Annotated in this window: 81 protein-coding genes, 1 tRNA gene and 2 pseudogenes; 62 read left to right on the top strand and 22 right to left on the bottom strand. The window is 50.5% G+C overall.

The annotated features are described in order from the left end of the window. The first annotated feature begins 254 nt into the window (after window positions 1–254). The 20 genes from HZB62_13265 (at window position 255) to HZB62_13170 (ending at window position 21,035) form a co-directional block, all read left to right on the top strand. Window positions 255–1,787 (top strand): YifB family Mg chelatase-like AAA ATPase, encoded by a 1,533-nt coding sequence (locus HZB62_13265; protein ID MBI5076120.1) that lies wholly within the window; start codon window positions 255–257, stop codon window positions 1,785–1,787. Window positions 1,788–1,957: 170 nt separating this feature from the next. Then, on the top strand, window positions 1,958–2,947 hold the full coding sequence (locus HZB62_13260; protein ID MBI5076119.1) for an NADH:ubiquinone oxidoreductase: 990 nt from the start codon (window positions 1,958–1,960) through the stop codon (window positions 2,945–2,947). After that, the gene (locus tag HZB62_13255; protein MBI5076118.1) at window positions 2,944–4,428 is read left to right on the top strand and encodes a Ni/Fe hydrogenase subunit alpha; all 1,485 of its coding nucleotides are present in this window, start codon (window positions 2,944–2,946) and stop codon (window positions 4,426–4,428) included. The genes HZB62_13260 and HZB62_13255 overlap by 4 nt, the downstream gene beginning before the upstream one ends. 8 nt (window positions 4,429–4,436) lie before the next feature. Then, a complete protein-coding gene (locus tag HZB62_13250; protein ID MBI5076117.1) occupies window positions 4,437–4,937 on the top strand; it encodes a hydrogenase maturation protease in 501 nt (166 codons plus the stop codon). Further along, window positions 4,934–6,895, top strand: a complete 1,962-nt coding sequence (locus HZB62_13245) for a CoB--CoM heterodisulfide reductase iron-sulfur subunit A family protein (protein MBI5076116.1) — start codon at window positions 4,934–4,936, stop codon at window positions 6,893–6,895. Before HZB62_13250 ends, HZB62_13245 begins: the two co-directional genes overlap by 4 nt. Next, window positions 6,892–7,311 (top strand): hydrogenase iron-sulfur subunit, encoded by a 420-nt coding sequence (locus HZB62_13240; GenBank protein MBI5076115.1) that lies wholly within the window; start codon window positions 6,892–6,894, stop codon window positions 7,309–7,311. The genes HZB62_13245 and HZB62_13240 overlap by 4 nt, the downstream gene beginning before the upstream one ends. Window positions 7,312–7,358: 47 nt before the next feature. Next, the gene (locus tag HZB62_13235; GenBank protein MBI5076114.1) at window positions 7,359–7,580 is read left to right on the top strand and encodes a sulfurtransferase TusA family protein; all 222 of its coding nucleotides are present in this window, start codon (window positions 7,359–7,361) and stop codon (window positions 7,578–7,580) included. A gap of 112 nt (window positions 7,581–7,692) precedes the next feature. After that, a complete protein-coding gene (locus HZB62_13230) occupies window positions 7,693–8,214 on the top strand; it encodes a chemotaxis protein CheW (protein ID MBI5076113.1) in 522 nt (173 codons plus the stop codon). Then, window positions 8,204–8,644 carry a chemotaxis protein CheW gene (locus tag HZB62_13225; GenBank protein MBI5076112.1) on the top strand — a complete coding sequence of 147 codons (441 nt, stop codon included), beginning with the start codon at window positions 8,204–8,206 and terminating at the stop codon, window positions 8,642–8,644. Before HZB62_13230 ends, HZB62_13225 begins: the two co-directional genes overlap by 11 nt. A gap of 18 nt (window positions 8,645–8,662) precedes the next feature. Further along, window positions 8,663–9,898 carry a hypothetical protein gene (locus HZB62_13220; GenBank protein MBI5076111.1) on the top strand — a complete coding sequence of 412 codons (1,236 nt, stop codon included), beginning with the start codon at window positions 8,663–8,665 and terminating at the stop codon, window positions 9,896–9,898. A 5-nt stretch (window positions 9,899–9,903) separates the two neighbouring features. Next, complete coding sequence (gene cheB, locus HZB62_13215) at window positions 9,904–10,962, top strand: chemotaxis-specific protein-glutamate methyltransferase CheB (GenBank protein MBI5076110.1); 1,059 nt, start codon at window positions 9,904–9,906, stop codon at window positions 10,960–10,962. Then, complete coding sequence (locus HZB62_13210; GenBank protein ID MBI5076109.1) at window positions 10,953–12,395, top strand: tetratricopeptide repeat protein; 1,443 nt, start codon at window positions 10,953–10,955, stop codon at window positions 12,393–12,395. Before cheB ends, HZB62_13210 begins: the two co-directional genes overlap by 10 nt. A 13-nt stretch (window positions 12,396–12,408) precedes the next feature. Then, window positions 12,409–14,622 (top strand): hybrid sensor histidine kinase/response regulator, encoded by a 2,214-nt coding sequence (locus HZB62_13205; protein ID MBI5076108.1) that lies wholly within the window; start codon window positions 12,409–12,411, stop codon window positions 14,620–14,622. Further along, on the top strand, window positions 14,619–15,773 hold the full coding sequence (locus tag HZB62_13200) for a SpoIIE family protein phosphatase (GenBank protein MBI5076107.1): 1,155 nt from the start codon (window positions 14,619–14,621) through the stop codon (window positions 15,771–15,773). The genes HZB62_13205 and HZB62_13200 overlap by 4 nt, the downstream gene beginning before the upstream one ends. Next, the gene (locus HZB62_13195) at window positions 15,773–16,216 is read left to right on the top strand and encodes an ATP-binding protein (protein ID MBI5076106.1); all 444 of its coding nucleotides are present in this window, start codon (window positions 15,773–15,775) and stop codon (window positions 16,214–16,216) included. The genes HZB62_13200 and HZB62_13195 overlap by 1 nt, the downstream gene beginning before the upstream one ends. After that, window positions 16,206–16,568 carry an STAS domain-containing protein gene (locus tag HZB62_13190; protein ID MBI5076105.1) on the top strand — a complete coding sequence of 121 codons (363 nt, stop codon included), beginning with the start codon at window positions 16,206–16,208 and terminating at the stop codon, window positions 16,566–16,568. Before HZB62_13195 ends, HZB62_13190 begins: the two co-directional genes overlap by 11 nt. Then, the gene (locus HZB62_13185) at window positions 16,565–18,316 is read left to right on the top strand and encodes a type II/IV secretion system protein (protein ID MBI5076104.1); all 1,752 of its coding nucleotides are present in this window, start codon (window positions 16,565–16,567) and stop codon (window positions 18,314–18,316) included. Before HZB62_13190 ends, HZB62_13185 begins: the two co-directional genes overlap by 4 nt. 36 nt (window positions 18,317–18,352) lie before the next feature. Then, window positions 18,353–20,023 (top strand): diguanylate cyclase, encoded by a 1,671-nt coding sequence (locus HZB62_13180; protein MBI5076103.1) that lies wholly within the window; start codon window positions 18,353–18,355, stop codon window positions 20,021–20,023. Between the two features lie 218 nt (window positions 20,024–20,241). Then, on the top strand, window positions 20,242–20,442 hold the full coding sequence (locus HZB62_13175; protein MBI5076102.1) for a hypothetical protein: 201 nt from the start codon (window positions 20,242–20,244) through the stop codon (window positions 20,440–20,442). A gap of 191 nt (window positions 20,443–20,633) precedes the next feature. Next, the gene (locus HZB62_13170; GenBank protein ID MBI5076101.1) at window positions 20,634–21,035 is read left to right on the top strand and encodes a hypothetical protein; all 402 of its coding nucleotides are present in this window, start codon (window positions 20,634–20,636) and stop codon (window positions 21,033–21,035) included. A 40-nt stretch (window positions 21,036–21,075) separates the two neighbouring features. On the opposite strand, the gene HZB62_13165 is transcribed toward HZB62_13170, so the two are convergent. Further along, window positions 21,076–22,026, bottom strand: a complete 951-nt coding sequence (locus tag HZB62_13165; protein MBI5076100.1) for a bifunctional riboflavin kinase/FAD synthetase — start codon at window positions 22,024–22,026, stop codon at window positions 21,076–21,078. 221 nt (window positions 22,027–22,247) lie between these two features. On the opposite strand from HZB62_13165, the gene HZB62_13160 reads away from it, so the two are divergent. Beyond that, on the top strand, window positions 22,248–23,816 hold the full coding sequence (locus HZB62_13160; GenBank protein ID MBI5076099.1) for a GAF domain-containing protein: 1,569 nt from the start codon (window positions 22,248–22,250) through the stop codon (window positions 23,814–23,816). A 425-nt stretch (window positions 23,817–24,241) separates the two neighbouring features. Beyond that, the gene (locus HZB62_13155) at window positions 24,242–25,438 is read left to right on the top strand and encodes a hypothetical protein (GenBank protein ID MBI5076098.1); all 1,197 of its coding nucleotides are present in this window, start codon (window positions 24,242–24,244) and stop codon (window positions 25,436–25,438) included. A gap of 144 nt (window positions 25,439–25,582) precedes the next feature. On the opposite strand, the gene HZB62_13150 is transcribed toward HZB62_13155, so the two are convergent. Further along, entirely contained in the window at window positions 25,583–27,706 is a 2,124-nt protein-coding gene (locus tag HZB62_13150; GenBank protein ID MBI5076097.1) for a cysteine--tRNA ligase, read from the bottom strand. Between the two features lie 84 nt (window positions 27,707–27,790). On the opposite strand from HZB62_13150, the gene HZB62_13145 reads away from it, so the two are divergent. Genes HZB62_13145 through recQ form a run of 4 tightly spaced genes read left to right on the top strand, consistent with a single transcriptional unit; the run spans window position 27,791 to window position 32,459 of the window. Further along, window positions 27,791–28,156, top strand: a complete 366-nt coding sequence (locus HZB62_13145; GenBank protein ID MBI5076096.1) for a HEAT repeat domain-containing protein — start codon at window positions 27,791–27,793, stop codon at window positions 28,154–28,156. A 24-nt stretch (window positions 28,157–28,180) separates the two neighbouring features. Further along, complete coding sequence (locus HZB62_13140) at window positions 28,181–28,756, top strand: HD domain-containing protein (GenBank protein ID MBI5076095.1); 576 nt, start codon at window positions 28,181–28,183, stop codon at window positions 28,754–28,756. A 4-nt stretch (window positions 28,757–28,760) separates the two neighbouring features. Beyond that, window positions 28,761–30,245 carry an ATP-binding protein gene (locus HZB62_13135; protein ID MBI5076094.1) on the top strand — a complete coding sequence of 495 codons (1,485 nt, stop codon included), beginning with the start codon at window positions 28,761–28,763 and terminating at the stop codon, window positions 30,243–30,245. 54 nt (window positions 30,246–30,299) lie between these two features. Then, window positions 30,300–32,459 carry a DNA helicase RecQ gene (recQ, locus tag HZB62_13130; GenBank protein MBI5076093.1) on the top strand — a complete coding sequence of 720 codons (2,160 nt, stop codon included), beginning with the start codon at window positions 30,300–30,302 and terminating at the stop codon, window positions 32,457–32,459. A 37-nt stretch (window positions 32,460–32,496) separates the two neighbouring features. Here recQ and HZB62_13125 read toward each other — a convergent pair whose 3' ends face one another. Continuing rightward, complete coding sequence (locus HZB62_13125; protein ID MBI5076092.1) at window positions 32,497–32,829, bottom strand: hypothetical protein; 333 nt, start codon at window positions 32,827–32,829, stop codon at window positions 32,497–32,499. 160 nt (window positions 32,830–32,989) lie between these two features. Here HZB62_13125 and HZB62_13120 point away from each other — a divergent pair, with 160 nt between their 5' ends. Together HZB62_13120 and HZB62_13115 are read left to right on the top strand one after the other, a co-directional pair. Then, complete coding sequence (locus HZB62_13120; GenBank protein MBI5076091.1) at window positions 32,990–33,232, top strand: type II toxin-antitoxin system ParD family antitoxin; 243 nt, start codon at window positions 32,990–32,992, stop codon at window positions 33,230–33,232. Beyond that, window positions 33,232–33,534 (top strand): annotated as a pseudogene (locus HZB62_13115) (type II toxin-antitoxin system RelE/ParE family toxin). Before HZB62_13120 ends, HZB62_13115 begins: the two are co-directional and overlap by 1 nt. 16 nt (window positions 33,535–33,550) lie before the next feature. Here HZB62_13115 and HZB62_13110 read toward each other — a convergent pair. The 3 genes from HZB62_13110 to HZB62_13100 form a co-directional block, all read right to left on the bottom strand. Beyond that, on the bottom strand, window positions 33,551–34,027 hold the full coding sequence (locus HZB62_13110; protein MBI5076090.1) for a 2-C-methyl-D-erythritol 2,4-cyclodiphosphate synthase: 477 nt from the start codon (window positions 34,025–34,027) through the stop codon (window positions 33,551–33,553). Beyond that, entirely contained in the window at window positions 34,024–34,719 is a 696-nt protein-coding gene (ispD, locus tag HZB62_13105) for a 2-C-methyl-D-erythritol 4-phosphate cytidylyltransferase (protein MBI5076089.1), read from the bottom strand. Before ispD ends, HZB62_13110 begins: the two co-directional genes overlap by 4 nt. Window positions 34,720–34,901: 182 nt before the next feature. Further along, window positions 34,902–36,371 (bottom strand): DegQ family serine endoprotease, encoded by a 1,470-nt coding sequence (locus HZB62_13100; GenBank protein ID MBI5076088.1) that lies wholly within the window; start codon window positions 36,369–36,371, stop codon window positions 34,902–34,904. Between the two features lie 187 nt (window positions 36,372–36,558). Here HZB62_13100 and HZB62_13095 point away from each other — a divergent pair, with 187 nt between their 5' ends. The 18 genes from HZB62_13095 to HZB62_13010 all read left to right on the top strand — a co-directional run bounded on the left by HZB62_13095 (window position 36,559) and on the right by HZB62_13010 (window position 52,282). After that, complete coding sequence (locus HZB62_13095) at window positions 36,559–37,698, top strand: alanine--glyoxylate aminotransferase family protein (GenBank protein MBI5076087.1); 1,140 nt, start codon at window positions 36,559–36,561, stop codon at window positions 37,696–37,698. Between the two features lie 13 nt (window positions 37,699–37,711). Continuing rightward, window positions 37,712–39,289, top strand: coding sequence for a phosphoglycerate dehydrogenase (locus tag HZB62_13090; protein MBI5076086.1), 1,578 nt, complete (start codon window positions 37,712–37,714; stop codon window positions 39,287–39,289). Between the two features lie 33 nt (window positions 39,290–39,322). Then, window positions 39,323–40,609, top strand: coding sequence for an adenylosuccinate synthase (locus HZB62_13085; GenBank protein MBI5076085.1), 1,287 nt, complete (start codon window positions 39,323–39,325; stop codon window positions 40,607–40,609). Continuing rightward, window positions 40,606–41,136: a PilZ domain-containing protein gene (locus HZB62_13080; protein MBI5076084.1), complete on the top strand. Its 531-nt coding sequence runs from the start codon at window positions 40,606–40,608 to the stop codon at window positions 41,134–41,136. The genes HZB62_13085 and HZB62_13080 overlap by 4 nt, the downstream gene beginning before the upstream one ends. After that, the gene (locus HZB62_13075) at window positions 41,106–41,825 is read left to right on the top strand and encodes a ComF family protein (GenBank protein MBI5076083.1); all 720 of its coding nucleotides are present in this window, start codon (window positions 41,106–41,108) and stop codon (window positions 41,823–41,825) included. Before HZB62_13080 ends, HZB62_13075 begins: the two co-directional genes overlap by 31 nt. A gap of 78 nt (window positions 41,826–41,903) precedes the next feature. After that, window positions 41,904–42,605, top strand: coding sequence for an epoxyqueuosine reductase (locus HZB62_13070; GenBank protein MBI5076082.1), 702 nt, complete (start codon window positions 41,904–41,906; stop codon window positions 42,603–42,605). A gap of 87 nt (window positions 42,606–42,692) precedes the next feature. Beyond that, window positions 42,693–42,779, top strand: a tRNA-Leu gene (locus HZB62_13065). Window positions 42,780–42,925: 146 nt separating this feature from the next. Continuing rightward, window positions 42,926–43,567 carry a Crp/Fnr family transcriptional regulator gene (locus HZB62_13060; protein ID MBI5076081.1) on the top strand — a complete coding sequence of 214 codons (642 nt, stop codon included), beginning with the start codon at window positions 42,926–42,928 and terminating at the stop codon, window positions 43,565–43,567. A gap of 65 nt (window positions 43,568–43,632) precedes the next feature. Beyond that, window positions 43,633–43,977, top strand: coding sequence for a response regulator (locus HZB62_13055; GenBank protein ID MBI5076080.1), 345 nt, complete (start codon window positions 43,633–43,635; stop codon window positions 43,975–43,977). Then, entirely contained in the window at window positions 43,964–45,994 is a 2,031-nt protein-coding gene (locus HZB62_13050; protein MBI5076079.1) for a glycosyltransferase family 39 protein, read from the top strand. The genes HZB62_13055 and HZB62_13050 overlap by 14 nt, the downstream gene beginning before the upstream one ends. Further along, window positions 45,994–46,941, top strand: coding sequence for a glycosyltransferase family 2 protein (locus tag HZB62_13045; protein MBI5076078.1), 948 nt, complete (start codon window positions 45,994–45,996; stop codon window positions 46,939–46,941). The genes HZB62_13050 and HZB62_13045 overlap by 1 nt, the downstream gene beginning before the upstream one ends. After that, window positions 46,922–47,836 (top strand): flippase-like domain-containing protein, encoded by a 915-nt coding sequence (locus HZB62_13040; protein ID MBI5076077.1) that lies wholly within the window; start codon window positions 46,922–46,924, stop codon window positions 47,834–47,836. Before HZB62_13045 ends, HZB62_13040 begins: the two co-directional genes overlap by 20 nt. 5 nt (window positions 47,837–47,841) lie before the next feature. After that, window positions 47,842–49,221: an adenosylmethionine--8-amino-7-oxononanoate transaminase gene (bioA, locus tag HZB62_13035; protein MBI5076076.1), complete on the top strand. Its 1,380-nt coding sequence runs from the start codon at window positions 47,842–47,844 to the stop codon at window positions 49,219–49,221. Continuing rightward, entirely contained in the window at window positions 49,218–49,670 is a 453-nt protein-coding gene (locus tag HZB62_13030) for a hypothetical protein (protein MBI5076075.1), read from the top strand. Before bioA ends, HZB62_13030 begins: the two co-directional genes overlap by 4 nt. Before the next feature lie 46 nt (window positions 49,671–49,716). Continuing rightward, window positions 49,717–50,139 (top strand): hypothetical protein, encoded by a 423-nt coding sequence (locus tag HZB62_13025; GenBank protein MBI5076074.1) that lies wholly within the window; start codon window positions 49,717–49,719, stop codon window positions 50,137–50,139. A 36-nt stretch (window positions 50,140–50,175) separates the two neighbouring features. Further along, window positions 50,176–50,478, top strand: coding sequence for a thioredoxin fold domain-containing protein (locus HZB62_13020; GenBank protein MBI5076073.1), 303 nt, complete (start codon window positions 50,176–50,178; stop codon window positions 50,476–50,478). Window positions 50,479–50,684: 206 nt separating this feature from the next. Next, entirely contained in the window at window positions 50,685–51,509 is an 825-nt protein-coding gene (locus HZB62_13015; protein ID MBI5076072.1) for a DsbC family protein, read from the top strand. 149 nt (window positions 51,510–51,658) lie between these two features. After that, window positions 51,659–52,282, top strand: a complete 624-nt coding sequence (locus HZB62_13010; protein ID MBI5076071.1) for a hypothetical protein — start codon at window positions 51,659–51,661, stop codon at window positions 52,280–52,282. Between the two features lie 449 nt (window positions 52,283–52,731). On the opposite strand, the gene HZB62_13005 is transcribed toward HZB62_13010, so the two are convergent. Next, the gene (locus HZB62_13005; GenBank protein MBI5076070.1) at window positions 52,732–52,989 is read right to left on the bottom strand and encodes a type II toxin-antitoxin system VapB family antitoxin; all 258 of its coding nucleotides are present in this window, start codon (window positions 52,987–52,989) and stop codon (window positions 52,732–52,734) included. Between the two features lie 297 nt (window positions 52,990–53,286). On the opposite strand from HZB62_13005, the gene HZB62_13000 reads away from it, so the two are divergent. The 8 genes from HZB62_13000 (at window position 53,287) to HZB62_12965 (ending at window position 62,834) form a co-directional block, all read left to right on the top strand. Beyond that, window positions 53,287–54,048, top strand: a complete 762-nt coding sequence (locus HZB62_13000) for a type II secretion system protein (GenBank protein ID MBI5076069.1) — start codon at window positions 53,287–53,289, stop codon at window positions 54,046–54,048. A 290-nt stretch (window positions 54,049–54,338) separates the two neighbouring features. Then, window positions 54,339–54,791 carry a prepilin-type N-terminal cleavage/methylation domain-containing protein gene (locus HZB62_12995; protein MBI5076068.1) on the top strand — a complete coding sequence of 151 codons (453 nt, stop codon included), beginning with the start codon at window positions 54,339–54,341 and terminating at the stop codon, window positions 54,789–54,791. A gap of 14 nt (window positions 54,792–54,805) precedes the next feature. Then, the gene (locus tag HZB62_12990; protein MBI5076067.1) at window positions 54,806–55,798 is read left to right on the top strand and encodes a PilW family protein; all 993 of its coding nucleotides are present in this window, start codon (window positions 54,806–54,808) and stop codon (window positions 55,796–55,798) included. Continuing rightward, window positions 55,788–56,375, top strand: a complete 588-nt coding sequence (locus tag HZB62_12985) for a hypothetical protein (GenBank protein MBI5076066.1) — start codon at window positions 55,788–55,790, stop codon at window positions 56,373–56,375. Before HZB62_12990 ends, HZB62_12985 begins: the two co-directional genes overlap by 11 nt. A 70-nt stretch (window positions 56,376–56,445) precedes the next feature. Then, entirely contained in the window at window positions 56,446–61,089 is a 4,644-nt protein-coding gene (locus tag HZB62_12980; GenBank protein ID MBI5076065.1) for a hypothetical protein, read from the top strand. Next, the gene (locus tag HZB62_12975; protein ID MBI5076064.1) at window positions 61,086–61,769 is read left to right on the top strand and encodes a prepilin-type N-terminal cleavage/methylation domain-containing protein; all 684 of its coding nucleotides are present in this window, start codon (window positions 61,086–61,088) and stop codon (window positions 61,767–61,769) included. Before HZB62_12980 ends, HZB62_12975 begins: the two co-directional genes overlap by 4 nt. Then, complete coding sequence (locus HZB62_12970) at window positions 61,751–62,494, top strand: hypothetical protein (GenBank protein MBI5076063.1); 744 nt, start codon at window positions 61,751–61,753, stop codon at window positions 62,492–62,494. Before HZB62_12975 ends, HZB62_12970 begins: the two co-directional genes overlap by 19 nt. Window positions 62,495–62,567: 73 nt before the next feature. Further along, entirely contained in the window at window positions 62,568–62,834 is a 267-nt protein-coding gene (locus HZB62_12965; GenBank protein ID MBI5076062.1) for a hypothetical protein, read from the top strand. Between the two features lie 110 nt (window positions 62,835–62,944). Here HZB62_12965 and HZB62_12960 read toward each other — a convergent pair. The 3 genes and pseudogenes from HZB62_12960 to HZB62_12950 form a co-directional block, all read right to left on the bottom strand. Continuing rightward, window positions 62,945–63,040, bottom strand: a pseudogene (locus HZB62_12960) (VapC toxin family PIN domain ribonuclease). Between the two features lie 5 nt (window positions 63,041–63,045). Continuing rightward, entirely contained in the window at window positions 63,046–63,303 is a 258-nt protein-coding gene (locus tag HZB62_12955; GenBank protein ID MBI5076061.1) for a hypothetical protein, read from the bottom strand. 13 nt (window positions 63,304–63,316) lie between these two features. Next, on the bottom strand, window positions 63,317–63,715 hold the full coding sequence (locus HZB62_12950; GenBank protein ID MBI5076060.1) for a type II toxin-antitoxin system VapC family toxin: 399 nt from the start codon (window positions 63,713–63,715) through the stop codon (window positions 63,317–63,319). 299 nt (window positions 63,716–64,014) lie between these two features. Between HZB62_12950 and HZB62_12945 the strand changes: the two genes are divergently transcribed. Beyond that, a complete protein-coding gene (locus HZB62_12945; GenBank protein ID MBI5076059.1) occupies window positions 64,015–64,509 on the top strand; it encodes a GspH/FimT family protein in 495 nt (164 codons plus the stop codon). 43 nt (window positions 64,510–64,552) lie between these two features. Here the strand turns inward: HZB62_12945 and hemC are convergent, their stop codons facing one another. The 8 genes from hemC to HZB62_12905 all read right to left on the bottom strand — a co-directional run bounded on the left by hemC (window position 64,553) and on the right by HZB62_12905 (window position 72,977). After that, window positions 64,553–65,518, bottom strand: a complete 966-nt coding sequence (gene hemC / locus HZB62_12940) for a hydroxymethylbilane synthase (GenBank protein ID MBI5076058.1) — start codon at window positions 65,516–65,518, stop codon at window positions 64,553–64,555. Further along, a complete protein-coding gene (locus HZB62_12935; protein MBI5076057.1) occupies window positions 65,505–66,782 on the bottom strand; it encodes a glutamyl-tRNA reductase in 1,278 nt (425 codons plus the stop codon). The genes hemC and HZB62_12935 overlap by 14 nt, the downstream gene beginning before the upstream one ends. Further along, entirely contained in the window at window positions 66,782–67,594 is an 813-nt protein-coding gene (gene ccsB / locus HZB62_12930; GenBank protein ID MBI5076056.1) for a c-type cytochrome biogenesis protein CcsB, read from the bottom strand. The genes HZB62_12935 and ccsB overlap by 1 nt, the downstream gene beginning before the upstream one ends. Next, complete coding sequence (locus tag HZB62_12925) at window positions 67,594–67,764, bottom strand: hypothetical protein (protein ID MBI5076055.1); 171 nt, start codon at window positions 67,762–67,764, stop codon at window positions 67,594–67,596. Before HZB62_12925 ends, ccsB begins: the two co-directional genes overlap by 1 nt. Before the next feature lie 340 nt (window positions 67,765–68,104). Next, complete coding sequence (topA, locus tag HZB62_12920; protein ID MBI5076054.1) at window positions 68,105–70,369, bottom strand: type I DNA topoisomerase; 2,265 nt, start codon at window positions 70,367–70,369, stop codon at window positions 68,105–68,107. A gap of 31 nt (window positions 70,370–70,400) precedes the next feature. Further along, complete coding sequence (locus HZB62_12915; GenBank protein MBI5076053.1) at window positions 70,401–70,703, bottom strand: hypothetical protein; 303 nt, start codon at window positions 70,701–70,703, stop codon at window positions 70,401–70,403. Further along, a complete protein-coding gene (dprA, locus tag HZB62_12910; GenBank protein ID MBI5076052.1) occupies window positions 70,696–71,781 on the bottom strand; it encodes a DNA-protecting protein DprA in 1,086 nt (361 codons plus the stop codon). Before dprA ends, HZB62_12915 begins: the two co-directional genes overlap by 8 nt. Then, entirely contained in the window at window positions 71,781–72,977 is a 1,197-nt protein-coding gene (locus HZB62_12905; protein MBI5076051.1) for an argininosuccinate synthase, read from the bottom strand. Before HZB62_12905 ends, dprA begins: the two co-directional genes overlap by 1 nt. 294 nt (window positions 72,978–73,271) lie before the next feature. Here HZB62_12905 and HZB62_12900 point away from each other — a divergent pair, with 294 nt between their 5' ends. From HZB62_12900 to HZB62_12885, 4 genes are read left to right on the top strand one after another with little or no spacing between them, the layout of a single operon-like run. Further along, window positions 73,272–73,703 (top strand): transcriptional repressor, encoded by a 432-nt coding sequence (locus HZB62_12900; protein ID MBI5076050.1) that lies wholly within the window; start codon window positions 73,272–73,274, stop codon window positions 73,701–73,703. Beyond that, window positions 73,682–75,646: a ferrous iron transport protein B gene (feoB, locus tag HZB62_12895; GenBank protein ID MBI5076049.1), complete on the top strand. Its 1,965-nt coding sequence runs from the start codon at window positions 73,682–73,684 to the stop codon at window positions 75,644–75,646. Before HZB62_12900 ends, feoB begins: the two co-directional genes overlap by 22 nt. A 58-nt stretch (window positions 75,647–75,704) precedes the next feature. Further along, entirely contained in the window at window positions 75,705–78,005 is a 2,301-nt protein-coding gene (locus HZB62_12890) for a PBP1A family penicillin-binding protein (protein ID MBI5076048.1), read from the top strand. Window positions 78,006–78,015: 10 nt separating this feature from the next. Then, window positions 78,016–78,315 (top strand): tetratricopeptide repeat protein, encoded by a 300-nt coding sequence (locus HZB62_12885; protein MBI5076047.1) that lies wholly within the window; start codon window positions 78,016–78,018, stop codon window positions 78,313–78,315. Window positions 78,316–78,318: 3 nt separating this feature from the next. On the opposite strand, the gene HZB62_12880 is transcribed toward HZB62_12885, so the two are convergent. Then, window positions 78,319–78,756, bottom strand: a complete 438-nt coding sequence (locus HZB62_12880; GenBank protein MBI5076046.1) for a MerR family transcriptional regulator — start codon at window positions 78,754–78,756, stop codon at window positions 78,319–78,321. A gap of 192 nt (window positions 78,757–78,948) precedes the next feature. Between HZB62_12880 and atpB the strand changes: the two genes are divergently transcribed. From atpB to mobB, 3 genes are all read left to right on the top strand, one after another. After that, complete coding sequence (atpB, locus tag HZB62_12875; GenBank protein MBI5076045.1) at window positions 78,949–79,635, top strand: F0F1 ATP synthase subunit A; 687 nt, start codon at window positions 78,949–78,951, stop codon at window positions 79,633–79,635. Between the two features lie 33 nt (window positions 79,636–79,668). Next, window positions 79,669–80,028, top strand: a complete 360-nt coding sequence (locus HZB62_12870) for an ATP synthase F0 subunit C (GenBank protein MBI5076044.1) — start codon at window positions 79,669–79,671, stop codon at window positions 80,026–80,028. A gap of 221 nt (window positions 80,029–80,249) precedes the next feature. Then, window positions 80,250–81,299, top strand: coding sequence for a molybdopterin-guanine dinucleotide biosynthesis protein B (gene mobB, locus HZB62_12865; GenBank protein MBI5076043.1), 1,050 nt, complete (start codon window positions 80,250–80,252; stop codon window positions 81,297–81,299). A 151-nt stretch (window positions 81,300–81,450) separates the two neighbouring features. Here mobB and HZB62_12860 read toward each other — a convergent pair whose 3' ends face one another. From HZB62_12860 to HZB62_12850, 3 genes are read right to left on the bottom strand one after another with little or no spacing between them, the layout of a single operon-like run. After that, entirely contained in the window at window positions 81,451–81,927 is a 477-nt protein-coding gene (locus HZB62_12860; GenBank protein ID MBI5076042.1) for a hypothetical protein, read from the bottom strand. 37 nt (window positions 81,928–81,964) lie between these two features. Beyond that, on the bottom strand, window positions 81,965–82,987 hold the full coding sequence (locus HZB62_12855) for a VUT family protein (protein ID MBI5076041.1): 1,023 nt from the start codon (window positions 82,985–82,987) through the stop codon (window positions 81,965–81,967). 47 nt (window positions 82,988–83,034) lie between these two features. Further along, on the bottom strand, window positions 83,035–83,565 hold the full coding sequence (locus tag HZB62_12850; GenBank protein MBI5076040.1) for a GNAT family N-acetyltransferase: 531 nt from the start codon (window positions 83,563–83,565) through the stop codon (window positions 83,035–83,037). Window positions 83,566–84,116 lie beyond the last annotated feature (551 nt).

Genomic DNA, 84,116 nt, shown 5'->3' with positions numbered 1-84,116 from the left:
GGTATGCAGTAGAGGCGGTATCAGCATCAGCAGAAGTAAAGGAGACAGCAGAGGCAGCAGCCAAGAGCAATTAAGACAACAAAAGCAGAAGACAGAGCATACACAGAGAAAGAGGAGACAGATAGTCTCCTCTTTCTCTGTACGTAACATAAAGAAATCTGCGCTGGTAATTAAGCACTTCCCCTCGATGCATTCTTGCCTTTGTTCCCTGTTAATGCTATTCTGTTTCAGAATTTTGGAGGGGATTTCAATTCATGCTCTCAAAGGTACTTTCCGCAAGTATCATCGGCATTGAGGCTTTTCCGGTAGAGGTAGAGGTCGATATCTCTTCGCGGGGCCTTCCTCATTTCTCGATGGTAGGGCTGCCGGATGCAGCAGTAAAAGAAAGCCGGGACCGGGTAAGGGCTGCGCTCAAGAATATCGGCTTCAATTTTCCGCTCAAGCAGATCACCGTAAATCTGGCTCCAGCTGACCTGAAAAAAGAAGGCTCTTCTTTTGATCTTCCGATCGCCATCGGCATCATAACCTCTGAAGGATTAATCGAACCCGAAGCGATCAATGGATATGTTTTTACCGGAGAACTGTCTCTTGACGGCAGGATCAAGCCGGTTCGCGGCTCCCTTTCGATGGCACTGAAGGTTCGGGATCTCGGCCTGAAAGGGCTTATTGTGCCTGTGGAGAATGCCCCTGAGGCAGCGGTAGTATCCGGGGTTCAGGTGATCGGGGTTCAGAGCCTTCCTGACCTGATCGCTTTTTTGCGTCAGGAAAAGAACCTCTTGCCTTATACCGTTGACATCACCACCAATATGCGGGAACTCTCTTCTTATGAAGAGGATTTTTCGGAAGTAAAAGGCCAGGAGCATGCAAAGCGTGCGCTCGAAGTTGCTGCAGCAGGCGGCCATAATGTTCTTCTTATCGGGCCGCCCGGCTCAGGCAAGACCATGCTTGCCAAAAGGCTGCCGACCATCCTTCCGCAGATGACCTTTGAAGAGGCCCTCGAAACAACACGCATACACAGCGTTGCCGGGCTGCTCAAGGATGGCCAACCGCTTCTGGCAACGAGGCCATATCGGGCGCCACATCACACGATATCCGATGTTGCGCTTATCGGCGGAGGCCAGGTCCCAAAGCCGGGAGAGGTCAGCCTCGCACATCATGGTGTTCTGTTTCTTGATGAAACACCGGAATTCAAAAGAAACGCACTTGAAGTGCTCAGGCAGCCGATCGAAAACGGCGAGGTTACGGTATCCCGCTCCTTGGCATCCATAACCTATCCGGCTTCTTTTATGCTGGTGAGCGCCATGAACCCCTGTCCCTGCGGGTACCTCAGCGATCCGAAACATGCCTGCACCTGTGCTCCCGGTCAGATCCAGCGGTACAGGCGGAAGATGTCAGGCCCTCTTCTTGACAGGATAGACATTCATGTTGAGGTGCCGGCAGTGCCGTACAAGGAGCTCTCAACTGATTACGATGGAGAGACGTCAGAGACGATCAGGGGCCGGGTCGTGCAGACGCGGAACCTTCAGCTCGACCGTTTCAAAAACGACAAGATCTACAGCAATGGCCAGATGAAGACCCGCCATATCAAAAAATACTGCAAGCTCAACACGGATGCTGTAAATCTTCTTGAAACAGCAATGCAGAAGCTGGGCCTGTCAGCACGGGCCTATTCACGGATACTGAAGCTTTCCCGCACCATTGCCGATATGGAACAGGCTGAAGCCATATCAGCGAGCCATATCTCCGAAGCGATCCAGTACCGCTCCCTTGACCGGGGTCTCTTCTGACGGACAGTGAGGATCATCAGCTTAGCGATACCTTTCCCTTTATTTTGCATTGACAAAATACGGCCTGCATATAGAATAAACAATAGGCAAGAGAGGTTGGCTGTTGCCCTTATTGCTGCTTTCTCATTGAACAGGCACATCTTAAGACGTCTTGCAAAAAGGAGTGATCGATGGCAGCTAAACCGAAACTGAGCATGTACTGGGCTGCATCCTGCGGCGGCTGCGAAATAGCTCTGGTCAACCTCAACGAAAAGATCATTGACGTGGATGCTGCCTTTGATTTTATGTTCTGCCCCTGTCTGCTTGATACCAAGAAAAAGGATATCGAGGCGCTGCCTGACAAGGCCATAGCGATCACGCTGTTTAACGGCGCTATCCGGACTGCTGAGAATGAGGAGATGGCGCATCTCCTGCGAAAGAAATCCCAGGTTCTGATCGCATTCGGCTCATGCGCGACTGAGGGCTGCATACCTGGGCTTGCCAATCTTCATTCCAAAGACGCTCTGATGAAGGCTGTCTATCTCGATAATCCCTCGATCGATAACCCAGGCAAGATCATTCCTCAGCCCGAGACAAAGGTTGCGGAAGGCACGCTTCACCTCCCTGTCTTTTTTGATACAGTGAAGACCCTTGCACAGGTAACTGATGTTGATTTTTTCATCCCCGGCTGTCCACCGGAACCGCACCAGATATGGAATGTGGTGAGTGCGGTCATCAGCGGCGCTGCGTTGCCGCCTAAAGGCAGTGTCATAGGAGCCGGAAGGTCTGCTGTCTGCAATGAATGCGACAGAAAAAAAGAGGACAAAAAGATACCAAAACTGTTCAGGACATATGAGATCGTTCCGGAAAGAGAGCCCTGTCTTCTCGATCAGGGGCTGATATGCATGGGCATTGCCACGCGCGACGGCTGCGGAGCGCTCTGTCCGAAGGTGAATATGCCCTGCACAGGTTGCTATGGTCCTCCGGAGGGCGTGCTCGATCAGGGGGCTAAAATGACGGCAGCTCTCGGTTCTATCATCGATATCGGCGACACCAAAGGCATATCAGAAGATGAGATCTATCAGAGGATCGATGCGGTCCTCGGCTCGATCCCTGATTACGCCGGTATGTTCTATAAATACAGTCTGCCGGGATCGATACTGAAAGGAAAAATATCATGAAAAATATCAGTATTGATCCGATAACCCGTCTTGAAGGGCATGGCAAGATCGAGATATTTCTCAATGACGAGGGCGATGTTGCCAACACCTATTTTCAGGTACCTGAACTCAGGGGTTTTGAGAGGTTCTGTGTCGGCAGGCAGGCTGAAGATATGCCGGTGATCACGAACAGGATCTGCGGTGTCTGTCCTGAGGCCCACCATATGGCCTCAGTCAAGGCCCTTGATATGCTTTTCGGGGCCGAACCGCCGCCTGCAGCAAAGAAGATAAGGGAACTGCTGTACATGGCCTTTTATGTGACTGATCATACGACTCACTTTTATGCATTAGGCGGTCCTGATTTTATCATTGGCCCAGATGCGCCGGCTTCCGAGAGAAATATCCTCGGTGTGATCAGAAAGGTCGGGCTGGACATCGGGAAACAGGTGATCGACTGCAGGTCACGCAATCATCATGTGATCGAGAAGCTTGGCGGCCGCGGCGTTCATCTTGCCGGAGGACTTCCCGGCGGCTGGTCCAAGTCTGTTTCGGAAGATGAACGGAAAGAGATCGAGGAGGTCGCAAAGAAGAATATTGATTTTGCCCTGTTTTCGCTCAAGATCTTCGACGACATTGTTCTGAAAAATCAGCAGTATCTCGAGCTGGTCACTTCTGATGTCTATCTGCATAAAACCTATTATATGGGCACGGTCGACGATAAGAACCGGGTCAACTTTTATGACGGCATGATCAGGATCGTGGATCCCGAAGGAAAGGAGTTCGTCAAGTATCCTGCTGCTGACTACATGCAGCATATTGCTGAGCGGGTCGAGCCCTGGACCTATTTGAAATTTCCGTACCTGAAAAATGTCGGATGGAAAGGGCTTGAGGACGGCATGGACAGCGGTGTTTACATTGCTACGCCTCTTTCCCGGCTGAATGTTTCCGACTCAATGGCAACCCCGCTTGCCCAGGAGCATTTCGAGCGCATGTTCGAGACCTTTGGTTCAAGAAAAATTGATGGAAGATATCAGCCGATCCATCACCGTCTGGCAACCCATTGGGCGCGGCTGATCGAGCTGCTCTATGCATCCGAGCGTATGCTGGAGCTCGCTCAGGACCCTGAGATAACCTCTCCGGATGTGAGGCGCATCCCTCAGCAGATAGTCGGTGTTGGTATCGGCTCGGTCGAGGCGCCGCGCGGTACGCTTACGCATCACTATGTCAGTGATGAGCGGGGTGTTCTCACCAGCGTGAACCTGATCGTCGGAACAACGAACAACTATGCGCCGATGAGCATGTCGATCAGGCGGGCAGCTGAAAAACTTATTTCCAGGGGCAAGATAGCTGAAGAAGGCATGCTGAACAGGATCGAGATGGCCTTCAGGCTCTATGATCCCTGCCTTTCCTGCGCAACGCATTTTCTGCCGGGGCAGATGCCGATGAAGGTGATCATCCGGAACAGCAGTTCCGAGATTATCAGGACAGTTCAGAGGGACTGATCGCGCTCATGAAAACAGTGATCATAGGGCTTGGCAATCCGATCCTCACCGACGACAGTGTCGGGATCAGGGTCTCGCGTGCTATCAGACAACGCCTGGGTCAACGCGGCGAAGCCGATGGGAGAAATGACACCGTAGACATCAAAGAAGTTTATGCAGGAGGGATCCGGCTTATGGATGCCATGACCGGTTATGACAGGGCCTGCATTGTCGATGCCATGATGACCGGCAGATCCAGGCCGGGGGCGGTGACCGAGTTTGATCCGGATGAGCTCTGCGGCACAAGGAATATGATGTGTACACATGACACAAACCTTTCGACCGCTCTGGAGCTCGGGAGAATGCTCAACATGCATCTGCCGTCGACGATAAAAATATGGGGCATAGAGGCCAGCGATGTTACGTCCTTTAGCGAGCAGCTGACGGACGAGATCGAACGTGCAGTGCCTGTTGCGGTCAACGCAATACTCGGTGAACTCAACTTCGATGCACAAGGGGAGATATCATGAAGACCGGCGTATATTTCTGCAAGTGCGGAACGAACATATCGGATAAGATCGATTCTGACAGGGTCAGGGAGAACCTGTTGCGTCACTTCCCCGGCATGCATTTCAAGACAGTAGATTTCATGTGCTCCGAGGAAGGCAAAGAAGCGTTCGAGAAGGATCTTGTTGAAAACGGTCTGGAGCGGGTCGTGATCTCGGCCTGCTCTCCCCGGGACCACGAAACTACCTTTATGCGGGTGCTCTCCCGTGCCGGTCTGAATCCTTATCTCATGCAGATGGTAAACGTCCGAGAGCAGATAGCCTGGGTCACCAGGGATGCCGGCAAGGCCACGGAAAAGGCCGGCCGCTCTATACGGTCAGCGGTGAGCCGTGTTCAGCTTCACGATCCCCTTCAAAAGAAAGAGATCGATATATGTCCTGACGTGCTTGTCATCGGCGCCGGTCCGGCCGGACTCAAGACCGCGCTGAGCATTGCCGGCTCCGGCAGAAAGGTTGTGCTGGTCGAGAAATCACCGGTTATCGGCGGCATGCCGGTCAGATATGAAGAGCTCTTCCCGAATATGGAATGCGGGCCCTGCATGCTCGAACCGTTAATGGCAGAGATACTGCATGGCGAGTACGCGGAGAATATCGAACTGCTGACCATGGCCGAGGTGATCGAGGTTGTCGGTTCCTATGGGAACTTTGCTGCCAAAATTATACAGAGACCCCGTTTTGCAGATACCCATACCTGTATCGGCTGCGCAGAATGCATCGAGCCCTGTCCGGTCAGCGCAAAGAACCCGTTTAACGGTGATTTGAACGAGCGTAAAGCGATCTCCTTCCCCTTTGCCGGGGCTCTGCCGAATACACCTTTTATCGATGAGAAGCTCTGCATAAACCTGCAGGGCGGCGCATGCAAAAAATGCCAGGAGGCCTGCCCGGTCGAGGGTACGATCAGGTTTGACGACAGCGAAAAAGTATATGAGAGAACTATCGGGGCGATAATCGTAGCAACTGGTTCAGATCTCTATGACTGCAAAAAGCTGCCGAACCTCGGGTACGGAAAGCTTGATAACATATACACCAGTAAAGAGTTTGAGCGGATCATGGCTTCAAACGGTCCGACTGATGGGCAGATCAGGGTAGCAGCAGGAACTGCTCCGTCGAGTATTGCGATCGTCCACTGCGTCGGAAGCCTTGATGTCAATCATAAAGAATACTGCTCCGGGATATGCTGCCAGTATGCTTTTAAGTTCAATCACATGATCGAGAAAAAACTGCCGGGGACCAGGATCTGGCATTTTTACAAAGAACTGGTCATCCCGGGCAAAGATGAGTTCAGCCTGTACCATCATGCCCGGTCCAATCCCCATGCAACCTTTGTCAGGTACAACGATATCCGGCAGCTGTCTATCGCCGGAGGCAAAAAAGGCAATATCATTGAGTACCAGGACATCTCCGGGAAGTCCGGAAGCGTGAACGTGGATATGATCGTGCTTTGCCCGGCGGTCATCCCGGCCGAAGAGTCAGGGAAACTCGGGGAGGTTCTGGAAACAGCGCACGACCAGTCCGGATTTTTTGAAGAACTGCACGGACGACTGGATTCTGTCCAGTCCAAGATCAAGGGAATATATCTGGCCGGAACCTGCCAGTCGCCGATGGATATTCAAAAGGCCATGAACCAGGGCATGGCTGCTGCCGGATATATACTTTCCGGACTTGTTGTGGGCAGGAAGCTCGAGATACAGCCGGTTAACGCCGAGGTCGACAGCGAACGCTGCTCCGGTTGCAGGGTCTGTGTCAGTGTATGCCCCTATACAGCGATATCTTTTGATGCAGAAAAAGAGAAGGCATTAGTAAATGAGGTTCTCTGTCAGGGCTGCGGCACATGTGTTGCCGCATGTCCTTCAGCCGCGATCAGGGGCAATCACTTTACCAATGAAGAAATTCTTGCCGAGATCGCAGAGGTGCTGCGATGACAACAGACACTATTTTTGAACCGAAGATCATCGGCTTTCTCTGTAACTGGTGTTCATATGCCGGTGCAGACAAGGCAGGAACAGCACAAAGTCTTTATCCTCCCAATGTCAATATCATCAAGGTGATGTGCAGCGGGAGGATAGATCCCCAGTTTGTGCTGAAATCATTCGAGCAGGGCGCTGACGGGGTTATTATTCTTGCATGCCATCCCGGCGACTGCCATTACAAAGAGGGCAATTACCGGGCAGTGCAGCGCCACCGGATGCTGCTGAAGGTGCTCGAACCCTTTGGCATAGGAAAAGAGCGGTGCGCGTTCGATTTTGTCTCTGCCGGAGAGGGTGACAAGTTTGTAAAACTCATTACAGAGATGGTAGAAACCGTGAGGGTTTTGGGACCGTTAAAAATACCGGTGTAATTTCCATAACTTATTGTATAATTTAGAAAAACATTGGGGGAATCATTATGGCAATACAGAATCTTGATGCACGTGGCCTGAAATGCCCACAGCCGACACTGAAGATCACTGCTATGGCTGTCAGGATGAAATCGGGTGATGTACTGGAAGCTGTTGCAGACTGCCCGACCTTCGAAAAAGATGTCCGGGACTGGTGTACTCGCTCCAAGAAGATCCTGCTCTGGATTCGGGATGAAAACGGCGCAAAAAAATGCCAGATCCAGTTCTGAAATAGCAGATCAGATTACTGTTCCTTTGCTGCCCTGATCTGTCTGCAAAACATTTGCCGTCCTTGCGATCCTTAAGAATATAGTTTGCAGGCGGGATTCCGGAAAGACAACCATGGATAACAAAACAAGAAATGACCTGCTCATTGAAGAACTGAGTAAGCGGAAGGGGAAGGAGACAACCGTCAACGTCGAGGCTGAGGTGCTCAAGGTTGTGATCTTCACGCTCCGTGACAGTCTCTACGCCTTCCCTGGCGCTGATGTGAAGGAAATCCTGCCCTTGATGGACATTTCCCCGGTCCCCGGGGCACCTGACTTCATCCCCGGTCTCATCAACAATCGGGGAGACATTGAGTCCGTCATCAACCTCAACAGATTCCTGGGGCTTCCTGACAGCGAAAGGACCACAGCCAGCCGGATCGCAATGGTCTCAAAAGCCGGTCTGCGTTCAGGGATCCTTGTGGACGGGGTGCTTGATGTTGTTGACGTGCTGCTGGATTCGATCAAGCCGCCGCTGTCTACCCTCGACCATGCGATAAAAGAATTCGTGACCGGCGAACTGTCCTATAATAACAGGACGGTCGTAATGCTCGATATCAGCCGTTTGTTTGAAAAACTGGTTGTCCATGACACATAAGGAAAACGTTGAACCCGAGGGTCTCCCCGCAGAGATGGATCTTCTTGTGTTCAAAGCGGCGGGCATACCTATCGCCATTGATACGGTCCAGGTGGACTGCATTATAAGCTCAGAACAGGCAGAGCAGAGGGGAATCTCCTGCCTCGCGCTGGCTGAAGTCCCTGGCATGGCTAAAGAGGCATCTGCTTTATCCTCAACCGTTGTCCTGCACAAGCATGAGGATGAGGTTTACGGGATAAGGGTTGATGGACTTGAGACGATCGTTGCGGTCCCGGTCCGGACCATACAGCCGATCCCTGAGCCCCTTTCGTATTTTGCAGGGCTGCGCATCTTCTGGGGCGTTGTCCTGCACGAAAACACGGTAGTTCTGCTCCTTGATCCATACCGGCTGAAAGGCCTGAATCCATGTGAAGCGGCAGCAACCGCTTGAAAGAGAGGAAAACAAGTTATGCATAAAACCGTAGTGACGCAAAACGAAACGACGTCCAAGAACCAGCTTATGCTGCTGCTTATACTTCCGCTGGTCATTGCCATCATTGCCTTTACCCTGATCTCTCTGTCTGCGATCAAAACAGGCGGAGAAAAGCATAGGGAAGCCTATGAACGGGCACTGCAAACTGATGGGAATGAAGCAGTCAGGCTGTTTATGGACAGAAACGGGATGCTGGCACGGGAGCGGGCCCTTTCAAGAGAGACGTTCGGGCTTTTTCTGAGGCGGGCGGCATTGTTTTCCGTCCTGCTTCTGATCTGCACAGGATATATGATCAACCGCGTTCAGAAAAGGTTTTATGACAACATTGAGAAGGCGTCTGATGTAGTGAAAAATATGGGGTCCTGCGCCGGCATGCTGTCCGTAACCGTCGAGCAGTATGCTGCGATCTCGTCCGATGAGTCAGCTTCAATATCCGAGATAACTTCCACAACCGAGGAGCTCTCTGCCTCCTCAACACAGATCGCAGAACATGCAAAAGCAGTGGTGGATACTGCCCAGAAGACCTGGGAGGACACGAAGAAGGGCGCAACAGCAATTGAATCAATGATGATGAAGATGGCAGAGATCCATGGGGACAGCCAGAAGAGTGCCGAGGAGATCCTGGCGCTTGGCAAAAAGTCACGGGAGATCACCAAGGTCATGGAGATCATCAACTCCATTGCCGATCATACAAAGCTGTTGGCCTTCAATGCTGCCCTTGAGGCGTCAAGCGCGGGCGAGGCAGGAAAGCGGTTCGGCGTTGTTGCGGCCGAGATCCGCAGGCTTGCCGACAGCGTTACAGAATCCACCGGCGAGATCGAGGGGAAGATCAACGAGATCCAGGAGGCGGTGAACAACCTGGCAGTTGCCTCGGAAAAGAGTTCACGGGGGATCGAGCAGGGCATGGATTTCTCCTCCCAGACAGCATCACTCCTTTCTGATATTGTTGAGGCAGCACACACTACCATGGACTCTGCAAAGCAGATATCGCTTTCCACGCAGCAGCAGAAGACCGCGAACAGCCAGGTCGTGATCGCGCTGCGCGAGATCATGCAGGGGGCAAGCACGACATCTGCCTCTGTTGAATCACTCGGCACGATAAGTTTCCAGCTTGCGTCTTTGTCCGAGAGCCTTGCCGAGATACTGAAAAGAGCAGGGTATAGAGGCGACGCCGCATCAGGAGGATCAGCAGGGGATGGAGTCAAAGCGTAGACAGGATGAAAAAGGTACGCGTTCTTATAGCGGACGACAGCGCCCTGGCAAGGAGCCTGATCAGATCGATCATTGAGATGGACCCGGAAATGGAGGTCGCGGGGGAAGCGTCAAACGGTCTCGAAGCGGTCGAGAAAGCCAGAAGTCTCCATCCGGACATCATAACCATGGACATCGAGATGCCGGTTATGGACGGGCTCCAGGCGATCGAGCAGATAATGGCTGCCCATGCTATCCCGATCCTCGTGGTAACTTCCCGGGGAGATGCGAAGACTGCGTACGCTGCCATAGCAAAAGGCGCTCTTGACCTTATGCTGAAACCTGACCTGAACATCGAAGCGGCAAAAGAGTTTGCAGCAAAGCTCAAGCTTATGTCCAGGGTCAGCGTCATTTCGCATATTTCGGGCAGACTTTCCCGGCGGCATCCGGCCGGCCCGGAGACGCCGGCCTTTAATAAAAATTGCTCAGACCGAATAATTGCGATCGCTTCGTCAACGGGCGGGCCCGGCGCTCTTTCAATCATTCTCTCACACTTGCCCGAGAAGTTTCCTGTTCCGATCGTGATCGCCCAGCATATTTCTGACGGCTTTGTGAACGGGATGATCGGATGGCTCAGAACACTGTCGCAGGTCGAGCTCAAGATGGCCACGCATGGGGAATATCTCATGCCCGGCACAGCCTATTTCTGCCCGTCCGAAAACCATATGAAGATCGACCGCTCAAAAAAGATTATCTTTGTAGAGCGGCAGGCAGATGACCTGTACCGGCCGTCGTGTGACATACTGCTGTCATCAGTGGCAGCATCATTCGGGAGAAAGGCCATCGGCGTGATCCTGACAGGCATGGGAAATGACGGCGTTGCCGGAATAACGAAGATCCGGGAAGCCGGGGGCTGGACGATCGCCCAGGATGAGAATACGTCCGTTGTCTTTGGAATGCCAAGGCTTGCCATCGAGAGCGGCGGCATTGACACGGTGCTTCCGCTGGAAGAGATCGGTGAAGAGATCGTGAGAGCTGCGGCGCGCGCCGGAACATCCTCTGCATGGGCGGGTCGATGCTCTTAACGCCATTCAAATCTCTGATCAGGGAGAAGTGCGGTCTGTCGTTCGAAGATTCCCGCGAGGTCCTTCTTGCTGAAGGCATCAGGGCGAGACTGTTAGAGCGTGCAGTCGCCTCGCATGATGCATACCTTAACCTTCTTTCCTGCGAGCCGGACGAGTTTAACAGGCTTGTGAACCTCATTACGGTGAAGGAGACCTACTTTTTTCGGGAACCGGTGCATTTCAAGATCCTGACAGAAACATTGATACCGGAACTGTTGTCAACAATGCAAAACCGAAGGATCAGGATCGTCTGCGCCGGCTGTTCTACCGGCGAGGAGCCATACTCGATCGCCATTGCGCTTGCCCGGACATTCGGGCCGGATTTCAGCAGCATGTTTTCTGTCGTCGGATTTGATATTGACGAAGAAGCGCTTGGCAGGGCAAGGGCAGGCATATACCCCGATCATTCCTTCCGGGGTGTTCCGGATCATATCCAGAAGGAATTTTTCGATGAGAAGGCAAACGGTTTTCAGATCAACAACACTGTCCGAAAGGGCGTGGAGTTTCTGCGTCTGAATATCTTCAGCGATCCATACCCGGACACAATCCGGAACGCAGACGTCATTTTTTACCGGAACGTCTCGATCTATTTTGAGCCCGAAGACCAGCAGCATATTTTCAGGAATCTGGCTGCAATGCTGAACGAAAAGGGTTACCTTTTTCTGGGCTCTGCAGAGACGTTCGTTCATAATAGCGGGGTCCTCTCTCTTGTTGAAAAGGAAGGGATCTTTCTCTATGAAAAGGGTGTTGAGATGCAGATAGGGGAGAGAAGAAAAACTTCCTGCAGCAGCAACAGATCTGCTGCTCCGGCGACTCAGGGGCTTGCAGGAGCCGCCATAGCCAAAACAAAATGCGCTGCAGCAAGAACAAGGGACAGAGCGCACCAGATCTTCGACCGGGCACTCGCACTCGCTGAAGAAAAGAAGTATGAGGACGCACTGCAGCTTACGGACCAGATCATCGGTCTGCAGGGCTCATTCATAAAGGCCCGCATGCTGAGAGCAGGTATCCTGATCAACCTGCAGAGACTCGACGAGGCGGAAATGGTTTGTCGCAGCAGCATGGAGCTTGACCAGTGGTCACTTGAAGGACATCTCCTGCTCGGGCTGATTGCAAAGATCCGGGGAGATTTCGAGGAAGCAAAGAAGAGGTTTAATCAGGCAGTGTACATCAAACCGTCCTGCTGGCTCGCCCACTTCTATCTCGGAGAGATCTGCCGATCTGAAGGCGACAGACAGCCGGCATGCCGCGAGTTTGAAATTGTGATAAAACTGCTTGAAGGAAAAGGGTTTTCTGAACATGGGCTTACGTTCTTCTCTCTCTCGTTTCCGATGGAGCAGGTCGTGCATCTCTGCAGACATAACCTCGCCGAGATGAAGCGCGGCAAGGCCTGACAGGGAGATAGAGATGGCATTCGACGTCGCAAAATTCATCGCCAGGTTTGTAGAAGAGGCCCGCGACCATATTGAGGCTCTCAATCAGGGACTCGTCAGGCTTGAAAAGACCCCTGGCGACGAGGAAAATATCAACGCGATCTTCCGGGCTGCACATACCATCAAGGGTTCCTCGCGCATGCTGAAGCTGACCGCCATAACCGATGTGGCTCATAAACTGGAGGATGCACTTGGGGCGTTGCGCGAAAAGCGGATCGCCCATACCCGGGAGCTTGCAGGCCTTCTGTTCAGGGCTGTTGATGCTTTAGCGGGCATGATACAGAATGTCTCTGCCGGAGAACAGATCACCATGGACAATGTCTCCCTCTGTGAGGCCCTTGCTCTGGCTGCCGGGGGCACATTTTCCTCTGAGCCTTCCGCAGCAGGCAGCAAAGCTCAAGAGGGAAATGAGGCGGCTGTCTGCGAGGCAGAGCCCCTTGTCCAGGCAGAGAGCCTTAAGCCGGCCACTGCGCAGCAGGCAAAGCCGGCCGTCTCTGAGAGCATTCGGGTGAAATCCGAAAAGCTCGACGACCTGATACGGCTGATGGGAGAGGTCGTATCACACCAGAACAAGCTCAAACAGCGCATCATGGACCTCAGCTCTCTTGAGAGGGAGGCCAAGCGGACTCTGGATATATGTTCCCGGGTCTGTGACGGGCCATCTCTTGTCAATGCCCGGTCTCTGCATTTGGGACTGAAACAGCTCCTTTCTGTAATGCGGCAGGACAAGTCATTGCAGGACATTCTTACCAGCGAGTTCCAGGAAAAGGCCCTGATGCTCCGGATGATACCTCTTTCTGCGGTATTCGATCCTCTCCACAGGCTTGTCCGCGACATCTCGAACGCTCTCGGCAAGGACGTGGACTTTGAGGTCGAAGGCAGCGGGATCGAGCTTGACAAAAAAATGATCGAGAAATTGAGCGACCCTCTTGTGCATATGCTCAGAAATTCGATCGACCATGGCATTGAAGAACCCCAGGTCCGTCAGAAGGCCGGGAAAGCTCCAAGGGGAAAAGTGCGGTTGTCTGCAGCCTATGACGCCGGGAATATCCTTATTGAACTGTTCGACGACGGTTCAGGGATTTCGGCAGAAAAGATAAAGGAAAAGGCTCTTGTACGGAAGCTTTTCGATGCAGCCGCTCTGGACAGCATGCCGCAGGAGGCGCTGCTTGACCTGATCTTCCTGCCCGGTTTCAGCACCAGCGGGATCATCACCGACATCTCAGGCAGGGGCGTGGGCATGGATGTGGTGAAGAGAAACATTGTCGAAGATCTGAAGGGGACCATACAGATCAATACCCGGGAGGGCGTTGGGAGCAGATTTTCCATAAGACTTCCGATGTCACTGGCAATTATGCGTATCCTTCTCGTTTCCTGTCAGGGGATGAGGTTCGGCATTGCCACGCACTATGTGGTTGAGATCATCAAGGCAAAGGCGGCTGAGATCATTGATGTTGTCGGTCGGAAGGCGTTGCGGCTGCGTGAAGAACTCATTCCGGTCGCTGAACTGGATTCTGTTCTGAACATCGGCAGAGAAAGGGATACAAAGGCAGAAAGGCTTCTCATTTTGATCGCGCAGGTCGGTTCCGAGAAGATGGGCTTTATTGCAGATGCCATTTTGGATGAGGAAGACATGGTGATCAAACCTTTGCCAGACCACCTTCAGAGGGTCAGGCTTGTTGCAGGAGTCACCATATCCGGAAGGAACGAGATCATCAACATCCTGAATATACCGGCAGTCATGGAGGCTGCCAGAAATGCAGGCGCGGTCCGGCCGGCAAGCCTGACAGAGGAGCCTGTCGGACAGGAGGTCAATATTCTGGTCGTAGATGACTCCATCAATACACGCGAGATCGAAAAGAGCATTCTTGAGGCGTATGGGTACCGGGTGACCATTGCCGGAGATGGCATGGAGGCCATCGAACTGGCAGGACGATCGAAATACGATCTGGTCATCACTGATGTTGAAATGCCGCGTCTTGATGGTTTTTCGCTCACCGAGCGCCTGAGATCAGACAACTCGTATAAAGACGTCCCGGTCATTATCGTCACATCGAGGGAAAAGGAAGAGGACAAGCGTCGCGGGATACGTGTCGGCGCAAACGCATATATTGTCAAAGGTTCGTTCGATCAAAGCAACCTCGTTGACACTGTGCAGAATCTCATCGGAAAAGGAAAGGATATATGAGACCAAAGAATGAACATGTGACCATACTGGTGGCTGATGACGACCCGCTTGTACGGGAGATGATCGCGATGATCCTGCAGGATGAGGGATATATCGTCGAGACAGCCGAACATGGTGCCGAGGCATTAAAAAAGTTCGGTTCCGGCGATGCTATCAGCCTTATCGTCTCGGACATGAACATGCCTGAGATGGATGGCCTGGGCCTGATCAATGCTGTCCGTACTGCAGGGCACGACGTGCCGATCATCATCCTAACCGGCAACAGCGAGATCACAACCGCTATTCAGGCCATGAAAACAGGGGCCAGTGATTATATCCTGAAAGACGAAAATATCCAGGACACTATCGGCATATCTGTGGAAAAGGCCCTCGAAAAGCACTTTCTCAGGAAACAGAACCAGCAGCTTCTGGAGGAACTCGCGCGCAGAAACGAAAAACTCGAAGATGAGAAGGCCCTTGCACAGAAGGTTCAGAAGAATATCCTGCCGGGGGCTCTCCATTTCCCCGGTTTCGAAGTAGGGTCATTTTACCGGCCGTCAGACAAGATCGGCGGAGATTTTTTCGATGCATGGGAAAATAGCGGCAGGATACACTTTCTGATCGGCGACGTATCCGGTCACAGTACTTCATCTGCCCTGATCATGGCAGTGAGCAAGGGCATTCTCCAATCTCTCGGCCATACGTTAAGCGACCCCCGGGAGATCGTCAGGGCTGCGAACAGGATGATCTGTGATATTGTGAGTGACAGCGGCATGTTTCTGACGCTGCTCTACGGTGTTTTTGACCGCTCCAGGGATGAACTTCTCATTGTCTCTGCGGGCCACAATCCCGTCTTTATCGTGAGGGGGAAAGATGTCACTCGCATAGACTCCACAGGTTCTGTACTTGGGTGGGACCCGGAAGACAGGTGGGAGGCCACTACGCCGGTTTTTTCTCCGGGTACCGGCCTTGTGCTGTATACCGACGGCCTTACCGAGGCGAGAAGCCGTGCCGGCCTGGAATTCGGCGAAGAAGGACTGGAATCCCTCCTGCGGGACGACCTGCCGATTGGCGCCACGATCAATAAGATCGTGCAGACGGTCGAGACATTCTGCAGCAATGAGTTTTCGGACGACCTGACTCTTTTCATCATAAAACGGATACCTGTTTGATGGATGAGAGGATCATTTCCCTGAGATTCAAGCCGGTTTTTGAGAATGTTGACTCGGCACGTGTTGCAGTACATAATGCCTGCAGGGAACATTATCTGCAGCCAGGATCAGACACACTTACGGACGAACTGCTGCTGGCCGCCACCGAGGCGATGAATAATGCAGTAGAACATTCAGGGACAGAGGAAGTGGAGGTCGAGGTGATTGCAAGGGAGCAGAGCCTTGTTTTCCGTTTGATCACGGCAGGGGAACAATTCGACCCTACCGCCAGTGCTGCTTTTCCTGATCTCGATGCAGATGAAGAACTGCCCGAGGGCGGATTCGGCAGGGCGCTGATAGCGGAGATGACAGACTCTGTAACATACGAATATCGTGAAGGCAGAAATATTCTGACGCTCGAAAAAAACATGATAACAAAGGAGGATCGAACAGATGGAGATTAGTATCAGCATGGAGGGGGATTTCGTAGTGGCTGACGTGGCCGGGGATCTTGTAGCGAGTACGGCAGAGGAACTCAAGGCCCAGATGGGGAAGCTGCTTGAGAAGAACTTTCTTTTCGTGATCCTTGAACTGAGCAAGGTGACCTTCATGGACAGTTCCGGCCTTGGGGCCTGCATGGCTGTTCATAAAGCATTCAATGAGAAAAAAGGGAGTCTCGTCTGCACAAAGCCAAACGAGACCGTAGCAAAGGTCTTTCGTGTTACCCGGGCTGACCAGAAGCTGAACATGGCAGGTACGCGGCTTGATGCCATAAAATTCCTGAAGAGCGCAGCGTTAAGCGGGAGGCAGTCATGAAGATGAACGAATCGACCAAGCTTGGCGAGATCCTGATCGAAAAGAAGATCATCACTACTGCTCAGCTTGAAGAGGCTCTGAAGAAGATGCAGGCCCATTCCCTGCCTCTTGGTGAGATGCTGGTCAGACTCAAATTCGTGAGCGAACATGTCATGCTCGACACCCTCAGCAAGCACCTTGGGGTCGATTTTCTGAATATTGCAGAGAACGATTACCAGATCGTGGACCGTGCGCTGTCAAGAGTGCTGCCGCTGGAGATATGCGAGAAGCAGAAAGTCCTGCCGATCTATCAGATCATTGACGAAGACCTGCGGGAACTTACCCTTGCCATGGCCAATCCCTTTGATGAGGAGATCATCAACGAGGTCGCTTCCATAACAGAATGCCGGGTAAATCCGGTGCTGGCAACCATAGCCGCAATCGAAGGCGGCATTGCGAAGCTTTACGCGATCAAGACCGATATCAAGATCGAGAAGTTCTCGATGCAGAAAGGCGATCCGACATCGCTCGTGAACGGCATGCTGCAGACTGCGGTGAGGCTTGGGGCAAGTGATATCCATATTGATCCTCACCCCAAGGAGGTCTTTGTCCGGATGCGGGTGGACGGTATCCTGGAGGTCGTTTCAGTGTATCCGATAGAAATGCATCCGTCCGTTTCCACAAGGATCAAGGTAATGGCAAGCGCTGCCAATTCGAACATGAAGATCGAGGAGCGGAGGCTTCCGCAGGACGGCGCCATTACCGGCACGTTTGACAGTCACATTGTGGACTGCCGCGTATCAACGCTCCCCTCGATCTTTGGTGAGAAGATCGTTATGAGGATTTTTGACAAGGATAAGGCCGCTTATATCGGCCGCATCAGAGACCTCAAGATGTCGCCGCGGATGGAGCTGAAATACCGGCGGTGCGTAAGACACCCCAGCGGAATCAATATCGTAACCGGACCGACCGGCAGCGGGAAGACGACAACCCTGCACGCGGTGATCAACGAGATCAGCTCGGTCGGCATCAGTGTGGTCACGGTAGAGGATCCTGTTGAATACCAGGCAGGTGGATATATCAACCAGAGCTCGCTCATTCCTGCAGCCGGGTACACGTACACCCGGGCACTGCGGGCGATCATGCGGCAAGACCCTGATGTCATCCTGATCGGCGAGGTGAGAGACCGTGAAACAGCCGAGATTGCAACACAGGCAGCCCTGACCGGTCACCGCGTCTTTACGACCCTCCATACCGACAATGCAGCAAGCTCGTTCGCACGACTTATCGATATCGGTGTCGAGCACTTTCTTGTCTCCTCCACAACCGTCTCCTCCCTGAACCAGCGGCTTATCCGCAAGGTCTGCACGAACTGTGCGGAAGAACATATTCCGACAAAGGTTGAGCTGGCAGATATCGGCATTGACAATGAGGTTATCAGCGAGATCCTGAAAAATCCTCAACAGTTCAGCATGCGCAGAGGAAAAGGCTGCGATATGTGCCGTAAAACAGGTTACCGGGGAAGGCAGGGGGTTTATGAACTGATCGCGGTCACCCCGGATATACGCGAGCTTATTCATCGGAATAAATCAACTGATGTGATCGCCACAACGGCCAGGGAAAAAGACAATGTGAATATGATCTTTGAGGAGGGTCTTCGGCTCTTCCTCACAGGGGTCACCACGCTTGGCGAAATGCAGCACCTGCCCCGCGGTGATTACAAGATGAAATCGGTTGAAGAAATTCTGAAGGATTCCGAACTTTCATGAAACAGGCGTCTTCTGTTCTGTAATGACAGCAAGGTCATGACACATCCGAGCGATGCGGTTCAGGAAAAGCTGAAGGGGCTGCGGAAGGTTTTTTCCGAACAGTTGCCCGAAAAGATCCGGGAGATTGAAGAGGCCCTGAATGGCCTGCGCCAGGATGGGTATGATCAGACACGGGCTGAAACCATTGCCCGCATGGTCCACACAATGGCCGGCACTGCAGGCACTTTTGGCTTCTCCGCAATACGGTCTGCGGCAAAAAGCATGGAGGCATCGCTCAGAACAGGCATTAAGGACAGCAGGATCCCGACTGCTGATCTGCTGGCAGAGATTAGTGAACAGTTAGGAGTGCTCAGGGCTGCCTGCGCAGATGACGCAGTGTCAACGGTCACGCAGCAGGCGGTTGCGCAGGTTCCTTCCCCTGTCTGCTCAGACAACGATACTGTTTTTATGGTCGACAACGACCTCCTGTATATTGACAGCCTTGCCCTTCAACTTCGCTGTTATGGATACAAGGTAGCTGTTTTCAGTACGTTTGTCGATCTCATGGAGGCGCTGAGAGCGTCTATGCCGCTGCTTATCATCATGGACCTGTTATTCCTTGAAGATCGGCATGCCGGCGCAAACGTGGTTGCTCAGCTTCAGCAGAGATGCGGAGCGCCGATCCCCGTTGTTTTCCTTTCTGATCGCTCTGATTTCAGCGGGAGACTTGAGGCAGCGCGCTCTGGCGGAGACGCCTATTTCGTGAAGCCGGTGAATGTCGGGCGGTTGGTCGACAGGCTCGATATCATGACAGCCCGCAGACCCAGTGTCCCGTTTCGCATCCTCATCGTAGACGACGATCCGCTCCTGGCCGACTTTCATGCAACCGTGCTGCTGCAGGCAGGCATGAAAGCAGCCGTTGTCACGGATCCCATGCAGGTGCTGGAGAACATGGTCGACTTCAGACCGGAACTTATCCTGATGGATGTGTATATGCCGGGCTGCAGCGGCATGGAACTGGCCAAGTTGATACGTCAGGACGAGACTTACATCGACATTCCTATAGTTTTCCTGTCCTCGGAAACGGATGTAGACCGGCAGCTTGCTGCAATGGGCCGCGGAGGCGATGATTTTCTTACCAAGCCGATCCAGCCGGCCCGCCTGATCACGTCGGTCACGCTGCGGGCAGACCGGTACCGCACTCTGCGGTCCTTTATGCTGTATGATGGCCTCACAGGGCTGCTCAATCATACAAGGACCAAAGAACAATTGGACGTTGAGGTTTCACGCTTTTTCAGACAAAAGACAGAACTCTCCTTTGCCCTGATCGACATAGACCACTTCAAGTCCGTGAACGACACGTACGGGCATCCGGTTGGTGACCAGGTCCTCAAAAGTCTTTCCCGCCTGCTGAAGCAGCGACTGAGAACAACAGATATCGTGGGTCGTTTCGGCGGAGAAGAGTTCGCAGTCATTCTCACCGATACCGACGTGCAGACCGCGAAGAAGATATTGAACGAACTGAGGGAGGATTTCTCAAAGATCTGTCACACCTGCGAGGGCATCACTTTTAATGTCACCTTCAGCTGCGGCATCGCCCACCCGGAAGCTGGGATGACCGGCACTGCCCTGATCAGCGAGGCGGACAAGGCCCTGTATGAGGCCAAGCGGACAGGACGAAACTGCGTGGTCTACGCGAGTGCAGGCGAAGCCCCTTCAGCCGGATAATACATAGCCACATGAGATCTCCGCAAGCCACATCTCCAAGGCAATCCGCTACCGGTCCCTTGACAGGGGTAATATTAAGCTCCTACAAGAAACGACTCTACGGCTTGTTGCAGTTTGCAGCCATCGTAATCATCTGTTAATATTATAAATATGAGAATATATCTCGATGTCTGCTGTTTGAACCGCCCATTCGATGATCAGACTCAGGGCAGAATGAAATGAGTACACTGACTATGAGCCCGGCTGTTATACGAAAAGCCGGGCTGGAAGCAGTTGCGAAAAAACTTGGCCCGATTGGAATGGTGCGTTTCCTGCAGCAATTCGAGACAGGACTTGGAGATTACACCAAAGAGCGAAACCAGTGGCTCAAAGATATGGATATTCATGAGATCGTGACGGGAATAAGGAAAAAACGGTAATCCCTCTCCAATTCTTTGAATTGGCCCCATCATTTCCGCCGGTATAGATGCGCGCCGAGATTGAATGACTATTCTCCATCAAAATAATATCCGTGATATCCGTGATAATTACCTCAGACATTTTTGCAGCCTATCTTAAATGCCCTTCCAAATGCTGGTTTCGCTTTCAGGGCGAAGAAGCCGCTGGCAACATGTATTCTCAGTGGGCGGAAAAACAGAGCCAGTTCTACCGTAAAGAAGCACTCAAACGAATATTGGGTAATATTGAGAGGGACGATCTTACCATTGCTCCGATATTTATCGATGTAGAGGGACTTCCGGATCGCGATTCTTATTATCTTATCGGCGTTCGCTTCAAAACTTCTGAGGGGATTATTCAGCACAGCCTGTGGGCCGACAAGGTAATAATATGGCGCGACTTCCTCTGCATATTGTCGCGAATCGAGAACCCTGTCTTGATCCATTACGGCAGCTTTGAGACAACACTCATAAAACGAATGTGCGATCGGTACGGCGGCTCGACAGAGGATTCAGCAGTAGCAAAAGCCATCACGTCGACAGTCAACGTCTTGTCTGTGGAGCCAGCTTTGTAAGCAGAGGGTTGGCAAAAAAACTGAACTGCCTTGTCAAACTTCAGAGGCTCAGGTCAACGCAGTCAGGATTTTCTGCGAGGACTGTTTTTGCTTCGGCAATATCCTTGCCGATCTGAGCGATCAGCGCATCAGCGGAATCAAACTTCTTTTCTTTCCGCAGCTTTTTAATGAAAAAGATGGTCACCTCTTCGCCGTACAGGTCTTCATTAAAGTCAAAGATATGTACTTCGATAGCAAGGGATTTTGTGTCAAACGTGGGTCTAAGGCCGATATTGACGATGCCGTCATGGCAGGTATCCCGGGCAGACAGCTTTACTGCGTACACCCCGTCTGCAGGTATGATCGCGTGTTTTGAGGCAATGTTCGCGGTCGGGAACCCGAGGGTCTTTCCCCTGCTGTCACCCTTTATCACAATGCCGGTTATGGCATAAGGTCTGCCTAACAGTTCTGCTGCATGCTCGACCTCTCCGGTGCTCAGCAACTGCCTGATCTTGGTGCTGCTGATCAGTTCGCTCTTCAGGAAGATCTGCTCCACCTCGTTCACCTTAAAGTCGAATTCCTCACCCATCTGTTTCAGGGTTTCTGTAGTGCCTTCTCTTCCCTTGCCAAAACGGTAGTTGCATCCAACAAAGATCTCTTTTGTGCCGAGGAGATCGCAGAGGATCTTCTTTACAAATTCCCGCGGCGTCATTTCAGCGAAATGAAGCGAGAAGGGTATTTTGACCAGCACATCAATACCCAACTTTCTGAACAGCTCGATCTTCTCTTCATAGATGCTGATAAGGGGCGGGCATTTATCCGGCGCCAGGATCTTCAAGGGATGGGGCCTGAAGGTGACGACCATGCTCTGGCCCTGAATCTCCTGCGCCCGTTTCATGACCATACGGACAAGTTCCTGGTGGCCAAGGTGTATGCCGTCAAAGTTGCCCAGTGTTATAACGCTGTTGGTAAAGGGACGGGTAATTTTGCTGAGATCAGTTATGAGCAGCATAGATCTCCAGGTGCCCGTCGAATGATTCTGACAAACTCATGTATAATTATAATGCTTTTCGCACTGCTTTGGCTGGGATATAATATCTCCCCCCCTTTCCAAGGGGAGGTTGGGTGGGGTATCGGAAAATTATTCAAAACCTCCCCATACCCCTCCTTGGTAAGGAGGGGTAACATAGAAAGATGTGAAAAACTTCTACGTATCAATTATTACAGATATTTATGTTTGACAGAAAACAGAAAACATATCAACAGATCATTGAGCAGATGGCAGACGGGATCTGTCTGGTGACCCTTGACGGAAAGATTACATGCTGGAATAAAGGCGCAGAGGCGATAACCGGCTGGTCTGCTGATGAACTGCTGGGAAGATCCTGTCATGATGAGGCGGTCAGATTTGAAGATGAGGAGGGGAACGCCCTCTGCGACCTTATCTCTTCCTTTGCTGTGACGAATGAGCCGCGACATATGAATATTTTCCTGAGGCTCAGGGACGGCAGCAGGGCCCTCGTGGAAGGCACGGTTTCCCGGATGCTCAGGGACAGCAAGCCGGAAGGCATTATCATCACATTCAGGGATATTTCACAGTTTACGGCACTCAGGCCGTTTCAGCTGAAGATTCAGAAACTCGATCGCCTGGTCCCGATCTGCGGATGGTGCAAGAAGATACGGCATGATGATCAGACGTGGGAGCAGCTTGAGGCCTATCTCACGGAGCAGGGCTTCGGTGATTTCACGCACTCTATCTGTCCTGTCTGCGCAGAGAAGATATTCTCGAAACGTATTTATCTGGAGAGTTACCAGAATGTCTGCAAGGCGATCAGCACCAGCCTGTCTGTTGACGAGGTCCTGAACCTCATTGTTACGCATGTGGTCAGGGTGATGAACATGAAGGCGAGCCTCGTGAGACTCCTTAACAGAGAAAAGAACCAGCTCGAGATCGCTGCCCATTGCGGTTTGAGTGAAAGCTATGTAAATAAAGGCCCGGTCGAATATGACCGTTCCATTGACGATGCCCTTGCAGGCAAGCCGGTCTCGATCTATGACATCACAGAAGACAGGTCATCAAAATACCGGCAAGAGGCGGAGAAAGAGGGCATTCGTACGATCCTCTCGATACCGCTTCGGTTCAAGGATGAAGTGATCGGCGTGCTCAGAATGTACACTGCAGAACCTCTGGATTATTCTGACGAAGACCTGAAGTTTCTGGCTGCCATTGCTGAACAGGCAGCCATTGCGATCATGAATGCCCGCCATTTCGAAAAGAGCGTCTCGCGCGAACGGGAGTATCTTGATATCTTCAAGGCGGTCACGAAGACGATCAGTTCAACACTTAACGTGAAAGAGGTCTTAAATACGGTCGTGAGGATGATCCCTGCGGTCATGAGGCTGAAGGCGGCGACCATACGGCTTCTTGACGATACCGGTCTGAAACTGGTCCTTGAAGCATCTCACGGTCTGTCAGAGCAATATCTGCGCAGGGGCCCCGTTGATACTGAGGAGAACATCCGGGAGGCCTTAAACGAAAATCCTGTTGCCATCTATGATGTGATGACCGACACGCGGATAACGTATAAGAAAGAGACAGAGGCAGAAGGGATCAAGAGCGTCCTTGCTTTACCCATCATAGCGAAAGGAAAGGTGATCGGTGTGCTCAGACTGCTTACAAATGTTCACAGGACCTTCAGTCAGGACGAGATCGATTTTACGCTGGCCCTTGCAGAGCAGTGCGGCATTGCTATCGAAAACGCACGGATGTATGAAAAACTCCATTCTGCAAATACCGACTGACAGATGCAATAACACCCTTCTTTCGATTGGACAGAAAGTCAGCACTTCTCTCTTGATCACCTTCTTCTTTGTTTAAAGTCTTTCATAGCCAAATTCACTTGCGCAGATTTCCTGAAATGTTTGCCGATTTGGACCCTGCTTTATTCTATTGACAAACCCGACAATTTTCATAAAATTATAATTATAAGGATATATTATATTCTGTCCTATAGCTCTATCAACAAGGGAATTGCAGAAAAACAACTTATGCTCTATGGTGTCGTGTGAAACTGAGGGGGTCTGTTTATCGACATGGATGAGCAGGCGTCGAGTGATAATGGATTCATAAAAAGGGAGGAGTTATGAAAAAGAGCGGTTTGTTTAAATTGTGTCTTCTTGCGTTTATAATCGGTTCCCTCTTCGGTTGCAGTGGTGATGAGGGCAGCGTGGGTGATAGTAATGGTGGAGGCAGTGGCAATGATGCAACCACGGTAACCGGTCATGTTACAGACCCTCCGGGAGACGCAAGCATTTCCGTCAATACGCCCATATCACCTGACATTGTGGATGTAAAGACTATAGTCGATGCTACTAACGTTACCTTCAATATCAGGTTCAAGTCCGGCTCATTTGACAAGGCCAAAGATATTGTAACAATAGCTGTAGATGCCGACCAGAAGACCACTGGCAAGAATCAGGACGGTCTTGGTATCGACTATTACATTTATATGGGATCAACCCTGTATGGTTCAAGTGCAGCAGTCATGCGCCTGACGGGCGCCACCCAACGTATAAAGGACGCCTCCGTGCCTGTTACGTTCCTGTCTGATGGTATGGACGTTACGATTCCGCTTTCTGCCCTTTCTCACTTGAGCAACGTAACTGTTTTTAACTACAGGCTGTATGTGTCGGTCATGGCGCCAGGCGCCACAGTAGAAGACATCGCTGATGTGGCCCCTGGCCGTGTTGACATGGCTCCTGACATAAATTTTCTGCCTGCGTCAACGGATAAAGACAGCATAAATGACAAATTATCTCCCGTCCCCACTACATGGAGCGCAGCGCAGATACGTCAGCAGGTAATCGATGTCAACATAAACGCCCCTAACCAAAACCCAGGCCATATAGCCCGATGGGATACGCCTATCGAGGTAAACACGAACAACATTGCGAGAGTCGAACAGGCGTTAACCAGATACGAGAAGTTATCCGGGGGATTGATAACATTTAAACGGGTCACGGGAACTCCGACCAACGGCGTGGTCTTTGTGGAGGGAGTTGCCGTTGCCTCAGATGGCGTCTCTCCCGGCTGCGGCAATGTGAGCAATGTCCCGGGGGGTGCAGGCGTTAACTATGAATTCGATGCAGCAGGCGTCATGACAGGCCTCTATTATGTTAACCTCGGTTCTACTGCCTGTAACGATGCAACAAGGGGAAATTATGAGTCGGCAATTGCCGAACATGAGATGGGCCACGTGCTCGGCGTATGGGGGCATTTTGATGGATTTACCGGCGGGGAGGGCCTAATGAACCCCAACTACTTTAATGTCGTCTACAATATCTACAACAACCCCATCGGGACTACTGCCGGCGCCCTCAATATATTAGTTGTCTCGGTCGGACAGTTCGGTTTTTATTACTGAATAATTGTTTTTTGCCAGGTCTTTGTGACGTCCCGACGTATATGAGCAAAGAACGATGCCCCGCGATAATCTGCGGGGCATCGTTCTTTATGGATCTGCGATTGATTTGCCAAATGCGGTCGACACTATTTTATTTGAACGGAACTACACCTTAACCTTCCAGACAGTGCCTTCCTTCTTGTCTTCCAGTACCACCCCTTTATCTTCAAGCTCCTTTCGGATCAGGTCTGCCGCTGCCCAGTCTTTCGCCTCACGCGCCTTTTTCCGTTCAGCGATCTTCGCAAGAATAAGTTCTTCGGTCATATCAGGACACCTGAATTTCATCAGCGCCTTGTTCCATCCCTCAGGCGTACGACCGAAAATATTGAGGATACTGCCGGCTTCCTTAAGGAGTTCTTCTGCTCCTGTTACGAGAGCAACTGCCTTTGAGCCTGCCGGTTTTCCATCGAGATATTTATTCAGCATGCGGATCAGTTCGAAGATATTGCCGATCGCAAGTGCCGTATTGAAGTCATCGTCCATGGCTTCCGTAACTTTGTTCCTGAAGTGGCCCGACATCTCCTCGAATGTCTTTTCTTCTGTGCCTGCCTTTTCCTTTGTATGATCCTGAACAAGGAAATCACGCACACGGAGCCCAGTAGTATAATACCGGTCTATTGATGCCTCGGCCTCTCTCAGCTGTTCATCGGAAAATTCGATAGGGCTCCGGTAGTGGGTTGAAAGCAGAAAGAACCTTACCGGCTCGGGGTCAAACTTTGAAAGGATCTCCTTGATGGTAAAGAAGTTGCCAAGAGACTTTGACATCTTCTCCTTATCCACGGTGATGAAGCCATTATGCACCCAGTATTTTGAGAACGGCTTGCCGGTAAATGCCTCTGACTGGGCGATCTCATTTTCATGGTGCGGGAATGTAAGGTCAGCACCACCACCATGAATATCGAACGTATCGCCGAGATGCTTCCTTGACATGGCAGAACATTCTATATGCCACCCTGGTCTGCCGGGCCCCCAGGGGCTGTCCCAGGACGGCTCTCCTTCTTTCGATGCCTTCCAGAGGGCGAAATCCATCGGGTTTCTCTTGCGCTCATTAACATCCACCCGTGCACCTGCGATCATATCATCAAGATCGCGCTTTGAAAGCTTTCCATAATCACTGAACTTTTCTATCTGGAAATAGACATCTCCATCCACAGCATAGGCATACCCTTTGTCCACAAGGCCTTTGGTAATGTCGATGATCTCCTGAATATGCTCGGTCGCCTTTGGTTCAATGTCAGCCCTGCCCACGCCGAGCTGATCCATGTCCTGATAATATTCAGCGATATATTTTTCTGCAACCTCGTTCCAGGCAATGCCTTCCTGTTTCGCCCGGTTGATGATCTTGTCATCGATATCAGTGAAGTTCTTTACGAACGTAACATGGTATCCCCTGTACGCAAGATACCGGCGCATGATATCAAATATAATGGAGCTCCGCGCATGACCAATGTGGCAATGGTCATACACGGTTATTCCGCAAACATACATCTTCACCTGCCCTGGCGTTACCGGGACAAAATCCTCTTTCTTGCCGCTCAGGGTATTATAAAGCTTCATCCTGCCTCCTTTTTGCCTATCACTCTGAGGAGTCTCCATTTTTTTGGCAATCTCTGAAATCCGGGCTTCAAGGTCCTTTATCTTTTCGTTCATCGGGTCAGGAAAATAGTCCATTACCTCAACAAGCCCGTCTTCGGTCGTCATCCTTATGATCTTCTTCCTGGTGATCCTGCCCGGCACGCCAACACATATGGCATTGTCAGGCACAGGCTTCAGGATCACCGAGTTGGCGCCTATGACGGCGTTATTGCCGATCTCTATGGCACCCAATATCTTGGCCCCTGCGCCAACGGTCACGTTATTGCCGAGTGTAGGATGACGCTTGTCCTTTTCCTTGCCGGTACCGCCGAGGGTTACTCCCTGATAAAGAAGGCAGTTCTCACCCACCTCTGCGGTCTCGCCGATCACGACCCCCATGCCATGGTCTATAAAAAAACCTGCGCCTAATTTTGCCGCCGGATGGATCTCGATCCCGGTAAGCAGCCGCGCAGCATGAGAGAGCAGTCTTGGGATGACCGGAATGCCGGCGTTCCAGAGAATATGGTTTATTCTATGCATGAAAATGGCATGAAACCCGGGATAGGCAAGGATGACCTCAAGGCTGTTCCGTGCAGCAGGGTCTCTCTCGAAAACTGCCTTGTAGTCCTGTCTTATATCCCTCCAGAAGCCCATGTTTAGAGCGTATTATACATAAAAAACAGAACCGCTGTGCTATTATTCTTCATGCAGATCAGCCCGCAATCAGATCTTCGGCAGATGATCGCAGATTATATGGAGAACGGGTTTCTTGACAACATCATTGACATGTTCCGGCATGACAGCTCGCTTTATGACCTTATCGGGACCTTGATACAGGACGAGCGCGTCAGAGTAAGGGTCGGCATTACGGCCCTGATGGAAGAACTGAAGAGGCTTGATCCTGTTAATGTCATTCGCGCCCAGAAAAATCTGCTGCCTCTTCTTGCCAGCTCCGAAGCGGTTGTGCGGGGTGATGCGGCAAACCTTATCGGCATTATCGGTGACAAGGGTTCGCTCCCGTTTCTTCAACAGTGCCTCCTGGATATGCATGAGGGTGTCAGGATCATTGCACAGGAAGCTATTGCCCAGATACAGACTCAATAGGAATCCCTTTATTACGGAGTTATGATGAAACGTATTGCAAACTTTCTTTTTGAAGCCGGCATGCTCAAGCGCGCACCAAGGACCGGGTTCCAGTTTCTGGGATCAGGATCCGAGTCAGTTGCGGAACATATATTCAGGACTGCGTACATCGGGTTTGCTCTCGCCCACCTTGCAAAGGATGCAGATCATGACAAACTTCTCAAGATGTGCCTGTTTCACGATCTTCCTGAGGCCAGGACAGGGGATCTGAATTACGTCAATAAAAAATATGTAAAGGCTGACGAGGAAAAGGCGGTCAATGATCTTGCAGACACGCTTCCCTTTGGTGATGAGATCAGAGAGTTGATATTCGAGTTCATGAAGGGCGAGAGCCTGGAGGCAAAACTGGCGTATGATGCGGATCAGCTCGAAATGATCGTGGCCCTCAAGGAACATAAAGACCTCGGCAATACCTACGCAGACGAATGGCTTATCTTTGCGCTCAAAAGACTGAAAACGGATATTGCCCGCGAACTTGCCAATACCATACTCGAAACAGACTCATCGCTTTGGTGGTTTTCAGACAAGAGCGACTGGTGGGTGAAAGGGAATAAGGAATAGTCTCATGTCTGCAGATATGGAATTCATAGAGGTCAGGGTCGACAAAAGCCATATCATAACTATTGGAGAGCGTCTCTATTCAGAAAGCATCGAATTTATCCGCGAGATCGTAAACAATGCCTATGATGCAGATGCAACCCTTGTAGAGATCACCGTATCCGAAGACAGCATCGAGATAAGAGACAATGGCTCAGGCATGGACCGTGAAGGATTGAAGCAGTATTTTAATATAGGCTCCCAGCAGAAGCTCCATACTTCAAAATCCCCCGTTCATCACCGTGACCGAATTGGCATGTTCGGCATCGGGAAATTTGCAAGCCTTTCGGCATGCGAACGGTTCGAAGTTCTCACAAAAAAAGGAGATTTTGTCGGCAGGATTGTATTTGACAAGAAAGAATGGGAAAAGGCAGACAATGCATGGAACCTGCCTCTTGAGATACTGCCTGCTGATTTCAGGAAAGAAGACGGCACAACGGTAATGCTGACCGGCATGAACAGACGGTTCGAACTCCTTGACATAGAAGCGAAGATCATTGAAGGTACGCCGCTTAAGGCTCCCCAATTCAGGGTCAGGCTTAACAGCCACACCATAACACCCCGGAGCCTTTCAGGCCACAGGATCCCTTTTCTGGAAGGCACTTTCTTCGGACCTGTGCATGGAGAGATAATAATCCTGCCCCAGACCATGGCCTCAATAAATGATCTCGGAATCGAGATAAAGGTGAAACAGGTGACAGTGCGGCGCGAACTCTTCGGCATGGAGACATGGGGAAGGATTATGTCCAGGGTCAGAGGTGAGGTTAATGCTGATTTTCTTCCAATCACCAGTGACCGCACAGGATTTATCAAAGACTCGCCTGAATACATTGCATTTATCTCTGTTATGGAAAAGGCTATTGAGGAAGCCAAAAAAGTATTACATCGTTTAAGTGCAAAGAGTGAGGGCCGGGTCGTAAGCCGCGCGCTCAATGAGGCCCTGCAGCGCATATACAAGTCTCTTTCCAGGAATCCGGAACTGTCTCCTTTTGGCGCCCTGCCCATAGCTGATGAAGCCGGAAAAGGCATCGGTTCTGCAGGGCTACTCTCTGAAAAACCAGGGGAACCTGCAGCTCAGACTGTCAAGCCTGAATCAGGCACAGAAACCATTTCGCCTGAAAAGAAGAAGAGGAAGAAGAGACCAACTGTAAAAAAACTCACTCCCAACGCAGTAATCAAGAAGATGAAGTTCGGTCAGTACGGCGTCTCTTGTATTGTTGATGGTTTTGGAGAAGAGGGGCCTGAAGTATTCACTGAAGAGACTACCATTTATATCAACAAAGACCACCCATTGTACCGTCGTGAATCTTCAAAGGCCGATACCCATACCCTGAATCTGGCAAGGCTTATTACTCAGGAGATCGCACTGATGAAGGACTCAAAAAATCCCCGTCAGGCATTTGAGAGACAGAGCAGGCTCCTGAAAGATGCATTTGTGGAAAAGACGGAATAAAAATACTTGCTGTAAAATACTGTTGATCTCAAATACGCTAACAATACAAACACAATGAATGAAGCATTAAGAACAGTCTTCGGATTTGAGGCATTTCGGCCCAACCAGGAAGAGATCATCAAAAACATCATGGCGCGCCGTGATGTTTTTGCCGTTATGCCGACCGGGGGAGGAAAGTCACTCTGCTATCAGCTTCCGTCAAAGATGCTTGAAGGAACTGCCGTTGTCATCAGCCCTCTTATCGCACTTATGAAAGACCAGGTTGACGCTGCCCGGGAAAATGGAATATCAGCAGCATTCATCAACAGCTCAATGTCACAGAAGGAGATCACAGATGCCTGCATCTCTCTGAAACAGTGCAAGACAAAGCTGCTCTATATCGCGCCAGAGCGTTTTGCTATGCCGGAATTTCTTCAGTTTCTGAGAGGCCTTACTCTTTCGCTCTTTGCCATTGATGAGGCCCATTGCATATCAGAATGGGGCCATGACTTCAGGCCTGACTATCTCGGACTGTCTGTTATCCCGAATGAGTTTTCGGATGTGCCTATTGCTGCCTTTACTGCAACTGCGACTTCGAAGGTACAGGAAGATATCATAGGCAAGCTCGGTCTCAGATCGCCCTTTATCGTGCGAGCCTCTTTCAACAGATCCAATCTCTTCTATGAGGTGAGGCCAAAAACAAAGGTAAATCTGCAGATATTGGAGTTTCTGCAGAGCCGCAAGGGGGAGTCCGGCATTATATATCGGACAACAAGGGACTCTGTTATGGAAATGGCTGAGTTTCTTTCGTCTCATGGAATCAAGGCCCTCCCCTACCATGCAGGTCTGTCCTCTATGGAGCGAAATAATCACCAGGATGCCTTCAGCCGCGATGAAATACAGGTGATTGTTGCGACCATCGCCTTTGGCATGGGCATTGATAAATCGAATGTTCGTTTTGTAATCCATGCTGATCTGCCAAAGAATATCGAGAATTATTATCAGGAGACCGGTCGTGCAGGCCGCGACAGTGACCCGGCGCATTGCCTTCTCTTTTTCAGCAGGGGTGACATACCAAAGATTCGATATTTTATCGACATGATGCCGGACGATATTGAGCGCACAATTGCGATCGAAAAGCTGAACAAAGTTGTTGAATATGCAGAGCATGCAGTCTGCAGAAGAAGGCGGCTTCTCGGTTTTTTCGGCGAGACCTACCAGGAAGACAATTGCAGAACGTGCGACATATGCACAGGTGTAGTCCAAAGGACTGATATCACAAAGGATGCGCAGATCATCATGTCTGCAGTCTCCCGGACCGGTCAAAGATTCGGCGCTGGTCATATCAGTGATATTGTGTCAGGTGCAGACACAAAGAAGGTTTGGGAGCTGAGGCATAATGAGATAAAGACCTTTGGGGCCGGGAAGGATAAAAACAAGCAGCACTGGCGGTTTCTAATCAATGAACTTCTTGCCCAGGAGATGCTCATACAGGAAGGACATCCGTATCCAATATTGAAGCTCACTCCAAAGGGCTCAGACGTTTTGTATGGGAAGGCAGAGGCAGCTGCCATAAGCAGACATACTGAACCAAAAACCAAACACAGTTCAGATACGCATTCTGTTGAATATGACGAGGCTCTGTTTGTTAAGCTGCGCCTTCGGAGAAAGGAAATAGCATCAACCAATAATGTGCCTCCCTATATCATCTTTTCGGACAAGACCCTGCGTGAAATCAGCTGTAACTTGCCTGAATCGCTGCAGGAGATGAGGCGAATAAACGGAGTCGGGGATCAGAAACTTGAACAGTACGGCGCATCATTCATCTCTGTCGTCAGAGAGTATTTAAGAGAAAATCCCAGCGCACAGAAAGCGGATGAGCATATCAATGATTTTCCAGAACAAACTCGAACGAAGCAATCCAAAAGCAAAAAGGGCGAAACTTTCGAGGAAACATATGCATTGTTTATGGGCGGAATGTCGCTCGATGATATTGCAAAATATAGGAAACTTGCCACTGCCACCATCGCCCTGCACTTTGACCAGCTTATCCGTAGTGGCAGAGATATAGACATTGATCGCCTTGTTGACCCTGTAACACGGGCTGAAATCACAGAATTCTTCCAGTCTTCAGATTTATCAGCATTAGGGCCGGTCATTGAGCATTTTGACGGGAAAGTAAATTATGAAGAAGCCAGGATTGTCAGGGCATGGATGCAGCGAGAAAAATATTAATTACAGCATCTGTCCATCATACGATAGCCGGTTCTGTTCATCCTGCAACAGCTTTCCAGGCCCACTCAACCAGCGAGATTCCGATGTAGCAGGCCAATTTCCAGTAGATGTTGGATAAGAGCAGGCTGCCCATGAAAACTGTCCAGTCTCTTTTGCCCATGCCGTTGAACTTTCCTTTACGCAGGTAAGCGGTTGTGGTGAAAGGATCATAGTGAAGCGACAGAAAAAGAGAAATCATAGAATCGCTTCTTTTTAAAATCCATGCCGTGAAGCGTCCTATCGCTCTGTTGCCTCTATAGGTTTTCAAATCCTTTATTGCCTCTATTCCGAGCCAGTCCCGCTTTGACCAGTCGTAAAAGGTCATTGTCATGAGGTTGGCAGCAAACGCAAACTACACCGCCCTTGAGAATGCCTCGCCTCCGCCTCGCCTTGAAGGTCATTAGAGCTGTAAGCAGGTAAGCCTTCTGTCTTTATTTATACCAATAAATATTATATGATAATATCAATCTTGGCGAGGATGGAGGTTGAATATGCAAAAAAATACCAGCGTAACGATAGGCGCACACTATGAACAATTTATTTCTCAGCAGGTCGCTCAGGGCCGTTTTGGTTCAACCAGTGAAGCAATACGGGCCGGACTCCGGCTATTGGAGGAACGGGAAACCAAACTATCCCTGTTACGTCGCGCACTTGTCGAGGGGGAGGAAAGCGGAAAAGCCGTCTATTCCCTCAAGGGTTTAATTGATGAGCTTGATGACGGTGGGCTCAAGTAATGCCCTCTTTTACCATCACAAATAAGGCCAAGATCGATTTGATAAAGATAGGCCGTTATACACAGGAGCATTGGGGACGCGAACAGCGCGATCAGTATCTAACCATGCTGGATGTCTGTTTTCATCAGTTGGCTACCAATCCTCTTCAAGGAAAGGACTGAAACGAGATTCTGGAGGGCTACCGTAAACTCAACGCTGGCAGTCATGTGATTTTTTACCGTCAAACGCTTATTGATACGATAGAGATTGTCCGCGTTCTTCACGGACGTATGGACATAGAAGCACGGCTTGCTGTCCCGTAAGACTCTGATGCTTCAGTCAGGGACGCTCCTTCTCAAGCAGGCAGATAGCTTGGGCTGCGATCCCTTCGCCTCTGCCGATAAATCCCATGCCCTCGTTCGTCTTTGCTTTAATATTGATCTGTTCTGCCGGGATGCCGGTCTGCGCTATAGCTGCCTTCATCTTTTCGATATAAGGGGCGAGCTTCGGCCTTTCCGTAATAATAGTTGAGTCGATCCACGCAATAGTGTACCCCTTCACTTCTGCCAGCTCCACAATAGATTTCAGCAGTTCGATGCTCACGGCATCTTTCCACTTCGGATCAGTGTCAGGGAAATGAGCCCCTATATCTCCAAGACCGAGTGCACCTATAATTGCATCAGTAATGGCATGACAGAGCACGTCAGCATCTGAATGGCCGAGCAGCCCTCTTTCATGGGGTATCTCAACGCCGCCAATAATAAGCTTCCTACCTTCCGCAAAACGGTGCGAGTCATATCCCGTGCCGATCCTCATTGTTTACCCCACATCTTCAGAAATGCTTCAGCGATCACAAGGTCTTCCGGCGTTGTAATCTTGATATTTGTATATTCCCCTCTTACTGCCCTGATCCTGCCCCCGTTGCTCTCAACAAGCGCAGCATCATCAGTTGCATAAAAAGAATCCTTTACTGCCTTTTCATAGGCAGAAAGGAGCGGCTGATAGAAGAAGATCTGGGGCGTCTGTACAGCAATGAGCGTATCCCGCTGCAATGTCTGCCGGATCAATTCTCCCCCTGTCTCTTTTATTGTATCTTTAGGCGGCACACCGATCACAACACCATCGCATCCTGATAATGCCCCGAGCGCTTTCAGCACTGTCTCTGGTTCAAGAAAGGGCCTTGCCCCGTCATGGATAAGGACAATCGATCCTCTGTCCTGTATAAGCTGAAGTCCGTTATAGACAGAATCCTGCCGTTCCTTGCCGCCCGGAGCTATGCGTTTCACTTTTGTGATCTTGTAGCGCTCAAAGAGTTCTTCACCTGCCTGGATGTCAGCCTCCTTGAGCACAGGGATGATCTCTGAAATCTCAGACATCTCCTCGAGGGTTTCGAGTGCCCATAGCAGAACAGGCTTGTTGCCCAAGGTCTCGAACGGCTTATTCTTGTTCTCTCCGAACCTTCTTCCAAGTCCTGCGGAAGGGACGATTGCTACTACGTTATACTTCATGGAAGCACCTACTGAACAGAAGCAAATATATTTGAAGTAACAAGATCATAAGTAATCGGAAAGTGTTGTAAAATCCCTCCTAACCTCCCTTTGCCAAAGGGAGGGATATTGCCCCTCTTTGGCAAAGAGGGGCAAGGGGAGATTTTTTAAATGAGTGAGCATTATCTATGGCGTCCTTAATGTTAAGAGGATTTGATCGTCACGTAAAACTTTTTGCCCCCCCGGTTGACGAAAAGGAGTGCCGCATCTCCCGGTTTTATCCCTGCTACAGCCTTATTGTAATCGTTCAGTCCTTCGATCCGCTTTCTGTCAATTTCCTGGATCACATCTCCCTTGCGAATACCCGCCTCTTCAGCAGGGCTTCCTGTTTCGACCCGGACTACAACAACACCCTTCTCATCCTTGTGGAGTCCGAGCTGCCGGGCGATCTCCCGGGAGAGTTCCATGGCAGTCAATCCGGATAGCCCTTCAAAATTTGAGTCTTCAGGAACATTCCCCGGGGCTGCCTCTGCAATATCCTTTGGTAGCTCTACGATCAACACTTTAACGGCGTATTCCTTTCCGCCCCGCAAAATAGTGATCGGTATCTCGCTGCCGACCTTGCTCTGGGCAACCATGTTCCGGAGATTCCCCACGTCAGATATCTTCTTGCCGTTATATTCAAGGATGATGTCGCCCCTTTTCATGCCCGATTTTTCAGCAGGACTTCCCTTGGCAATATCTCCAACCAGTGCACCTTTCTCACTCTTCAGTCCGAACTTCTGAGAAAGCTCAGGCGTCAGTTCCTGGATCGTCACACCGAGCCAGCCCCGCGTCACCTTCCCTTTATCAACAAGCTGGTTCATCACAAGACGGGTCATATTGCTCGGCACGGCAAACCCAATGCCCTGGTACCCGCCGGACCGCGAAAAGATCGCTGTATTGACACCTATGAGCTCACCCCTGATATTCACAAGCGGGCCGCCTGAATTACCGGGGTTGATGGCCGCATCTGTCTGGATAAAGTCCTCGTAATCTGCTATGCCGACATTGGCCCTTCCCACAGCACTAATGATACCCATGGTAACCGTATGGCTCAGTCCATAGGGATTGCCGATTGCAAGCACAAACTCGCCGACCTGCAGCTTGTCCGAGTCGCCCCATTGCGCAGCCCTGAGGTTATCTGCCTCGATCTTCACGATAGCGATATCTGTTTTGGTGTCTGCCCCGATGATCTTTGCCTTGAAGGAACGTTTGTCAAAGAGCGTTACCCTGATCTCATCTGCCTGTTCAACAACATGATTATTGGTAATGATATATCCGTCTGCACTTACGATCACCCCGGAGCCGAGGCTCTGCTCTTTCCATTTTTTAGGCATCTTGAAATTGCGAAAGGGATTCAAAAGGTCAAAGAAGGGATCTTCAAGGGACGGACCTGCTTCTCTCTTCATGACCTTTGTTGTTGATATGTTCACGACAGAGGGCGAGATAGAGCCCGCGATCTCTGAAAAAGCCTTGCTCGTATCGATGATCTGCCGCGGCACATTCGGCGCGGTAAAGGACGTATAGCCCTTATGGGTGCCTGTCACCTTCTCAAGAAAATAGAACGAAACGCCGCCGATAAGAATGCCTATGAGCAGAAAAAGAACTACGATGCCGATTTTATTCTTCATGATTCATAATTATAATAGTCTGCCTGCATGATGTAAAGTATCCATTCTTGACAAAAACCCTGTTCTAATGCTAATTTTCAAAGCTCATAATACTTGGGAATCCAGGGGTTGGGATCGCTTTTTGTCGTCTTTTCTGCCTGTTTCAGTCCCAAAATTTATCCCTGTAATTTATATTAGGAGGTTTCTTATGATGAAACGCTATCTCTTGGCGCCTGGTCCGACGCCGGTTCCTCCGGAGGCCTTGTTGGCCATGGCAATGCCTATCATTCATCACCGTGCCCCTGATTTCGTGCCTGTGCTCGATTCGGCAAAGAAAGGGCTTCAGTGGCTTTATCAGACCAAGAACGATGTTCTGATCATCTGCTCGACCGGCACCGGCGGCATGGTCGGGTCGGTAAATAACTTCTTCACCCCCGGAGACAAGGCGCTTGTCATCAATGCCGGGAACTTCGGAGAGCGCTGGACCAAGATCTGCAAGGCCTACAACCTTTCCGTGGAAGAGATCAAGATAGACTGGGGCTATACCGTTAAACCTGAAGATATTGAAAAAGCGCTTAAGAAAGACCCTTCGATAAAGGGTGTCTTTGTACAGGCATCCGAGACCTCGACCGGCGTCTATCATGATATTCAGGCCATAGCTTCGGTGGTAAAGAACTTTGACAACACTATTCTTGTTGTTGACGCCATCTCCGCGCTTGTTGCCCACGACCTTAAGATGGATGAGTGGGGCATTGATGTCCTTATCGGCGGCTCGCAGAAGGGCCTCATGCTTCCCCCTGGCCTTGCCTTTGTCGGCGTAAGTGAAAAAGCCTGGAAGTTCGCAGAGACTTCAAAGTCTCCGAAATTCTACTTTAATTTCACGGCAGAGAGGAAGAAGCTCAAGGACAACCAGACTAATTTCACTTCTCCGGTCTCTTTGATCATCGGCCTGAACGAATGTCTGAGGCTGCTTCAGGCAGAGGGGCTCGAAAATGCTTTCAACCGCCATGCAAGGCTTGCCCACGCAACGCGTGCGGCCGTAAAGGCAATCGGTCTTGAGATGTACACCAAGGAATCACCCAGCAATGCTGTCACCGCTATCAGCGCGCCCAAGGACTTTGACGGCCAGGAGATATACAAGAATCTCAGGGTAAAATATGGCATAACTGCAGCAGGCGGCCAGGGACAGGCAAAGGGCAAGATATTCCGGATCGCCCATCTCGGTTATGCCGGCACCTTTGATACGATCATAGCTATTGCGGGTGTTGAGATGGTGCTCAAAGGCATGGGATATCCGCTCAAACTCGGCACGGGCGTTGCCGCTGCTCAAGAATTACTAATGGTATAGGAGAGAAATTTTGATGAAAGTGCTCGTCAGCGACAACATATCTGCAAAAGGCGTAGAAATACTCAAGAAGGCAGGGCTCGCGGTTGATGTCAAAACCGGCATGAAACCTGAGGAACTGAAGGCATGCATCGGTGAGTACAGCGGCCTGGTCATCCGTTCAGCAACCAAGGTTACTGCCGAGATCATCGAGGCTGCAACGAGCCTCAAGGTTATCGGCAGGGCAGGCTCGGGCCTTGACAACGTCGATAAGGCAGCCGCGTCCAAGAAGGGCATTGTCGTCATGAATACCCCCGGCGGTAACACGGTTACCACTGCTGAACATACTGTTGCGATGCTCTTTTCTGTGGCCCGCATGATCCCCCAGGCAACCGCCTCCATGAAGGCAGGCAAATGGGAAAAGAAGAAGTTCATGGGTGTCGAGCTTTTCAACAAGACCCTTGGCATTGTCGGCCTCGGCGCGATCGGCGGTCAGGTGGCAAAGAAGGCGCAGGGGCTCGAGATGAACATTATTGCCTATGATCCCTTTCTGAGCGAGGAAAAGGCGCAGGAGATGGGCATCAGGAAAGGCTCTCTTGATGATATCTTCGCGGAATCGGATTTTATTACGATCCATTCGCCCATGACGCCTGAGACCAAGGGCCTTATCAATGCGGCCACCATTGCCAAGATGAAGAATGGCGTGAGGATCATCAACTGCGCACGCGGCGGAATTGTCAATGAGCAGGATCTCTATGAAGCGATGAAAAGCGGAAAGGTTGCAGCAGCCGCACTTGATGTCTTTGAAAAAGAGCCGCCTGAAAACAACCCCCTGCTCACCCTTGACAATCTCATCTGCACGCCGCATCTGGGCGCTTCAACTGAAGAGGCGCAGGAAAACGTTGCGCTTGCCGTTGCAGAACAGATCGCCGATTATCTTGTCCATGGCACGATCAGACATGCGGTCAACTTCCCTTCGATCCCGAGCGATCAGGTGCCGAGACTTCAGCCGTATATCAACCTCGCAGAGAAGCTCGGCAGTTTCTCGTGCCAGATATTCGAAGGCGGCACGACCGAGATCATTGTTGAGTACAGCGGCGATGCCGCCACGGTCAATACTGCTCCGGTCACCATTGCTGCACTCAAGGGATATCTCGCTCCTATCCTGCTTGAGACCGTGAATTTCGTCAATGCTCCCTTTATTGCAAAAGAGCGCGGCATTGAAGTTAAGGAGATCAAGAGCAGCGATGCCGGCGACTTCTTCAGCAAGATCACGCTCAGGATAAAGGCAAAGAACAGGGAAAGTTATGTTTCGGGCACCCTGTACAGCAAAAAGGACCCGCGCGTCATAGAGATCGACAATTTCAAGGTGGAGATCGTTCCCGAAGGTGAACTCCTGCTCATGTATAATAATGACAAACCCGGGGTCATCGGCAATATCGGCAATATGCTCGGCAAGAACAATATCAACATCGCCCGCATGCACTTCGGAAGGGAATCCGCAGGCGGCACGGCAATCTCTGTGGTAAGTCTTGACGCAAAGCCCGGCCCGGAGGTCATTGACCAGCTCAAGGCCTTGCCGAACATCTTATCCATTAAGCAGATCAGTCTCTAACGCTGTCTGACGGAATATAAGAGAGGAGTTACTATGTCAGTTGTCGTGATCGTGGGTGCGCAGTGGGGAGACGAAGGAAAAGGCAAGATCGTCGACTATCTCACCAGAAAAGCCGAAGTGGTTGCCCGGTATCAGGGCGGACATAATGCAGGTCATACGGTCGTCATTAAGGACGCAAAGTACGTGCTGCATCTTATCCCCTCGGGGATCCTCCACAAAAATACCCTCTGCCTCATTGGTAACGGCGTTGTTGTCGAACCGGAAGCGCTCATAAAAGAGATAACCGATCTCAAAAAGAGAGGGATCAAGGTTGGCAGCAATCTCCTTATCAGCAAGAATGCCCACCTTATCATGCCCTATCACATTGCTCTTGATCAGGCAAGCGAACGGGCAAAGGGCAAAAAGAACATCGGGACTACAGGCAGGGGCATCGGCCCCACCTACGTTGACAAGATGGGACGATCAGGCATACGAGTCGGTGATCTGCTCACCCCTGATGCATTTCTTGAAAAACTGAAGATAAACCTTGTTCACGTGAACTTTCTTTTAAAAAACCTGTACAAGGCCCCGGTATTCAGCGCAGAAAAGGTTTTCAGGACATATATGAGTTATGCAAAAATACTCGGCAAGCATATTGCCGACACTGACATTGTCGTAAACAATGCGATGGCAGCAAAGAAAAACGTGCTCCTCGAAGGAGCACAGGGAACGCTGCTTGATATTGACCACGGCACGTATCCTTTCGTGACATCATCAAGCGCTATTGCAGGCGGCGCATGCACCGGCCTCGGCATCGGCCCTACGAGGATCAACAAGGTATTGGGCATTGTGAAGGCATACACGACCCGCGTCGGCAGCGGCCCTTTCCCTACAGAACTCCAGGACAAGACCGGAGAACTTATCAGGGAAAAGGGTGGCGAGTTCGGTTCAACAACAGGCAGAGCCCGGAGATGCGGCTGGCTCGATACCGTCATACTGAAGCACTCCTGCCGCATTAACGGCCTTTCAGGTATTGTACTCACCAAGCTTGATATCCTCGACGGCATGGATACCCTTAAGATATGCACGGCGTACAGATACAAGGGAAAGCTCATCAGGGAAATGCCGAAAGAGCTCTCGGTCCTTGAGAATTGCGTTCCCGTATACGAAAAAATTGCCGGCTGGCAAGAGAGCACCCTCGGCATAACGGATTTCAGGAAACTGCCCGGGAACGCACAGGCATACATAAAGCGTATCGAAGAACTTATCGGCGTTAAGGCCGCCATCGTCTCGACAGGACAAAAAAGGGATGAACTGATACTGCTTAAGGAGCCTTTCTGAGAGTTCGCCGAAAGCACGAACGGTTTGTTCGGAGGCTCGAGTCTGAGTTTGTCGGCCAGGGGAAAAACTATCGTGCAATTTCGAGCGATTTTTCGCGATACGGCCTCTTCATCAGGACAAACCATGCGTTTGTGCCCGGCACAGAGCTGGACATTGTTATTCACCTTCCCAACGGAACCGACTGCAAACTGAAGGGCCTTGTCAGGAGATCAATGAAGACACCCATTGTCTCTCTCAAAAATGGCATGGGCATTGAACTTATCAGCCGGGATCATAACTATATCAGATTTCTTAAGGAGTTCGATCCTGCCGAGGATGGTGAACCAACCATGTTCAGCGGTGAACAGCGCTCTCACGCGCAGCACAAGACTCAGGAGCAGCACCACAAACCGTCATCAGACCCTGCGTTGGACTCTGTTATTATCGCCTGCGATCAGTGCGGTGCAAAGAACAGGGTCCGCAGAGAACGACTTTCCCACGGCCCCAAATGCGGCAAATGCGGCGCTCCCATTTCTCTTCAGTCATAGTTTCCGGTCTCGTTAATTTCATATTCCCCTCTGCATGTCCGTCGTGCAGCAAAACCACAGACAGTCTTGCGCATGCACCGTTCTGCAGGCAATGCTGGCAGAGCATAGGGCACTATACCGGTCCGTCATGCAGGACCTGCGGCGTACACCTTGTTTCAGTCCATGCAGACCGGTGCCAACATTGCCTCGAAGAGCCTCCGGCCTTCACAAAGGCCCTCTCTTTCACCCACTATGAAGGTCTCATTGCCTCGGCAATTCATCACTTCAAGTTTCTCGGGATCCGAAGGCTTTCAAGGCCGCTCTCCGAGTTTCTTCTTTTTCATGATACTGAAGGCATCGATGCTCTCATTCCGGTACCGCTCAGTCCGAAAGGCCTGAAAAGCAGAGGCTTCAATCAGGCTCTTCTGCTTTCCCGCCATCTATCCAGGGAGAGGAAGATACCGCTACTCATGGATGTTTTGAAAAAGGTTGCGGAGACGCCTCCTCAGGTTGGTCTCTCTGCAAAAGAGCGTACAGCCAATGTGAAGAAGGCATTTGCCTGCACAGGCAGGGTCACCGGAATGAACCTGCTGCTGATCGACGATGTCATGACCACCGGCGCCACGGTCAACGCCTGCTCGAAGCAGCTTCTCAAGGCTGGTGCAAAGAGCGTTTCCGTGCTGACCCTTGCCAGGGCAGGGATACGATAGCGAACGTTTTAAAACGGTCCATGGCATGAGCAAAAATATAACTATTCAGATGACGAACATGGTGCATACGGAGGATTCATGACCCTGACGGAGCAACTTAAGAAATTCAGTATTACTGCAGGAGCTGATCTTGTCGGCATTGCAGACCTTGAGGAATTCAAGAAGGGCTGGAGGGTAATTCCGGACGACCTGCTGCTGCCATATTCTGCCGGCATATCTGTTGCCGCGCATCTGGATGAAGAAATCCTCAGTGATATAACAGATGGTCCTACGATCGCATACGCGCAGCATTACCGTGAGATAAACGCAAAGCTGGACGGTATCACCGCAGCGCTTGTTGCCTGGATAAAGGAGCAGGGCTTTTCTGTAACCGCAGTTCCGGCCTCATGTATCACAGACGAGGGTAACCTGCTGGGTAACATTTCACACAAGGCTGTTGCCCGCATGGCCGGGATCGGATGGCAGGGTAAAAGTCTTCTTATTGTCAGCCCGGAATACGGGCCTCGCATCAGGCTTGCAACAGTGCTGACAGACATGCCGCTGGTTACCGACAGACCTCTCAAAAACCGTTGCGGCAAGTGCACCGAATGCTCCAAGGCATGTCCCGCATCCGCAATCAGGAATGTTTTGGCAAACGACCGGTATGAAAGCCGCGATGAGGCCTTGCACTTCAGCAGGTGCGTGGAGAAGACCCTTGAATTTTCGACGAGACCGGGGATAGGTGCCAGGATCTGCGGCGTATGTGTAAAGGCCTGTCCTTTTGGAAAGAGGAAAAGGTGATGGGCATAACGGTAACAGTAAGAGATATTCAAACGGGTGTTTGACCGGATGATGGGACTTCCTTTAGAATCAATACCAGCACACCGTGCCGGTGTGGTGGAACTGGCAGACGCGCCGGACTCAAAATCCGGTTCCCGCAAGGGAGTGGGAGTTCGATTCTCCCCACCGGCACCAATGAGCTCTATCTGATAATATCCGCAGTAAAGGTTTAACGCTTCGAAATGATGAAATCCTGCCACACCAGCCGCAGTTGACTCGTGGAGAAGCGCTTGATTTGGCTTCAGAAACTGCGTAGAATTTTGAGAAAGAGGAGTGTACACATGGAAACAGTGATAAAGAAACAGTTCATTGACGCCTTTCCCGTATTTGCAAAAGCAACGGAGAAACTGACCTCTGACCTGCTTTCTGTTGCGAGTTTCCAGAAATTCCCCAAAGACCTTCAGGTTTACCGCGAGGGCGATGCCTGTGCTGCCATTGCCTTTCTGCTTTCCGGCGATATCAGAGTGTACAAGTCCGGTGAAGGCGGAAGGGAGATCACGCTCTATGAAATAGGCGCCGGCGAAACCTGCATTCTTAACGCATCCTGTATCCTTTCGAACCTTTCCTATCCTGCCCAGGCCGTTGCCATGGAAGCGGGCGAGATGCTCCTTATCCCTTCGAATGATTTCAGAAGGCTGGTTGCCGGGTATGAGGAGATGAGGAACTTTGTTTTCAATATCCTGAGCCAGAGGCTTGCCGAGGTGATGGCTCTCGTTGAAGAGATAGCATTCGGCCGTATGGACCGACGGCTGATGGATTATCTTGTGGAGAGATCCGGGGACAACAGACTGACAGCAACGCACCAGAAGATCGCGGATGACCTCGGCACTTCCCGGGAAGTTGTGAGCAGACTTCTCAAGGACTTTGAGCGCAAGGGCAGGATTACGCTATCGAGGAACCTCATAGAGCTCAAGAGTTTTTAGTCCTTTGGTGTTTGCCCCGGCCGCTGTTTTCCCTGTACCCTGAAAAATGTTACAGTACGGAAATTATGTCTGCAAAAATTCTTGTCATTGACGATGAACTGCTCATCCTGAACACGGTCGAAAAAGCGCTTACAAGGGTAGGATATGCTGTTGCCAGGGCACAGAACATGGAGGAGCTCGGTACAGCGCTCAGGGAAGCGCCCTTTGATCTGATGATCACAGACCTCCATATGGAGGAGGACACGGCAGAGAATATCATCGAGAGGGTGAAGAAGTCCTCGCCCGGGATCAAGGTGCTGCTCATGAGCGGCGGGTCGTACAACAAGGATGCAGACAATTTCATTGAGAAACCCTTCAAGCTGGAAGAACTGCGGGGAAAAGTAAGGGCCTATCTGAATGCATCTTCCTGACATCGATACAGCGCTCTTTTTTTTCATAAACCAGAATCTGCAGAACCCTTTTTTCGACCGGGTCATGCCCTTTGTAACGTCACAGACAGCTCTTGTTTTTCTCCCTTTTGTGCTGCTGCTCTGGTTCAGGGAGAAGAAGCATGCTCTGCCGATGCTTTTTGCCGGGCTTTTTGCCATTGCCTTTGCTGATGCAGGCAGTCATATGCTGAAGGAGCTTGTGATGCGTCAGCGACCTTGCAATGCGCTTGATAACGTCCATCTCCTTGTCGGCTGCGGCAAGTCGTATTCCATGCCTTCAAATCATGCCTCGAATGCCTTTGCCTTTGCCATGACCATAGGGTTCATGCTGAGGAACAGACTGAGCCTTTTTTTTATTGCAGCTGCAGCGCTGATAAGTGTTTCAAGAATTTTTGTCGGTGTCCACTACCCGTCTGACGTCCTTGCCGGCGCTCTTATTGGAACAGCGGCGGCGTACTGCACCGTGTATCTTTACCGGCGGGCAGAAGAGATCGTCCGGGAAAGATCCTATCTGCAGGCGCTGATCGTTGTGCTTATCGTCCTGAGTTTCTTCCGTATCTCCTATATCATGACCGGCCCTTTTGACCTTGTTGCTGATGAAGCGCATTACTGGGAATGGTCCCGCCGTCTTGACTGGAGCTATTATTCGAAAGGGCCTGTGATAGCCTGGCTTATCCGGATCAGCACCTTCTTTTTCGGTAGCACAGTCCTGGGGGTTCGGGCTTTTGCCGTCCTTCTTTCAGCTCTTGGCAGTATCCTGCTCTTCAGGCTCGGCAAAGAGCTCTATGACGAAAGGACAGGCCTCGCCTCTGCTCTTCTTCTGCAGGTTGTGCCGCTTTTTTCTGTTTTCGGGATGCTCCTGACCATAGATTCTCCCTTCATCTTCTTCTGGATACTCTCCCTCTATCTTTTTCACCGTATTGTCAGACAGGGACTTTCTCCCGGAGACACCAAAGCATCTTCACTGTTATGGATACTGTTAGGCATATCAGCAGGGTTTGGTCTGCTCACAAAATATACCATGGCATTTTTTCTGCTTTCTGCGTTTCTCTACCTTCTTTTCCAAAAGGATGCGCGAAGGCTCCTGAAGACCCCTGGCCCTTATCTGGCCTTCCTGATCAGCATGCTGGTTTTCAGTCCGGTGATATTCTGGAATGCTTCCCGCGGATGGGTGACGTTGAAGCATACTGCAGGACAGGCACATCTGCATGAAGGGCTTGTGCTGTCAATCCGGTCGTTTGGTGAATTCCTTGGCTCTCAATTTGGGGTGGTGACACCGCTGCTCTTTGTGATGATCATTGTCGCGGTCCTGAAATTGCGAAAGACAAAAGAAGGGGCCTTTCTCTTTTGGTTCTTTCTGCCGGTGATCGCCTTTTTCCTTGCCAAAAGCATTCAGGGAAAGGTGCAGGCAAACTGGGCACTGACAGGCTATATCTCCGGCATTGTCGCCTTCTCAGCTTTTTTTTTGCGCCGCCGGGAAGACTTCAGGAAACCCCTTCGCATGACCGTGGTGCTTGCCATTTCCCTTGCCATGCTGACAACGTTCTTTGCCCATGCCCCATCCCTGCTCGGACTGCCGGAAAAATTTGATCCTTCCATCAGGCTTGTGGGCTGGAAAGAGCTGGGGGAGGAAACGTCGGTTCTTCATAAGGACATGTCCGTGAAGGGTCCGGTCTTTGTTTTTTCGGACAGTTATCAGGTTGCGAGCGAGCTGGCCTTTTATATGAAAGATAATCCGGTCACATACTGTGTTAATCTCGGCAGGAGAATGAACCAGTACGACCTGTGGCCCGGCTTTGAAAATCTCAGGGGCCAGAATGCCATCTTTGTCAGGGCAAGGGGAAAAGAGGAGCTTCCCGAAGAGGTTTCCCGTGCCTTCAGTTCGTGTGATCAGAGGGTGGTCGAGGTAAAGACGCGGAGGAAGAAAACCCTGAAATTTAGCGTATCAGCATGTTATGATTTCAAAGGTTTTGAATCGCAGCAGCCGGAGACCTTTTGATGACCATATCTGTTGTAATACCACTGTACAATGAAGAAGAAAATGTTCAGGAGCTTCACATCCGGCTGAAGGCCGTGCTGGAAACCCTTGATGCTGATTATGAGATGCTCTTTATTGATGACGGCAGCACCGATAATACCCTGAAATTTCTCCAGGAGATCCAGGCAGGGGACAGTAAAGTCATTGTCCTGAGTCTCAGGAGGAACTTCGGCCAGACTGCGGCCTTTGCAGCGGGGTTCGACTATTCGCGGGGCGACATCATCATTACCATGGACGGGGACCTTCAGAACGATCCGAATGATATCCCCAAGCTCATTGAACAGATGAAAGACAATGACCTGGTGAGCGGTTGGAGAAAGAAGAGGAAGGACCCGTTCCTTTCGCGCAGGCTACCCTCGATCATGGCGAACTGGCTTATCAGCAAAGTTACCGGCGTAAATCTTCATGACTACGGCTGTTCACTCAAGGCATATAAGCGGGACGTCATCAAGAACCTCAAGCTCTACGGCGAAATGCACCGGTTCATCCCTGCTGTTGCGAGCTGGTATGGTGTGCGCATTGCAGAGGTCGAGACAGAGCACCATCCAAGGGTGCGCGGCAAGTCAAAATACGGCATCTCACGGACCATGAAGGTTGTCCTTGACCTGATCACGGTCAAGTTTCTCCAGAGTTTTTCGACAAAGCCTTTACAGTTCTTCGGCCCTATAGGATTGGCGAGCGGCATGCTCGGCTTTCTGATCTCTATCTATCTCACGATAGAGAAACTTATTGCGGGCAAGGACATCGGCGGCAGACCTCTTCTTCTGTTAGGTTCCCTGCTGATCATCGTCGGCATCCAGTTCATCGGCATGGGTCTCCTTGGCGAAATGATGGTGCGTGTGTATCACGAGACCCAGAAAAAACCGATCTATGTCATCAAGAAGGTCATTGGCCCTGGCAATAAATAAGAAAGTCGTCATTCTCATCCTCAAACTTGTTGTCAGCTCTTTCTCGTTGTATCTTATCTCCCGAAAAGCTGATATGGCGCAGGTGATCCATATCCTGAAAAGCCTTGGGCTTTTCACGTTCCTGAGCGCATCAGCGCTCTATATCCTGTCCCAGGTCTTTTCTACGATGCGGTGGCAGCTTCTCCTGCCCGACAACTATCCGCTTAAGAGACTCTTTTCGCTGTATATGATCGGGGCTTTTTTTAGCAGTTTTCTGCCCGGCGTTGTGGGCGGCGATGCTGTCAGGGCCTATTACCTGAACAAGGACGCGAAGAAGATCAGCGTTACGCTTGCTGCTGTTTTTATGGACCGGTACCTCGGCTTTGTGACCCTCATGGTGATCGGCATTTCCGCCTTTCCGTTCAGTCTTGACGTTTTTGGGGCATCTCCGCACAGATGGCTTATGCCGGGGTTTTTTGTATCCTTTGTTATCGGCAGCTTCCTCTTCTTTGGACTTAGGCTGGGAAAGAGATTCAGGCTCATGACCGATATTTACGAATATTTCTCGGTCATAAAGAAGCAGAGGACTGTTATGGTGAAGACCCTTCTTCTTTCCGTGGTCGTCCAGCTGCTGAATTTTGTGAGTGTCCTCATCCTTGCATCGAAGATGGGCGAGGATATCTCTCTGCTCCTGCTTGCTGTTTTTCTCCCGATCGTTATAACGGTTGTGGCCCTGCCTGTTTCCATATCAGGCCTTGGCGTCCGTGAGGGAACGTTTGTCATTCTTCTCGGTCTTATCGGTATTTCGCCTGAGGCTGCGACCTCCCTGTCTCTTGCATGGTTCTTCTCCACCTTTATCGGCAGCCTGCCCGGGCTTGTCTTCTATTTCTTTTATGATCGGCAGAAAGCGGTGTAACCGATATGGGGCTTCAGGAAGATAACAGGCATCTTGAAGATGCCGACAGGAAATACATCTGGCATCCCTTTACGCAGATGAAGGAGTGGGAGGAGGGCCTGCCTGTGATTATCACCGAGGGCCGGGACTCTTTTGTCAAAGACAGGTACGGCAGATGGTATCTTGACGGGGTTTCATCACTTTGGGTCAATATATTCGGCCACCGGAAAAAAGAGATCGACGATGCCATAAAGGCGCAGGTGGACAGAATAAGCCACAGCACACTGCTTGGCCTCAGCAATGAGCCTGCTATCCGACTGGCTGAAAAGCTGGTCATGCTGATGAATGCCTCTTTCCTCGATGCTCATTCTTCACTCAGCCGTGTTTTTTATTCGGACAATGGTTCAACTGCGGTCGAGGTTGCCCTCAAAATGGCATTCCAGTACTGGCAGCATCGGGGCGAAAAGCAGAAGACGTCCTTCCTCTCTCTGAACAATGCCTATCACGGAGACACGATCGGTGCAGTGAGTGTGGGAGGGGTAGCTATATTCCACGAGGCCTTCGGTCCGCTCCTTTTCCCGACCTATAAAGCACCGTCGCCCTACTGCTACCGCTGTGAGCTTGGCAGGGAATATCCTGATTGCAGCCTCTTCTGTGCAGACAAGCTTGAGGAGCTGATGCAAGACCACCACCATGAGATGGCAGGCCTGATCATAGAGCCCCTGGTCCAGGCAGCAGGAGGGATGATCGTTTCTCCTCCCGGATATCTTAAGCGCATAAGGGAGCTCTGCACCAAATACAATATTCTTCTTATCGCTGATGAGGTTGCAACGGGATTTGGCAGAACAGGCAGGATGTTCGCCTGCGAACATGAGCATGTCATGCCTGATATTATCTGTCTTTCCAAGGGCATCACCGGCGGATACATGCCCCTTGCCGTTACGCTTGCAACAGAAGAGATATACCGGGCATTTCTTGGCGATTTCAAAGACCTGAGGACTTTTTTTCACGGTCATTCGTATACCGGCAATCCTCTTGCCTGCGCAGCAGCAGTTGCCTGCCTGGATATATTTGAGAAGGAAGAAACTCTCAGGCAGATGACGCCGAAGATCGCACTTCTCGATGATTGGCTCGGCCAGATGCTTGCACTCCCCCATGTCGGCAATGTCAGGAGCAGGGGGCTTATGGCAGGGGTTGAACTCGTGCTGGACAAAAAGACGAAAGAGCCGTATGACTGGGAAGAGAAGATGGGATGGAAGGTCGCCTATCACGCACGCGACAACGGCGTTATCATCAGGCCGCTTGGCAATGTTATCGTGATCATGCCGCCGCTGAATATCAGCATCGAGAATCTCGGCCAGATGCTGAGTGTCCTCAGGGATGCTATAATCTCGGTAACCACATGAGCAGAAGAACGATCATATACCTCGTTATCCTTATCATCTCCCCGGTCATCATCTATTTGATTTGGCCCTCAGACGAAAGCAGGATAAAGAAACTCTTCAGGGAGGGTGCAGCGGCGATCGAACAGGAGAAGATTGACGAGGTCATGGCAAAGGTTTCGTTCAATTATACTGACGAATACGGGCTCACCTATCTCTTTATCAAGGAAGGCATGACCAGACTTTTCCAGAACATGGATAATATCAAGATCGAATATGAGATTACCCTTATTGATATAAAGGATAAGACTGCCACGGCTGAACTGGATGTCCGGGTATTGGCGACCCGTGGCAGCGACACCGGCTATATTGCAGGAGACCTCTCAAAGCCTTTTCATATGAAGTTTTCCCTCGAAAAAGAGCGCACCACCTGGCTTGTGATAAAGACCGAGGGCCTGCCTCTCAATTTCTGACCTTTTTGGTATTTCATCTGCAGGGCAAGTTGTGGTATAGTATCCCATGCGCAAGATATTGACATTGATAATTATTCTTTTTGCCCTTGTCTGCATGAGGCCGGAAGCCATTGCCGCTGCAAAGGGAGACCCCCTCAATGCTGAAGAGGCAAAAGGCATTCTGAACGACCTCATCCCGAATGTAAAAATAATCCATGTGAAGCAAAGCCCTGTTGCTGGACTCTGGGAGATCGGTATTGATATGGGCGGCAAAAAAGCCATCGTTTACGTCGATCATGCAAAGAAACATATTATCTCTCCGATTACGCGCGGCGAGATCTTTGATATCAAGTCCAAGACCAGCCTTACCCAGGAGAGTTTCCAGAAGATCAACAAGGTGGATGTCTCAAAGATCCCGCTTAAGGATGCTCTTGTTATGGGTGACAAGACCGCAAAGAACAAGATCATTGTATTTTCCGACCCCGATTGACCATACTGCGGAAAACTTCATCAGGAGATGAAGACGGTGATAAAAGACAGGAAGGATATAGCCTTCTATGTTATCCTCTACCCCCTGCCGATGCATAAAGAGGCATACGGAAAATCAAAGGCTATTATCTGCGAGCAATCGCTGGACCTTCTTGAGGCTGCCCTTGAGAAGAAGCCTCTTCCTGCACCAAGCTGCGAGACCACAGTAATTGACGAGAATATCAAGCTTGCAGAAAAGCTCGGCATCAGCGGCACGCCTGCGGTCATCTTTCCGAACGGTACGCTCATCCCGGGAGCCATGAACGCCGCTGATATCATAAAACAGATCGACAAAAAGTAATTCCGGTTTCGGTTTTTTTACCATTTTCCCCGGTGTACCCTTTGCAAGCCCTCATTGAATTCCCATTTCCTTTGCGAAATAATGCAAGTTGTGATATAAAAAGAGACTGTTCAGGTGAACAGTCTGCAGGTGTTGAGACTATAGTCCAAACACCCTGAGCAGTCACAAAAAATATCATCATATCGAGTAAGGAGAAGAAAGATTTTATGAAAAAAATTCTGATTATTGGTTTATTTGTCATAGTGCTTCATGCCCTCCAGGGCACGCTGCCGGCGAAGGTCGCTGCTTTTGGCGGGTGTGAAGAGGACTGCATGAAGTGTCACTCCATGAATATTCAGGATGTCCAGCAGATACTCACGAAGTTGGGCGCTGCCGAGGTAAAACCCCTTGATATCAAACTCAGCCCGGTGAAAGGGCTATGGGAAGTCATTATTGAGGACAAGGGCACCAGAGGCGTTATGTATATCGGTTTTTCGAAGCGGCATGTTGTTGCCGGTCCGATTTTTGAGGTCGATACCGGGACGAACAAGACGCAGGAGACCTTTGAGAAGGTGAACCGTGATCTGATCAAGTATGTTGATTATGCAAAGATCCCGCTGGACAATGCCCTGATCCTCGGCGACAAGAATGCCAAATACAGGGTGGCGGTCTTTACTGATCCTGACTGCCCGTACTGCGCAAGGGTTCATGAGGAGATAAAAAAAGTTGTTGCAGAGAGAAAAGATATCGCTTTTTATCTCAAGCTGATACCGCTGCCGATGCATCCCGACGCCTTCTGGAAATCCCAGAGCATTCTCTGCAAGCATTCGGTCCAGTTGCTTGAGGATAATTTCGCGAAAAAAGAGATTCCCAAGCCTGAGTGTGATAACAAGCCGGAGGTCGAGGCCAATATCAAGCTTGCCACTGAACTCGGCATCACCGGAACCCCGACCCTGGTTCTCCCTGACGGCATGGTCGTGATCGGCGGCAAGGACGCCAAGACGATCATAGACCTTGTGACCAACCCTCCTGCGAAGAAGGAGGGCAAGTAATAGCAGGATGGGGAACATAACGCCCCCTTCCCCCTCTTACCTCAAGGGGGGGGTAATTCCTCCCCTATTCACTGAAGCCTTACTTGCTGGAGCAGATTATTGTTGAAATAAAGGATATCTGTGCGAGAATCAAAGAAAGGAGAAGGGAAATGAGAAAAGCAATAGTCGTCTTCCTGACGACTGTTCTTATTGCATGCATGGCTGGGCTGTCTTTTGCCGGGGTGAAGATAACGCTAAAAAATGGCAGGACCATTATTGCTGAGTCGTGCCGGGATATGAAGGGGACGCTCCTGTGCGTTCTTGAGGGAGGCACTTTTGAGATTGACCGGCAAGAGATCGCAAACATGCAGGAGGTGAAGGTGCTGAAGGAGACGCTCACGGAAAGTAGCGATGAATCAAAACCGACTGCTGTGGAGAAGTCGCCTGACAACGGAAAGCAGCTATCTCCCGAAGAGCCTTCAGTGAATGGGAGTGAGGGTATGGTTGCCAGAGGCCTGACCTCTGAACAGATGAAGCGGCTTGATCAAATAAATGAAAGAAAGACTATTATCCAGCCTGAACAGGAAAGGCTTATCAACGAGCGGGAGCAGCTGAATGAGGAGGCAAGAAGCAAGATCAAGGGCAGAAACACTAACCTGAAGCAACGTGTATCTGCCTTTAACCTTCAGCAACGTATAGCTGACATTGAAACGACCATCACCAATTTAAACGATGAGCTGACGAAGCTGAATGAAGAAGAACAGGCCATCTTGAGTTCGTCTGCTGCAAAGTGAAGAGATAAGTGGCAGTTTTCGAATGACCTAATGGATTTTTGACTTGAACTCCAGGGAATCGGCTAAAATTCCTGTCAGCTGTCCATAACTCGGTTATGCCATGCAGCACACATAATGCAGCGACTCTTGCATCATGGACCATAGGCCCTGATATCCGGCTGCTCAGGAGCACGGGCCTGATCTGTGCCCAGTATCCTCAGTCTCAGAGATCAGAACAAGACTTGGGGATTCCAACCAGGCTTCGATCTGTTCTATTGCCTTGTCGATTGGCGTCGGCGGAGAATAGATTTTCGGGTGAGTAACAATTGCGATGAATTCGTGAATGCATGGCCATGATATAGCCCATAGGCTCTGCCCTTCTGCCAATCCTGCTATGCAACGATATGCGGCATCATGCCATTGAGCGTCTTCGCGGTGTGCATACACCAGAAGATTAGTATCTACTGCAATCAACTGCCGCGTCCTTCATAGCTGATATCACGGATACGCTCCCAGTTTGCCCCTTCCATATTGGACTGAAGACCATTTCCCTTGAATATGGCGCTACGGAGCTTGAAACTGCCGCGTTGCCTGTGTTCAGAAATAATGCGGCGGAGTCCCTCCTCCATGAGTGCCTTCAGAGTTGTCTGCTCCTCATTTGCAAGTTTGCGTGCCTCGTTGAAAAGGCTATCAGGTATCTGTATGGTTGTCTTCATATGGCTAACCATATCAAATTATATGGTAGTCTGTCGAGAATTTAAAGAGTATAACTTCATTTTGTCCTTGACAGAGAAATCATTTTTCGTATAAGTTCTAAGCCCAGAGGGGATTGCAGCACTGTAACTGATCTGTCAGGGATGGTGGATTGAGTTTAGCAGCAGTATCATACGATTCAATCCTGATCCAACCCAAACAGAACAATTCGTAATCGCACCGCATCGTGTGTGTCGTAATAGCGTCTGTCTTGTGGACCAACAACGAGGCAAAGGACTTAACGGCTGTTGCAGGGAGAGGGGGGGAGTTTGTTGAGGGGATCAGCAAAGATAGAGAGGCCCGGCGTCAGGCCGGCAGGAAAAACTGCAACAATCAGCACTCAGTGCCAAGCCGGGCTGACTCTTATTGAGATCTTAGTTGTCTTTTCAATCATCGCTCTTCTCGTGGCGGTACTCGGCGGGACACTCTTTGAGGGCGTTACCTCCGAAACCAGAATCAGTGCTGCCGCGAGGGAGGTCATGGCAGACCTTCACTTTGCTCAAAGGGACGCGGCCTCACAAGGGGGCTCCGTTATTATAAGGGATGATGACGTGCCTGCGCCTCCCTCTGAGTCAGTAGGCCGGATCAGACGCAGATGGGAGTATGTCGTCTTTGACACAACGAACAATTTATACAGCATCTGGAGATACCAAGACACGGACGGAGACAATATAAAGGAGCCGGATGAGGTATCACCAGCTCCGGGATTTCCGCCCACAAAGACACTTCTCCACAATGTCGGTTTCGGCCTCACCTACAAGACCTCGGATGGCGCTACTGCAACAGTCGGCAAGAGCGCCTGCGGAAACGGAGCAGGAATCCCCTCCAGTCCGGTATCCTTCGGAACCATGGCAGCGCCGCCCTGTTATGGCAAGAAATGCATGAAAATGACTTCAGATGGCGTTCCGTCTTTTACCGGAACGCTGTACCTGAGCAACAACACAGAGGCCTATGCAGTCAATATTAACGCAGCGGGCCTTGTCAGGCTCTGCAAATGGTCCGAAGATTACCTCAAATGGGTAGACGCTCGCTGAGTCAAAGCTCCCCGGCATCCATTCCTTGCCCAACCGCAGGCCGGGCGGAGTCGCCAAGGAAGGGAGTTTAAATATGCCTGTTACTATGTAACGGATTTCATAGTTGTAGAATTGCCTTCCATTTCATAGGCAGTTCTCCTTTGCAGGATAAATAAATACCCTTAAAATTCAGATAGTTACAAATACATTAAACAGGCACTGTATTTGCTTTATAATTTTAAAATAATCGTGAGGGTTCAATGACAATGCATCATGTAAGAAAAAGGCGCTGCTTTATGGAGACATATAACATGACCAGACGGTGGAAAAAAGGGCCAGCGAAAGGATTTACACTCGTAGAGGTGTTAATAGCGGTTACTGTTCTTTCCATTTCGTTTTTTGCATTGCTGCCGCTTATCACAAGCGCTGTCAGCACTGATAAGACTGCGCTATTGACAACAAAGTCGCAGGCCGTGACTGCATATAAAATGGACGAACTATTAGCAGCAGGGACTTCCATGACATGCAATGGGGCAGCTTATGTTTGCGGCGCTGCTCCAGGAAATACCTGCATAGACTTTGTCAATGCTGAAACTGATGTGGTGAGTGCCGCGACTGCTGGAGCTCCTTTTGAGATCATGAGAACTTCCAATGCGCTTATAGTGAATGCGACCTCAGGCCTCTGCAAGTTGACAATTACTTCAACCTATACTTACCAGGGTGAGGTGAAGACTTTTCGGCTGATAACGGAAAAGAGCCTGTAGCCATGGGTAACTACATGCATAAGATAAAAAGCCGAGCAGGGACAACGCTTGTTGAACTGATGATCGCAATGGTTATCTTCCTGATGTTTATAGCTGTTGCCTATCCAACATTTTCCTTTCTTGGACAGCGCATGGCCGATGTCCAGATCAATCAGGAACTGACACAGAAGGGCCAGCGGATACTTAATTACATGACAGAGGAGTTGAGGCTCTCAGGTCTTTTTGTAGGCGCTACGCCGAATGTAACCTTCTGCGGTGCAGGCACTGCGACGAATTCTCTTACGCATACCAATGCAGCTCCTTTCGACACCCTTACCTTTCTGACATCAGAACAGGTACTCAATAATACGGCAGGTGCTGCAATACCTTTTCTTGTTATGAATGCTGCAGCCGCTTCGGGTGCTGTTACAATACCGGTAAATGCTTCATATGCGAATGTCAGCGGTCTGAGTTTGGGCGGTAATGCGACAGAAAATGCGAGAGCCTTTGTCACTTTTGATACGCTTGCGCCGACGATTCTGAACAGGGCGTATCAGGTCACTGCCTTTGGAGGGACTTCACTGACGATCACACCTGCCCTTGATCAGGCTTTAAATAATGGGAGTAATGTATATGTTGTTACACGCAAAAGGTTCGACGTTAACGGAAGGGATCTGCGCATAGTAAGCTGGAACAGCAACTGTACAACCAACAATGATGTGCTGCTTGAGGCCCACGACAGGGCGGGCGGCACTGCCTGGGGTGGGGTGGATGCCCTGCAGTTCGAATATATCCTGAGTGACGGGACGGTTCAGAATACCGTTGCAGCGACGGATATAACGAATATCAAGGCTATCAATATCTGGCTGTTAGTGCGTTCAGACTTTCCTGAAAGAAATTTTGTGAATAACACGTCCTATGTTGTCGGCACAAGTGCAGCACTTGGCACAACCTATAATGCACCGGGCGACAGTTTCAGGCGCATGCTTCTTTCAAAACGTGTGGAGGTTAAGAATCTTGAAAAATAGTCGAGCAATTATTGGAAATCAAAAGGGTATTGCCCTTGTCATTGCAATGCTTTTTTCGCTTATCCTGCTTCTTGTGGCAAGTGCGCTTATTTTTACCATGACTTCCTATTTCAGGGCACTTGCTACGGCCAGGGAAAAGACTCAGGGGTATTATGTAGCCACGGCCGGTGTCGAGAAGATGAGGGATCAGCTCTGGCAGAACAACTGCATACCGCCGAACTGGTGCGGTCAGTTGGGCAACCTTCTTGATACAAGTGACTCAGCGTATAAAGACAGGACCGGCATATTGCCTGCGCCGGCAAGTGACTTAATGAACGACCTTGCAGCAGCTGGGTACAATGTCTTTCTTAAGGACAATGACGATGGTGACAATGATTTTACCAATGATAGAGATCAGATTATAGTTGCAGTTGCTACTGGCACTGACGGCGCTACAGGAACAACCTCCACAATAGAGGCGATGCTGCTATTTACTGGAGCCGGCAGCCCCTACGCTCAACTTGGGACTGGCGTTCAGAAAAGCGGGAAAACATCCGAGAGCGTCTCGGCGCCGGGGACTACCCGACAGACACTTTAATGAATGTGGGATGATTTTGCATGAAAGAAATATTTAAGAATAACGCAGTCTTGATGGAAGGAGAAAGAACATGAAACAGATGCATGCGTATAAGTCAACAGGGGTAAGGGCATGGATGAGGCAGGTGGTATCCTTTCTGCTGGTTATTATCTGCCTGTTTGTATTTGCGCCCAATGTTAATGCTGCTTCACGGACGTTCCCAAAGGGGTCAATTATCATACCGTTCGACCCGTGCTGGCAGCCGAACAAGGAATGTTTTTCTAATCCTGCCACCTTTGCGCTCGATACTGCCAAATGTCCGGAGTATAAGGATTACGCATATGGCAAGATCGGCACTACAACGTATCATGCTGAATGTGACTCCAGCCTGAACGATCAGGGCACCTTCCAGGCTTATGGCTTTATTTATGATATATTAAAGATTGGTGTTCCCGCTTACTGGGTAATTAATCCTAACAAGGAGGTCGGCCCGGGGGGCACCATTACCGCTCCCGATACGGCGGACACCAAGGGGCGCCATGCAATTGATTTCTTTATCAATAAGAGCGGTACAGACGCAACGGTCCAGATCAAGCACAGCACGGCTACAACCTCAGGCACCACATCGCCGGTTAATTATCGGGGTGGCCCTTTTGTTATCGATATTAATGACTATAATGCCCTGGACTCAACCAAAAAAGCATCGTTTGATGCTGCTCTCAGCTACTACACATCCATGAAGTATCATGTCTCCAACTATGATTTTTCTGCCCCTGTGGACAAAGTGCTCACAGGCATTCCCCCTAAAGTGGCAGTGCTTGGGGAAGGGGCTACGAGCATTTTGCTTGATTACCTCAAGGCTTCCGGTCTGGGTTCGCGGGTTTATGATATTTTCAGTACAATTACAAAAGAAGAGGTAATTGCGGGCGATCTGGACAACTTTCAGCTGCTATGGGCCCCGCACTGGATCATCGACGACGGGTGCGGTGATAAATGTTCAGTAAGTGGTTCTTGTCCTTCCGGTTATGCCGTAAATGCTGCGCAGTGTACAACATGGCCTTCTACCTGTTACAAGGCTGCGACAGCTGCTTCATGTGCCACTGCGAGCTGTCCGAATGGCTATAGTTTTAGAACAGGTTATTGCACAACAGGTGCAAATCGATGCAGTAAAGATAATAACCCTAATAGATACTCATGCGTAGCTCCAACTTGTAGTTCTGGGGTGCCTGATACTGCAACATGTATTTCCGATAATGCAAATGGAAATCGTAAATATTGCTCTGTCCCTGGCGCAGCCATGAGTTGCGCCTCTCCGACCTGCGGCACCGGTGTTATTAATGCAACGGAATGTCCGGGAGATAGTGCCCTCAGTCCCATAGGTCAGAATATATGTTACTACGCTGGTTATGCTACGGGCTGCAAAATACCGCCTGCTGATCAGGTAACAATCATGAGTGAAATAAGGGGCTTTCTCGAAAGAGGCAACGCAGGCCTTTTCGAGTGTGCCTCACTTGAGACTATGGAAGGGTCATATCAGTATGATGGCAATAAGACTGCCGGCAACACGGTCACAACCGGTGGATTTCTGACCAAGAAAACATACGTGCCGCCGCGACTTGATACAAATGGCGGGCTTTGCAATGATATATCTTCTTGCGACCAGACCAAAATAGCGGTTGAAGGGACTACGCATTTTATCAACCAGTGCGCCGGCTGGGTGCATATGCCTGCCTCTGGTCATGTCAAGAACTTCCGGCCGCTCATGTCGCCGTCTCCTGATTATGCCTGGAACTCGACAGTCCAGAGATTTATCCATGACAAGGACACAACCGCCTATTCAAGTCCGCGGGCAGCAGCTCCTCCTGCATATGACTATTTTGTGGGCGGCCGGATAAACGGAAGTCCTTCACAGGGGTATGTTGCATATCTGGCAGGGCATAAATATCTGGTCTGCAATAATTCCGGCATCATAACGCCAAATGAAAGACTGCTTGATCTGAAATTTAATAGTGATATTATCGATTCTAAATTTACGAATCCCTACATCGTGACCATAGAGGCTGTCTTAAATACACCCAATCCGCCCAATTATCCTGCGCTGACCGGGTCGTGCACCTGCACTGCCGGTTCAACCTGTCCGAAGCTCCAGATTGACCTTACAAATATTATCGAAAATATTTCGACGAATGTCTGCGGCGTGTATATCAGCAGCGATGGCACCACCTATAACCCGACCACCAATACACTTATGGGTCTCAAAATCGGAAGTCTTCAGCCGTACGGCAGTGGTACCACGGCGCCTGGCGCAGACTTAAATATTAAGGAAATCAGGGTCACCTTTCCAACAGGGGTTGCTGCTGTCGTGGGTCCCCCGCCTAAAGCTGCCATTCCCGCTCCGTTGTTAACCAGTATTGCCGATGTAACGGATGATGTGACCGGCGGCTGCAGCGTTTGTACGCCTAATACAGCCAGTCAGTCAATTTGCACGCCTACAAAAAATATTACATACGACACAGGTGGCGTTGCAACCTGCTCTGCAACTGCTACTGGGTTGCAGTTTGGACCTCTATTAACTAGTTGCGATGTTGACTGGGACAAGTCTACAACCTGCGGCACAAAATATGTTCTAAATTCTCTGCTCGGACTGCAGCTGCAGATTGTACCGAACGAATATGTCAAGGCCGGCGCTGTTCAAAAAGACAACATACTGTATAAGGCTACTTTTGAATTCCCCGGGTACAAGGGACACCTGTACGCCATTGATGTCACAACAAATCCTGCTACCAAGCTTTGGGATGCGGGTGCAAATTCCGTAATGCCTCCGGCAGGAGCCAGTGGCGCCAATCCGGCCAATCCGACAAGTTCAAATTCGTCACGATACATCTTCACCACCCTGCCAGGCTCAACAACAAAACTGGCCTTTGAGATTGGCAATATCGGCGCTGCACAGACAGATACAACAAAGCTCTGGCATTATCTTGATCCGGATGCAACAAAAACGCTGAACGGTGTCAAGGCGTTGGTTCATTCTGTTCGCGGACGCAAGAATGCAAGCGAAACCCTGCCTGCCGGCACTGATGACCTGAGCAAAAGGCTTGGGGGCATCGAACACTCAACCCCTGCAGTGTTGACCCGCAGCACCCTCGTTAGCGGCGCCGGCAGCCGGGACAAGATAGTATTTGCCGGAGGACACGATGGTATGCTGCATGCATTTTATGCGGCGGCCTGGGACGGCACATCAAAGACTTACAGCGATAAGTCCGGCAGCAACAGGGGTAAGGAGATTTGGGCGTATATTCCGTCAGCGCTTCTTACTTCTTTGAAGAATCAGACCTTTACAGACTGCAATCCGGGTGAGACGATAACAAGTTGCGACCCGACTACAGATCCAAACCACTGTATCTGTCCGGTCTTTTCATATGCTGTCTCTGTTGACAGTTCGCCTGCTGTCGGAGATTTCTTCGTGGATCATGACAATGATATCAGCACACCAAATCAGTGGCGGACGATACTGGTGGCCACGGCATCAACTGCACAGCCAGGTGTGATCAGTGAGGGTATCGTTTTTGCGCTTGATGTCTCTGATCCATACAACCCTTCAGTGCTTTGGGAGCGGACCTATAGCAGCAAGGTTAATCCGGTAAGCTCTACTAACCCGATAAGGAATTACTATCCGACGAGCAGTTTTCCAAGCACCTACACTTCAGCAGAGGGTCTGACAACAGGACTTAATTTTGATCCGAATATGGGTAATTCCAAGGGAGTTGCTATCGGTAGGGTTCAGATCGGCACGACACTCGACACCAATGTAATCCTCACAGCTCCATGGTTGAGGCCAGTGGATACGAATCCTTTGGGCCCTGCTCATAACGTTCAGGGGTTGAGCGCTTTCGGCCTCAACTTCCGTACTGGTGATATTGTATGGGAGACAAAGCTTATATATACCGGCGACGCTGAGAATGTAAACTATACCCCTTCGATTCCTGCTCTGATGGATTATGGGAACAATGGTACTGATGATTATGTGGTCTTCGGTGATATGCAGGGTCGACTCTGGATGTTGCGCGCAGTCGACGGGGTGAGTATTGCGGCAGACGGCACGGCAGGAAATGGACCGGCATTTTTTGTGCCGGCAGATTCCACGACGCTTGCGATGCCAGAAGTTACATCAACACCTCCGGCAGGCGTAAAGGAGCCTATTGGGTCGATGGTTGCTGTCTCCGGACATAAGCTCATATTTGGCACAGGAGGCAGGGAGAGTCTTCAGGATGAGGCAACCACTAAATATCACCTCTATGCGTTTCAGTTTGAGAGCAACAAAACACTTACGAACCTCTGGGCCAGTCTGGACGACAAGAGTTTTGCCACAAATGATGGCGAAAAGATATGGATTCAACCCCTTGTTGATTCTAAAGGGAATATATACATCGGCACGGCAAAGGGGTACACAGATATCGGATTGCGGCCTGATGAAGTGAGAACTGCCGCAACCGGACGATTTATGGCGCTTTCTCTCAAGCCAACTGACGACACGGCAATTCCTGGAAAGAAGACGGTCTTAACCCTCTCAAAGGATATCGGCTCCCCTGTTGTGGGTGGTCTTGCGATAGAGAATAACCATGTGTCCATTCTCTCCTTTGACGGGAAGTTTATCCAGCTTGGTGATGGCAATTTCACGTCGAATGCAGTGCAGGAGAACCCTGTTAAGACGCTTTGGTGGAGGACGTTGCAGTGATAGTTCAGAACAAGCACGGAATCACGTTGGTAGAACTGATGGTAGTAGTAGCTATCATTGCGATTCTTGCTATGCTTGCTATTCCTGAGTTTTTATCACTGATGAGTTCAGAGACCAAGGTGAAGGCTGCGGCGAAGCAGCTTATGGATGATCTCAAGTTGGCCCAGAACGAAGCAGCAGCCCAGGGCGCTGGTAGTATCGTCAATGGAGTTCTGCGTCGCCGGAAGGTCTTTGTGGTGTTTAACACTGCGACTAACGCATATCAGATATTCCGGTACGAAGATACGGACGGCAATAACGTGCGTATAGCTGCTGAGGCGACGAATCCGGCCGGCTGGGCTGCAGCCAAGATACTGCCGAATAGAGTTACCTTCAGCCGGACCTATCAGGATAATAATCGGAATACTGCAACGGTGAATAAGGGCGCGTGCGGTAACGGCGTGGTACCAGCCGGATTCGTAGATCTTGGCAATCAAACACCTCCTAACACTCCGCCTTGCAATAACATGCCATGTCTCGCTCTAAACTCAATGGGGTTCCCGATCGATGGCACCGCAGGCGGAGGGTCATTTTACCTCAGTAATGGCAAGGATGCCTTTGCTGTAGCTATTAATTCGGCCGGATTAATCAGGATGTGCCAATGGGATAAGGGCGCCACGCAATGGGTCGACTCGCACTAACACTATTCGGAGCTTTTCTTCTCGCTTTTTGCGCGATTGCCTGTGAACGGCAGGACGCCAGAAGAGCAGTCAGCTCTTCTGCTCAGCAGGAGCCAGGGCCGGTGTCGCCGATAGAGCAACCGCCGCTCATGAATAAAATAGACAGTGCGACCTCTGTGCCAAGAATTGCACGGTTACGACTGACGCCTCAGCAGCCCCGCAAGGGCGATGAACTTTCAGTGTCCGCTGAAGCCGAGCCCGGTAAAGAGGGAACAGTAACATTTCGTTATGTATGGAAGCTGAACGATGAAGTAATGAGCGATGTGGAAGGTCCGGTTTTCAGAGGCCCTTTCAAAAAAGGTGACACGGTCGAGGTTGAAGTTATTCCTGCTGCAGGTGATGTGAGGGGTGTGTCGCTTAGGCAGCTCGTTGTGATCGGGAACACTCCGCCGCTTGCCAAAGCTAATTTGGCAAATGCAAATACGTCATTAACTGGGTATACAGCCTTTATTCAGGCAGAGGATCCTGACGGTGATCGACTCTCCTACACGCTATTAAAAGGTCCCGGCGGGATGAAGATCGATTCGGATACGGGTATGGTCAGTCTTGCCTTGCAGGGGCTGACTTCCGGAACTTACGATGTTGCGGTATCCATCAAGGATGCTGACGGTGCAGAGGCAGTTGTAAGCATCCCTTTCACTGTTGAGGTTGGGAAGAAAAACTCTGAGGCTCAGTCCAGCAGATGATATATTGCTTCAGAAAAGAAAAGGCTTTAACCATCAAAGCTGAAGTTGCAAATCAATATTCAGCGGAGTTGGTATGAGCGAAAACGGAAAATATATCCTGATTCTTCGGGCTACGGAAGACAAGAGACTGCAATATATCAGTGCCAGGAGGCTGGCTCTGTTGTGGCCGCACGTGCCATTTGCTCAGTGGAAGGCGAGAGTGGAAAGCGGCGAGACTATGATCTTGATGCGCTCTGACAGCTCTTCAGATCTTGCCCGATTCAAGAGAGAACTCGACGAGATTAGCGCTCCAGTAGAAATTGTTGAACAGAAGTCTATTGGCGGCGCGAGCGTATATTGAAAACCAAAAATAATCTTGAAGCAGCTTGTACGCTTAATAGTTGATGTTGTCCAATAGTCTCGACAGGCCGGGCAAGGCGTTTGCAGGCCACAGCACGAACCTGAAAAAAATCATGCTGTCCAGTCGGCAACTTTTAGCCCTTTTATTCGTTCGAATTCCCTGGTATTGTTTGTGACAAGGATAATTCCAAGGCTCAAGGCATGAGCGCGTTTCATTTCCAGATGGCCTCATCTATCTTTTCGAAATCCTCTGTCCTCTTCTGGAACTCTTTATAATCTCTATCGCTCCAGGTTCCGGCGAGATGGTCTAAATCGTTATATACAACCGTCCTTTTTTTCTTTTTGAGCCCTAATTCTTTCTGAAGAAGTTTCACCAAAGCTGCATTCATGCTTGTCCCTTCCTGTTTAGCCTTTTCCTTGAGCGCCTTTATCGTTAAATCGTCAAGTCCTCTAATTGTCATTGTTGACATGGCAGCCTCCTGATTACAAATTTCCGTTATGTAAAATAAGCCCATCAATGTTGTCGAAATGCTCATCATAAGTAAAGAGAGCCAGGCCATGCCGCATGGCGGAAGCGGCCACCCACAGATCGTTAGTCGGCACAGGTTTGCCTTTTCGCTTAAGATCCCAGTAAATCCTTGCATAAAACTCTGCGGTTTCTTCATCTATTTGAATGACGTTGACTCGGGGGGAATCAAGGAATTGTTCAAGTTCTGCCTTATTTTTTGCCTCTTTGGTTCCGCCCTTAAAGCCGCTGAATAATTCGCCTAACACGATGATATTAAAGCCTATATATTCTACTAGTGTAAGTGTTGTAACAGCGTGAGCTTCATTTTTCTTGAATGCGGCATACGCATTTGTATCAATAAGAATTTTTTTCATCTTAATTCCCCCCCCTTTTCTGTCCCTGTGCCTGCCTACTATGATATCATAGTGCTTTCATTATGTGCAATCATGGTAAGCATTGGTAAACTTCAACCTTTCAGCACTATAGAGTGAGATAAAAAAAGTAAAAAATATGCTTGAAAACATGGTCCCTCGTCAGTAAAATACGCAACGAGGGGGCACGTTGCCTTAGTATTCAACGGAACGGGTTTATTGGAGATCCTGCTGTCAGCAAATAGGTTGTTCCTCCTCGTTTATCTGTGCCAGTTCAAGGGGTTACATAATGGGGGGGGGACATGAACAACCGCCGGGGCGTAACATTGGTCGAGCTTCTGATCATAATCACGATCATAGGTATCCTTAGCAGTTCGCTTGCGTATGCCTATTCAGGATGGATGGGCAGATATAAAGTCGAGAAACAGACAAAAGATATCTATGCCGATTTGATGTTGGCGCGAACCATGGCAATGACCAGAAATCGGGTATACTTCGCTGATTTCACGGCTGCAACAACATACAGGATTGTTGAAGATACGAATGACAATAGTGCCATAAATGTGGGCGCCGGAGATACTGTTCTTCCGGCATTTCCCAAGACGGTTGAGCATGAAAACATTGCCAATGGTTATGGCATTCCGGTCACGTTCAAGTTTAGCCGCAGGGGAACTATATCGCCGCTCAGGACAATACGGATTGCTCATACCACAGACCCTGATTATGACTGTATCACTATTTCATCCACACGGATCAACATGGGGCAGATGTCGGGAGATTCCTGCGTTCAAAAATAGACTGAAAGAAGAATTCAGCGAAGTTAATGTGCCTGCACGGCAATTACGGTGCGTCGATCGGGTTGATCTCTCTGCCGTAAACCTCGGCGAGTATCTTGTCCGCACCTTTTGAGAGCAGCTTCTCGCCCAGGGTTATGCCGATCGTCTCGGCATCTTCGATCCTGCCCTCAAGGTGTTCCTTGATGATCTGATCCCCTGTGACGCTGCCGACTAGCCCGTCCATGACCAGCCTGTTGTCCCTGATCGTGGCGTACGCAGCGATCGGCACCTGACAGCCACCCTGAAGCCTTTTCAGGAGTGCCCGTTCAGCCCTGACACAGATCGAGGTCTCTTTGTGGTTAAGAGGTGCAATAAGCTTATTGATGAACTCGTCGTTGGTCCTGCATTCGATCCCGACAGCACCCTGACCGATCGCCGGAAGACTTATCTCAGGCTCAATCACCTCGCTTATCCTCTGCTGCCAGCCGAGCCTTTTCACTCCTGCAGTTGCAAGGATCATGGCATCGAACTGACCTTCATCGAGCTTTCTGAATCGCGTTTCAAGATTCCCCCTGAGCTGGGCGATCTTCAGGTCAGGCCTTTTGCTCAGAAGCTGGCATGACCGTCTCAGGCTGCTTGTACCGATGGTCGCTCCCTGAGGAAGGTCCTTAAGGCTCTTTGCCGCCTGCTGCTTGCTCTGAGCGATAAACGCATCCCTCGGGTCTTCCCTCTCGCAGATCGCTGCAAGGTAGAGTCCTTCGGGAAATTCGGTAGGCACGTCCTTCATGCTATGCACGGCCAGATCAGCTTCTCCCCTGAGCAGAGCCTCCTCGATCTCCTTAACGAAAAGACCCTTTCCGCCGACCTTTGCAAGCGGCACATCAAGGATCTTGTCGCCGGTCGTCTTGATCTTGTTCAGTTCGATCTCAAGACCGGGGTTTCTATGCTGCAGCTCTGCCTTCACCCATTCTGCCTGCCAGAGCGCAAGCTTTGAGCCGCGCGTGCCGATCACCACTTTATTTTTTTTCATCATCTTCTCCGTTTAACCCATAGAGTCTCTTGATCACTGCTATCATTATGTCTTTGTCTTCGCCATCATCCTTCAGGGCTATGGTGGGCCCATGGATAAGTTTGTTCATGATGGCGCTCGACAGTCCCTCTATTGCCTTCCGCTCCTTTTCGCCCAGTCCGGGGAACCTGTTCAGGAACCGCTCGAGCTCTTCCTTCCTGATCGCCTCTGCCTTTTCACGAAGAGCAACAACCGCCGGGACTGAATCGAGCGTTGACAGCCATTTTTTGAAGGTCTCGATCTCTTCCTCGACTATCGCCTCTGCCTTCTCCGCCTCTTTCTGGCGCTCCTGCTTGTTTGTATCCACGACATCATTGAGATCGTCGACATTATACAGGTACACATTGTCCATATCATTGATCGCAGGGTCGATATTTCTCGGCACGGATATGTCGATAAGAAAAACAGGCTTCTGTTTTCTGGCCTTCATGGCCTTCTGCATATGCTCCTTTAGAAGGACATATGCAGGCGCTCCGGTGGAGCATATCAGGATATCCGTATCGACCAGTTTATCAGGGAATTCCTCGAACTTTATCGCCTTGCCGTTGAATTCATGCGCAAGCTCGCAGCCGCGTTCAAAGGTCCTGTTGGCAACAGCGATCTCCCGGACACCGTTGTTCATCATATGCTTGGCAGCCAGTTCAGCCATCTCTCCTGCGCCAAGGAGCATGAACGACTTGCCGGAAAGATCGGTGAATATCTTCTTTGCAAGCTCAACTGCGGCAAAGCTGATCGAAACCGCGCTTGATGCGATCCTTGTCTCGGTCCTTACCCGTTTTGCAACGGATATCGATTTTTTCAGAAGCCGGTTAAGGAGCGCGCCCGTTGCCTTCTTCTCAAGCGCAAAATCAAAGGCATCTTTCAGCTGCCCGAGGATTTGGGGCTCGCCCAGCACCATGGAATCGAGACTCGAAGCAACCCTGAAGATATGCTTCACTGCCATCATATCTTCATGCAGGTACAGGGCTGTATCCAGGGAATCGCGTTTGAGATCAAAGAACTGCACAAGGAAATCCTTGAGCGAGGCAAAGGCCTGCTGCAGGTCTGCAACGTTCAGATAAATTTCCACCCTGTTGCAGGTCGAAAGTATCGCAGCCTCTTTTATGCCGGGGATGGCTTTTATGCTGAGCAGTCCTTCTTCAAGCTTTGGGCCGTTAAAGGCGAGTTTTTCCCTGAGCTCGACATCCGCTGTCTTATGGTTCAGTCCAACAACTGCAATATTCATCAGAATGCGTGGTATCCCTTAAGCAGCAGATTAACGCCGAAGAAGGTGAAAAGAACAACTAAGAAACCGATGATCGAAAGGATAGCCGCCTTTTTCCCCCGCCAGCCTTTGGTGAGCCTCAGGTGGAGCACGCCGGCATAGATAAACCAGGTGATCAGGGACCAAACCTCTTTAGGGTCCCATCTCCAGAATCTGCCGAGCGCAGTTTCAGCCCAGAGCGCACCGGTAATGATCGCCAGGGTCAGGAAGGGAAAGCCGATCGTGATCAGGCGGTAATTCATCTCATCGAGGATCTGGAGGCTCGGCAGTCTTTTGAAGAGACCTCCCAGATGCTTGGACTTGACGTAGTGCTCCTGAACCAGATACATGATGCCGATACCGAAAGCCATGGCAAAGGCAGCATCGCCGATAAAGGCAAACGCGGTATGGATAAAGAGCCAGGAACTCTGCAGAATCGGGCTCAGGCTCTCTATCTTTCTCGGCAGCATGGAGGACGTGAGCATAAGGACAAATACCACAGGCATGATAAATGAGCCGAGAAGCCCGACGCGGTATCGGTATTCAAGGAAAAAGAAGAGCAGCACAATGCACCAGGAGAAAAAAGAAGAAGCCTCGTGGAGACTTGCTGTGGGCATGTGTCCTGAGATGAAATACCGCGCAAGGATAGTTATCGTGTGGAGTACAAACCCGGCTATCACAAGGCCGAACATGATGCGTGAGGTGGTCCTGGTTCCCTTGAACAGTTCAAGGCCGCAGGCAATGGTAGCGGCAAAATAACAGGTGAGTGCGAACTCAAAAAGAAGCGTTTCCATCAGAAGCAGCCTAACTCACAGCTCTTGATCCTGATGCCGAGGTCATTCGCAGCATTGCCAACTTCTCTATAGGGGATCTTCAGGTCTTCTGCGATCTTTCTGGCGACTGAGCAGAGAAGTTTCCCGTCAGCTGACTTTTTCATCATTTCCTGCTTGAGCTCTTCGTTCATGTATTATCCCAATCAGTGCTTCAAAAAAATCGTTATATCCCGCGCCTGAAAGGCTTCGGGTAAAGACCTTATCGGTCTGAGAGTCTGCGGGGAGCTTGTCTTTGGAATCATTCAGGATACTATCAGCTCCGGCTGCGAGCTCTTCAATGCCAGGCTTCCAGCGTTCTCATCCCTTACAAATATAAATATTACAACATCGGGCTTTAAAAACTCAATTGCGCTGTTGTCTTTCCGATGAACGGCACGGGGTGGAGCAGGGCGAGTCTCGATGCTCACAAGAATTGGGCGTTTCTCTATGTCCTTTGGAGTAATTCAGTCTGTCAATGGGTACAGCCTTGCCTCAGCTTGCTGCAGCAGGCTCTGTATCTTCTTTATTGACCTCGGCCTTGTGACCGCATTCCTTATTAACGCAGATATGGGTCACATTGCCGGCCTTGTCCCACTTCTCGGTCAGAAATGCTGCGCCGCACTTGGGGCATGGCACAGGAACAGGCTTATACCAGGAGACAAAGGTACAGTTGGGATAATTGCCGCATCCCCAGAACTTGCCTCGTTTTGACCTTCGCTCCACAATGTCTCCGCCATCAAGCGGGCATTTCATGCCCGTAGAGACCGGTTTCGTTGTCTTGCATTCCGGATATTTGGAGCAGGCGATGAATTTGCCGAACCTGCCGGACCGTATGACCATAGGTGATTCGCACTTCGGGCATTTCTCGTCTGTTGTTTCAGGCTCCCCTGCCTGGCCTTCGCCCTCAAGCGGTTTGGTCGTCTTGCATTCAGGGAACCCTGTGCAGGCATAGAACCTTCCATGCCTTCCCCAGCGTATCACCATCGGCTTGCCGCAGTTCTCGCAGGTCTGCTCGGTTGCTATGTCCTCAGGTTTTACCTTGCCCTTCACGGCTGCAGCCTCGTTCAATTTCTCATGAAAGGGCTTGTAGAAGTCCTTTACGATCTTTGCCCATTTCTTTTTGCCGTCCTCAATATGGTCAAGGTTCTCTTCCATGTTTGCCGTAAAACTGATGTCCATAAGTTCGCTGAACCGCTCAACAAGAAAGTCATTCACGACTGTGCCGAGCTCAGTGGGAGAGAACTTGCCCTCTGCCTTCTGCACATATTTCCTGTCCTGTATGGTCGAGAGGATGGCAGCGTACGTACTCGGCCTGCCGATGCCTTTTTCCTCAAGCGCCTTGACCAGTGTCGCCTCGGTGTACCGCGGCGGAGGCTGGGTAAAATGCTGCTTTGGCTGCAGTTCAAGGAGCGAGAGCGGCTCTCCCTGATTAAGCAGAGGAAGGAGCGCTTCACCTTCATCCATCACTTCGTCCGTGCCTTCTGTGTACAGCGCCATGAACCCCTGGAACTTTACGACACTGCCTGAGGCCCTGAGCACCGGTTCACCCTTGCACGGTTCTGTAGCACAGGAGATCTCGAAGGTCGTCTGTTCAAGCTCCGCAGGGGCCATCTGACTTGCGATGAAACGGTTCCATATGAGCTTGTACAGGGCAAGCTGATCTTTGCTCAAATACTGTTTTATTGCTTCCGGGGCATTGGTCAAATAGGTCGGACGCACTGCCTCGTGGGCGTCCTGGGCAGATGCCTTGCTTTTGTACACAGGCGGTTTTTCAGGCGCAAAATCCTTGCCATAGGTCGCTTCGATATATTCTCTGGCAGCCTGCTGGGCCTCAACAGAGACCCTGAGAGAGTCTGTCCTCATGTAGGTTATGAGTCCCACTTCACCCTCCTCGCCGATTTCGATGCCTTCATAAAGCTGCTGGGCCATCATCATCGTCTTTTTGGCCGTGAAGCGAAGTTTACGGGAGGCTTCCTGCTGGAGCGTGCTTGTGATAAAAGGCGGGGCCGGGTTCCTCTTTTTCTTCTTTTTGTCGATCTTTGAAAGGACGAACCTGCTGGCCCTGATATCAGCGGCAGCAGCCTCGGCCTGTTCGGCATTGCCGATCTCAACTTTGTCGCCGCGGTATTTTACAAGCTTTGACCAGAATACAGGCTTGTTCGAGCCTTCGAACTCCGCGTTGATCGACCAGTACTCTTCCTGCTTGAAGGCCTCGATCTCACGTTCACGGTCAACGATCAATCTGACCGCCACTGACTGGACCCTTCCTGCGCTTAAGCCTCTGCGAACCTTTCTCCAGAGCAGCGGACTGAGTTCATATCCCACAAGCCTGTCGAGGATCCGGCGCGCCTGCTGCGCATCGACCTTCTGAACATTGATCTCGGTCGGGTGGTTCATCGCCTCCTTGACCGCGGTCTTGGTTATTTCATTAAAGGTGACACGAAATACTTTTTTAGCCTTGCCCTTGATCTCCTCAGCAATATGCCAGGCGATCGCTTCCCCTTCCCGGTCAGGGTCAGGGGCAAGATATACGGTATCAGCCTCTTTTGCAGCCTTTTTCAGGTCTTTGATCACCGTCTCCTTGCCGGGGATGATGATATACTTGGGAGCAAAGCCCTTCTCTATGTCAATGCCCATCTCCTTGGCAGGCAGGTCCCTGATATGGCCGACGGAAGCCTTGACCGTAAAATCTTTGCCAAGGATCTTGCTGATCGTTTTGGCCTTTGCGGGCGACTCAACTATAACAAGCGATTTCATTTCTTCCTCCCGGTGCACACAAAAAACCCGATCAGCTCCACAGGATCCTTCTCCCATTGCCGAAGATAAAGGAGAAGATGTCCTCTTTTTCGTAGGAACTGTCCCGTATCAGTATATAAACAAGAAGTGCTTTCAAAATGTCAAGCTCAACCTCATCAACCTGCTCTGTGGCCTCAAGCTCATCGAGCTCTTCCCAGATCTCGGCAAGGTCCTCTTCTTCATAGTCCACAGACGCGAGAAGCTTTTCGGAATCGATCTCGATATCATCCCTGTCCGTGGATATCATACGCAGCACCCTCAGCAGCTTCTGGGTCAGCGTCTCTGTTTCATGCAAGATAGAACCTCTTTCCATCTGACTGTCTTACAACCCCCTTTAACTCCAGGGAAAGGAGTATATCAAGAATCCTGTGAACTGGCAACCTGATCTCTCTGGATATGATATCAATATGCTGCGGTTCGCATGTCATACCGGCACAGAGACCCTTTTCCTCAGCCGAGAGTTCGACCTCCTGCCTTGTACCGCTCCTGATGAACCCTTTCAGCACGGGGGCCAGTTCCTCAATAATATCATCTGCCCGGGTCACCATCCTGGCGCCCTGCCGTATCAACAGGTTCGTGCCTGCAGAGGTGCCTGACGTGATATTGCCCGGCACAGCAAAAACTTCCCTGTTCTGCTCAAGCGCTATGGCTGCCGTGATGAGCGAACCGCTGCCTTCTGCTGCCTCGATCACCAGCACACCCATCGAAAGCCCGCTTATGAGTCTGTTTCTTCGCGGGAAGTTCTCCCTGTTCGGCGCGGTGCCAAGAGGGAACTCGGTCATGACACAGCCTGAAGCCGCGATCTTTTCCATCAGTCCCTTATTTTCTGCCGGGTAGAAGACATCAAGACCTGAGCCCAATACGGCAATAGTCCTGCCCCCTGCGGTCAAAGCGCTCCGGTGGGCGAACGTGTCAATGCCCCGTGCCATGCCGCTGATGACCGTGAGCCCTGCAGAAGCGAGCTCTCCGGAGATCTTATGCGTTACGGTCTCGCCGTACGGGGAATATTTCCTGGAGCCTACGACCGCAATACCATACCGGTCCTCAGGCTGATATGTTCCTTTTACATAAAGAACGACCGGTGCATCAGGGATCTCTTTCAGCGCTGGAGGATAGTCCGCATCTCCGTAACAGATCGCAGAAAGCCCCCTTTTCTCCAGACCTCTCACCTGTTTTTCCACATCGTCCCAAAGCGAGAAAGTCCTGATATTCTCTGCCCGGGCCCTGGTTATGCCATGAATCGAAAGAAGGTCATGCATATCCATTCTGAAGATATGTTCCGGATCGCCTGCATGTGCAATCAGCTGCTTTGCGGTTATCGGCCCTATGTCCTGAACAAGAGAAAGGCCGATCCAGTATCTGAGGTCAGACACTACCTGCCCCTGAGTGACCTGTTCGCCTTAAGCCTCAAGGCATTCAGTTTAATGAACCCTTCAGCATCCTTCTGGTTGTACACATCCTCAGCCTCAAAGGTGGCAAGCTTCACATTATATAAAGACTTCGGCGCCTTCCTGCCTGCGATGATGCAGCTGCCCTTGTAGAGCTTGATCCTGGCAGTGCCGGTCACGACCTTCTGGACCTCGTCGATCATGCCCTGGAGCGCCAGCCGCTCAGGAGCAAACCAGTACCCGTAGTACACCATCTCCGCATACTTCGGCATAAGAGAATCGAGAAGATGCGTAACCTCGCGATCAAGGGTAATGGACTGTACAGCCCGGCGCGCCACATGCAGAATGGTCCCTCCTGGGGTCTCATACACACCGCGCGACTTGATGCCTACATACCGGTTCTCGACAATATCGACCCTGCCGACGCCATGTCTGCCGCCGATCTCGTTCAGTTTTTCGAGCAGTTTGGCCGGTGAAAGCTTTTTGCCGTTCACGCTGACCGGATCTCCCTGTTCAAAGCCAATCTCGATATATTCCGCCTTTGCAGGGGCCTCTTCGATCGGCACGGCCAGGGTGTACATGTCCCTGGTCGGCTCAAGCCACGGATCCTCAAGGATCCCCCCCTCATAGCTTATATGAAGGATATTCCTGTCCGTGCTGTAAGGCTTTGCTTTTGTGGCAGTGACCGGTATGTTGTGCTTTCCGGCATAGTCAATAAGGGATTCGCGCGAGTTGAATGTCCATTCCCTCCAGGGCGCCAGGACCTTAATGTCCGGCTTGAGCGCGTAATACGTCAGCTCGAAACGTATCTGGTCATTGCCCTTGCCTGTTGAACCATGGGCAACAGCATCAGCCTTTTCCGTTATTGCTATCTCTATCTGTTTTTTTGCAATAAGCGGACGCGCAATGGATGTGCCTAAAAGATAGAACCCTTCATACACGGCATTGCCGCGAAGCATGGGGAAAATGTAGTCTTTGACGAACTCTTCGCGCAGGTCCTCGACATAGACCTTTGATGCGCCGGTTCTGAGCGCCTTCTGCTTAACGGTCTTCAGCTCTTCCTTCTGCCCCAAGTCAGCGCAGAATGCTATGACCTCCGCGTTATAGGTCTCTTTCAGCCATGCTATGGCAACCGAAGTGTCCAGGCCTCCGGAATATGCAAGCACGATCTTCTTAACCATGGTATGCCTCCGTGATATCAGGGAATTAACGGTAACTGAAACTGCAGGGTCATGCTAACCGTATCAAAAGCGGTTTAACCTTAGCACAAACGCCTATTATTTGCAAAAGATGGCAGGTAAGTTGTTAGGCCCTCCTTAGCAAGGAGGGGATGGGGAGGTTTTTATAATTCTATACAATACCCCACCATACCTCCCCTTGGAAAGGGGAGGATTTTTCGGCTTGCAGCTGAAGCGTTACTCAGGCACCCCAACCTCCAATTGCAACTTAATCTCAATTTCAGTTATACTTCTCTCATGGATAGCAGAACCTTTAAGGATTTTCTTGTCGGACGCGGCCTGAAGCTGACCAAGGAGCGCATGGCAGTGGTTGGCGAGATCTTTTCTACGCATGGCCATTTTGAGCCTGAGCACCTTTACTTCAAGATCAGGGGCGCAGGCATCAAGGCCTCGCGCGCCTCAGTATACAGGACCCTGAACCTGCTTGTGGCGAGCGGACTGGTAGAACGCATTTCGAGGACAGAAAAGGGAAATGTCTATGAACTCACGTTCGGCCACAAGCACCATGACCATATGGTCTGTACAGATTGCGGCGAAGTGATCGAGTTCTATTCCGAAAATCTGGAGACGATCCAGAACGATATATGCACAAAATACAGTTTTGAAGGAACGAGCCACACACTCGAGATACGGGGTCAATGCAGAACATGCAGAAAAAGAAAAAAATAAGAGACGACAGGCGCTCATACAGCAGGATCGTTCTGATCGGAAACCCGAATGTCGGCAAGAGCGTGATCTTCGGACTCCTGACCGGACAATATGTCACGGTTTCAAACTATCCCGGCACCACGGTCGAGGTCGCCTCAGGCAACCTTACGCTCAATAACGAGAAGTTCCTCCTTATTGACTCTCCGGGTGTCAACAGCTTCATTCCGATGAGCGAAGATGAGCGGGTAACGCGGGATATCCTCCTTGCTGAACAGTCCAATAATGTGGTGCTTGTGGCTGACTCAAAAAATCTCAAGCGCGCACTCATGCTCCTGATCCAGCTTGCTGAGATGGCCCTGCCCTGCATCCTCGTCCTGAATATGGAAGATGAGGCAAAGGCACGCGGTATTGATATTGACTATCGGAGGCTGGAAGAGATAGTAGGCATCAAGGTCATCGGCACGGTCGCTCCGCAGCGTAAAGGCATAGGCAAGCTCAGGGATTCCATTCTCATGCCGCAAAACGCCAGGATATCCACAGACTATGGCAAGATCATAGAGGAATACGTGGATTCCATATCATCCCTTCTTCCGGAAGCGCATATCTCGCGCCGGGCGCTCAGCCTTATGATCCTGGCCGGCGATGAGAGTCTGAAGACCTGGGGTATTGCTCACCTCGATCCAAAGACCATTGATAAGATCGAGGACCTGAGGTACGAGGCAGAGACGCGGGCAAAGGAACCGCTCTCCTCAATTATTTCGCGCGCACGGATCGAGGCTGCGGAGAAGGTCGTGCTTGAGGTCCAGACGCAATACGAGCCTGAAGCAGGACATATTGCCCGGTGGCTTGGTAAATGGACCATGCATCCATTTGTGGGCTTATTCTTCGTCCTTTTTGCACTTTTCTGCTTTTATGAATTCGTCGGCAAGTTCGGCGCCGGGACACTGGTAGATTTTTTCCAGAATGTGATCTTTCAGGACTATCTTAATCCGGCAATCGAAAAGACCGTCAAAACGCTGATACCATCGCCCTTTATACAGGACTTTTTTGTGGGCCAGTACGGGCTCTTCACCATGGCGCTCACCTATGCGGTGGCGATCATCCTGCCGATCACCGCGACCTTTTTTATTGCCTTCGGCTTTCTTGAAGACAGCGGTTATCTTCCGCGCATTGCTGTTCTTACGAACGGCGCCTTTTCAAAGATCGGCCTGAACGGCAAGGCTGTTCTGCCGATGGTTCTCGGCCTCGGCTGTGGCACTATGGCGACCATGACCACGCGTATACTCGAAACAAAAAGAGAACGACTGATAGCGACCTTCCTTATTGCGCTCGCTATCCCCTGCTCAGCTCAGCTGGGCGTGATCCTCGGCATGCTCGGCCCCTATTCCCTCAAGGTCCCTCTCTGGTGGATAGGCACGCTGGTCCTCGTTCTCCTGCTTGCCGGAACCATTACATCCAGGGTGCTGCCGGGGAGCAAGGCAGATTTCTTTCTCGAAATACCTCCCATGCGCATGCCCCGCATGGGGAATATTTTCATGAAGACAATCGGCAGGATAGAATGGTATCTGAAGGAGGCTGTTCCCCTTTTCATCCTCGGCACGTTTATCCTTTTCGTGCTTGATAAGACGCATATGCTGAAATGGATAGAAGAAGCAGCATCTCCTGTCGTGGTGCGCTTTCTCGGTCTTCCGCAGGAAGCGACCTCAGTATTCATCCTGGGATTTCTGAGAAGGGACTACGGCGCAGCAGGTCTCTTCGAACTCTCCAAGCAGGGCCTGATGAACGAGAATCAGGTGATCGTGAGCATCATAACCCTGTCACTCTTCGTGCCCTGTCTTGCGAGCTTTTTTATGATCATCAAGGAGCGGGGCACGAAAACGTCGCTGCTGATGTTCTCTCTCATTACGGTCTTTGCCCTTCTCGTCGGCGGCGGCATTAATCTGATATTAACTCTTCTGTCGTAATCCCTCTTTTGACTGTCCTTTACAGTCGTTTCGTCAGGCGGGTATAATCAACCTTATCGTGAAACCAAAGCTCATCATTATCTTCTTCCTTTCGTCCATTCTTATCGGCGGCATTGCAGGCGGCTATGTGGCCATAGCCAGGGGCATTCCTTCCATCGATGAGCTCAAGAATTATCAGGCCGGCGGCGGCACGAAGATCTACGCTGACGATGATGTCATGATCGGCGAGCTCAAGGCAGAAAAGGGTATATTTCTCTCGATCAATAACATGCCGAAACAGATGACCAATGCGATCGTTGCAGTTGAAGACTCACGTTTTTTCAAGCACAAGGGCATAGATTATATTGCCATTGCGCGGGCTATCGTGAAGGATATCATTCATGTAAGCCTGAAAGAAGGCGGCAGCACACTTACCCAGCAGCTTGCCAAGGTCGTTTTCCTTTCATCCGAAAAAACGGCGAAACGCAAACTGCTCGAAGCTGCCCTTGCCTTCAAGATCGAAAAGAGTCTCAGCAAGCAGGAGATCCTTGAACTGTATCTCAACAAGGTCTATTTTGGACACGGGGCGTACGGTGTGGAGATGGCGGCCCGCACCTATTTCGGAAAGTCAGCCAGACAGCTTACCCTGTCAGAGGCTGCCATGCTCGCAGGCCTGGTCAAGGCCCCAACAACCTATTCTCCTTTCAATGATCTCACCCGGGCAAAAGAGCGGCAGAACATAGTCCTGAGCAGAATGGAAGAAGAAGGGTATATCACGAAACAGGAACGGGAAAGCGCTTACAACCAGCCCTTGTACCTCTCGAGCCTGAAAAAAGGCATCGAGGCAAACAGTTATTTCGTCGAATATATCAGGAAGTACCTTGAAGAGAAATATGGGGAAGCGGCTGTGTACAAAACAGGTCTCAAGGCCTATACCACGCTAAACAGGGCCATGCAGCTTTCTGCTGTTAATGCCTTGCAGAACGGCCTGAGAGAAGTTGACAAACGGAGAGGATGGCGCGGTGCGATCGAGACCAAAAAGGGCATTGATATAGCGAAAGAACTGAAGACCCGTGACATGGGAACAACGGTCATGAACAATCCCGGCGATATCTATACCGGCCTGGTGCTGAAAGTCTCTGCTCAGGAGGCAACGATCAAGACCCGGGGACTGTTAGGCAAGCTCTCGATCAAGGATGCGCTCTGGGCATCGAGAACGCTCGGCAAGTCGGGAAGTGTCAAGGTCTTAAAGGACTTCAGCCTCAATCAGATACTCAATCCCGGCGATGTCGTCAGGGTCAGCATCAAGAGCATCCAGAAAAGCAGCGTTTTGCTTGCGCTTGAGCAGGAGCCTGAAGTTGAAGGCGCTCTTGCAGCGGTTGAACCCTACACCGGTTTTATCAGGGCTATGGTCGGCGGATACGATTTTTCGCGGAGCGACTTTAACCGGGCTGTTATGGCGAAGCGGCAGCCTGGATCGTCTTTCAAGCCGATCATCTATGCTGCTGCCATGGACCATGGGTTCTCGCCGGCAAGCCTTATCGTGGATGAGCCTGTCAATTATGCGGGAGGTCCGAAAGGCGACTGGACGCCTGAGAACTATGACCACAAGTATTACGGCCCCACGCGCCTGAGAGAAGCGCTGACCTTTTCGCGAAATGTTGTGACTGTCCGGCTTGTTGATACCATGGGACTTGATGCACTTACGAACTTTGCACGGACCATCGGGATCTCTGCAGATATGCCCCGGAACCTGAGCATCGCGCTCGGTTCATTCAGCATCACGCCTCTTGAAATGGCAATGGCGTACAATGTTTTTGCGAGCAACGGCATGAAGTCAAAACCCCTCGCCCTGAAATATCTGACCGACAGCAAGGGCAGAATCCTCGAGACAAACGAACCTGAGCCTGAACAGGCGATCAGCCCCCAGACAGCATTTCTCATAACCTCCATGATGGAAGATGTCGTAAAATACGGCACAGGCTGGCGGGCCAAGGCCCTTGGCAGACCTGTTGCGGCAAAGACTGGTACAACAAACGATTATAAAGACGCATGGTTTGTCGGGTACACGTCAAACCTTGTGGCATCAGTATGGGTCGGGTTTGATAATGCAAAAACTCTCGGGGCTCAGGAGACCGGGGGAAAGGCTGCTGCACCGATCTGGACCATGTTCATGAGCAGCGCAGTCAAAGGAGAATCTGAAGGATTTCAGCAGCCTGAAGGCATTGTGAGCCTTTTTATAGACCCCAAGACCGGGCTTCTTTCCCGGGACGACTCGGGTCTGAAAGAATACTTCAGGGAAGGTACGCAGCCGAAGCAGTATTCGCCATCCAGATCCATATGGGAAATAAGAGATCCGAGCCAATTCAACTTTGATTAAGGAAGAAACCATGAAAAAGAGTCTTAGCCTTATCCTTGTGACCCTCTGTTTTTTTTGTTTCAGCAGGCATGCTTCAGCGGACTATGCTTCAGGATTGACTGCGTACAGCAAACATGATTACCAGGAATGCCTCAATCAGCTGGAGGCATATACGAACAGAACACCGGACACGGGTGCGTACTACCTTATGGGATATGCAAGCTATAAACTGGGGAATTATAAGGAGGCAAAAGAATACTTCAGAAAAGCGTATCTCCTGGACCCGAACTTCAGGCCTGCTTCACTTGGCGTGAAACAGCCGGGACACTAACCCTTATTTCTTTTTTGCTTGCCTGGAGAGAAAGACGACGCAGTCTTCGCAGATCCGTCCTGATTCAGTATTGCAGATCATCCGGTTCAGTTCCCAACAGGGCTTGGTCTTGTCTATGTATGCAGAGCACTTGCCCTTCCGCTCCTCAGGGCAGCTGTTGATCTCCCAGCAGGGCGCATAATCAAGGAGCTTCTTGATGCCTTCAATGCTGATCTTCTGGTTATGAATCAGATCCCTGAGGCACCGCAGCCACTTGATGTTATTCTCTGAATAAAAACGGTTCTTGTTCCTGCGCGCCGGTTTGATCAGGCCATGCTTCTCATATAGTCTGAGTGTCTGATCGGTCGTGCCGATCAACTCAGCAACAATACCGATCGGATAAAGAGGAAGGCTCTGTTTCTCTTCATCACTGAGGTCCTTTTTTACTTTATCTTTTGCCATCAATTTTCCTGTCATCCTTAGAGTAGGAAGGTATTCTGTTAATTACAATTATTAATACACTTTTGAAATAAAAAATGCAAGATTTTTGCATGCATCATTATTTCTTATGGGCCTATAAAACCGTTGCAAATCCTTGACTTCTCGCATTTTTCTTAGGTAATATTACCCTACTTTTCTCCCAAGGAGATTTTAATGCACGAAGAAAAACTGTTGTCTGATATCTTCATAAATGTTCATACGGTTCCACACTATGTTTCTTATGCATTCCTTGCGTCTCTCATCCTGATCGTAACTGCTTTCCTGGTCAACAGATCCATGAAACTTGTTCCGACCGGTCTGCAGAACTTTATGGAGACCATTGCAGAAGGGGTGCTCAGCCTCTGTGAAGAAAACATAGGCCATCACTGGGCAAAGCATTTCTTTCCCCTCATAGGCACGGTTGCCCTCTATGTTGCTGTCTGCAATTTCATGGGACTTATTCCGGGGTTCTACTCTCCGACCAGTAATATCAACAATAACGTTGCCCTGGCTGTGCCGATCTTTCTTGCAACGCATGTGTATGGCCTTAGGGTCCACGGCATCGGCTATTTCAAACACTTCCTCGGACCTATCCGGTCGCTTCCGGCACTGCCGCTCATGATGCTCATATTTATCATTGAGCTGATCGGTCATCTGGTCAGACCGGTCACCCTTTCGGTCAGGCTCTTCGGCAACATGGTGGCAAAGCATATCATCCTGCTCGTACTCGCAGGACTTTCACCCTGGCTGGTTCCGACGCTCATCCTGGCGCTCGGCTCTCTGGTCAGCGTTATTCAGGCCTTTGTTTTCACGCTGCTTACGACATTGTATCTCGCTGGTGCCGTTGAAGAGGCACATTAAATCAAAGTCTTTAAGAAAGGAGGAAAGAACAACATGAAAAAAATTCTTTCACTCGCACTGCTCACATTCGCTGTTATCTGTCTGCTCGCTCCGGTAGCTGTCTTCGCTGTTGAAGAAGCTGCGCCGGCTGCAGCAAAGGCTGCGGATTCAGGTTCAGGCAAGGGAGTGGCAGCGCTTGCTGCAGGCATCGCGATCGGTATCGCTGCTCTTGGCACAGGCATTGGCCAGGGTATGGGTCTGAAGGGTGCTACCGAGGGTATCGCAAGAAACCCTGGAGCTTCCGGCAAGATCACAACGACCCTGATCATCGGTCTCGCCATGATCGAGTCTCTTGCGATCTATGCGCTTCTTGTAGCGCTTGGCATCCTGATCAACCAGAAGATGTTCTTCTAAGAATACCTTCCCGTATTACAAAAAGGCCCCGATACTATCGGGGCCTTTTTTATTTGTTACCGTTCCGGACTTTGTGGTAGTTTAGAACATGGCCGGCAAGAAAACTCTCTTATTATCGACGACAAGAAGGATGTCTGGAAAATCCGGCTGATGACCCTCTGCAGGACCACGGATATGTTTCCCCCCTCCCGAATTGAGAAATGCTGCATCGTCCGGAATACATGAAAGCAACCTGTGTCATAGGCATTGCCGGCTACTCAGGCTCAGGAAAGACAACGCTTATACGAAAGTTGCTTCCTGCATTAAGAAAGCAGGGTCTTTCTATCGGCATCCTCAAGCATATTCATCATAAGCTGAAGATCGATATGCGGGGAAAGGACACAGACCTTTTATATCGCGCAGGAGCTGATTTCGTTTCTGCTCATGATGACGTCCAGGGCTTTGCGCGATACCGGAGCGGTGCTATGTCCCTTGCTGAACGAATTGCGAGATTCCCTTCCGGGCTGGATCTGATACTTGTTGAGGGGCATAAGGATGTGAATGTCCCCGGCATTTGGCTGCAGACAAATACTTCAGGAGGGAGCGGCAGGAGATCAGGGGCAGACAAGAGGCTGATCGTGTTCAGGGATGATCCTCAATATCACGTCAGAACCCTTGATCATATCCTGCTGGAACTGGAACGGTACCATACACGGCGGCCGGTAAAGGCAGGTTTGCTGATCGGCGGATCGAGCTCTCGCATGGGGCAGACCAAATCACTTCTGAAGATAAAGGGCAGAACATTGGCAACAAGGTCTTTTGGCGTGCTTTCTGATGTTTCAGAAAAGACGGTCTTGCTTGGCTCAGGACAGATCTCCGGAAGTCTGTACGCAGCAGACAGGCTGGCCGATGTACCAGGTGTACACGGACCACTCGCGGGAATGCTGAGCGCCTTCCGGTGGTCGCCTGACAGTGCATGGATCATATCCTCTGTTGATATGCCGCTTATGAACAAAGAGGCTTGGAAATGGCTTCTGAGCCAGCGCAGACCTGGCGCATGGGCAGTGCTGCCGAAGATCAAAGGTAGCAGGGGAGTGGAGACTACCGGTGCTGTTTATGAGCCGATGATCGTTGAGCACGTCGAGTCCATGGCTGCAGATGGCATGGTTTCGCTGCAGGATATAGCTAAGCATAAGAAGGTTATTACGCCGATGATCCCGGAATCACTCTCACACGCATGGACCAACGTAAATACCCCGGGTGAGTGGGGAAAGGTCCTCCGTCATATATAAAGGGATCTGATCTGAATGCGAAAAGGACGGTTTGGCGTTGAACTCTTTGCCCTGCCGAGCAGCTTAATCTTATCTGCACGCCTGTCCCTATGGCTTCCCGGGCCTCTTGCTGCACTGAGGCGATCCGCCTGTTGGGCTTCATTATCACGGTCTATGCCGGGCGTTCTTCATATATTCCGAGCTTTTTTGCAAAGGCGACGAGTTGTTCGTCGTGGGCTTCATCATATGCGCCGAGATTCCGGATATGCTCGCCAACTTCAGGATTTGATTCTGCAAGGGCGGTCTTGCGATGGAATTCAGATGCCGACCTCTCTGCCGTAATGCTGAAGGATATTGCTTCATGCAGAGTTGGAGGTCTCTTTGCCGTGAGTATGCCGTTAATTTGGGCCATGAGGCTGTTAAGGGCGGCGAGGTCATAAGAGACATCATTGAAGATGCCCCTGTTATTTCTGACAAGACGCAATTGATAGCTGATCATGTCGGCATGGGCCTTTTCTTCATTGCTTAGGGCCTGAAACAGGCTTACTGCTTCGCTCTCAAACACGAATAATTTTTCAAAGTGTTTATAGAGCCGTTCCATCATCAGCTCAAGCTTCATCAGATGATTCAGAAGGGTAGTGATAGTCATGACGCAAGCACCTGCTGCATCCCGCAATTCTTCTTTCTCATCGATTTTTTAATTTGTCCAATTCTTCCAGCGTCTTTCTTTCACAGTCAGGACAGATTCCGTGGCTGAATTCAGCATCTGAACGATCGCGAATATACTCCTCGATCCGGTTCCAATATCCCTTATCGTCACGGATACGTTTGCAGCCGGCACATATCGGCAATAAGCCCCGTAAGGTCTTAACCTCTGAAAGGGATTTTCGGAGTTCCTGAATGACGTTGTCTCTTTCTCTTTCCGCCTCTTTCCGTCGCTCAATTTCCTGTTTTGCCCTTGAAAGTTCGACCTCTATTTCAGCAACCTGCTTCAAAATGGCTAAAACCGGACGATTTTCGATCGGAAGCCCTTTTATCGTACTTTGCCAATTCAGATATCCATACAAAAAAGGCAGCGCAAAAATTGAGATCACCAGCCTGCTGGTCAGGGTTCCCTGCATAATGCTCAGGTAAGATGTATCACCTGCAAAGGCACCGGTTGCAAAAAGCACTACGTCCAGCCACATGACACCCAGTAGGGTCAGGAAGGCACGAAGCCAAAGGTGCATCTTAAGGAAGGGTTTACCGAAATATTCCCAGGCCATGGCCAGGAAAACAAGATCAAGCAGAGTGGCAACGATTGAGGAAGCATTGATCCTTAGACTCGGCAGAGGTATGGACTCAAATGAAGTATGTCCGATAAGAGAAGACTGAAAATGCAATGCTACCGAGATGAGGGGAACCATAATTGATACGCCAAGGATAGTAGAAATAGCAATTCGCGTTGCTCTTGGGCCGTCAAAGACGTAAACGACAAAAACCCCAAGGAGCAGCGAAGTATAAAAAACCGTTGACCCTACAACGAAGGTAATCCCGGCAACCTGAACTCTTAGCCCTGCGTCTGTAACCCAGGACATAATGGCTGTGATGCCGCCGATCAAAGCATAAAAATGTACCGGTCCAAAGCGGTGGCGCAGTGAGTGTGCCCAGAGAACCAGAAAGTAAACCGTCATTGCCTCGAATATTAATATAATCACTTCGGTTCCCATTTGCCGGTGGTCCTCCTTCAGGGTTGTCGAGCAGTTCTGACATGCGCCTATAGCGGCCGCATGAGGATTATCTTGTTAAGGCTGGAGCTGGAGGTCTGAATATTTTTTGCAGCCACCTCACTAAAACCCTGCCTCGTGAACAGGCTTGCTGAACGTTTGTTATTGGTGTATATGCTCATCATCATTTTCTTGAAACCCTTAGACTTGGCCCATTCTACTGCGTAGGATAGCATGGCAGAACCAAGGCCGCCCCCCCGGTATCCGTCCCTGAGATGAAGGCCAATCTCAACGGCACGGGCCAAACGGTCTTCCCATTCGGATGCCTTGAAAGCTGCGAGGCACCCGACCACTTTATCGTCAGAAACTGCAATAAGCAGGAGGTTGTTGTCGCGGTCGAGACGCTCGATAAACTTGCGTTCAGAGCCGATATGTTTGCCGTGCATTTCCAGAATCAGAGAGCTCCGTTCTTCAGAAGATGAACGGATGGTCTCGACAATTCCCTTTGCGTCTTCACCCTTGGCCGGCCGCAGCGTGACCGCCGAACCGTTTTTTAGTTTAATGCTCTGAACCTCATTCATGTGATGCTCCTCCCCGGCTTTTTTCTATTATATTTTGATGTGCTGAAAAAGCTATTATGCATTTTATATCATTGTGTTGCAGCAAACAAGTCAATACATTCCGGCTGTCAAGCCAAAGTAGAAATGTCCTGTTTTTACCAAGATAGAAATGTCCGGTATTCATGCAGCGAACACCGTATCTATGATCCGGATCATGGGAAATTAGACAGGGTTCCTTTAATCTCGGAATAAAGCATATACTGGAACAACGAAGCAGAAATAGGTGGAGAGATGAAAACGTGTCCCCGATGCGGAATAAAGTTTAACCTCTGGCAGCGTGCAGTTGGTGAGGATAAGGAACATCTGCGCCAGTGCACAAGTGAGGAGAAGAAAGACCTTTCCGGCCTTGCAGCCCATTGCAGAGGATGTCCACAGGTGGTCGGGTTTGGTTGGACAGGCAGAAGCGATTTATAAGTGATAAGCTGCCTGTTCATACAGCTACCTGCTTCTGAGGTAACGTGCTCCAGTAAACATCATCTGGCTTCCTTCGGTCAAGGTTCTTATTCCGACGC

The sequence above is a fragment of the Nitrospirota bacterium genome (genome assembly GCA_016214855.1).
Taxonomy (GTDB): Bacteria; Nitrospirota; Thermodesulfovibrionia; order Thermodesulfovibrionales; family UBA6898; genus UBA6898.
This window is presented reverse-complemented; position numbering and strand designations above follow the sequence as displayed.

What these genes read in the sequence shown, in the direction of transcription:
- ispD (MBI5076089.1), bottom strand. Translation starts at nt 34,719, where the DNA reads ATGAAGTATAACGTAGTAGCAATCGTCCCTTCCGCAGGACTTGGAAGA.
- HZB62_12850 (MBI5076040.1), bottom strand. Translation starts at nt 83,565, where the DNA reads ATGAATGAGGTTCAGAGCATTAAACTAAAAAACGGTTCGGCGGTCACG.
- HZB62_13190 (MBI5076105.1), top strand. Translation starts at nt 16,206, where the DNA reads ATGGAGATTAGTATCAGCATGGAGGGGGATTTCGTAGTGGCTGACGTG.
- HZB62_13030 (MBI5076075.1), top strand. Translation starts at nt 49,218, where the DNA reads ATGAGCAGAAGAACGATCATATACCTCGTTATCCTTATCATCTCCCCG.
- HZB62_12970 (MBI5076063.1), top strand. Translation starts at nt 61,751, where the DNA reads ATGGGTCGACTCGCACTAACACTATTCGGAGCTTTTCTTCTCGCTTTT.
- HZB62_13235 (MBI5076114.1), top strand. Translation starts at nt 7,359, where the DNA reads ATGGCAATACAGAATCTTGATGCACGTGGCCTGAAATGCCCACAGCCG.
- HZB62_13250 (MBI5076117.1), top strand. Translation starts at nt 4,437, where the DNA reads ATGAAAACAGTGATCATAGGGCTTGGCAATCCGATCCTCACCGACGAC.
- HZB62_13205 (MBI5076108.1), top strand. Translation starts at nt 12,409, where the DNA reads ATGGCATTCGACGTCGCAAAATTCATCGCCAGGTTTGTAGAAGAGGCC.
- HZB62_12905 (MBI5076051.1), bottom strand. Translation starts at nt 72,977, where the DNA reads ATGGTTAAGAAGATCGTGCTTGCATATTCCGGAGGCCTGGACACTTCG.
- HZB62_12955 (MBI5076061.1), bottom strand. Translation starts at nt 63,303, where the DNA reads ATGTCAACAATGACAATTAGAGGACTTGACGATTTAACGATAAAGGCG.
- HZB62_13060 (MBI5076081.1), top strand. Translation starts at nt 42,926, where the DNA reads ATGGAAACAGTGATAAAGAAACAGTTCATTGACGCCTTTCCCGTATTT.
- HZB62_13245 (MBI5076116.1), top strand. Translation starts at nt 4,934, where the DNA reads ATGAAGACCGGCGTATATTTCTGCAAGTGCGGAACGAACATATCGGAT.
- HZB62_12980 (MBI5076065.1), top strand. Translation starts at nt 56,446, where the DNA reads ATGAAACAGATGCATGCGTATAAGTCAACAGGGGTAAGGGCATGGATG.
- HZB62_13085 (MBI5076085.1), top strand. Translation starts at nt 39,323, where the DNA reads ATGTCAGTTGTCGTGATCGTGGGTGCGCAGTGGGGAGACGAAGGAAAA.
- HZB62_13070 (MBI5076082.1), top strand. Translation starts at nt 41,904, where the DNA reads ATGACCCTGACGGAGCAACTTAAGAAATTCAGTATTACTGCAGGAGCT.
- cheB (MBI5076110.1), top strand. Translation starts at nt 9,904, where the DNA reads ATGAAAAAGGTACGCGTTCTTATAGCGGACGACAGCGCCCTGGCAAGG.
- HZB62_13005 (MBI5076070.1), bottom strand. Translation starts at nt 52,989, where the DNA reads ATGGTTAGCCATATGAAGACAACCATACAGATACCTGATAGCCTTTTC.
- HZB62_12950 (MBI5076060.1), bottom strand. Translation starts at nt 63,715, where the DNA reads ATGAAAAAAATTCTTATTGATACAAATGCGTATGCCGCATTCAAGAAA.
- HZB62_13095 (MBI5076087.1), top strand. Translation starts at nt 36,559, where the DNA reads ATGATGAAACGCTATCTCTTGGCGCCTGGTCCGACGCCGGTTCCTCCG.
- HZB62_12965 (MBI5076062.1), top strand. Translation starts at nt 62,568, where the DNA reads ATGAGCGAAAACGGAAAATATATCCTGATTCTTCGGGCTACGGAAGAC.
- bioA (MBI5076076.1), top strand. Translation starts at nt 47,842, where the DNA reads ATGGGGCTTCAGGAAGATAACAGGCATCTTGAAGATGCCGACAGGAAA.
- HZB62_13100 (MBI5076088.1), bottom strand. Translation starts at nt 36,371, where the DNA reads ATGAAGAATAAAATCGGCATCGTAGTTCTTTTTCTGCTCATAGGCATT.
- HZB62_13010 (MBI5076071.1), top strand. Translation starts at nt 51,659, where the DNA reads ATGAGAAAAGCAATAGTCGTCTTCCTGACGACTGTTCTTATTGCATGC.
- HZB62_13150 (MBI5076097.1), bottom strand. Translation starts at nt 27,706, where the DNA reads ATGGGCTTCTGGAGGGATATAAGACAGGACTACAAGGCAGTTTTCGAG.
- HZB62_13265 (MBI5076120.1), top strand. Translation starts at nt 255, where the DNA reads ATGCTCTCAAAGGTACTTTCCGCAAGTATCATCGGCATTGAGGCTTTT.
- HZB62_12900 (MBI5076050.1), top strand. Translation starts at nt 73,272, where the DNA reads ATGGATAGCAGAACCTTTAAGGATTTTCTTGTCGGACGCGGCCTGAAG.
- HZB62_13195 (MBI5076106.1), top strand. Translation starts at nt 15,773, where the DNA reads ATGGATGAGAGGATCATTTCCCTGAGATTCAAGCCGGTTTTTGAGAAT.
- HZB62_13175 (MBI5076102.1), top strand. Translation starts at nt 20,242, where the DNA reads ATGAGTACACTGACTATGAGCCCGGCTGTTATACGAAAAGCCGGGCTG.
- HZB62_13135 (MBI5076094.1), top strand. Translation starts at nt 28,761, where the DNA reads ATGTCTGCAGATATGGAATTCATAGAGGTCAGGGTCGACAAAAGCCAT.
- HZB62_13225 (MBI5076112.1), top strand. Translation starts at nt 8,204, where the DNA reads ATGACACATAAGGAAAACGTTGAACCCGAGGGTCTCCCCGCAGAGATG.
- HZB62_13260 (MBI5076119.1), top strand. Translation starts at nt 1,958, where the DNA reads ATGGCAGCTAAACCGAAACTGAGCATGTACTGGGCTGCATCCTGCGGC.
- HZB62_13220 (MBI5076111.1), top strand. Translation starts at nt 8,663, where the DNA reads ATGCATAAAACCGTAGTGACGCAAAACGAAACGACGTCCAAGAACCAG.
- HZB62_12925 (MBI5076055.1), bottom strand. Translation starts at nt 67,764, where the DNA reads ATGAACGAAGAGCTCAAGCAGGAAATGATGAAAAAGTCAGCTGACGGG.
- HZB62_13210 (MBI5076109.1), top strand. Translation starts at nt 10,953, where the DNA reads ATGCTCTTAACGCCATTCAAATCTCTGATCAGGGAGAAGTGCGGTCTG.
- recQ (MBI5076093.1), top strand. Translation starts at nt 30,300, where the DNA reads ATGAATGAAGCATTAAGAACAGTCTTCGGATTTGAGGCATTTCGGCCC.
- HZB62_13255 (MBI5076118.1), top strand. Translation starts at nt 2,944, where the DNA reads ATGAAAAATATCAGTATTGATCCGATAACCCGTCTTGAAGGGCATGGC.
- atpB (MBI5076045.1), top strand. Translation starts at nt 78,949, where the DNA reads ATGCACGAAGAAAAACTGTTGTCTGATATCTTCATAAATGTTCATACG.
- HZB62_13200 (MBI5076107.1), top strand. Translation starts at nt 14,619, where the DNA reads ATGAGACCAAAGAATGAACATGTGACCATACTGGTGGCTGATGACGAC.
- HZB62_13045 (MBI5076078.1), top strand. Translation starts at nt 45,994, where the DNA reads ATGACCATATCTGTTGTAATACCACTGTACAATGAAGAAGAAAATGTT.
- HZB62_13160 (MBI5076099.1), top strand. Translation starts at nt 22,248, where the DNA reads ATGTTTGACAGAAAACAGAAAACATATCAACAGATCATTGAGCAGATG.
- HZB62_13125 (MBI5076092.1), bottom strand. Translation starts at nt 32,829, where the DNA reads ATGACAATGACCTTTTACGACTGGTCAAAGCGGGACTGGCTCGGAATA.
- HZB62_13090 (MBI5076086.1), top strand. Translation starts at nt 37,712, where the DNA reads ATGAAAGTGCTCGTCAGCGACAACATATCTGCAAAAGGCGTAGAAATA.
- feoB (MBI5076049.1), top strand. Translation starts at nt 73,682, where the DNA reads ATGCAGAAAAAGAAAAAAATAAGAGACGACAGGCGCTCATACAGCAGG.
- HZB62_12935 (MBI5076057.1), bottom strand. Translation starts at nt 66,782, where the DNA reads ATGAATATTGCAGTTGTTGGACTGAACCATAAGACAGCGGATGTCGAG.
- HZB62_13110 (MBI5076090.1), bottom strand. Translation starts at nt 34,027, where the DNA reads ATGAGGATCGGCACGGGATATGACTCGCACCGTTTTGCGGAAGGTAGG.
- HZB62_13230 (MBI5076113.1), top strand. Translation starts at nt 7,693, where the DNA reads ATGGATAACAAAACAAGAAATGACCTGCTCATTGAAGAACTGAGTAAG.
- HZB62_12870 (MBI5076044.1), top strand. Translation starts at nt 79,669, where the DNA reads ATGAAAAAAATTCTTTCACTCGCACTGCTCACATTCGCTGTTATCTGT.
- hemC (MBI5076058.1), bottom strand. Translation starts at nt 65,518, where the DNA reads ATGAAAAAAAATAAAGTGGTGATCGGCACGCGCGGCTCAAAGCTTGCG.
- HZB62_12855 (MBI5076041.1), bottom strand. Translation starts at nt 82,987, where the DNA reads ATGGGAACCGAAGTGATTATATTAATATTCGAGGCAATGACGGTTTAC.
- HZB62_13075 (MBI5076083.1), top strand. Translation starts at nt 41,106, where the DNA reads ATGCGGCGCTCCCATTTCTCTTCAGTCATAGTTTCCGGTCTCGTTAAT.
- HZB62_13055 (MBI5076080.1), top strand. Translation starts at nt 43,633, where the DNA reads ATGTCTGCAAAAATTCTTGTCATTGACGATGAACTGCTCATCCTGAAC.
- HZB62_12990 (MBI5076067.1), top strand. Translation starts at nt 54,806, where the DNA reads ATGCATAAGATAAAAAGCCGAGCAGGGACAACGCTTGTTGAACTGATG.
- HZB62_13050 (MBI5076079.1), top strand. Translation starts at nt 43,964, where the DNA reads ATGCATCTTCCTGACATCGATACAGCGCTCTTTTTTTTCATAAACCAG.
- HZB62_13015 (MBI5076072.1), top strand. Translation starts at nt 50,685, where the DNA reads ATGAAAAAAATTCTGATTATTGGTTTATTTGTCATAGTGCTTCATGCC.
- HZB62_12885 (MBI5076047.1), top strand. Translation starts at nt 78,016, where the DNA reads ATGAAAAAGAGTCTTAGCCTTATCCTTGTGACCCTCTGTTTTTTTTGT.
- HZB62_13185 (MBI5076104.1), top strand. Translation starts at nt 16,565, where the DNA reads ATGAAGATGAACGAATCGACCAAGCTTGGCGAGATCCTGATCGAAAAG.
- HZB62_13170 (MBI5076101.1), top strand. Translation starts at nt 20,634, where the DNA reads ATGTATTCTCAGTGGGCGGAAAAACAGAGCCAGTTCTACCGTAAAGAA.
- HZB62_12945 (MBI5076059.1), top strand. Translation starts at nt 64,015, where the DNA reads ATGAACAACCGCCGGGGCGTAACATTGGTCGAGCTTCTGATCATAATC.
- topA (MBI5076054.1), bottom strand. Translation starts at nt 70,369, where the DNA reads ATGAAATCGCTTGTTATAGTTGAGTCGCCCGCAAAGGCCAAAACGATC.
- HZB62_12995 (MBI5076068.1), top strand. Translation starts at nt 54,339, where the DNA reads ATGACCAGACGGTGGAAAAAAGGGCCAGCGAAAGGATTTACACTCGTA.
- mobB (MBI5076043.1), top strand. Translation starts at nt 80,250, where the DNA reads ATGAAAGCAACCTGTGTCATAGGCATTGCCGGCTACTCAGGCTCAGGA.
- HZB62_12860 (MBI5076042.1), bottom strand. Translation starts at nt 81,927, where the DNA reads ATGACTATCACTACCCTTCTGAATCATCTGATGAAGCTTGAGCTGATG.
- HZB62_13120 (MBI5076091.1), top strand. Translation starts at nt 32,990, where the DNA reads ATGCAAAAAAATACCAGCGTAACGATAGGCGCACACTATGAACAATTT.
- HZB62_13025 (MBI5076074.1), top strand. Translation starts at nt 49,717, where the DNA reads ATGCGCAAGATATTGACATTGATAATTATTCTTTTTGCCCTTGTCTGC.
- ccsB (MBI5076056.1), bottom strand. Translation starts at nt 67,594, where the DNA reads ATGGAAACGCTTCTTTTTGAGTTCGCACTCACCTGTTATTTTGCCGCT.
- HZB62_13240 (MBI5076115.1), top strand. Translation starts at nt 6,892, where the DNA reads ATGACAACAGACACTATTTTTGAACCGAAGATCATCGGCTTTCTCTGT.
- HZB62_13140 (MBI5076095.1), top strand. Translation starts at nt 28,181, where the DNA reads ATGAAACGTATTGCAAACTTTCTTTTTGAAGCCGGCATGCTCAAGCGC.
- HZB62_13145 (MBI5076096.1), top strand. Translation starts at nt 27,791, where the DNA reads ATGATCGCAGATTATATGGAGAACGGGTTTCTTGACAACATCATTGAC.
- HZB62_13180 (MBI5076103.1), top strand. Translation starts at nt 18,353, where the DNA reads ATGACACATCCGAGCGATGCGGTTCAGGAAAAGCTGAAGGGGCTGCGG.
- HZB62_13165 (MBI5076100.1), bottom strand. Translation starts at nt 22,026, where the DNA reads ATGCTGCTCATAACTGATCTCAGCAAAATTACCCGTCCCTTTACCAAC.
- HZB62_12880 (MBI5076046.1), bottom strand. Translation starts at nt 78,756, where the DNA reads ATGGCAAAAGATAAAGTAAAAAAGGACCTCAGTGATGAAGAGAAACAG.